96 protein-coding genes and 1 pseudogene (1 of these 97 cut by a window edge) are annotated in these 115,343 nt (G+C 64.0%); 49 read left to right on the forward strand and 48 right to left on the reverse strand.

The features are described 5' to 3' along the window. The 8 genes from EV687_RS06755 to EV687_RS06790 form a co-directional block, all read left to right on the forward strand. A partial coding sequence (locus EV687_RS06755; RefSeq protein ID WP_130466466.1) for an FkbM family methyltransferase occupies window positions 1–1,256 on the forward strand: 1,256 nt, incomplete at its 5' end. Then, window positions 1,253–4,591 (forward strand): glycosyltransferase family 2 protein, encoded by a 3,339-nt coding sequence (locus EV687_RS06760; RefSeq protein WP_122230632.1) that lies wholly within the window; start codon window positions 1,253–1,255, stop codon window positions 4,589–4,591. The genes EV687_RS06755 and EV687_RS06760, both read left to right, overlap by 4 nt. Window positions 4,592–4,677: 86 nt before the next feature. Next, a complete protein-coding gene (gene glf / locus EV687_RS06765; RefSeq protein WP_122230634.1) occupies window positions 4,678–5,778 on the forward strand; it encodes a UDP-galactopyranose mutase in 1,101 nt (366 codons plus the stop codon). Between the two features lie 71 nt (window positions 5,779–5,849). Beyond that, window positions 5,850–6,614, forward strand: coding sequence for a hypothetical protein (locus tag EV687_RS06770; RefSeq protein WP_130466467.1), 765 nt, complete (start codon window positions 5,850–5,852; stop codon window positions 6,612–6,614). Window positions 6,615–6,901: 287 nt separating this feature from the next. Beyond that, window positions 6,902–7,957 (forward strand): alginate lyase family protein, encoded by a 1,056-nt coding sequence (locus tag EV687_RS06775; protein ID WP_122230636.1) that lies wholly within the window; start codon window positions 6,902–6,904, stop codon window positions 7,955–7,957. A 140-nt stretch (window positions 7,958–8,097) separates the two neighbouring features. Beyond that, complete coding sequence (locus EV687_RS06780; protein ID WP_122230638.1) at window positions 8,098–9,270, forward strand: nucleotide sugar dehydrogenase; 1,173 nt, start codon at window positions 8,098–8,100, stop codon at window positions 9,268–9,270. 8 nt (window positions 9,271–9,278) lie between these two features. Continuing rightward, complete coding sequence (locus EV687_RS06785; protein ID WP_122230640.1) at window positions 9,279–10,760, forward strand: glycosyltransferase family 2 protein; 1,482 nt, start codon at window positions 9,279–9,281, stop codon at window positions 10,758–10,760. Between the two features lie 71 nt (window positions 10,761–10,831). Then, window positions 10,832–11,536, forward strand: a complete 705-nt coding sequence (locus tag EV687_RS06790) for a DapH/DapD/GlmU-related protein (RefSeq protein WP_207226406.1) — start codon at window positions 10,832–10,834, stop codon at window positions 11,534–11,536. A 91-nt stretch (window positions 11,537–11,627) separates the two neighbouring features. Here EV687_RS06790 and EV687_RS06795 read toward each other — a convergent pair whose 3' ends face one another. The 3 genes from EV687_RS06795 to EV687_RS06805 are packed head-to-tail and all read right to left on the reverse strand — an operon-like array spanning window position 11,628 to window position 15,847. Beyond that, entirely contained in the window at window positions 11,628–12,782 is a 1,155-nt protein-coding gene (locus EV687_RS06795; RefSeq protein WP_122230642.1) for a DegT/DnrJ/EryC1/StrS family aminotransferase, read from the reverse strand. A gap of 18 nt (window positions 12,783–12,800) precedes the next feature. Beyond that, window positions 12,801–13,676, reverse strand: coding sequence for a glycosyltransferase family 2 protein (locus EV687_RS06800; protein WP_162846643.1), 876 nt, complete (start codon window positions 13,674–13,676; stop codon window positions 12,801–12,803). Continuing rightward, a complete protein-coding gene (locus EV687_RS06805; RefSeq protein ID WP_122230646.1) occupies window positions 13,673–15,847 on the reverse strand; it encodes a glycosyltransferase family 61 protein in 2,175 nt (724 codons plus the stop codon). The genes EV687_RS06800 and EV687_RS06805 overlap by 4 nt, the downstream gene beginning before the upstream one ends. Here EV687_RS06805 and EV687_RS06810 point away from each other — a divergent pair. The 5 genes from EV687_RS06810 to EV687_RS06830 all read left to right on the forward strand — a co-directional run bounded on the left by EV687_RS06810 (window position 15,846) and on the right by EV687_RS06830 (window position 22,793). After that, complete coding sequence (locus EV687_RS06810) at window positions 15,846–16,532, forward strand: hypothetical protein (protein WP_130466468.1); 687 nt, start codon at window positions 15,846–15,848, stop codon at window positions 16,530–16,532. The two genes, EV687_RS06805 and EV687_RS06810, sit on opposite strands and share 2 nt — an antisense overlap. A gap of 246 nt (window positions 16,533–16,778) precedes the next feature. Beyond that, entirely contained in the window at window positions 16,779–17,657 is an 879-nt protein-coding gene (gene galU, locus EV687_RS06815) for a UTP--glucose-1-phosphate uridylyltransferase GalU (protein ID WP_122230648.1), read from the forward strand. Window positions 17,658–17,808: 151 nt separating this feature from the next. Then, complete coding sequence (pgi, locus tag EV687_RS06820; protein ID WP_122230650.1) at window positions 17,809–19,443, forward strand: glucose-6-phosphate isomerase; 1,635 nt, start codon at window positions 17,809–17,811, stop codon at window positions 19,441–19,443. Window positions 19,444–19,744: 301 nt separating this feature from the next. Continuing rightward, window positions 19,745–20,602 carry a 3-deoxy-8-phosphooctulonate synthase gene (gene kdsA / locus EV687_RS06825; protein WP_122230652.1) on the forward strand — a complete coding sequence of 286 codons (858 nt, stop codon included), beginning with the start codon at window positions 19,745–19,747 and terminating at the stop codon, window positions 20,600–20,602. A gap of 124 nt (window positions 20,603–20,726) precedes the next feature. Next, window positions 20,727–22,793, forward strand: coding sequence for a capsular polysaccharide biosynthesis protein (locus EV687_RS06830; RefSeq protein WP_122230654.1), 2,067 nt, complete (start codon window positions 20,727–20,729; stop codon window positions 22,791–22,793). Between the two features lie 127 nt (window positions 22,794–22,920). Here EV687_RS06830 and ftsZ read toward each other — a convergent pair whose 3' ends face one another. The 21 genes from ftsZ to EV687_RS06940 all read right to left on the reverse strand — a co-directional run bounded on the left by ftsZ (window position 22,921) and on the right by EV687_RS06940 (window position 48,020). Next, window positions 22,921–24,162, reverse strand: a complete 1,242-nt coding sequence (ftsZ, locus tag EV687_RS06835) for a cell division protein FtsZ (protein ID WP_122230655.1) — start codon at window positions 24,160–24,162, stop codon at window positions 22,921–22,923. 205 nt (window positions 24,163–24,367) lie between these two features. Next, window positions 24,368–25,597 carry a cell division protein FtsA gene (ftsA, locus tag EV687_RS06840; RefSeq protein ID WP_122230657.1) on the reverse strand — a complete coding sequence of 410 codons (1,230 nt, stop codon included), beginning with the start codon at window positions 25,595–25,597 and terminating at the stop codon, window positions 24,368–24,370. A 23-nt stretch (window positions 25,598–25,620) separates the two neighbouring features. Continuing rightward, on the reverse strand, window positions 25,621–26,415 hold the full coding sequence (locus tag EV687_RS06845) for a cell division protein FtsQ/DivIB (protein WP_122230659.1): 795 nt from the start codon (window positions 26,413–26,415) through the stop codon (window positions 25,621–25,623). Next, window positions 26,412–27,440 (reverse strand): D-alanine--D-alanine ligase, encoded by a 1,029-nt coding sequence (locus EV687_RS06850; RefSeq protein WP_122230661.1) that lies wholly within the window; start codon window positions 27,438–27,440, stop codon window positions 26,412–26,414. Before EV687_RS06850 ends, EV687_RS06845 begins: the two co-directional genes overlap by 4 nt. Further along, on the reverse strand, window positions 27,437–28,849 hold the full coding sequence (murC, locus tag EV687_RS06855) for a UDP-N-acetylmuramate--L-alanine ligase (protein ID WP_122230663.1): 1,413 nt from the start codon (window positions 28,847–28,849) through the stop codon (window positions 27,437–27,439). The genes EV687_RS06850 and murC overlap by 4 nt, the downstream gene beginning before the upstream one ends. Continuing rightward, entirely contained in the window at window positions 28,846–29,964 is a 1,119-nt protein-coding gene (murG, locus tag EV687_RS06860) for an undecaprenyldiphospho-muramoylpentapeptide beta-N-acetylglucosaminyltransferase (RefSeq protein WP_423201072.1), read from the reverse strand. Before murG ends, murC begins: the two co-directional genes overlap by 4 nt. Window positions 29,965–30,016: 52 nt before the next feature. Further along, a complete protein-coding gene (ftsW, locus tag EV687_RS06865) occupies window positions 30,017–31,282 on the reverse strand; it encodes a putative lipid II flippase FtsW (protein WP_122230667.1) in 1,266 nt (421 codons plus the stop codon). After that, a complete protein-coding gene (locus EV687_RS06870; RefSeq protein ID WP_122230669.1) occupies window positions 31,279–33,036 on the reverse strand; it encodes a Mur ligase family protein in 1,758 nt (585 codons plus the stop codon). Before EV687_RS06870 ends, ftsW begins: the two co-directional genes overlap by 4 nt. 4 nt (window positions 33,037–33,040) lie before the next feature. After that, a complete protein-coding gene (gene mraY / locus EV687_RS06875) occupies window positions 33,041–34,219 on the reverse strand; it encodes a phospho-N-acetylmuramoyl-pentapeptide-transferase (protein WP_122230672.1) in 1,179 nt (392 codons plus the stop codon). Further along, complete coding sequence (locus EV687_RS06880) at window positions 34,216–35,634, reverse strand: UDP-N-acetylmuramoyl-tripeptide--D-alanyl-D-alanine ligase (RefSeq protein ID WP_122231173.1); 1,419 nt, start codon at window positions 35,632–35,634, stop codon at window positions 34,216–34,218. Before EV687_RS06880 ends, mraY begins: the two co-directional genes overlap by 4 nt. Continuing rightward, window positions 35,634–37,244 carry a UDP-N-acetylmuramoyl-L-alanyl-D-glutamate--2,6-diaminopimelate ligase gene (locus tag EV687_RS06885; RefSeq protein WP_423201079.1) on the reverse strand — a complete coding sequence of 537 codons (1,611 nt, stop codon included), beginning with the start codon at window positions 37,242–37,244 and terminating at the stop codon, window positions 35,634–35,636. The genes EV687_RS06880 and EV687_RS06885 overlap by 1 nt, the downstream gene beginning before the upstream one ends. Continuing rightward, entirely contained in the window at window positions 37,244–39,001 is a 1,758-nt protein-coding gene (locus EV687_RS06890) for a peptidoglycan D,D-transpeptidase FtsI family protein (RefSeq protein WP_122230676.1), read from the reverse strand. Before EV687_RS06890 ends, EV687_RS06885 begins: the two co-directional genes overlap by 1 nt. Then, window positions 38,998–39,330: a cell division protein FtsL gene (gene ftsL, locus EV687_RS06895; protein WP_341273248.1), complete on the reverse strand. Its 333-nt coding sequence runs from the start codon at window positions 39,328–39,330 to the stop codon at window positions 38,998–39,000. The genes EV687_RS06890 and ftsL overlap by 4 nt, the downstream gene beginning before the upstream one ends. Beyond that, entirely contained in the window at window positions 39,324–40,250 is a 927-nt protein-coding gene (gene rsmH, locus EV687_RS06900) for a 16S rRNA (cytosine(1402)-N(4))-methyltransferase RsmH (RefSeq protein WP_122231177.1), read from the reverse strand. Before rsmH ends, ftsL begins: the two co-directional genes overlap by 7 nt. Before the next feature lie 6 nt (window positions 40,251–40,256). Then, complete coding sequence (mraZ, locus tag EV687_RS06905; protein ID WP_122230678.1) at window positions 40,257–40,688, reverse strand: division/cell wall cluster transcriptional repressor MraZ; 432 nt, start codon at window positions 40,686–40,688, stop codon at window positions 40,257–40,259. 261 nt (window positions 40,689–40,949) lie between these two features. Further along, window positions 40,950–42,278 carry an ATP-dependent protease ATPase subunit HslU gene (hslU, locus tag EV687_RS06910; protein ID WP_122230680.1) on the reverse strand — a complete coding sequence of 443 codons (1,329 nt, stop codon included), beginning with the start codon at window positions 42,276–42,278 and terminating at the stop codon, window positions 40,950–40,952. Window positions 42,279–42,458: 180 nt separating this feature from the next. Continuing rightward, window positions 42,459–43,007, reverse strand: a complete 549-nt coding sequence (gene hslV / locus EV687_RS06915; protein ID WP_122230683.1) for an ATP-dependent protease subunit HslV — start codon at window positions 43,005–43,007, stop codon at window positions 42,459–42,461. A 65-nt stretch (window positions 43,008–43,072) separates the two neighbouring features. Then, entirely contained in the window at window positions 43,073–44,773 is a 1,701-nt protein-coding gene (locus tag EV687_RS06920; RefSeq protein WP_122230685.1) for an STAS domain-containing protein, read from the reverse strand. 42 nt (window positions 44,774–44,815) lie between these two features. Next, window positions 44,816–45,298: an RNA polymerase-binding protein DksA gene (gene dksA, locus EV687_RS06925; RefSeq protein ID WP_122230687.1), complete on the reverse strand. Its 483-nt coding sequence runs from the start codon at window positions 45,296–45,298 to the stop codon at window positions 44,816–44,818. Between the two features lie 367 nt (window positions 45,299–45,665). Further along, a complete protein-coding gene (locus EV687_RS06930) occupies window positions 45,666–46,793 on the reverse strand; it encodes a CobW family GTP-binding protein (protein ID WP_122230689.1) in 1,128 nt (375 codons plus the stop codon). A gap of 297 nt (window positions 46,794–47,090) precedes the next feature. Beyond that, complete coding sequence (locus tag EV687_RS06940) at window positions 47,091–48,020, reverse strand: PhaM family polyhydroxyalkanoate granule multifunctional regulatory protein (RefSeq protein ID WP_207226407.1); 930 nt, start codon at window positions 48,018–48,020, stop codon at window positions 47,091–47,093. Between the two features lie 198 nt (window positions 48,021–48,218). Here EV687_RS06940 and EV687_RS06945 point away from each other — a divergent pair, with 198 nt between their 5' ends. Next, window positions 48,219–49,448: a Y-family DNA polymerase gene (locus tag EV687_RS06945; protein WP_207226408.1), complete on the forward strand. Its 1,230-nt coding sequence runs from the start codon at window positions 48,219–48,221 to the stop codon at window positions 49,446–49,448. Window positions 49,449–49,587: 139 nt separating this feature from the next. Here EV687_RS06945 and EV687_RS06950 read toward each other — a convergent pair whose 3' ends face one another. The 5 genes from EV687_RS06950 to EV687_RS06970 all read right to left on the reverse strand — a co-directional run bounded on the left by EV687_RS06950 (window position 49,588) and on the right by EV687_RS06970 (window position 55,366). Then, entirely contained in the window at window positions 49,588–50,373 is a 786-nt protein-coding gene (locus EV687_RS06950; protein ID WP_122230691.1) for a MetQ/NlpA family ABC transporter substrate-binding protein, read from the reverse strand. 129 nt (window positions 50,374–50,502) lie between these two features. Next, window positions 50,503–51,603, reverse strand: coding sequence for an A/G-specific adenine glycosylase (mutY, locus tag EV687_RS06955; protein ID WP_122230693.1), 1,101 nt, complete (start codon window positions 51,601–51,603; stop codon window positions 50,503–50,505). Further along, window positions 51,600–53,597 carry a dynamin family protein gene (locus tag EV687_RS06960; protein WP_165392812.1) on the reverse strand — a complete coding sequence of 666 codons (1,998 nt, stop codon included), beginning with the start codon at window positions 53,595–53,597 and terminating at the stop codon, window positions 51,600–51,602. Before EV687_RS06960 ends, mutY begins: the two co-directional genes overlap by 4 nt. A 52-nt stretch (window positions 53,598–53,649) precedes the next feature. Beyond that, window positions 53,650–54,060: a nucleoside diphosphate kinase regulator gene (rnk, locus tag EV687_RS06965; protein WP_122230697.1), complete on the reverse strand. Its 411-nt coding sequence runs from the start codon at window positions 54,058–54,060 to the stop codon at window positions 53,650–53,652. 244 nt (window positions 54,061–54,304) lie between these two features. Continuing rightward, on the reverse strand, window positions 54,305–55,366 hold the full coding sequence (locus tag EV687_RS06970; protein WP_122230699.1) for an AraC family transcriptional regulator: 1,062 nt from the start codon (window positions 55,364–55,366) through the stop codon (window positions 54,305–54,307). 242 nt (window positions 55,367–55,608) lie between these two features. On the opposite strand from EV687_RS06970, the gene EV687_RS06975 reads away from it, so the two are divergent. Further along, window positions 55,609–57,342 (forward strand): AMP-binding protein, encoded by a 1,734-nt coding sequence (locus EV687_RS06975; RefSeq protein WP_122230701.1) that lies wholly within the window; start codon window positions 55,609–55,611, stop codon window positions 57,340–57,342. A gap of 56 nt (window positions 57,343–57,398) precedes the next feature. On the opposite strand, the gene EV687_RS06980 is transcribed toward EV687_RS06975, so the two are convergent. Continuing rightward, complete coding sequence (locus EV687_RS06980; RefSeq protein WP_122230703.1) at window positions 57,399–59,303, reverse strand: Na+/H+ antiporter; 1,905 nt, start codon at window positions 59,301–59,303, stop codon at window positions 57,399–57,401. Between the two features lie 71 nt (window positions 59,304–59,374). Here EV687_RS06980 and EV687_RS06985 point away from each other — a divergent pair, with 71 nt between their 5' ends. From EV687_RS06985 to EV687_RS07000, 4 genes are all read left to right on the forward strand, one after another. After that, window positions 59,375–60,982: a carboxyl transferase domain-containing protein gene (locus EV687_RS06985; RefSeq protein ID WP_122230705.1), complete on the forward strand. Its 1,608-nt coding sequence runs from the start codon at window positions 59,375–59,377 to the stop codon at window positions 60,980–60,982. 13 nt (window positions 60,983–60,995) lie between these two features. Further along, window positions 60,996–61,787, forward strand: coding sequence for an enoyl-CoA hydratase/isomerase family protein (locus EV687_RS06990; RefSeq protein WP_122230707.1), 792 nt, complete (start codon window positions 60,996–60,998; stop codon window positions 61,785–61,787). 258 nt (window positions 61,788–62,045) lie between these two features. Further along, window positions 62,046–62,816, forward strand: coding sequence for a DUF4126 domain-containing protein (locus EV687_RS06995; RefSeq protein WP_122230709.1), 771 nt, complete (start codon window positions 62,046–62,048; stop codon window positions 62,814–62,816). A 42-nt stretch (window positions 62,817–62,858) separates the two neighbouring features. After that, window positions 62,859–64,895 (forward strand): acetyl/propionyl/methylcrotonyl-CoA carboxylase subunit alpha, encoded by a 2,037-nt coding sequence (locus EV687_RS07000; protein WP_122230711.1) that lies wholly within the window; start codon window positions 62,859–62,861, stop codon window positions 64,893–64,895. Between the two features lie 48 nt (window positions 64,896–64,943). On the opposite strand, the gene EV687_RS07005 is transcribed toward EV687_RS07000, so the two are convergent. Both EV687_RS07005 and EV687_RS07010 read right to left on the reverse strand, forming a co-directional pair. Further along, on the reverse strand, window positions 64,944–65,315 hold the full coding sequence (locus EV687_RS07005) for a TraR/DksA family transcriptional regulator (protein ID WP_162846644.1): 372 nt from the start codon (window positions 65,313–65,315) through the stop codon (window positions 64,944–64,946). A gap of 83 nt (window positions 65,316–65,398) precedes the next feature. After that, window positions 65,399–67,225, reverse strand: coding sequence for an extracellular solute-binding protein (locus EV687_RS07010; protein ID WP_122230715.1), 1,827 nt, complete (start codon window positions 67,223–67,225; stop codon window positions 65,399–65,401). 79 nt (window positions 67,226–67,304) lie between these two features. On the opposite strand from EV687_RS07010, the gene fabI reads away from it, so the two are divergent. Next, window positions 67,305–68,096 carry an enoyl-ACP reductase FabI gene (gene fabI, locus EV687_RS07015; RefSeq protein ID WP_122230717.1) on the forward strand — a complete coding sequence of 264 codons (792 nt, stop codon included), beginning with the start codon at window positions 67,305–67,307 and terminating at the stop codon, window positions 68,094–68,096. Between the two features lie 63 nt (window positions 68,097–68,159). On the opposite strand, the gene EV687_RS07020 is transcribed toward fabI, so the two are convergent. Continuing rightward, entirely contained in the window at window positions 68,160–69,191 is a 1,032-nt protein-coding gene (locus tag EV687_RS07020) for an adenosine deaminase (RefSeq protein WP_122230719.1), read from the reverse strand. A 127-nt stretch (window positions 69,192–69,318) separates the two neighbouring features. Next, window positions 69,319–70,377 (reverse strand): aldo/keto reductase, encoded by a 1,059-nt coding sequence (locus EV687_RS07025; RefSeq protein WP_122230721.1) that lies wholly within the window; start codon window positions 70,375–70,377, stop codon window positions 69,319–69,321. 80 nt (window positions 70,378–70,457) lie between these two features. On the opposite strand from EV687_RS07025, the gene EV687_RS07030 reads away from it, so the two are divergent. The 6 genes and pseudogenes from EV687_RS07030 to EV687_RS07055 all read left to right on the forward strand — a co-directional run. Next, a complete protein-coding gene (locus EV687_RS07030; protein WP_122230723.1) occupies window positions 70,458–71,390 on the forward strand; it encodes an alpha/beta fold hydrolase in 933 nt (310 codons plus the stop codon). Between the two features lie 105 nt (window positions 71,391–71,495). Further along, complete coding sequence (locus EV687_RS07035) at window positions 71,496–72,917, forward strand: dihydrolipoyl dehydrogenase (RefSeq protein ID WP_122230725.1); 1,422 nt, start codon at window positions 71,496–71,498, stop codon at window positions 72,915–72,917. 226 nt (window positions 72,918–73,143) lie between these two features. Continuing rightward, window positions 73,144–73,413 (forward strand): (2Fe-2S)-binding protein, encoded by a 270-nt coding sequence (locus tag EV687_RS07040; protein WP_122230727.1) that lies wholly within the window; start codon window positions 73,144–73,146, stop codon window positions 73,411–73,413. Between the two features lie 181 nt (window positions 73,414–73,594). Further along, window positions 73,595–74,410 (forward strand): energy transducer TonB, encoded by an 816-nt coding sequence (locus tag EV687_RS07045; protein WP_122230729.1) that lies wholly within the window; start codon window positions 73,595–73,597, stop codon window positions 74,408–74,410. A gap of 82 nt (window positions 74,411–74,492) precedes the next feature. Beyond that, window positions 74,493–75,212, forward strand: coding sequence for a MotA/TolQ/ExbB proton channel family protein (locus EV687_RS07050; RefSeq protein WP_122230731.1), 720 nt, complete (start codon window positions 74,493–74,495; stop codon window positions 75,210–75,212). A 5-nt stretch (window positions 75,213–75,217) separates the two neighbouring features. Continuing rightward, window positions 75,218–75,622: pseudogene (locus EV687_RS07055) on the forward strand (ExbD/TolR family protein); the annotation flags it as partial. A 343-nt stretch (window positions 75,623–75,965) separates the two neighbouring features. On the opposite strand, the gene EV687_RS07060 reads toward EV687_RS07055, so the two are convergent. Next, the gene (locus EV687_RS07060; RefSeq protein ID WP_122230735.1) at window positions 75,966–77,045 is read right to left on the reverse strand and encodes a quinone-dependent dihydroorotate dehydrogenase; all 1,080 of its coding nucleotides are present in this window, start codon (window positions 77,043–77,045) and stop codon (window positions 75,966–75,968) included. A 213-nt stretch (window positions 77,046–77,258) separates the two neighbouring features. Between EV687_RS07060 and rpiA the strand changes: the two genes are divergently transcribed. Both rpiA and prfB read left to right on the forward strand, forming a co-directional pair. After that, window positions 77,259–77,936 carry a ribose-5-phosphate isomerase RpiA gene (rpiA, locus tag EV687_RS07065; RefSeq protein WP_122231179.1) on the forward strand — a complete coding sequence of 226 codons (678 nt, stop codon included), beginning with the start codon at window positions 77,259–77,261 and terminating at the stop codon, window positions 77,934–77,936. A 218-nt stretch (window positions 77,937–78,154) separates the two neighbouring features. Then, window positions 78,155–79,259, forward strand: a protein-coding gene (prfB, locus tag EV687_RS07070) for a peptide chain release factor 2 (protein ID WP_122230737.1) whose coding sequence is annotated in 2 segments (ribosomal slippage) — window positions 78,155–78,235 and window positions 78,237–79,259 — 1,104 coding nt in all. Because the reading frame shifts where the segments join, the coding sequence is not laid out codon by codon here. Window positions 79,260–79,344: 85 nt separating this feature from the next. Here the strand turns inward: prfB and EV687_RS07075 are convergent. Continuing rightward, window positions 79,345–81,036, reverse strand: coding sequence for an AMP-binding protein (locus EV687_RS07075; protein WP_122230739.1), 1,692 nt, complete (start codon window positions 81,034–81,036; stop codon window positions 79,345–79,347). 199 nt (window positions 81,037–81,235) lie between these two features. After that, window positions 81,236–81,697 carry a MaoC family dehydratase gene (locus EV687_RS07080; protein ID WP_122231181.1) on the reverse strand — a complete coding sequence of 154 codons (462 nt, stop codon included), beginning with the start codon at window positions 81,695–81,697 and terminating at the stop codon, window positions 81,236–81,238. Window positions 81,698–81,878: 181 nt separating this feature from the next. Here EV687_RS07080 and olsF point away from each other — a divergent pair, with 181 nt between their 5' ends. The 3 genes from olsF (at window position 81,879) to hemP (ending at window position 85,234) form a co-directional block, all read left to right on the forward strand. Beyond that, window positions 81,879–83,618, forward strand: a complete 1,740-nt coding sequence (gene olsF, locus EV687_RS07085) for a bifunctional ornithine lipid synthase OlsF (RefSeq protein WP_122230741.1) — start codon at window positions 81,879–81,881, stop codon at window positions 83,616–83,618. Window positions 83,619–84,064: 446 nt separating this feature from the next. Then, window positions 84,065–84,793, forward strand: a complete 729-nt coding sequence (locus EV687_RS07090) for a pseudouridine synthase (protein ID WP_423201080.1) — start codon at window positions 84,065–84,067, stop codon at window positions 84,791–84,793. Between the two features lie 261 nt (window positions 84,794–85,054). Continuing rightward, window positions 85,055–85,234, forward strand: coding sequence for a hemin uptake protein HemP (gene hemP / locus EV687_RS07095; RefSeq protein ID WP_122230745.1), 180 nt, complete (start codon window positions 85,055–85,057; stop codon window positions 85,232–85,234). A 529-nt stretch (window positions 85,235–85,763) separates the two neighbouring features. Here hemP and EV687_RS07100 read toward each other — a convergent pair. Next, window positions 85,764–86,165 (reverse strand): heme-binding protein, encoded by a 402-nt coding sequence (locus EV687_RS07100; protein WP_122230747.1) that lies wholly within the window; start codon window positions 86,163–86,165, stop codon window positions 85,764–85,766. A gap of 320 nt (window positions 86,166–86,485) precedes the next feature. Between EV687_RS07100 and EV687_RS07105 the strand changes: the two genes are divergently transcribed. Next, the gene (locus EV687_RS07105) at window positions 86,486–87,181 is read left to right on the forward strand and encodes a Bax inhibitor-1 family protein (RefSeq protein ID WP_122230749.1); all 696 of its coding nucleotides are present in this window, start codon (window positions 86,486–86,488) and stop codon (window positions 87,179–87,181) included. Between the two features lie 299 nt (window positions 87,182–87,480). Next, window positions 87,481–88,341, forward strand: coding sequence for a pyridoxal kinase PdxY (pdxY, locus tag EV687_RS07110; protein WP_122230751.1), 861 nt, complete (start codon window positions 87,481–87,483; stop codon window positions 88,339–88,341). A gap of 141 nt (window positions 88,342–88,482) precedes the next feature. Here pdxY and EV687_RS07115 read toward each other — a convergent pair whose 3' ends face one another. The 3 genes from EV687_RS07115 to EV687_RS07125 form a co-directional block, all read right to left on the reverse strand. Beyond that, the gene (locus EV687_RS07115; RefSeq protein WP_207226409.1) at window positions 88,483–89,481 is read right to left on the reverse strand and encodes a tripartite tricarboxylate transporter substrate-binding protein; all 999 of its coding nucleotides are present in this window, start codon (window positions 89,479–89,481) and stop codon (window positions 88,483–88,485) included. Window positions 89,482–89,694: 213 nt separating this feature from the next. Next, a complete protein-coding gene (locus tag EV687_RS07120; protein ID WP_122230753.1) occupies window positions 89,695–89,982 on the reverse strand; it encodes a hypothetical protein in 288 nt (95 codons plus the stop codon). Window positions 89,983–90,066: 84 nt separating this feature from the next. Continuing rightward, window positions 90,067–90,996: a polyprenyl synthetase family protein gene (locus tag EV687_RS07125; protein ID WP_122231185.1), complete on the reverse strand. Its 930-nt coding sequence runs from the start codon at window positions 90,994–90,996 to the stop codon at window positions 90,067–90,069. A gap of 339 nt (window positions 90,997–91,335) precedes the next feature. Here EV687_RS07125 and bfr point away from each other — a divergent pair, with 339 nt between their 5' ends. Beyond that, a complete protein-coding gene (gene bfr, locus EV687_RS07130; protein ID WP_122230755.1) occupies window positions 91,336–91,803 on the forward strand; it encodes a bacterioferritin in 468 nt (155 codons plus the stop codon). A 103-nt stretch (window positions 91,804–91,906) separates the two neighbouring features. On the opposite strand, the gene EV687_RS07135 is transcribed toward bfr, so the two are convergent. Next, on the reverse strand, window positions 91,907–93,367 hold the full coding sequence (locus tag EV687_RS07135; protein WP_122230757.1) for a transglycosylase SLT domain-containing protein: 1,461 nt from the start codon (window positions 93,365–93,367) through the stop codon (window positions 91,907–91,909). A gap of 2 nt (window positions 93,368–93,369) precedes the next feature. After that, window positions 93,370–94,167: a hydroxyacylglutathione hydrolase gene (gene gloB / locus EV687_RS07140; RefSeq protein ID WP_122230759.1), complete on the reverse strand. Its 798-nt coding sequence runs from the start codon at window positions 94,165–94,167 to the stop codon at window positions 93,370–93,372. 153 nt (window positions 94,168–94,320) lie between these two features. Here gloB and EV687_RS07145 point away from each other — a divergent pair, with 153 nt between their 5' ends. From EV687_RS07145 to EV687_RS07165, 5 genes are all read left to right on the forward strand, one after another. Then, the gene (locus EV687_RS07145; RefSeq protein WP_122230761.1) at window positions 94,321–95,094 is read left to right on the forward strand and encodes a class I SAM-dependent methyltransferase; all 774 of its coding nucleotides are present in this window, start codon (window positions 94,321–94,323) and stop codon (window positions 95,092–95,094) included. Window positions 95,095–95,303: 209 nt separating this feature from the next. After that, window positions 95,304–95,615 carry a 50S ribosomal protein L21 gene (gene rplU, locus EV687_RS07150; RefSeq protein WP_122230763.1) on the forward strand — a complete coding sequence of 104 codons (312 nt, stop codon included), beginning with the start codon at window positions 95,304–95,306 and terminating at the stop codon, window positions 95,613–95,615. Window positions 95,616–95,640: 25 nt separating this feature from the next. Continuing rightward, on the forward strand, window positions 95,641–95,901 hold the full coding sequence (gene rpmA, locus EV687_RS07155) for a 50S ribosomal protein L27 (RefSeq protein ID WP_122230765.1): 261 nt from the start codon (window positions 95,641–95,643) through the stop codon (window positions 95,899–95,901). A gap of 115 nt (window positions 95,902–96,016) precedes the next feature. Then, the gene (cgtA, locus tag EV687_RS07160; protein WP_122231187.1) at window positions 96,017–97,081 is read left to right on the forward strand and encodes an Obg family GTPase CgtA; all 1,065 of its coding nucleotides are present in this window, start codon (window positions 96,017–96,019) and stop codon (window positions 97,079–97,081) included. Window positions 97,082–97,306: 225 nt separating this feature from the next. After that, entirely contained in the window at window positions 97,307–98,089 is a 783-nt protein-coding gene (locus EV687_RS07165; protein WP_122231189.1) for an acetoin reductase, read from the forward strand. Between the two features lie 334 nt (window positions 98,090–98,423). On the opposite strand, the gene EV687_RS07170 is transcribed toward EV687_RS07165, so the two are convergent. The 3 genes from EV687_RS07170 to gshB form a co-directional block, all read right to left on the reverse strand. Beyond that, window positions 98,424–99,704 (reverse strand): solute carrier family 23 protein, encoded by a 1,281-nt coding sequence (locus EV687_RS07170; RefSeq protein ID WP_122230767.1) that lies wholly within the window; start codon window positions 99,702–99,704, stop codon window positions 98,424–98,426. A gap of 123 nt (window positions 99,705–99,827) precedes the next feature. Next, complete coding sequence (locus EV687_RS07175; RefSeq protein WP_122230769.1) at window positions 99,828–100,601, reverse strand: ferredoxin--NADP reductase; 774 nt, start codon at window positions 100,599–100,601, stop codon at window positions 99,828–99,830. A 265-nt stretch (window positions 100,602–100,866) separates the two neighbouring features. Further along, window positions 100,867–101,841: a glutathione synthase gene (gshB, locus tag EV687_RS07180; RefSeq protein ID WP_122230771.1), complete on the reverse strand. Its 975-nt coding sequence runs from the start codon at window positions 101,839–101,841 to the stop codon at window positions 100,867–100,869. 304 nt (window positions 101,842–102,145) lie between these two features. Here gshB and EV687_RS07185 point away from each other — a divergent pair, with 304 nt between their 5' ends. From EV687_RS07185 to mpl, 9 genes are all read left to right on the forward strand, one after another. Then, window positions 102,146–103,306: a porin gene (locus EV687_RS07185; RefSeq protein ID WP_122230774.1), complete on the forward strand. Its 1,161-nt coding sequence runs from the start codon at window positions 102,146–102,148 to the stop codon at window positions 103,304–103,306. A gap of 101 nt (window positions 103,307–103,407) precedes the next feature. Further along, window positions 103,408–103,992: a hypothetical protein gene (locus EV687_RS07190; RefSeq protein WP_122230776.1), complete on the forward strand. Its 585-nt coding sequence runs from the start codon at window positions 103,408–103,410 to the stop codon at window positions 103,990–103,992. Between the two features lie 4 nt (window positions 103,993–103,996). Continuing rightward, window positions 103,997–104,557 carry a TlpA family protein disulfide reductase gene (locus EV687_RS07195; RefSeq protein WP_122230778.1) on the forward strand — a complete coding sequence of 187 codons (561 nt, stop codon included), beginning with the start codon at window positions 103,997–103,999 and terminating at the stop codon, window positions 104,555–104,557. Window positions 104,558–104,765: 208 nt separating this feature from the next. After that, the gene (gene accB / locus EV687_RS07200) at window positions 104,766–105,218 is read left to right on the forward strand and encodes an acetyl-CoA carboxylase biotin carboxyl carrier protein (RefSeq protein WP_122230780.1); all 453 of its coding nucleotides are present in this window, start codon (window positions 104,766–104,768) and stop codon (window positions 105,216–105,218) included. A gap of 99 nt (window positions 105,219–105,317) precedes the next feature. Beyond that, window positions 105,318–106,673: an acetyl-CoA carboxylase biotin carboxylase subunit gene (gene accC, locus EV687_RS07205; RefSeq protein WP_122230782.1), complete on the forward strand. Its 1,356-nt coding sequence runs from the start codon at window positions 105,318–105,320 to the stop codon at window positions 106,671–106,673. Between the two features lie 17 nt (window positions 106,674–106,690). Beyond that, window positions 106,691–107,596: a 50S ribosomal protein L11 methyltransferase gene (gene prmA / locus EV687_RS07210; protein ID WP_122230784.1), complete on the forward strand. Its 906-nt coding sequence runs from the start codon at window positions 106,691–106,693 to the stop codon at window positions 107,594–107,596. 151 nt (window positions 107,597–107,747) lie between these two features. Then, window positions 107,748–109,307, forward strand: coding sequence for a DUF3426 domain-containing protein (locus EV687_RS07215; RefSeq protein WP_122231191.1), 1,560 nt, complete (start codon window positions 107,748–107,750; stop codon window positions 109,305–109,307). 49 nt (window positions 109,308–109,356) lie between these two features. Further along, window positions 109,357–110,271, forward strand: a complete 915-nt coding sequence (locus tag EV687_RS07220) for a carbohydrate kinase family protein (protein ID WP_122230786.1) — start codon at window positions 109,357–109,359, stop codon at window positions 110,269–110,271. Between the two features lie 68 nt (window positions 110,272–110,339). Next, window positions 110,340–111,764 (forward strand): UDP-N-acetylmuramate:L-alanyl-gamma-D-glutamyl-meso-diaminopimelate ligase, encoded by a 1,425-nt coding sequence (mpl, locus tag EV687_RS07225; RefSeq protein WP_122230788.1) that lies wholly within the window; start codon window positions 110,340–110,342, stop codon window positions 111,762–111,764. 33 nt (window positions 111,765–111,797) lie between these two features. Here the strand turns inward: mpl and EV687_RS07230 are convergent, their stop codons facing one another. Together EV687_RS07230 and EV687_RS07235 are read right to left on the reverse strand one after the other, a co-directional pair. Beyond that, entirely contained in the window at window positions 111,798–113,123 is a 1,326-nt protein-coding gene (locus EV687_RS07230; protein ID WP_122230790.1) for a replication-associated recombination protein A, read from the reverse strand. Between the two features lie 41 nt (window positions 113,124–113,164). Continuing rightward, on the reverse strand, window positions 113,165–113,617 hold the full coding sequence (locus tag EV687_RS07235) for an OsmC family protein (protein WP_122230792.1): 453 nt from the start codon (window positions 113,615–113,617) through the stop codon (window positions 113,165–113,167). 327 nt (window positions 113,618–113,944) lie between these two features. Here EV687_RS07235 and ilvA point away from each other — a divergent pair, with 327 nt between their 5' ends. Further along, on the forward strand, window positions 113,945–115,343 hold the 5' portion of the coding sequence (gene ilvA, locus EV687_RS07240; protein ID WP_122230794.1) for a threonine ammonia-lyase, biosynthetic. The gene runs 170 nt beyond the window's last position; 1,399 of the gene's 1,569 nt are visible here — the first part of the coding sequence; it begins with the start codon at window positions 113,945–113,947; the stop codon falls past the right edge of the window.

Raw genomic sequence — 115,343 nt, forward strand, 5'->3', positions numbered from 1 at the left:
TACAGATCAGGAAGGAACGCGACGAGCGGGCCAAGGCCGCCAACGAACGCAAGGCCCAGATCGAACAGCTGACCCAGGCCAAGACCACTGCCGAGAAGCTCGCGCAGGAGCGCGATCAGCAAATTGAACAGATCAGGAAGGAACGCGACGAGCGGGCCAAGGCCGCCAACGAACGCAAGGCCCAGATCGAACAGCTGACCCAGGCCAAGACCACTGCCGAGAAGCTTGTGCAAGAAAAGGTCGAACTTCTGGCGCAGTTCACCAAAACACGAGATGAACAGGCCCGACTGGCCACAGAGCGTCAGAAACAGATTGAGCAACTGACCAAAGCCAAAACCTCTGCAGAAAAACAGCTGTCAGCACTGACTGGTGCCGCCAGCCCCTGCACTGCAGCGGCAAACACCTTGCCCCAAAGTGCAGTGGTGGCTGATGCGAACGCACCATATTCGGCGTCACCCACAACCACAAATGGTGGAGCCACGACCAAACGGATTTTCAGTAGTGACGCCAATATCGATGATTTCCTGAATGACCTCGTGCCATTCTTTTTTGAGCAATCCATCACCTATGTCGATGTTGGCGCTTTTGTCGGTGAAATTTTCATCAAATTCCATCAGAACAAAAACTTCCGACTCAGAGAAGCCCACTTATTCGAACCCAATCCCGAAAGCTACAAAAAACTAAAAGACAACATCAACGGGATCAATATATCAAAGATTCATGCTTACAACCATGCAATAGGCAAGCAAGAAAGCGATCTAAGTTTCAGTGCCGCCCGATCCATGACCAAAATCATCAGGACAGCAGATACCACAGAGCAGCAAACAGGCGTATTCCATGCAAAATGCCACAAACTGGACACTCTCGTCAACCTATTCACGGATCAACACATCCATCTATTAAAGATTGACGTAGAGGGAGCAGAGCTGGACGTCCTGCAAGGTGCACAAAAGATCTTCAGGGAGCAAAAAGTCGACGTTATTTACATCGAAGTTGGTTTCAGCAAAGAAGGCACCCAGCAAGCCTATTTTGCCGACATCGATGGCTTTTTCCAAAAGTTCGGATATCGCGTCTTCAAGATATATGAACAAACCAACGAGTGGATTCAGGATTTGCCAGTGCTGCGGCGCTGCAACTTCGCTTACATGAGCCCCCGCTTTGCTGCTGCCAACCCAGCAAAGGCAAAACAAGAAATAGTGAGATTGAAGAGAGAAATCGAGTTATTAAAAAACACTCAAAAAGGGAATGAACAATGAGTTTGAAGCTTGGCAACGAATTAAGTGCAAAAGGCCTTTATACCGAGGCCATCGCTGCGTATCAGAAGGTCGACCCAAAAAGCCCGCTCCGCCGTCATGCCGAATTCAACATACGAAATATCGAAAAAATACTGAGTAGAGAAAGCAGCTCAAGTGCTATCGAGCAATCTCAACGAGCAGAGCTCACTGCGCTGGAACTGCCACTCCTGTCCATTGTGATGCCGGTCTTCAATGTCGCCCCGTATCTGGACAACAGTATCAATTCGGCGCTGTCACAGCGCTATCAGAATTTCGAGCTGATCATCGTCAATGACGCGTCCACCGACAATGGCAAGCGCATCATCGAGATGTACGCCAATGAAGACGAGCGGATTCGCTTCATCAATCTCGATCACAACACTCTGGGTGGTGCAGGTATTCCAAGCAACATTGGTATCCGTGCAGCCAAAGGCAAGTATATCGCCTTCATCGATAGCGACGATTGGGTCAAACCAGATGCGTTCTACAATCTGATGCAGCAAGCGATCCGACACGATGCTGATCTTGCGATTGGTAATTTCTGTACCTTCACCGAGGACGACCGGATTGTGTCCACCGCGTATGACAACGCGACTTGGAAGAACCTGCCGAAGAACAAGATAATTTCGCTCGGTACGCACCCTGACTTGTTGGGTCTCTCACCCGTTCCGTGGCGGAAGCTCTATAAGACCAAATTTCTGCGCGATCACGACATCGTTTATCCAGAGGGAGATTATTTCTACGAAGACAATCCGCTGCACTGGCATGTACTGTCCAAAGCCGGGCGCGTCGTAGTGGTGGATGAGATGGTCAGCTATCACCGCATGGCTCGCGAAGGGCAAACCATGGGCTCTGCCGAGTATAAGCTAAGTGCCTTGTGCAGCCATTTGAATACGATTCTCGGTTATATCAAGCAGGCTCCTATCGATGTCAAACCGATTCTATTCAAGGAGCTGCGCGGCTACCTATCAAAACGAATCAACTGGGTGCTCAAGCGGCAAACTCAACCCTCCGCGGAGCGGATGATAAAGAAAAGACTGTCACAGATTGGCGATAAATCCTTGATGGAGCGTGGTGTCGGTTCCTTCGGCAAGGATGCCATGCAAAAAATGGCCGAATACAAGAAGGCCTACCCCGATGTTGACTTAACCATCGTCATTCCTGTCTTTAATGCCGAGGATTTGTTGACCGAAACCGTCGAGTCCATTATGTCCATCAAGGGCATCACGTTCAATGTCTTGGCAGTGGACGACGGTTCCAGCGACGGTTCGCTGGCTCTGCTGCAGCAGTACGAGAAAAAGTACCCCAATTTTCACGTTTTCACCCAGGGAAACAAGGGGGCGGGCAGAGCGCGCAATGCGGTGATTCCACTAATTACCGGGGAATACACCTATTTCCTCGATGCTGATGACGTTATCGATGGCAAGGCTCTTGAAGACGCACTGGCGCTGGCGGTTCGCGAAGATCATGATCTTGTGTTCGTGAAGTACAAAATAGAATTGCACGAAGACAAGAAAACAAAGGGCATGTTCAACTCGGATGCAGACTTGTGGAAGCAATTGGCCAACGCCAAGGACAACGAGACCCGCAGGAACATCGTCGCGCAATTGATCAACTATCCGTGGAACAGGGTCATCAAAACCTCTCTATTACACGACCAAAACATTTTCTTCGGTGCGACTGTCGTGCACAACGATATTACGTACCACTGGCACAGCATTCTTGCAGCCAAGAACATCGGCTACACCCAAGGAACAGTGTGCACGCATCGAAAGTTCAACGCTCGCGTACAAATCACCAACATCAATGACGGTCGGCGGATGGCGGTATTGGATGCGCTGCGGTATACCCATGCAATCGTAGTACGCTCAACCAGAAGCTCGGAATTCCTGCAATCATGGTCGCAATTCGCCACGCATCTACTGACATGGGCGGAAGAACGCATTCCCAATGAACTGAGGGATAATTACCGAATCAAACGCCAGCAGTTCCTGGAGGAAATCGGGAATACGATAAAAGGGTGCCCGGTGCAGCATTCCATTCCATCCGCAGCGATTGCATTCGAGAAGGAAGGCCAATTTGGAAAGGCGGCTGCTATTTATGACTTGCTTGCTACCGATAGCGAGCACCCCGAATTGCACTGGAAAGAAAGGGATCGGATTATCGCCATCATGACCAATGGCGACATGAAAAAGGGGGAGGCCGTGCAAGCGGGCCTTCACCTGAAAGATGCAGAAAAATCGCAAAAATGGCTCAGGGTTGCCCATTGGCTTGGCGATTTAAAAAACCCTGATCTTATAGATCAAATCCCACTCCCCAATGACGAATGGGACTCCAGCGAGCTTTTGATTGCAAAAGCGAATGCTTGTGGACACGTGGGAAACAGAAGCGCCTGGCTGCAATACGTGAACAGGTATTTAGATATTCATCAGATGAGCCCGATCAGTCTTGATGACAACCAAGGCAGCAGAAATCTGTTCCTTGAAATCAAGTGCGTGGCCAACCAAAAAAATCACCGAGCGAACAAGGAACCATGCGTCACAGTGTGTATGTCATGTTTCAATTCCGAAAAAACCGTCGAAAAGGCAGTACGCTCGTTAATGCAACAGAGTCACAAGAATCTGGAAATCATCCTTTTCGACGACAACAGTGTCGATCATACTCTTTCCATCATCGAAAGACTGGAAAAGGAGGATGCCAGAATTCGGGTGATTCGCAGGAATACCAATAACGGCACCTATGTCAATCGGAATAGCGCATTGCAGCAAGCAAAAGGCGAGTTTTTCACCGTATTGGATTCAGATGATGTTGCCTTGCCCGAGCGCATCGCCCTGCAAGTTCAACATCTGATGGAAAATCCGGAACATGTGGCAGTATTGACCAGATGGATACGGATGGATGAGAGCGGAAGATTCCTTTTCAGGGATGGCTGGGGTGGCACCTATACCCACGAAGCCGTTGCAACCTTGATGATCCGGGTTGACAAGGTACGGAATGTGGCTGGTTATTGGGATTCCGTGCGCTTCTCCGCCGATACCGAGTTCTTCAAGCGTTTGGGCAAATGTTTCGGTGAAGACAAGATCCACTTGCTGATGGCACCCACCTGCTTTGCCTTGTCGCATGAAGACAGTTTGACACGAGATCCGGTGACCGGAATCGATGTCAACGGGAAATATGGCTGGTCACCAACCCGCATCGAATATGCACAGTCGTGGCGAAAATGGCATGCGAAGGCAGAAAATTTGCATATGCCCTTCCCATTGAAGCAAAGACCCTTCAAGGCACCAGAGGCAATGTTGCCGGAGTATGTGAGGTAGGCATGCAGTGAAGAATTCTGCATGATCGCCATTTGCCCCACGTCGCTCGCATGAGCGGCCACTACTAAAACCTCCAAGGATGCTCCATGTCATATGATTACCTGATCGTTGGTGCCGGCGTTTTCGGCTCCACCTTCGCCCGCTTGGCCACCGATGCCGGCAAACGCTGCCTCGTCATCGACAAACGTCCGCACGTGGCAGGCAACTGCTACACAGAGAACCAGCACGGCATCAACGTGCACGTCTTCGGGCCTCACATCTTCCATTGCAATGACGAGAACATCTGGAACTTCGTCAATCGCTTTGCCAAGTTCAACAACTTCCGCAACAGTCCCATCGCCTTCCATGGCGGCAAGGCCTATTCGCTACCCTTCAGCATGTACACATTCAACCAGATGTGGGGTGTGCTGACACCGGAAGAAGCGCAGGCCAAGATCGAGTCCCAACGCCTCAAGCTCGATCGTGAACCGGCCAACTTGGAGGAACAGGCGCTGATCCTCGTCGGACCGGACATCTATGAAACACTGATCCGTGATTACACCCGCAAGCAGTGGCAAAAAGACCCCAAGGACCTGCCAGCCTCCATCATCAAGCGCCTGCCCGTGCGTCTGACCTGGGACAACAACTACTTCAACGACAAGTACCAGGGCATTCCCATCGGCGGATACACCGCACTGTTCCAGAACATGCTGGACGGCATTGACGTGGAACTGAGTGTGGATTACCTGGCGGACATCGACCACTGGAACGCCAAGGCCAAACAGGTGGTTTTTACCGGCAAGATCGATGAGTACTACGGCTTCCGGTTCGGTGAATTGGAGTATCGCTCACTGCGTTTCGATACCGAGGTCATCGAGACCAGCAACTATCAAGGCAATGCGGTCATCAACTACACCGAGGCAAATGTGCCGTGGACCCGCATCATCGAGCACAAGCATTTCGAGAATGACCTAAAGACACCCGTGTCCGTGGTGACGAAGGAAATCCCGGACACTTGGTCGCGCAACAAGACACCTTACTATCCCATTGGCGATGCCCGGAACATGGCCATCTTCAAGCAGTACGAAGCGCTTGCCGAAGCCGAGTCCAACCTCATCTTCGGCGGACGCCTTGCAGAATACCAGTATTACGACATGCATCAAGTAATTGGATCGGCCATAGCAAAAATCAGAAAGATACAGCAATGAGGGTTTCACAAGCGCCCCGCACTATTGGATTTTTCAATGAATTCATTGATGTTTACGGGATTTTTTAATAAATGTCGCAAGAAAAATATGATGACAATCAAGAATGGTCGCAGAGTGTCATAGCATCCGACAGATTCTACAAGTTCACGTTGTTCGTCCCAACAAGGGAACACCGTAATGACTGTATTTTCATCACGTTTGCTTTCGCACCGAGAAGACAAAAAGATGACAAAGGTTGGGCCGTCGATTTCCTGCTGAAGAACGGTTTTGAAGTAATCTTTGTCGATCAATTGCATAACAGCAGTTATCAAGGTTTGTCTCGGGAAAAATTCAAATCTATTGTTACCCCTTATGTGGCAGGCAAAAAGGTGGTAACGTATGGAACCAGTTTGGGTGGCTATGCTGCCCTGTACTTCGGATCATGCTTGGAGGCGTCCATTCTTTCATTTGCTCCTAGGCTTTGCCGCGATCCAGATCTACTAAAAAGATATCCCAAACTAATGGAGTACCAATGGGTAAAAAGCCCAACTTCACCATTAATACATGAGAAGATATGTGACATCGATATCAATCCGAAATGTTGCTTACACGTGTGTTTGGATCCCAAGCATCCAGCGGATAATTGGTTTTTCTACAATAAAATCAATGCTGCGTTTGGCACGGTATACTTGTTAAAAGTTCCCAATGCATCCCATCATCCGGCCGAAGCACTCAAGAAAAAAGGCTACCTAAAGAAACTGGTTCTGAATGTGGCTAACGAAAGGGCATTCGAGGGAATATATATTTCCTTAGATCAAAATAATATAATTGCATCTCCTTCAGAAAAAGCTGATTGATTCGCTTGCGTCACCGCGCCCCAGGCCGGGACGCACTACAAGGAGACATTGGCGTCAAATTGCGACTCTACAGTGCGCCACAGATGATATGCGACGCGCAGGTCAAGTTAATAGTGCTTCTTAAATATATTTCCTAACAACAACACGATCTCATTAATATCAAAAAAACCAAATCCTTATTAAAAAATAGAATTGTTTGGCTATATTTCTCATCTTGATAAAATAGAACAATGGAAACCAATATTAAGCAATCGTTACCTAACGAACTAAAACTTTAGTACATCACCATGCAACGAAATCACATCAAATCGATCTTCCATATATTTTTTTTAGCAGCGCCAATACTGCATACGCCTGCCTTTTCAGGAGATTTCATCAATCCCTGGGAGCAAAGTCATGACACAAAACTGCGCTCAGAGCTTATCTGCCCTCCCGTGCAGTACGTAAGTCCCAACTTATCAATTAACGGAGGCGTTTACCTAAAAGATGGCATTACCAGAGACAAAGATAAAGATAAAGAAATATCCAACCTCACGAGAAGCATAAGAGAATCAGCCACCCAAGCCGCAAATCTTGCAGATGAGTATCAGTCCACCGGAGATGCCAGGGCTGCATACTGCGCCCAGAAAATATTACTTACGTTGTCTCAGAACAAATCACTTTCCGGGCCAATAAACGGTTATCAGGCATACTTCGTCAAGACCTGGATGCTCTCATCTCTTTCGGCATCCTGGCTGAAGGTCATGTCTCTTAATGACACAAACAGGATCGATGCAAACCTCATCAATTCCTGGCTCACTGAATTAGCAGGCGACATCATAATGCGATTCAATCGATCCAGAGAATCAAACATCAAAAAGGGAGATACCAGCATTGCAAACATGTATTATTGGGCTGCACTGGCGGCGATCAACACTGCCATCGCAACGGGGAACAATGAATATTTTGACTGGGCAATTGGAGTCTTCAGATCAGGGCTTGACCAAGCCGACGAAGACGGATTCCTTCCTCCTGAATTAAAGCGGAAGGCGCTGGCACAACACTATCATGTTTTTGCGCTAATACCATTGATTCTCATTGCCGACCGTGCACAAATCAACGGCATTGATCTTTACCAATACAACAACCATGCATTGAATAGAATAGTCAATGCGACCATAGACTCCTATTTCGACCCCACATTAATTGAAAAAAAATCCGGATACAAGCAGAGAAGCGTGCCGCGACCTTATTTTGGGTGGCTATATAATTACAGCAAAAAATTTCCAAACGAGAAATATGATGCCATCTTAAGTGAATATCCAGAAAGAAGATTTCTATATATCGGTGGCTCTCCAACATAAAATAGTACCGAAGCACTGAGGCAACCTATTACCAAGCATCCAGCCAGTCTACTGCGTTAATTCTACGCATTATTCAACAATTGCCTTCCACTCGATGAAAATTTGGCAGAATAAGTTCGAGTGCCAGTTAAGGAAACGAAATGACAAAAATCGCAATCGCCGGCACAGGCTACGTCGGTCTCTCCAACGCCGTACTTTTGGCGGCGTCCCACGAAGTGGTTGCCCTCGACATCGATGCCCACAAGGTGGAATTGCTCAACAACAGGCGATCCCCCATCGTGGATGTCGAGATCGAGGACTATCTGGCCAACAAGCCATTGAATTTCCGTGCCACGCTCGACAAGGAAGATGCCTACCGTGGCGCCGACTTTGTCATCATCGCCACGCCCACGGATTACGACACACAAACGCACTACTTCAACACGAAGTCTGTCGAGGCCGTGGTGCGCGATGTGATGACGATCAACCCTCAGGCGGTAATGGTCATCAAGTCCACGGTGCCGGTGGGCTTTACCCGCCGCCTGAAGGAAGAAACTGGCAGCGATAACATCATCTTCTCGCCCGAGTTCCTGCGCGAGGGCAAGGCGCTGTACGACAACCTGCACCCCTCACGCATCGTGGTAGGCGAGCGTTCCGAGCGCGGCCAGGCATTTGCCGATCTGCTGCGCCAGGGTGCCATCAAGCAGGACGTGCCGGTGCTGCTGACGGACAGTACCGAGGCCGAGGCCATCAAGCTCTTTGCCAATACTTACCTGGCCATGCGCGTGGCCTACTTTAACGAGCTGGATACCTATGCATCGGTGCATGGGCTGGATACACGGCAGATCATCGAAGGTGTCTCCTTGGATCCGCGCATCGGCCGCCATTACAACAACCCCTCCTTCGGCTATGGCGGCTATTGCCTGCCCAAGGATACGAAGCAGTTGCTGGCCAACTACGAGAAAGTCCCGCAGAACCTGGTGCACGCGATCGTGCAGTCCAACCGCACGCGCAAGGATTTCGTGGCCGAGGATATTCTGCGCCGCAATCCGTCGGTGGTCGGGGTGTACCGTCTGGTGATGAAAGCGGGCTCGGACAACTTTCGCGCCTCGGCCATCCAGGGTGTGATGAAGCGCATCAAGGCTCAGGGCGTGGAGGTGGTGGTGTACGAGCCGGTGCTGGATGTGCCCGACTTCTTCCGCTCGCGTGTGATCAATGATCTGGAGGCATTCAAACAACAGTCCGATGTCATCATCACCAACCGGATGAGTCCGGAATTGGACGATGTTCAGGACAAGGTCTACACTCGCGATCTTTTCGGCATTGACTCTTGAGATCAACATTGCTTGAGCCGGACTCGGTCACGGATTCCTGGCGTTTCTTCTGGCACCTGAGCCATTTGCGGTTTGCACACGCGCTGGCGGCCTTGCCCACAGGCCACTGGCCCCGCAGCGGCTGGCAGATGTGGGCCTGCTACCGGCTCGGCATGTATGCCACGGTGGCCAATGCTCGATGGGATGGTCTTCATGTCCATGGCGGCATGGCTTATGCGGTATCACTTGCTGCCTGTGGACGCCGGCAGGAAGCCCGTGCGGTGGTCAGTACCTTGCAGCATCTGCATGGTTTTGGTGCCACGCAATGGGTTACGCTCGCCGACGCGCTGGCCCCATTCATGCCGGATCTTGCGCTTTCCCTGCTGCGCACGCTGTCCGCCCGGCTCACGACTACGGTATCACCTGTCCTGCACATGGGGTTGCTTCTGCGATGTGGCGAGGCGGATGCAGCGCGAGAGTTGCTTGAAGAGATGCAGCGGCCAGCGGCAAATGGCTCTATCTGGCAACAGCGCTTTCCCGAATTGCTGCTGCTGACGAGCAATGTGTTGGGCGATGCGCCTGCCAGCCAATTGGAGCGGCTCAATGCGTTCTGGGCTTGGCAAAAGCTGGCACCAGCGGTGCTGCTCAATCCAGATCAGCCTCCCAGTGCCGCCAACCTGCAGGCACGCAGTGATCTCACTCCCGTAGAAGGGCCGTTGGTCTCGGTGCTGATGACCGCCTTCAATGCCGGCCACCGTATCGAAGCATCCCTGCGAGGCCTGCTCCAGCAGACCTATCGCAACCTGGAAGTCATCGTCATCGAAGACGCAAGTACTGACAATACCAGGGCGGTGGTGCAAGCGATCAGCCAGCAGGATCCGCGTGTGCGGCTGCTGTCCATGTCACACAATGGCGGCACCTTCATGGCCAAGAATGAAGGGTTTGCAGTGGCGAGAGGGGAATTTGTGACCTGCCAGGATTCAGACGATTGGTCACACCCTCAACGCCTGGCGCTGCAGGTAGCTCCCTTGCTGAACAATCCGCACTTGGTGGCCACCACTTCACAGTGGGTGCGGATTCAGGAGGATGGCCTCTTCTATGCGCGCCCCGTGCATCCGCTCACGCGGCTCAATCCTGCCTCGCCACTGTTCCGCAAACAGCTTGTGCAAGCCCGCACCGGTCTTTGGGACACTGTTCGCACAGGTGCAGACAGTGAGTTTCACGCCCGGCTGAAGCTTGTTTTCGGCCGGCGCGCAATCAAGCGCCTGCCTTTGTTGCTGTCGCTGGGCGCACACCGCCCCGATTCACTGATGAATGCGCCGGAGACAGGCTACGATGCGAGTGGTTCTTCACCGCAGCGGCTGGCATACTGGGAGGCGTGGTCTCGCTGGCATATTGCCAAGTTGCGTGCTGGAAGCACTCCGATCATGCCCCCTCCGCAATCGCCATTGCGACCATTCCCCATCCTTTCGGTGGCGATATGCCATTCAAGGGGAGCGGAGCCCATCTGACTATCCGTTGACCTGATGGCCAAACCAATACCCTTTACTGGTATGTTGATCGATCTTATGAAGGCAAAGAAATGCTGAATCACCTCAACCCCCACATGGCGCGCAAAGTGGTGATTTATGGTGCATCCGGTCATTCCAAGTCGATTGCATGCGGAATTCAAACTGGTACAGATGGTTGGGTGCAGATTGGCGCATTCATCGAAGACGGCGTGCTTGCCGGACAGAACCTGCTTGGGGTCCCAGTAATCGACTTTGAAAATTATCGCCTTCACCATCTCCATTTGCCTTGTCTGGTTGGCGTGGCACAGGCAAATAGCAAAAGATTGCTGGTTGAAAAAGTAACCACGGCTGGTGGCACTTTCCCAACACTTTTCAAACAGCAATCACCAGTTGGCGAGATTACTAGCGTTGGTGAAGGGACATTCATCAGTACCTTCAGCCATTTTGCCTATGGGGTCAATGTAGGGCGACACGTACAAATCATGCCTCTGTGCTCCATAGGACATGACGTTGTAATAGGGGACTTCGTAACGATTGCGCCTTCGGTCACGATCTCCGGTTACGTGACGATTGGAGACGATGCGTTTATCGGCGCAGGCGCCGTGATTGTGCAAGGTACCCCAGAGCGTCCCCTTACAATTGGCAAGGGTGCCATGGTTTCTGCCGGCGCAGTCGTGACGAAGTCGATACCAGACAAGACTGTAGTCGCAGGGAATCCAGCTCGGACGCTGCGAGAGCTTGCTGCTGCCTCACGACCACGCAGAAGCCGCACATAATTCACACCTGTCCTTCTGTCGTTAACTTGCAGATTGCCTCGACTCTTTGAGCCGATATACAGACGAGAGAAAAGGACTGATTAGCTGTCTCTTACAAGGCGGCGACTATGGCATCCAGTATTCTGGCCATTTTCACCTCGCTCAGATCTATGGCCACCGGCAAGCCAATCAGACAGCCTGAAATCAACGTCGTGTTTGGCAATTCATCCTTCGGACAGGAAGCATAGTATTGGTGGCTATGCAGCCCCCTGCCATACCAGTGTCGGCATTCGATCCGGTTGTGCTCCAAGCTTCGCACGATGCGGATGACAGCTTCGTCGCTAGGGCTTCGAAAAAGGACGTAGCAGGAAGCAACGCCGGGCGAAGCAAACAGCAACTCCTGCACCCCCCTGTTCATGGCAAGGCGCTGGTATTCGGCATGTACGGCACACCATGCTTTCTGCGTGCTTGCCCATTCATCAAGACTGGCCAGCCCGACTGCGGCATGATACTCGCTGAGCTTGCCGTTGAAGCCGGGCGCGGTGGTTTCCCTTGAGCCGAAGAAGCCGAAGTTGGTGGCCTGGGCAACTTTGATGTACAGATCGGGAGTTGTTCCAATGACCAGACCGCCTTCCCCTGAAGAAAGGGTCTTGGTCGCCTGAAGACTGATGGCAACGGGGATGGTGCCAAGCAATTCCTGTGGACTTTGCGAGATGCTCTCGAATGCGGCTGCGGCATCGATGACGACGGGCACACCCGTCTTTTCCTTGAACAAGACCCACGGTGCCTGCTCGATGCGCCGCCCATATGCACACACGGCAACGACAAGACCGGCCTTGCCGATCATGGGGTGATTCAGCAATGCGTCCGCAGACAGCAGCCAGTCATCGGCTTCGATGTCCACGAAGTAAGGGGTGTAGCCGCAGCGTTGAACTGCGCTGGCAGTAGCGGAAAACGTATAGGAAGGCAGCAACGCATATGGCCGATCGATGGAGGCCATGCCAGCAAAGGCGAGAATGGCCGCCTCGATGGCGGCCTGTCCACAGCTTGTGGCAGCCACCTGCACGGAGGGACCAAGCATCTGCGCAATCCTGCTCTCGAGATGACAGGTCAGCAGACCGCGATTGGAATACCAGCGGTTTTCATCGATCAGTTCCAGGTATGGAAGCAGACTGTGGGCACGGGGCAGCAGCGGCGAAAACGGCTGTATACCGCCTTCTGTGCTTTTTCCTCGCAGCAACTGCTCCCGGACGTTCGCATCAAGCATGGCGATCTCCGGTTTCCGCTACTTTGCGTTCAGCAGGTCGTCAGCCGAGAACAGGATTCCGGCGCCGAGAAGATGGTCAATATCGGCTTGCGTGAATACGCTCTTCTCGAACTCATCGTCCAATTTCCCCTCATCCTCGAGTTGCAACCATCTGCGCCAATGCCAGCCTTGGTAGGAACCTGCCGCTTCTCTATGCACGCCAAGCAATCTGCGAATATTCCGCAGCTTGCGCTGGAACCTTGGTTTGGTAGTGAATGGAAGATGGGCAATAAGAATGTCCGAAGATGTGCTCTTTCTGACCAAGCGCGAGTCAGCAACGATGACGTCGTGGGCCCCGGCCCTGATGGTGCCGATGAAGCTCGGCCGCGCCATGGCCTTGGGAACTGCCGACATCAGGACCCAGGCCTGATTGGGGTTCTCCAGCATGAACTCCTTCTTTCGCTCAACATCCTGGTTCAGCAACAGAACCTTGCCGTAGTTGGCGGGCACCATCGGATCAGGTGCGTATGGGCCCTCCATGCTGATGGGAATATTGAAGCGCCTGACCAGCAGGATGTCGTTGTGGTGAAGTTCCTCGCAATCGGCAAGGCGACCATTTCGTGGCAGCCAGAACTCATCGGCATCGAGGAAGATGGTCCAGTCGACGTTGGCACTTTTGACGAGCGCCACTTGCGCACGCGCCCAGGTTTCACCGTTGTCAGGCTCCTCGTCACTGCACCTGAACAGCCAGAAATCATCCTTCGAGCGCAAGCGTTCCATGTATTCATAGGTTCCATCGGTGGAACCTGCATCACAGGCGATGATGAGATCGACGCCAATGCGTCTCAGATGCTCGATGGCTGGGCCGACGAGTTCAACCTCGTCGCGCACACCCAAGCATGCGGCGATTCTCATTGTTTGTCTCCTGCCAGCCATTGATGAAGAAAGTGGGCGAACTCGACAGATGCCGGAGTCTGTGGGCTGTCTTCGTCCACCACGGGAGCGGCCATACCGAGCCCAAGCGCATGAGCAACCGGAGCAAGCGCTGCAAGAGTCGCTTCGCAGGGCTCCGTGAATGCGATGCGCCCTCCCTCCCGCATGAACAGCGCCAGCAGTGCCGTGGCAGTATGCGGGACAAGGACGTGAGAAGCGTTGCGAAGCGCCACGATCTGTTCATTGAAAGTCATGCCTGCGGGGTCGATGGCCTGGAACCCGCGGGCTTGCGCAATGGTCCTGTTGAGGAGCTGGTCGTAGTAGGCGCCTCCCTGCAGGGAGGCATCCTCGATGAAAATCCGTGTCCCTGGCGCTTGTGTTTCGGGAGTAAGGTCGATCCCGGCACATTCGGAAGGCTGGACCGGACTGGTCAGCCCTCTGACAAACGCACCGAGAACATCTGGAGGCGTCGCCAGACGGACCCATCGCGGTGCAGAATTCGCCGGAGCAGGCACAAACCGGAACTTCCAGAGCCTGGCAACCTGGCAGGCGCCGCGCCCACTCAAGCCGATGGGAACGGGTTGCGACTGTGCCCCGCCCATGAGTGTCGCCGCCGCTTCGGCTGCGCTTTTCTTGCTGGCAAGCGAGGCGCCGACATTGTCATCGTCGTCAAGCAGGACAGGCACCCTGGAATGGATAATGCCGGCACGCAGGGCCTGCGCCCATGGAATCAGTTCGTGCAGCATCCAATGGGCAAGATTGCCCCGGACGGAACTGGTGAGGGTGACGGCATCGACCATGGAAAGGACGGGCTCCATCGCCGCGTCCAGCGCGCACACGGGCATGTCCTGATCTTCAGCGGATGCCTCCGGCCCCTCTACTGCCGAGCCTGCCATGACGAAATGCGGCTCATGGCCATCCTCGACAGCCTGCCGTTCCCCATAGAATCTGCCGCCGCGCACGATGATGGACGACTGGGGAATGACGATGGCATCTTCGATTCGCAGCGCCGAGAGGCCCATGCCTCCTCCGCCCTGCCCGCCTGGCGATGCAGCCAATTCATCAATACCGGCCAGTACATGAGGAGCCGAGGCAGCCTTGTCGACGCTGAAAAAAACGGGAAACTCGGCAATGGCCTTGTGCACCCCGATTTTTCGGGCCAGACCATTGCGCAGCAGGGATCGGCCTATCGCACTTGCGCGGATGGCCGCTCGAATGATCTCTGCATCCATATCGAGTGCATGCGCCTTGGCAGCCTGCTGCTTCGTTGATTTGGATATCGGGAATCGGGTGTTGTCGGGGTATGCCTTGGATGGCTTCTGCGGAGAACCAGGAATGTCCTTGCCGTCCGGAAACCGGATGGAGATCTCTGAATCAGGGTCGATGGAGTGCCGGAACTCGTGATAGAAGACAGCTTCGGTGGACGTCGTGAAGTCGGCCAGTCTCGCACGATGGATGTCGGCACGAATGGTCGCCACCGGCTCGCCATCAACAAACACGTCCAGGCTGGTTTGCTTGCCCTCGAACAGGGCCCACCCCGTGACATGCGCAATCGAGCAGAACTCGAGGTGACCTTCGTAAGCATCCGGCGTCGCCGGCGAGCGGCGCAGCGGCGTGCCATCCATGAACTGTACCGAGACGCTTTTCTGCGAGTCGATCGCGGCAGGGAAACGGTAGTGAAAGCCACCTGCGGATAAGCCACGCGCCTCCATAGCCGAGCTTTTCTGGTCGCAGCGAACAACTGCCAGAACCGTCTCGCCAACGCTGATCTGCACCATGGCTGGTTGACCGCCCGTCAATGCCCACCCGCCGACGCCGCTGACATTGCAGCGTGTAATCCAGCCCTCGTTGATGTCTGCCCGACGCGGCGACCCTTTGACAGACTGGCCACCATTGCGGTAGCGCAGCACGACTTGGGCTCCCGACGGCACACCTTCCGGGAGCGGCTGTGAAAAGCCTGCGTTCGCAGGTTGACCCCGGCGCGCCAAATCCGCCCGGTGCTGGGAGCAGGTGAAACTGGCTATAAATCGTCCGTCTACCAGAACCTCCAACTCCGCCGGCATGCCATCGGCAGCCGCCCACCCGGAGATATGGGTCGTTGAACAGGAGTCGAACCACCCGTCCAGTTTCGTTTGGTCATCTTTCAAACCCATGCCCTTCTCGCGTTCAGTAACAAGCTCAAGGTTGCTGATTAATCTTGTCCGACACAATCTCGGACAACTGGCTCCATTTGTTAACGATATTCACCTGGTGCCCGTTACTCCTGCTCGCTCGCCGCTCGCAGCGTTGTCAACATGCCTCAGCCTCGGCGCGCAGAATATGCGAAAAGGCTCAGAACCTGTTCACGATCTTTCTGTGGGACATGCAGGAGGTCAAAGTGCAATGGGCAAGACGCCCGTCGCCGCCCGGTGTGTTGTGACCTCCTGCCCTTCGGGTTGTCCCGTCAGGCGCGCGTTGCGGCGTTACAAACCATCGCCGGGGCAAGTCACCAAATATAACAATTGGATCAAGATTGACAAATACCTGAAAATTGGTAATTTCCACCAACTTCTCGCCTTGCGCTTCGTCTTGTTCACAACAACTTACTGGAGGCACTCAGCGGCGCTGCGGCCTGACATGCCGTGGATCCATGAAAGCCAGCAGCGCTTGGAACCTGTTCAGATGATCCGGGAGCAAAAGGTCGATGCAACCGATGGCTGCATCCGCTTCGTGCGCGCTTGCAAAAGAGTGAGGGCCCGGTGCAACCAGGGCATCCCTACCAAGGTCTGGGCCGCACCTTGGTGCTTGTCGCTTTTCTGCCAAAAACATCGTAACGTTCTTTGTTACATTACGGCATGAAGTCAAGCCTTCGTGTGGCCGAATCACAGGCGATACTCGGCACTTGGCGGCAATATGCCGCAATCTGACGCCGGAGAAACACTGGTGGAATTTCTTGTCGAAGACTCACTTGAACGGAATCGCCTCGTTCACCACAAGGTTTCGAAGCAGCGCAAGCTCACCCAATGTCCATCCCGCAGTGCACAAAATGAGAACAGGCTGCGTTTTGACGCAAAATTGATTCCATTCCCATTCTGAAGATTTCGCATGAGTACAACGCAAAGAATCAACAAGGCCGTATTTCCCGTTGCCGGTTTCGGCACCCGCTTCCTGCCCGCAACCAAGGCCCAACCCAAGGAGATGCTGACAGTGGTGGACAAGCCGCTGATCCAGTATGCGGTCGAAGAAGCCTACGACGCCGGCATCCGCCACATGATCTTCGTCAACGGACGCAACAAGCGCGCCATCGAGGACCACTTCGATACCGCCTACGAGCTGGAGCATGAACTGGAAGCCGCCAACAAGCAGGCATTGCTGAGCGTGCTGCATGGCATCGTGCCAAGCGACATGGAATGCTCCTTCGTGCGCCAGCCTCGCATGCTGGGCCTGGGTCACGCGGTTCTGTGCGCCCGCCATGTGGTCGGCAACGATCCGTTTGCCGTGCTGCTGGCCGATGACTTGATGGTGGCTACCCCCTCCGTCACGGCCCAGATGGTGCGCGAGTTCGACAAGGTGCAGGGCCCGCTGCTAGCGGTGCAGGAGGTGCCGCTGGATCAGGTCAACCGCTATGGCATCGTGGCCGGCCCGTCGGCCGGTGAACGCCTCACGCGCATCGAGCAGATCATCGAAAAACCCAAACCGGAGAATGCGCCTTCGACCATCGCGGTGGCTGGCCGTTACGTACTTACGCCGGACATCTTCGACATACTGGCAAACCAGCCCAAGGGCGCCGGCGGTGAAATTCAGCTCACCGACGCGATTGCCACCCTGGCCAAGCGCCGCTATGCCTATGCCTACACCTATGAAGGCAAGCGCTACGACTGCGGCAGTAAGGAAGGTTTTCTGCAAGCGACCGTGGAGTTGGGCCTGCAGCACCCGCAGGTGGGCGGCTTCCTGCGTGAGTACCTGAAGACCTTGGATCTGTAATCAGCCCGGATGGCAGCTCGGATAAGCCTTCCATGCCGTCTTGACCTGCGCTCATCCACCGGACGAGTCTTCGCAAGCCGGTGCATTCCCCGTAATGGTCAACCGGCGCTGGCCGGCCACGTTGAATAGCCAATCTGACGCAAAACACCGCATGAACCACAGCCCTCCTCCCGCCGCGCCAGCCACGCCGCGCTGCGACCACACCAGCGCCTGGCTGGCACTGCAGCAGCACTACGCGGCGGTTGGTCAGGCTTTTGATCTGCGTCACACGCTTGACACTGATACCGATCGCTTTGCGCAAATGCAGATCGAAGCCCCTTACGTGCGGGCAGATCTCTCGCGCAGCTTGCTCGACGGCCCCACCGGCCTGTTGCTCAACCGACTGGCCGACGAGACGCAGCTGGCACGTGCGCGCGAGGCACTGTTCGGCGGAGCCATGCTCAACACCACCGAACAGCGGGCCGCCTGGCATGTGCAGTTGCGCCGTCCGGAGGGTTACCGGGCGGCCAGCGATTACGAGGCGGCGGCATTGCAAGCGGTGCATGACACGCTGAACGCATTCCTGGCCTTTGCCGAGCAGGTGCGTGCCGACCGCGGGATCACCGATGTTGTCAACATCGGCATTGGCGGCTCGGATCTCGGACCAGCCGTTGCCGTGCAGGCCCTCCATGCATTTGCCGGCGGCGGCCCGCGCCTGCACTTCGTCTCCAACATTGATGGAGATGATTTGGGTTCGCTGCTCACGCAGCTCGACCCGCAAAGCACGCTGTTCCTGGTGTCGTCCAAGTCATTCGGCACGGCCGAAACCATGACCAATGCGCGGGCGGCGCGCCATTGGCTGCTCGGCGGTCTGGCATCGTCCATCAATGAGCAGACTGCCGCGGCGTCCGAAGCCGACTGGCTGGCCCGCCACTTCGTTGGGCTCACCACCAACATCGAGGCCGCGCACTCCTTCGGTATTCAGACCATTTTCGGATTCGAGGAATGGGTCGGCGGGCGCTTTTCACTCTGGTCCAGCATCGGCCTGTCGATTGCGATTGCCATTGGCGCACAGAACTTCCGGCAGTTGCTGGCCGGCGCGCATGCGATGGATGAACATTTCCGTACCGCGCCGTGGGAAGACAACCTACCGGTGCAATTGGCGCTGCTGGACATCTGGTACCGCAACTTCCACGGTTTTGACAGCCGCTGCATCGCACCTTATGCGCATGGCCTGCGCCGCCTGACGGCCTATCTGCAGCAGCTGGAAATGGAGAGCAACGGCAAGAGTGTGGACAAGACCGGCCAGCCGCTGCCGTTCAAGACTGCGCCCATCATCTGGGGCGAAGCCGGCACCAACGGGCAGCATGCCTACTTCCAGCACCTGCACCAGGGACCGATGGTGATTCCGGTGGAGTTCATCGTCGCCCGCAAGCCCGGCCCGCTGCTGCCCGGCCAGCACAAGGCGCTGCAGGCCAACGCGCTGGCACAGGCGCGCGCACTGGCCTTCGGCAAGAACGACGGCCCGGCCTGGAAGCAATGCCCGGGCAACCGCCCCAGCTCATTGCTGCTGATCGATGCGCTCGAGCCCACTTCGCTGGGCGCGCTGATCGCGCTGTATGAACACCGCATCTTCGTCAGCGGCAGCCTGTGGGGCATCAACAGCTTCGACCAATGGGGGGTTGAACTGGGCAAGACGATTGCCAAGGACATCCTTGCGCGTGGTGAGAGCGGCGATTTCGACGGACTCGATGCCGCTACCGTGGGTGCCATGCAATGGCTGGGTTTAGCCGCCAGCAAGGATTGAAAGGGCTTCACAAGGGCTGAGCATCTTCGACTATGCACTCTCAGAACCTGTTCACGATCTTTGCATGGGTCGCGCAGGCGGTCAAAAATGCAGTGAACAAGACGCCCGGTCCGCTTTTAACCTCCTGCCCTTCGGGTTGTCCCGCCAGGCGCGCGCTGCGGTGTGAAAAATCCTCGTCGGGCCACCAACCCGACTGCGGTTTGCGCCTTGCATCGCCTGCCGGGGCAACGCGCCCCATGCAAAGATCGTGAACAGGTTCTCAGGTACGATAACAGATGCTTCCACGTGCTCCCGAGGCCATATGACCCCTATTCCTGCCAGCATCGCCATCCAGAATCTCTCCGTCGCCAATAACAAGCCCTTTGTGCTGTTCGGCGGCATCAACGTGCTCGAATCCAGGGATCTGGCCTTGCGCGCCGCCGCCGAGTACGTGCGCGTGACGCAAAAGCTCGGCATCCCCTATGTCTTCAAGGCCAGCTTCGACAAGGCCAATCGCTCCTCCATCCACTCCTACCGCGGCCCTGGCCTCGAGGAAGGCCTGCGGATCTTCGAGGCGGTCAAGGCCGAGTTCGGCGTGCCGCTGATCACCGACGTGCATGAACCATGGCAGGCCGCGCCGGTCGCAGAGGTGGTGGATGTGCTGCAGTTGCCCGCATTCCTGGCCCGCCAGACCGATCTGGTCGTCGCCATCGCCAAGACGGGTCGGGTCGTCAACATCAAGAAGCCGCAGTTCCTCAGCCCCTCGCAAATCGCCAACATCGTCGAAAAATTCCGCGAGGCGGGCAACGAGCAGATCATCCTGTGCGACCGCGGCACCTGCTTTGGCTACGACAACCTGGTGGTGGACATGCTGGGCTTTGGCGTGATGAAGAAGGTGACGGGCGGCCTGCCGGTGATCTTCGATGTCACGCATGCGCTGCAGCAGCGCGAGGCCGGCTCGGCCGCCTCGGGCGGGCGCCGCGCACAGGTGCTCGACCTGGCCCGCGCCGGCATGGCTGTCGGGCTCGCCGGCCTCTTCCTGGAGGCACACCCGAACCCCGAGGAGGCCAAGTGCGACGGCCCCAGCGCCCTGCCGCTGGACCAGCTCGAGCCTTTCCTCGCTCAGCTCAAGGCTCTTGACGATCTCGTCAAAGCCTTTGCACCGCTCAATATCCGGTAATCTCCTGCTGCCATCACGCCAAGCGGCGGGTCCGTCCTCTGGATGGCCCGCCGACTGCCTTTCAAAGCATTCCTTGAAGCGGCAGCCTGGGCCTCTCCTTTACCCACGCACACCATCGTCTCCCATGCCCACCATTGGCGTTCTATCCAGAGGCATTGCCGCCATCGAGCGCCTGGATGTTCTGCTGGGCCAACCCTGGGTATACCAGCGCAGCTGGCAGGCGCCGCACTGCGAGGTGGTGGCGGCCTGGGGCTTGCGGCCCAGTGCCGTGCGGGCGCAGGCCTATGCGCAAAAGCATGGCTTGCCACTCTGGCGATTGGAAGATGGCTTCGTGCGCTCAGTCGGCCTCGGCAGCCAGGATGCGCCCCTCTCCATCGTCATCGACACGCAAGGCATTTATTACGATGCGGCGCATCCCAGTGCGCTGGAAGGCCTGATCGCCACACCGCTCACACCCGCGCAAACACAGCGCGCCGATGCGCTGATGCAGGCCTGGCGCCATGAGCGCATCTCCAAGTACAACCATCTGCGTGATCCGGCTCCCGAGTCCCTGCCCCAGCGCTTCGTGCTGGTGGTCGATCAGACCTGGGGCGATGCCTCGATCCGGGACGGACTGGCCGATGCGCAAAGCTTCGAGCGTATGCTGGTTGCCGCCGTGGCGGAACATCCCGACAACACCGTGCTGCTCAAGATCCACCCCGACGTGTTCGCCGGCAAGAAGCGTGGCCACTTTGATGTGGCAAAGCTGAAGGCCATGCCACAGGTGCAGGTGTTGGCCGAGGACATGCACCCTGCGCTGCTGCTCGAACGCGCCGAGGCCGTGTACGTGGTGACCTCGCAGATGGGCTTCGAGGCACTGCTGTGGGGCAAACCCGTGCGCACGTTCGGCATGCCCTTCTATGCCGGCTGGGGCCTGACAGGCGATGAACTCGTCGCTCCCATGCGCCGACAAGCACTGGCAAGCACGCCCATTTCCCTCCAACAACTGGTGCATGCCGCGCTGGTGGACTACCCGCGCTACCTGGACCCGGAAACCGGCCAGCGCTGCGAACCCGAGCGCCTGATCGAATGGCTGGGCCTGCAGCGGCGCATGCGGGCACGCCTGCCGAGGCGCGTGTATGCAGTGGGATTCTCATGGCTCAAGCGCGCCAAAGTCCGGCGCTTTCTCGATGGCAGCGAAGTGACGTTTACGCGCCATATCCGACAGGTTCCCGAGCATGCCACCATAGCCCTGTGGGGCTGCCGCAAGACCTTGCCATCAGGAAATGCCCAGACCGGCAGCCTGCACAACCCGAGTTTGGTTCGCCTGGAAGATGGTTTCCTGCGCTCCGTCGGGCTGGGAGCGGACCTGGTGCAGCCACTCTCATGGGTAGTCGATACGCGGGGCATCTACTACGACGCCACCTGCCCTTCGGATCTGGAGTGGCTGCTGGCGAACACCGATTTCACATCCGAGCTGCGTGAACGCGCCGCCGCACTGGGCGCCCGCATCGTCGCCAGCGGAATCACCAAGTACAACACCGGCATCGGCACCTGGCAGCGGCCTGCCGGCACGCAAGGGCGGCGCGTGCTGCTGGTGCCCGGACAGGTGGAGTCGGATGCCGCGCTGACCTGGGGCGCTCCTGGCATCCGCACCAACATGGCCTTGCTGCAAGCGGTGCGGCAGGCCAACCCGGATGCCCATGTGATCTACAAGCCCCACCCGGATGTCGTCGCACGCCTGCGTGCCCAAGGTCAGGGCGAAGCCTTGGCCCATGCGCATTGCGATGAAGTGGTGGTGGATGTATCGATGCAACAGCTGCTGGACGCAGTGGACGAGGTGCATGTGCTGACCTCGCTGGCCGGCTTCGAGGCCTTGCTGCGCGGCCGCAAGGTGGTGACCTATGGCTGCCCCTTCTATGCCGGCTGGGGCCTGACGAATGATCGCCAGCCGCTACCGCAGCCGGCAGACACCCCCGATGCCGCCAGCCGTCGCGGACGTGCACTGACGCTCGACGAACTGGTGGCATGCGTGCTGATCCTCTACCCCACCTACGTCAGCGCAAGCTCCGGCCGCTACACCACACCAGAACGCACGCTCGACGAGTTGCTGGCCTGGCGGCAGGCCGGCGCAGACACCGATTCTCCCTGGCTGCGCACCAAACGCGCCCTGTTGCGCCTGGCGCAATGGGGTGGCTGGATCAAGCGCTGATGTGAAGCGGTCTTTGCCTTCAGACAGCACATAATGACGAAGCCCCCACAACCTGAAGGCTGCGGGGGCTTTGCGACAACAGGACATGTGACGCATCGCTGCGTCACAGCGCTCTTTTCAATCAGCCTCAATCGGCCTGCTTGCGCAGGAAAGCAGGGATTTCCACGTCGTCCATGCCGCCCGAAGACATCGCGTCGACCTGCGCGGTGGCGCTGGAGGCGCGCGGGCTCAGCCATACGCCGGGCGCTGCCACGTTGTCCAGGCCGCCAAAGCGGCGCTGGCCATAGGCCGGGGCCACGCCACCGGCACCGCCCAGACCACCGGCGCGCAGGCCCTGCAGCGGCAGGTTGTCGGTGCCGGTGCGCAGGTTGTTCTGCACCATGGTGATGTTCTGGCGGCGCTTGTCGTGGTCGGTCAGGCCGGTGGCCACCACGGTCACGCGCAATTCATCACCCAGGCTGTCGTCATACGCGGCGCCGTAGATGACGTGCGCCTCTTCCGAAGCGTAGGCGTTGATGGTGCTCATGGCCAGGCGCGACTCGGAGAGCTTGAGGCTGCCGCGCGCGGCAGTCACCAGCACCAGGATGCCCTTGGCGCCCGAGAGGTCGATGCCTTCGAGCAGCGGGCAGGCAATGGCCTGCTCGGCGGCGATGCGCGCGCGGTCGGGGCCGGCGGCGCTGGCGGTGCCCATCATGGCTTTGCCCGGCTCGCTCATCACCGTCTTGACGTCGGCGAAGTCGACGTTGACGTGGCCGTGCTCGTTGATGATTTCCGCGATGCCGCCAACGGCGTTGCGCAGCACATCATTGGCGATGCCAAAGGCCTCATCCTGCGTGATGTCGTCGCCATAGACGGTGAGCAGCTTCTCGTTGAGCACGACGATCAGCGAATCGACGTTGTTCTCGAGCTCATCGAGGCCGTTCTCGGCGTTCTTCATGCGGCGCGGGCCTTCCCAGTCGAACGGCTTGGTGACCACGCCCACCGTGAGAATCCCCATTTCCTTGGCGATGCGCGCGATCACCGGAGCAGCCCCCGTTCCGGTGCCACCGCCCATGCCGGCGGTGATGAACAGCATGTGGGCCCCCTCGATGGCCTTGCGGATCTCGTTCTCGGCATGCACGGCTGCCTCGCGCCCCTGCTCGGGCTTGCTGCCGGCGCCCAGGCCGTTGCTGCCGAGCTGGATGATGCGCTCGGCCGTGTTGCGCGAGAGGGCCTGGGCATCGGTGTTGGCACAAATGAATTCAACCCCCTGCACGTTCTTCTCGATCATGTGCTCCACGGCGTTGCCGCCGCCGCCGCCGACGCCGAGAACCTTGATGCGGGTGCCTTGGCCGAATGCTGCGTCTGTGTCGATCATTTCAATGGTCATAACGATGCTCCTTGAGGGATTTGAGGGATGGAGAGGATGGGTTGGATCACTGCGGAACTGGAAAAACGAAACCGGGTTGGCGACATGCGCATGCGACACCACGGCTCGCCGGGCTCCCGGGGCCTGTGGTGGCGGCGCGGCCATCGGTCTTCGTGCGAGCGGAAGTACCAGCCGAAGCTCTTGATGCGGATACGTCTGCTCATGGTCAAAAGTTTCCAATGATGAAATCGCGCACACGCGCGAAGATGTTCTTGACCGGGCCGCTCTTGGTGGCCGCCTTGTAGCCGCGTGCACGCTCCAGGCGCGCGTCCTCGAGCAGGCCCATGACGGTGGCCGCGCGCGGCTGGGCGATCATGTCGGCCAGCGGGCCGGTGTAGTGCGGCACGCCCCGGCGCACGGGCTTCAGGAAGATGTCCTCGCCGAGCTCGACCATGCCGGGCATGACCGAGGAGCCTCCGGTGATGACCACGCCCGAGGAGATGATCTCCTCGTAGCCGGAATCGCGGATGACGTGCTGCACCAGGGAGAAGATCTCCTCGACGCGTGGTTCGATGACACCGGCCAGGGCCTGCTTGTTGATCAGGCGGGGGCCGCGGTCGCCCAGGCCCGGCACCTCGACCTGCGAGTCCGGGTCGGCCAGCATGGCCTTGGCACAGCCATGCTCGATCTTGATGTCCTCGGCGTCCTTGGTCGGCGTGCGCAGCGCCATCGCGATGTCGCTGGTGATGAGGTCGCCGGCGATCGGGATCACCGCCGTGTGGCGGATCGAACCGCCGGTGAAGATCGAGATGTCGGTGGTACCGGCGCCGATGTCGACCAGTACCACGCCCAGTTCCCGTTCGTCGTCAGTGAGCACCGACTGGCTGGACGCCAGCGGGTTGAGCAGCAGCTGCTCGACCTCCAGCCCGCAGCGGCGCACGCACTTGATGATGTTCTCGGCCGCGCTTTGCGCACCGGTGACGATGTGCACCTTGGCCTCCAGGCGGATGCCGCTCATGCCGATCGGCTCCTTGACTTCCTGGCCGTCGATGACGAATTCCTGCGAAGCCACCAGAAGCAGGCGCTGGTCGGAGGGAATGTTGATCGCCTTGGCGGTGTCGAGCACGCGGCTGATGTCGCTTTGCGAGACTTCCTTGTCCTTGATGGCCACCATGCCGCTGGAGTTGAAACCGCGGATGTGGCTGCCGGTGATGCCGGTGTAGACGCGCTGGATCTTGCAGTCGGCCATCAGTTCGGCCTCGCGCAGCGCCTGCTCGATGCTCTGCACGGTGGCCTCGATGTTGACCACCACGCCACGCTTGAGGCCGTTGCTGGGCGCCACGCCGAAGCCTGCCAGCTTGAGCTGGCCTCCCTCCTGCACCTCGGCGACCACCGCCATGACCTTGGCGGTGCCGATGTCCAGGCCCACGATGACGTCTCTGTTTTCCTTAGCCATGTCGATTCACATTCATAAAAGCTTCAACGCCGCGCTCCACGCTGCGGACCCTGGGTCGCATCGGTCACCACACCGCGCAACCGCATCGCATAGCCATTGCCATGCCGCAGGTCCGCGTACTCCAATCCATTCATGCTGCGCCCCAGCGGCGCCAGCGCCTCCGGCAGCGACTGCAGGAAGTGCGCCAGGCGCTGACCCACTTCCACCGGCTCGCCGGCGCCCAGCTCCAGCTGTGCGCCATTGGAGAGATACATCTGCCAGTTGCCGCGCGGCGTCAGGTACAGCGCCGCCGGATGCACCGGCAGACCGGCAAACTGCGGCAACAAGTCGCGGTACATAGCCAGCACCTGGGCGGACTGCTCCTGGGGCCCGGCCAGGCGCGGCAGGTTCTCGTGCTCGACCTCGCCGCGGTTGGCCTCGAACACCTCGCCAAAACTATTGACCATGGCAGAGCCGGTCTCGTCCTCCCACAGTGCCACCGGCTGGTGCTCCTCGAGCTGCACCTGCAGCGTGTTGGGGAAGGCGCGGCGCAGCGTGGCCGAACGCACCCAGGGCATTTGCTCGAAGGCCTGGCGGGCCGCCGCAAGATTCAGCGTGAAGAGGTTGCCCTGCAGTTGCGGCAGCACGTTGGCGCGCAGCGCCAGCGCATTGCTGTGCTGCGGGTTGCCGAACACCTCCACACGGGCGATGGCGAACGCCGGATTGCGCAGCGCCCAGCCCACCGCCGCTGCGCACAGCAGCAGGAAGACGCCGGTGAAGACCACCGAAGCGGTGGCATTCATCAGGCGCACATCCATCGGCGGCAGGGTTTGCGTCATGCAGCGCCTCCGATCGGGGTGGCCACGGACTCGGCCGCGCCCGGCGCATGCGGCGTTGGCAGCAACGTGCCGTCGAGCCGGGCTGCCGCCAGGATGCGCAGGCACAGCGCCTCGTACGAAATGCCGGCGGTGCCCGCGGCCATCGGCACCAGCGAATGGCTGGTCATGCCGGGCGAGGTGTTGATCTCCAGCAGAAAGGCCTTGCCGTCGCTCTTGCGGATCATCACGTCGGCGCGGGCCCAGCCGCGGCAGCCCAGCGACTGGAAGGCCGCCAGGCTCATCTGGCGAATCTGCTGCTCCAGCGCATCGGGCAGGCCGCTCGGGCAGAAGTACTGCGTGGCGTCGCCGAAATACTTGTTCTCGTAGTCGTAGTTGCCGCCGGGTGCAACGATGCGGATCACCGGCAGCGCCTCGGCCTTGCCATCGAGCTCGATGATGGCGCAGGTGGTTTCCTCGCCTTCGATGAACTGCTCGCACAGCACCTCGTCGTCATAGCCGGCCGCCAGCGCATAGGCGGCGGCGCATTCCTCGGCAAGCTCGACCTTGGCCAGGCCAATGGTGGAACCTTCGCGCGCAGGCTTGACGATCATGGGAGCACCCAGCGCGGCAAAGGCCTGGGCCACGCCCTCGGCCGAATCAACGAGGCGCCAGTCCGGCGTGGCCAGGCCATCGGCGCGCCAGAGGCGCTTGGTCAGCACCTTGTCCATGGCCATGGCCGAGGCCGCCACGCCCGGGCCGGTGTAGGGAATGCCCAGCAGTTCGAGCGCGCCCTGCACCGTGCCGTCCTCACCGCCACGGCCATGCAGCGCGATGAAGACACGCGCGAAGCCTTGCTCCTTGAGTTGCCAGAGCGACTGCTGGCCGGTATCGAAGGGGTGCGCATCGACGCCTTGCGTGCGCAACGCCTTGAGCACGCCCTGGCCGGACATCAGCGAGACCGCGCGTTCGGCCGAGCTGCCGCCCAGCAGCACGGCCACCTTGCCGAGGCTGCGCACATCGATGGAATCCGCGATCACTGCACTCATGCCATCACCTGCAATGCAAAACGTTGGGCCAGTTGGCTGGCGGCGGTGCCAATGCTGCCCGCGCCCATGAAAATCACCACATCACCGCCCTGTACGCCGGCCAGCACGGTCTCGGGCATGTCGGCGATGTGCTCGACGAACACCGGCTCGACCTTGCCGGCCACGCGCAGCGCGCGTGCCAGCGAACGACCGTCTGCCGCCACGATGGGTGCCTCGCCGGCGGCGTAGACCTCGCCGAGAAACACCGCATCGGTGCTGCCGAGCACCTGCACGAAGTCCTCGAAGCAGTCGCGCGTGCGGGTGTAGCGGTGCGGCTGGAACGCCACCACCAGGCGCTGGCCGGGGAAGGCGCCGCGCGCGGCGGCGATGGTCGCGGCCATCTCGACGGGGTGGTGTCCGTAATCCTCGATCAGCGTGAAGGTGCCGCCCGCCGGCGCCGGAAAGTCTCCATGCCGCTGGAAGCGCCGGCCCACACCCTTGAAGCTTTCGAGCGCGCGCACCACCGCGCCGTCGTCGATGCTCAGCTCCACCGCGATGGCGATCGCCGCCAGCGCGTTGAGCACGTTGTGGCGGCCCGGCAGGTTCAGCGTGACCTGCAGGTCCGGCAGCGTGATGCCGTTGCTGCGCTTGACCGTGAAGCACATGCGGCCTCCCTCGGCGCGCACATCCACGGCCCGCACCTGTGCATCCTCGCCGAAGCCGTAGGTCGTCACCGGGCAGCTGATGCGCGGCAGGATGGCGCGCACGCCCTCGTTCTCCACGCACAACACCGCCACGCCGTAGAAAGGCATGCGGTGCAGGAAGTCGATGAACGCCTGCCGAAGCCGCTCGACGTCATGGCCATAGGTCTCCATGTGGTCGGCGTCGATGTTGGTGATCACCGACATCACCGGCAGCAGGTTCAGGAACGAAGCATCCGATTCGTCGGCCTCGACCACGATGTATTCGCCCGAGCCCAGCTTGGCATTCGCGCCGGCGCTGTTGAGGCGCCCGCCGATCACGAAGGTGGGGTCCAGCCCGCCCTCGGCCAGCACGCTGGTGACCAGGCTGGTGGTGGTGGTCTTGCCGTGCGTGCCGGCCACCGCGATGCCCTGGCGCATGCGCATCAGCTCGGCCAGCATCATCGCGCGCGGCACCACCGGAATGCGGCGCGCGCGCGCGGCCACCACTTCCGGGTTGTCGGCCTGCACCGCCGTCGAGGTGACCACGGCATCGACCTCGGCCACGTGCTCGGCCGAATGGCCCACGAAAGTGCGGATGCCCAGCGAAGCCAGGCGCCGCAGCGTGGCGCTGTCGGCCAGGTCCGAGCCCGAGATGGTGTAGCCCTCGTTGTGCAGCACTTCGGCTATGCCGCTCATGCCGGCGCCGCCGATGCCGACGAAATGGATGCGGTGGATGGCGTGCTTCATGCGGCCACTCCTTCGCGCCCGGTGCGCACGGTCTCGCAGGCCTGCACGATGGCTTCCACCGCGCCGGTCTGCGCCAGTGCATGGGCCTTCTCGGCCCGGCGCAGCAGTTCCTCGCGAGTGAGGCCTTGCAGGAAATCGGCCAGCGCCTGCGGCGTCAGCTCCGCCTGCTGCTCCAGCCAGGCTGCGCCGGCATCGACCAGATAGCGGGCGTTGGTGGTCTGGTGATCGTCCACCGCATGCGGGAACGGTACGAAATACGCTGCCGCGCCCACGGCGGCCAGCTCGGTAACGGTGCTGGCACCGGCGCGGCACAGCACCAGATCGGCCTGCGCAAATGCGGCAGCCGTATCCTGGATGAAAGGGGTCAGTTCAGCTTGCACTTGGGCAGCCTCGTAGTTGCTCTGGAGTTCGTCGATTTGCTTGGCGCCGCTCTGGTGCAGCACCTGGGGTCTGGCGTTCACCGGAATCAATGCCAGCGCCTGCGGCACGATGGTGTTGAGCGCCCTGGCACCCAGGCTGCCGCCCACCACCAGCAGGCGCAGCGCGCCAAAGCGCCCGGCAAAGCGCTGCGCGGGCGCTGCCTGCTGCAGGAATTCGGCCCGCAGCGGGTTGCCGACCTGGGCCGCACCTGGCATCACACCGGGAAATGCCGTGAAGGTCTGGCGCGCCAGCCGCGCCAGCAGCTTGTTGGAGAGGCCCGCCACCGAGTTCTGCTCGTGCAGCAGAACCGGCACGCCCGCCAGCCGCGCGGCCACACCTCCGGGCATGGTGATGTAACCACCGAAGCCCAGTACCACATCGGGCCGCACGCGGCGCATTACCTGGAGAGCCTGGCGCACCGCAGCCACCAGCTTGAAGGGCGCGGCCAGCAGCGTCCGCAGGCCCTTGCCGCGTACGCCGCCAAACTGCACGCCCTCGAAGGCAAAGCCGCGCTCGGGCACCAACCGGCTTTCCATGCCGCCGGGCACGCCCAGCCAGTGCACCTGCCAGCCATGCTCGCGCAAGGCCTCGGCCACCGCCAGACCCGGGAAGATGTGGCCGCCGGTGCCTCCGGCCATGATGAGGGCGGTCTTGCGCTGCTCGGTCATACGCGGCCTCCGCGCACGAGGGCGCATGCGCGCCGGGCAGCGCAGCGCGCTGCGATTCCGTTGTGGCGAAGCAGAATTCTCATACGCGGCCTCCGCGCATGAGAATTCTGTTTTCGTAATCCACCCGCAGCACCACCGCCATCGCGATCAGGTTCATCAGGATGGCCGAGCCGCCGAAGCTCATCAGCGGCAGCGTCAGGCCCTTGGTGGGCAGCGCGCCCAGGTTCACGCCCATGTTGATGAAGGCCTGGAAGCCGATCCACAGTCCAATGCCCTGTGCCACCAGCCCCGAGAAGATGCGGTCTAGCGCGACGGCCTGGCGGCCGATGGTCATGATGCGGCGTGTCAGCCAGAAGAAGAGGCCGATCAGCACCACCACGCCCACCAGCCCGAATTCCTCGCCGATGACGGCCATCAGGAAGTCGGTGTGCGCCTCGGGCAACCAGTGCAGTTTCTCGACGCTGCCGCCCAGGCCCACGCCGGTGACCTCGCCGCGGCCAATGGCGATCAGCGAGTGCGAGAGCTGGTAGCCCTTGCCGAGGCGGTGCTCTTCCGACCACGGGTCGAGATAGGCGAAGATGCGCTCGCGCCGCCAGGGCGAAGAGCCGATCATGAAGGCAAAGGCCAGCGCCAGCGTCAGCACCGTGATGAAGAAGCCGCGGATGTTCACGCCGCCGAGGAACAGGATGCCCACGCCGACCACCGCGACCACCACGAAGGCGCCCATGTCGGGCTCGGCCAGCAGCAGCACGCCGATGGTCGCCACCGTCACGCCGATGGGCAGTACGGCGCGGAAAAACTGCTCGCGCACGTCCATGCGGCGCACCATGTAGTCGGCCGCGTAGACTACCAGCACCAGCTTGGCCAGCTCGGAAGGCTGGAAGCGCATCACGCCCAGCGGCAACCAGCGCCGCGCGCCGTTGACGGAGATGCCGATGCCCGGAATCAGCACCAGCACCAGCAGCGCAATGGTGCCCAGCAGCAACCACGAGGCGTTGCGCCGCCAGGTGTCCATCGGGATCTGGAACACCGTCACCGCCGCGATGAAGGCCACGCCGATGGAGATGATGTGCCGGATCAGGAAGAACTCGTTGTTCATGCTGCCAAAGCGCGGGTTGTCGGCCATCGCGATGGAGGCCGAGTACACCATCACCACGCTCCACGACAGGATCGCCACCAGCACACCGAGCAGCGCCTGGTCGACTGCCTGCACCACCGGCACGCTCGCCGAGGTCTTGTAGCGGTACTCCAGCCCGGCCGAACGCACCGGCAGGTCGAGCGGCTCCTCGTGGCGCGCCTTCCAGCGCTGCCACCAGGATTTGGGAATCGGCTTGGCCATGCTCATGCCAGCACCTCCAGGTCCTGGCCGGCGTCCAGCGCCAGTGCCCGCACCGCGTCGACGAAGACCTCTGCGCGGTGCGCGTAGTTGCGGAACATGTCCAGGCTGGCGCATGCCGGCGACAGCAGCACCGCATCGCCCGCCTGGGCCAGCACCGCGGCCTGGCGCACCGCCTCGGGCAGGTCGGCGGCGTGCTGCAACGGCACGCCGGTCTCTTGCAGGGCGGCCTCGATGAGCGCCGCGTCGCGGCCGATCAGCACTGCCGCGCGCGTGCTTTGCGCCACGGCATCGGCCAGTTGCGTGAAGTCCTGGCCCTTGCCGTCGCCACCCAGGATCACAACCAGGCGCCGCTCGGCGCCCAGGCCGCGCAGCGCCGCCTCGGTGGCGCCGATGTTGGTGCCTTTGCTGTCGTCGAAATACTCGACGCCGCCGACGATGCCGATGGGCTGCACGCGATGCGGCTCGCCGCGGTACTCGCGCAGGCCATGCAGCATCGGCGCCAGTTGGGCGCCCGCGCTGCTGGCCAGTGCCAGCGCCGCCAACGCATTGCTGGCGTTGTGCCGGCCGCGGATGCGCATGGCGTCGGCCGGCATCAGGCGCTGGATGAAGACCTCGGCCTCGGCACTGCGGCGGCGCATGCCGCCTTCAGGCTCCTCGCCATGCGCACGCACCAGCCAAGCCAAGCCGTTGACAACTTCCAGACCCCAATCGCCCAGGCGCACCGGCACGTCCAGGCCAAAGCTCGTCCAGGCGCGCTCGGTGGTCTTCCTGCGGCCTTTGCCGGCTGGTGCATCGACCGGCAGCAAGGCCGGCAGCTGCGCCATGGTGAGGGCATCGTCGCGATTGGCGATGATGCGGCCCTGACGGCCATAGACCTTGGTCTTGGCGGCCAGATAGGCAGCCTCGCTGCCGTGCCAGTCGATGTGGTCCTGGCTGATGTTGAGGATCACGCCGGCACTGGGCTCGAAGCCGGTGGAGTATTCGAGCTGGAAGCTCGAGAGTTCCAGCACCCAGGCCTGGGGCATGGCGCGCACGAAGGCACTCTCGGGAGCTGCGGCAGGGGCAGTGGCGATGGAAGCAAGGTCCGTCGCATCGGCAACCCTCGGCGTTTCAGCCCCCACCTCGGCGGCGGCATCGATATTCGGGCCGGCGGGCTCATCGGCGGCAGCCGGTGCATCCGCCGTGGCGGCTGCATCCTCCTGATCCGCTTCGGCGGCGGCGCTGCGAGCCGCATCGAGCCGCTCAGCCAGCGTATCGAGCATGCTCGGCCCGATGTTGCCGGCCACGGCCACGCGCTGGCCAGCCCGCTCAAGCAACAGGCCCGTCAGACTGGTGACGGTGGTCTTGCCATTCGTTCCGGTGATCGCCAGCACCTGCGGTGCGTAGCCCTCCTGTTCGCGCAGCCGCGCCAGCGCCTGGCCGAAGAGATCGAGCTCGCCGCCGAAGAACACGCCACTCTGGCGCGCAGCCTCGCGCACCTCGGCCACGGCCGCAGGCGAAAGGCCCGGCGAGCAGTACACGGCGGCGGCCACCACATGCCCGACCTCGTCGTGCAGCAAGGCGGCTCCGAAGGCGCCGGTGACGAACTCGGCCTGCGGCACCTCCTGCCGCAGTGCGGCCAGCTGCGGCGGCACATCGCGCGTGTCGGCCACGCGCACCTGCTGGCCCTGCTGCGCGCACCAGCGCGCCATGGCCAGGCCCGACTGGCCCAGGCCCAGGATCAGCGTGAAGGGTGCGTTGCGTGGCGTCTGCGTGTTCATGCGTTCACCTCAGCTTCAGCGTGGAGAGGCCGGCCAGGCACAGGAACATGGTGATGATCCAGAAGCGCACCACCACCTGGGTTTCCTTCCAGCCCTTCTTCTCGAAGTGGTGGTGCAGCGGCGCCATCAGGAAGAGGCGCCGGCCCTCGCCATAGCGGCGACGGGTGTATTTGAACCAGGTCACCTGCAGCATCACCGAGAGCGCCTCGGCCACGAAGATGCCGCCCATGATGGCCAGCACGAACTCCTGCCGCACGATCACCGCGATGGTGCCCAACGCGCCGCCGAGTGCCAGCGCACCGACATCGCCCATGAAGACCTGGGCCGGATAGGTGTTGAACCACAGGAAGGCCAGGCCCGCGCCGGCCATGGCCGCGCAGAACACCAGCAGCTCGCCGGTGCCCGGGATGAAAGGGAACAGCAGGTAGCGCGAATACACGGCGTTGCCGGTGATGTAGGCGAACACGCCCAGCGCCGAGCCGACCATGACCACCGGCATGATGGCCAGCCCGTCGAGCCCGTCGGTGAAGTTGACGGCATTGCTGGAGCCGACGATGACCAGGAAGCTCAGGATCACGAAGCCCAGCACGCCCAGCGGATAGGCGATCTGCTTGAAGAACGGCACCAACAGCTCGGTGTTGAGCTGGAAGCGGGGCGAGAAGCCGGAGCGGACCCAATCGGCGAACAGGCCCAAGACCTTGAGATTGGAGTCTTCCGAGATGCTGAAGGCCAGGTAGATCGAAGCGACGAGGCCGATGATGGTCTGCAGCAGGAACTTCTGGCGCGAACGCATGCCCTCGGGGTCCTTGTTGACGACCTTCTTCCAGTCGTCCATCCAGCCGATGGCGCCAAAGCCCAACGTCACCAGCAGCACGATCCAGACGAAACGGTTGGACAGATCGGCCCACAGCAAAGTGGCGATGGCGATGGCCAGCAGGATCAGCACGCCGCCCATGGTCGGCGTACCGCTCTTGGCCAGGTGCGACTGCACGCCATACTCGCGCACGGGCTGGCCGATCTTGAGCGCGGTCAGGTAGCGGATCACCTTGGGGCCGGCAAACCAGCCGATCACCAGTGCCGTCATCGCCGCCATCACGGCGCGCAGCGTCAGGTACTGGAAGGCGCGCAGAAAGCTCAGTTCCGGCGAGAGGCTTTGCAGCCATTGGCTCAGCCACAAAATCATGCCACCACCCTCCCGCTCGCGTGGCCATCGGCCTCGAGCACATGCGCGACGGCGCGCTCCATGCCCATGAAGCGCGAGCCCTTGACCAGCGTGCTGGCCGCCAGCGGCGCCTGCACGTCCAGCGCCTGCAGGAGCGCCGCCATGTCCGGCAAATGGCGCGCGCCACTGCCGAAAGCCTGCGCCGCGTGGCGCGCCAGTTCACCCACTGTCAGCAATCCGTCCACTCCCTTGGCCTTGGCGTATTCCCCCGCCTCGGCATGAAATTGAGCGCCCTGCTCGCCCACCTCGCCCATGTCGCCCAGCACCAGCAGGCGCGGCGCGGGCAATTCGGCCAGTACCTCGATGGCGGCACGCACCGAGTCGGGGTTGGCGTTGTAGCTGTCATCGATCAGCACCTGACTGGTGCCATCGTCGTGACGCAACACATGCCAGGCGCTGCGCCCCTTGACGGGCCGGAAGTCAGCCAGCCCCCGCACGATCGCCTCCGGCGCGATGCCGGCGGCGAGCGCGCAGGCCACGGCCGCCAGCGCATTGCGCAGGTTGTGGCGGCCCAGCACCTGCAGCGCAGCCTCCAGCTGGCCAACGGGTGTGCGCACGGTGATTTGCCAGCCAGCCTCGCTCCAACGGGCCTTGGCCAGCGCCACCGGACTGTCATTGGCGCCGAACTCGATGCGGCGGCGCCCGGCCGCCAGCTCGCGCCACAGCGGCGCGAAGGCATCGTCGCCCGGAAACACCGCCACGCCACCGGCAGGCAGGCTTTGCAGCACGCTGCCGTTCTCGCGCGCCACCGCCTCGACCGAACCCATGAACTCCAGATGCTCGCGCTGGGCGTTGTTGACCAGCGCCACGGTGGGTTGGGCAATCGCCGCCAGCTCGGCAATCTCGCCGGAATGGTTCATGCCCAGCTCCAGCACGGCGGCGCGCTGGCCGGCGCGCAGGCGCAGCGCCATCAGCGGCACCCCGATCGCATTGTTGAGGTTGCCGATGGTGGCCATGGCGGCATCGCCATAGGCGGCCCGCAGGATGCTGGCGAGCATCTGCGTGACGGTGGTCTTGCCATTGCTGCCGGTCACGGCGATCACCGGCATGTCGAACTGGCGGCGCCACTGGCGTGCCAGCGCGCCCAGGCCCTCCAGCGTGTCGGCCACTTCGATGCAAGGCAGCTCCGCCGGTGCTCGACCGGCCTGCACGATGGCGGCCGCGGCACCGGCGGCACGTGCCTGCGTCAGAAAGTCATGCGCGTCAAAACGCTCGCCCACCAGGGCGACGAACAGGTCGCCCGGCTGTAGGCTGCGGCTGTCGGTGTGCACACGGGCGACTGGCACGGCAGCGGCATCGACTCCGGGCGGCAACCGCAGTTGCGCGCCGGGCAACTCCCGGACAATCCATGCATGGGCCTGGGCCAACGTCATCATCATGCCGAGAGCTCCTGCGGCTGCGTCCAGTGCGCCAGCGCCGCCTTGGCCTCTTCGAGGTCGGAGAAGTGGCGGCGCACGCCCTGCACGTCCTGGTAGTCCTCATGGCCCTTGCCGGCGACCAGCACCACGTCCGGCTCGGCGGCGGCGGCCACTGCGGCCAGGATGGCGCGGCGGCGGTCCGGCTCGGTGCGCACGCCGGCGCGCTGCTGCGGCGCCAGGCCGGCCTCGATCTGCGAAATGATGTCCAAGGGATTCTCCGAACGCGGGTTGTCGCTGGTGATCCACAGCGCATCCGCATGGCTGGCGGCAGCCTGCGCCATCAGCGGGCGCTTGCCGGCGTCGCGGTCGCCGCCGCAGCCAAAAACACAGAACAGGCGCCCACCGCGTTGCGCAGCCACCGGCCGCAACGCTGCCAGCACCGAAGCCAGCGCATCGGGTGTGTGGGCGTAATCAACCACCACCAGCGGCTGACCGGTGCCGCCACTCGCCTGCATGCGCCCGGGCACCGCCGGCAGCGCGGCGCACAGCGTGGCAACGGCTGCCAGCGGCAGGCCCAGCGCACGCAGGCTGCCGATGACGGCCAGCACATTCATGACATTGAAGCGCCCGGCCAGCGGCGCCTGCACGGCCACCGAAGCCAAGGGGGCAAGGCCGGCGCCGGCACTGTCGGCCGAGGCATACTCATCGAGCTGGAATGCCACGCCACCGCCAGCGAAGCGCAGCGCCCGCGCCACCAGCCGTGCCGCAGGCACGGCGCCACCATTGGCATCATCCGCCGTGGCATAGGTCCACAGGTCCACACCGCCGCGCGCGCCCACATCGGCGGTCAGCACCGCGCCGAAGGCATCCTCGACATTGATGACGGCCGCCTCCAGCCCTGGCCAGCCAAACAGGATGCGCTTGGCCTGTCCATAGGCGGACATGCTGCCGTGGTAGTCGAGATGGTCCTGCGTGAGATTGGTGAACACCGCCACGCGGATCGGCGTGCCGTTGAGCCTGCCCTGTTCCAGGCCGATCGATGAAGCCTCCATCGCACAAGCGCGCACGCCGGCCTGTCGCAGTCCGTGCAGCACCGACTGCAGTTGCAACGCATCGGGCGAGGTCAGGCCGGTGGCATGCAGTGCCGGCAGCGCGCCCACGCCCAGCGTGCCCACCAGGCCTGCGCCACCCCATTGGCGCTGCAGCAGATGGGCCAGCCACCAGCTCACGCTGGTCTTGCCGTTGGTGCCGGTAACGGCCACCACCGCCATGTCCTGGGCAGGTTGGCCCCACCATTGCGCAGCGATGATGCCGCTGGCCTGCTGCAGGCCCGGGTACAGCACCACGCGCGCCTGCCAGAAGGGCGGCAGGCCGGCGAGGTGCGCCTGGGCGCCATCGGCCTCGATCAGGGCCGCGCTGCAGCCAGCCTCGAAGGCTCGGGCCAGGTAGGCGCGGCCATCAGCATGGCGACCGGGCCAGGCCATGAAAACATCACCGGCGCGCAGCTGCCGGCTGTCGCTGCGGAGCGCGGCACCCGGCGCGGCATGACCGAGCAGCCAGGTCACGGCGGCCCTGGGCGCCTCGATCCGGGAAGGCTGCGCCGACTGCGGCATGGGTTTGAGGGGCATCATGGCAGCACCTCCTCCTCGACCGCGGTGGCGACGATGCGCGGCTTGACGTCCATGTCCGGCTGCACGGCCAGCAGGCGCAAACTCTGCTGCACCACCTGGCTGAACACCGGTGCGGCCACGGCACCGCCGTAGTAGATGCCGGCACCGGGCTCGTCGATCATCACCGCGACGATGATGCGCGGGTTGTCGATGGGGGCCATGCCCGTGAACCAGGAGCGGTACTTGTTGGCCGCGTAGCCACGCCCTTCCTGCTTGCGCGCCGTGCCCGACTTGCCACCGACCGAGTAGCCCTCGGTCTGCGCGCGCTGACCCGAACCACCCGGCGCGGCGGCCAGTTGCAGCATGTGGCGCACGGCATCGGCGGTCTTCTCGGAGAAGACCTGCACGCCGATGGCGGGCCGGTCACGATGGATCAGCGTCACCGGCAGCAGCACGCCATGGTTGGCGAACACGGTGTAGGAGCGCGCCATCTGCAACAGGCTGGCCGAGAGGCCGTAGCCATAGGACATGGTGGCCTGCTCGACCGGACGCCAGGTCTTCCAGGGGCGCAGCCGGCCACTGGCCGCGCCGGGAAAACCGATCTGCGGACGCTCGCCAAAGCCGATGGTGGAATACACGTCCCACATGTAGCGCGGCTCCATCATCTGCGAGAGCTTGGTGGTGCCGACGTTGCTGGACTTCTGGATGATGCCCTCGACGGTGAGCACGCCGAAATTCTTCACGTCCGAGAGGCGCGCGCCACCCACGATGATGTGGCCAGGGTTGGTGTTGACGCTGGTCTGCGGCGTCACCAGCCCGGCCTCGAGCGCCATCGCCACGGTGAAGGGCTTCATGATCGAGCCGGGCTCGAATACGTCGGTGAGCGCGCGGTTGCGCAATTGTTCGCCAGTGAGGTTGCGCCGCGAGGATGGGTCGAACGAAGGGTAGTTGGCCAGCGCCAGGATCTCGCCGGTGCGGGCATCGAGCACCACCACGCTGCCGGCCTTGGCCTTCTGCAGTTCGACCTGCTCGGCCAGCTTCTGGTAGGCGAAGAACTGCACCTTGCTGTCGATCGAGAGCTGGATGTCCTGCCCGTCGACCGGCGGCACCAGATCGCCCACGCTCTCGACGACCTGCCCGAGGCGGTTGCGGATCACCCGCCGCGAGCCGGCCTGGCCCGCCAGGCGCTCGTTGTAGGCCAGCTCGATGCCTTCCTGGCCCTCATCCTCGACGTTGGTGAAACCGACGATGTGAGCGGCCGCCATGCCTTCGGGGTACTCGCGCTTGTATTCCTTGCGCTGGTGGATGCCCTTGATCTTGAGCGCGGCGATCTGCTGGCCCACTTCCCAGTCGAGCTGGCGCTTGATCCAGACGAAGGTCTTGTCCTCATCCTCGAGCTTGGCCAGCAGCTCGGGCAACGGCATGCCCATCAGCCGCGCCATTTCGGCGAGCTGTGCGTGCACGGCGGGGTCGTTCTTCTCGACGTCCTCGGGAATGCCCCAGATGCTGGCGGCCGGTACGCTCGAAGCCAGGATGAGGCCGTTGCGGTCGACGATCTTGCCGCGGTTGGCCGGCAACGCCAGCGTGCGCGCATAGCGCACCTCGCCCTGGCGCAGGAAGAAGTCATTGCCCACCACCTGCACATACGCGGCGCGGGCGGCCAGCGCCGTGAAGCCCAGTGCCAGCGCCACCACCAGGAAGCGGCTGCGCCCCACCGGGGCCTTGCTGGCCAGCAGTGGACTGGTGGCGTAGGCGACGGGACGGGTGCGTTTCATCGTGCACCTCCCGTGGTGGTCACAGCGGCCGGTGCAGCCGGTGTTGCCGCTGCGGCGCCGGCAGCCGGCTCACGCACATAGCGGGTGGTGGCCGGCGCGGCCGGGCGCATCGCCAGTTCGGTGCGAGCGAACTGCTCGACGCGCGCTGCGGCGGCCTGGGCCCGCAGAATCACCTTGAGGGTTTCGGACTCGGTCTCGAGCTGGCGTGCCGCGGCCACTTCGCGATCCAGCTCCGAATAGAGGCGGCGCGAGTCATACTGCACGCGCACCAGAAACAACGCCGAGAGCACCAGCGCCAGCAACAGCAGAAGGTTCAGGCGAATCAGCATGCCACCTCCGTGCGCTCGGCCACCCGCATGATGGCGCTGCGCGCGCGCGGGTTGGCCGCCACTTCGGCTGCCGAGGGCTTGATGCGAGCGACCGCGCGCAGACGCATCGGCTGCTCGGCCGCCAGCGGCATGCGGCGGTCATAGTGCTGGCGCGAATGCTGCTCGATGAAGCGCTTGACGATGCGGTCTTCCAGCGAATGGAAGCTGATGACCACCAGGCGAGCGCCCGGCTTGAGCACCGCCAGCGCGGCCGCTAGCGCCTGCTGCAACTCCTCAAGCTCTGCGTTGATGAAAATCCGTAGAGCTTGAAAGGTGCGCGTGGCGGGGTTTTGACCCGCCTCACGGCTCCTGACCGCACCAGCCACGAGCTCTGCCAGTTCCGTGGTGCGGGTGAGTGGGCCCCGCTCCTGCCTGCGAGCAACAATCGCCTTTGCAATGCTGCCAGCATACCGCTCTTCCCCGTATTCACGAATCACCTCCGCAATCTCGCCGAGCTCGGCGCCTTCCAACCACTGCGCGACCGTCTGCCCGCGGCTGCTGTCCATGCGCATGTCCAGCGGACCGTCGAAACGGAAGCTGAAGCCGCGCCCTGCATCATCGATCTGGGGAGAACTCACGCCCAGGTCCATCAACAGGCCATCGACACTGGCCGCGGGCAGCGCCGACAGATTGGCGAACCCCTCATGGCGCACCTGCAGCCGTGCATCGCCGATGGCATGCGCCTGCGCAACAGCCTCGGGATCCTTGTCGAACACCACCAGCGTGTCCTGCGCGTCCATGCGCGAGAGGATCAGCCGGCTGTGCCCGCCGCGCCCGAAAGTGCCATCGACCCAGCAGCGCGGCGCCGTGGTATCGGCCGCCATCAGGGCCTCGACCGCCTCGTGGAGCAAAACGGTGGTGTGTTGGAATGGGTGCTGCATGGCCACTCAGAAGGTGAAGTCCTTGAGCGCATCGGGCATGCCGCCCGCCATCGCGGCGGCTTCGCCCTCCTCGTAGCTGGCCTTGTCCCACAGCTCGAAATAGCTGCCCATGCCGAGCAACAAAGCTTCCTTGGTGAGCTTGGCGGCCTCGCGCAGCTCGGACGCCACCAGCACCCGGCCGGTGGCGTCCATTTCCACGTCGATCGCGCTACCCACCAGGATGCGCTTCCACCACTTGGCGGATTCGGGCAGCTGCAACACCTTCTCGCGGTACTTCTCCCACTCAGGACGGGGAAACACCATCAGGCAGCCGTCGGGGTTGCGAGTGATGGTCAAACGCCCTTCGAACTGGCCCGTGATGACGTCACGATGCCGGGTCGGCACAGACAGCCGCCCCTTGGCATCCAGACTCAACGATGAGACCCCTTGAAAAAGCATTTTGTTTGGCCAGTCCGGGGGCTCGATTCGCCCCGCTTCACCCCAAAAATACCACTATTCACCACTTTATGGCACTAATTTGCACTTTAGCAGGATTTTGGGAGAACGGCCATGCCGAACACAATTATTTTCAATGGAATCAATGAGTTAGCCGCCACTCCACGAGATGCGGACTGGCGGATAAACATTATTGAAAAAGAACAACTTAGCAGGTGTATGCCAAGTTATGCATTAAGAGCAGGCAATGCCCTGCGGCATCGCTCACAAGATGTAACGCGACAAATCCTCGTCCTGGCTGAGCTCGCCAAGGCGCCCGTCGACGTAGGCGGCATCGATAACCAACGTCTGTCCCTGCAGCTTGGTGGCATTGAAGCTGACCTCGTCGAGCAGGCGTTCCATCACTGTGGAGAGGCGCCGCGCGCCAATGTTCTCGGTGCGTTCGTTGACGTCGTGGGCAATCTGCGCGAGCCGCTCGATGCCCTGGGGCTCGAACTGCAGCGTCACGCCCTCGGTTTCCAGCAGGGCCTGGTACTGCTTGACGATGGAGGCATGGGTGGAGACCAGGATGGCCTGGAAGTCCTGCACCGACAACGAACTGAGCTCGACGCGGATCGGGAAACGCCCCTGCAGTTCGGGAATCAGGTCGCTGGGCTTGGCCAAATGGAAAGCCCCCGAGGCAATGAAGAGGATGTGGTCGGTCTTGACCATGCCGTACTTGGTCTGCACCGTGGTGCCCTCGACCAGCGGCAGCAGGTCGCGCTGCACGCCCTGGCGCGAGACGTCGGAGCCGGAGGATTCGCTGCGCACCGCCACCTTGTCGATCTCGTCGATGAAGACGATGCCGTTCTGCTCGGCATTGCGCAAGGCGCTGCTGCGGATATCCTCCTCGTTGACCAGCTTGCCGGCTTCCTCATCGACCAGCAGCTTGCGCGCCTCGCCAATGCGCAGCTTGCGGCGCGTCTTGCGGTCCTGCTGCATCTGCCCCATCCACTCCCGCAGGCTCTCGGCCATGTCCTGCATGCCTGCCGGCCCCAGGATTTCCAGCTGCGGCTTGGCGTCACGCAGCTCCAGTTCGATTTCCTTGTCGTCGAGCTGCCCTTCGCGCAGTTTCTTGCGGAACACCTGGCGTGCGGTGCTGTCGGCCGTTGCCGGCGCCGAGGCCTGGGCGGACGCCGCAGCGGGAATCAGCACGTCAAGAATGCGGTCCTCGGCAGCGTCCTCGGCGCGGCTGCGCAGGCGACGCAGTTCCGCTTCGCGCTCGAGCTTGAGGGAGACCTCGACGAGGTCGCGGATGATGGAGTCGACATCCTTGCCGACATAGCCGACCTCGGTGAACTTGGTGGCCTCGACCTTGATGAAAGGTGCATCGGCCAGGCGCGCCAGGCGCCGCGCGATCTCGGTCTTGCCCACGCCGGTCGGGCCGATCATCAGGATGTTCTTGGGTGTGATCTCGGAGCGCAGACCTTCGGCGACCTGCTGGCGGCGCCAGCGGTTGCGCAAGGCAATGGCCACGGAACGCTTGGCCGAGGCCTGGCCAACCACATGGCGATCCAGCTCGGAGACGATTTCTTGGGGGGTCATGGATGACATACGGGGAATCTCCATCGGGGGGCAGAGACAAGGGAGAGGGGAATGGCTGTGCGCGTTCTGCGGCAAGCCCGGCACCAGCCACAAAGCCAGGCAGACCGCTCCAGCAGGCCCGGCAAAAGGCTGCCGGGTGCGGGCCCGCAACGACCTAAACGGCCTGTACCGGGACGCACCACGCGGGCATCACAGTACTTCGACGGTATGGTTCAGGTTCGTATAGATGCACAGTTCACCGGCGATCTTGAGCGACTCGCGCACGATCTGCTCGGCAGACAGCTCGGAATGCGCCAGCAGGGCCTTGGCGGCCGAATGCGCATAAGCGCCGCCCGAACCGATGGCCACGATGCCCTGTTCGGGTTCCAGCACATCGCCATTGCCGGTGATGATCAGCGAGGCGGTCTCATCGGCCACCGCCAGCATGGCTTCGAGGCGGCGCAGCACGCGGTCGGTGCGCCACTCCTTGGTCAACTCGATGGCCGAACGGGTCAGGTGGCCCTGGTGCTTGTCCAGCTTGGCCTCGAAGCGCTCGAACAGCGTGAACGCATCGGCCGTGGCTCCGGCAAAGCCGGCCAGCACGCGGCCCTGGTAGAGCTTGCGCACCTTGCGCGCCGTGCCCTTGACGACGATGTTGCCCAGCGTGACCTGGCCGTCGCCGCCAATGGCGACCTCGACCTTGCCCTCGGCAGTCTGCCGACGCACGCTCAGAATGGTGGTTCCGTGAAATTGTTCCATCGGCGCTATATCGGGCCGGCGGCCCGGTTTACAAGAGCGCAGAACCGCCGCTTTCGGATGTTTGTTCAGTTCTTGCGCGGCACGATGCGCGCAAGTTCGTTGATGCCTACCACGTTGAAGAACACCGCCACCAGTCGATGCACATTGGTGAAGGCCACCGCGCGGCCCTGGCTTTGCTGCTGGGCGGCCCAGTTGAGCACCGAGCCGGCGGCCGGGAAGTCGATGCTGAGCAGGCGACTGCAGTCGATGGCCACGGGGGCATCCGCCGGCAACTCGGCAACGGCATGGTCGAGCACCTCGGTGGCATCGTTTTCGACGCGCCCTTCCAAGGCTGCCTTGTGCAGTTCGGGCGCGGCCTGTTCGCTCCGTCCGGTAGCCATCAGCGTTGCTCCGGCACCTGCGGCATGCCCTTCCCCCTGGTAGCTCGCCTGTGGCGGTCGCCAGGCCGGGGGCGATTCTTCGTAGGTGACGGTGTAGTCCAGCGCAGCCTCCTCGAACGGCTCGGCCTGGCCGAACAGGCGCAGCAGTGCCAGACGCAGCTGCCACCAGGCGCGTGGCACCGCCGCGTCCCCGGTGGGGGTCTGGGCCTGCACCAGCGCCAGCAGTTGCTCGCCCCCGGTGAACTGCACCGCACCGGACTGATCGTTCAACGTCTCGATCAGCTCGCGCAGCGCCTCGACAGCGTCGGGCTGGATGCTCTTGAGGCGCGTCCAGTTGAACTGGTAGGGAGCGGCGGCGCGCCCCTGCAGCGCAGCCACCGTGGCCATGGTCTGCGGCGTCACGTCGGGTGGGCTGGTCCAGGAGAAATGGCGCTTGGCGACCGCATCGGCATCAGGCACGCCCAATTGCTCGGGCAGCGAGATCCAGACCGGTGCGGTGCGGCCAAAGCGCTTGGCGAAATCGATCGCCACGGCATCGAAGCGTTCCTGCTGTCCAGTGGCCCGGTACAGATCGAACAAGGTCATCCAGATGTCGACCTGCGCTGCCGGATCAGCGCCCGCATGCTTGCGGATCACGTCGACCAGCACCTTCTCGGCATCGGCCACACGGTTGCTGGCAAACAGAATGGACGCCTCTTCCAGGTCCGCTTGATGCACAAAATCCTCCTCAAAACCAAAATGCGCCCACATCGCCTCGATGGCACGAAGCCTGGCGATCACGGGGTCTTCTTCGGCCGGCGCCAGCGCGTCTGCCACCTGCCGTGCCAGCTTCTGCCGGGCCCGCTGTACTTGGGCAATAACGGCATCGGCAAAGAACAGGCTGTCTCCATCGGCCAGGAAGAAGTCCGAAGCTCCCTCCTGCGGCTCGCCGGCGCTTGCCTCGGGCAAGGTGGCCGGCCGCTTGGTGCCGGGTGAGCCGCCCGGCTGACCCTGCCACCATTGCTTGGAGAGCTGCTCCTCGATCTCGTTGATCTTCTGCAGCGTGCCCGAGCGGCTCTGGATGGTGTTCAGGGCCTGCTCGCCCTCGCTCCTGACGGCCGCTGCGCTGGATGCGAGCTTGGCCATGATACTCGGCGAAACCTGGGGCTGACGCTGTTTTTTCCGCGCATTGATGATCTTGCGCAATTGCGCGAATTCGCTGCGGCGAATGAAGTCGTTGCGGCGCTTGCGTTCGATGCGCTCGCGCACGAGTTGCTCGCTCGGATCCTCCTCGGCCGCGCTGTGCAGCGAGTCGAGTTCCTTCCAGTCGCGCGTCGGGTTGCTGACGAACTTGACAACCTTGGACAGGAAGCCCGGACTCGACGTGCTGTTGTGATCCTTGCTCATGGCCGGGCAGATGCTGGGGTCGTCAGGCGCCCTGCTGGCGCATCAGTCGCCAAACATCTTCTGCTTGAGTTCACGGCGCTGCTGCGCCTCCAGCGAGAGCGTGGCGGTCGGGCGCGCCAGCAGGCGGCCGATACCGATGGGCTCTCCGGTTTCCTCGCAGTAGCCATAGTCGCCGGCGTCGATGCTGGCGATCGACTGCTCGACCTTCTTGAGCAGCTTGCGCTCGCGGTCGCGGGTGCGCAGCTCGAGCGCGTGCTCCTCCTCGATGGTGGCGCGATCGGCCGGATCGGGCACCACCGAGACTTCCTCGCGCAGGTACTCGGTGGTGGCACCGGCCTTGCGCAGCATGTCGGCCTTGAGGCTCTCGAGCTTGTGGCGGAAAAAGGCCAGTTGCAGCGGATTCATGTAATCCTGCTCGGGCATGGCGAGAATGTCCTGATCGGTCAGGTTTGCCACATCGGGTGCCGATGCTGTCTTTGCCACATTGGCGGATGCCTTGGGGCTGGTCGTGGATTTGGTTGCCATGGCTGGTACAGCCCTTCCTGAATCAAAACCGAGAGATTGCAACGGGTCTGCCCGCTCCGGCACGCCACCGCTGCATAAAGGCACCGGACGCGGTCGACGTGGGGACGTGAGATACAGGCTTCGCCGACCCAGGCAGCGAACCCCTCGGGCCGTCAAACCCCTCATGATGCTGCCTTGGGCGCAGGCATTGTAGCCAGATTACTCGAAAAAACCACGCAAACCGCAAAAATGCCCGGATCTGGCATCAAACAGCCTTCAAAACCACGCGAGCCACCCATCACAGCGCGGCCACGACCGTGGTCTGGAAGGACTGGCACGGCAGGCCTTCCCGTATCCACTGTTCGAGGAAATTCCTGCGGCCGAACTGCTATGCCGCGTGGCCTTCGGCGCTGGCCTGGTGTGCCCGATCCTGCAGTGCCACCAGCGACTGGTCCAGCCCCTGCACCAGGATGTCCCTGGGCAGGTCGATGCCGATGAACACCATCTTGCTGATGCGTTCCTCGCCGGGCTGCCAGGCAGGCCCCAGATCACTGCCCATGAGCTGGTGCACGCCCTGGAAGATCACCTTGCGGTCGGTGCCCTGCATGTCGAGCACGCCCTTGTAACGCAGCATCTTCGGGCCGTAGACATTGACGATGGCGCCCAGGAAGTCCTCGAGCTTGACCGGATCGAACGGCCGGTTGGCCCTGTAGACGAAGCTCTTGACATCATCGTCGTGGTGATGGTGATGGGGGTGCGAGCAGTGCTCGTCATGGCAGTGCTCGCCATGCGCGTGCCCATGGTGGCCGTCATGGGCATGATCGTGGTGCGCATGCCCGTCATCATGTCCATGGCCATCGCCCTCGAGCAGCTCCGGGTCGATGTCCAGCTTGGCATTGAGGTTGAAACCGCGCAGGTCCAGCACCTTGCCCAGCGGTACCTCGCCGAAGTGCACAGCCTCGATGGGCGCGCGCGGGTTGATGTGCTTGAGGCGATGGATCAGCGCCTCTTTTTCCTGCTCGCTCACCAGATCGGTCTTGGAGAGGAAGATCTGGTCGGCAAAGCCGACCTGCCGGCGCGCCTCCTGGCGGTCGTCGAGCTGCTGCTGGGCATGCCTCGCATCGACCAGGGTGATGATGCTGTCGAGCAGGTAGTTCTCGGCCACCTCGTCGTCCATGAAGAAGGTCTGTATCACCGGGCCCGGATCGGCCAGGCCGGTGGTTTCAATGATGACGCGGTCGAACGTCAGCTCGCCGGCGCGGCGCCTGCCTGCCAGGGTCTGCAGGGTCTGGCGCAGGTCGTCGCGGATGGTGCAGCAGATGCAGCCATTGCTCATCTGCACGATCTGCTCACCCTCATTGCGCACCAGAATGTCGTTGTCGATGTTTTCCTCACCGAATTCGTTCTCGATCACGGCGATGCGCTGGCCATGCGCCTCCTGCAGAACCCGGTTGAGCAAAGTGGTCTTGCCGGCGCCCAGAAAGCCGGTCAGGATGGTTGCGGAGATCAGTGCCATGGAAAATCCTGTCATGGAGCGCCTGGCACATCGCCAGGCGATCGTTGCGGCGCATGCCGGAAGCACGCGCCAAGAAAAAAGCGCGCCGATGCGGGTCGCATCATGGCGCGCCATTCAGTTTACTGCGTTCGTCAAGCCCTGGCAGGCGGCGCTTTTCCTGCGCTGTCCACCGCGGCGGTGGAAAAACCTGTGGACAAGCTGTCGCCGGCCATGGGATGGCCCAGTGAAGGCCGGTAGGCTGCACAAATAACAGGCATGAACAGGCATGCGGCGCAGCAGGCCTGGCGAGACGACCGCTCAGCGCGGCACTGACGCAGCCGGCGGCCTCCTGCCCGGAGCCTTGCCAGTGGTCGGCGCACCGGCAGTGCCGGCCGGTTCGGGCTTCGCGGCCCTTGTTGTCTTCGTGGTCTTGCCTGCGGTTTTCCTGGCGGGTTGCTTCACCGTCTTCTTCACGGTCTTCGCAGCCGGCTTTTTCGCCGCCCCACCCGCGCTGCCCGCGCCTCGCGCCCTGGTTGCTTGCGCTGCGGGTTGGTCGCCGCCTGCCACGGCGTCCTCGGCCGCCGTCTGTGGCGCTGCCGCAGCCATGTTGCGGCCCAGATCATCCAGCGCCTGGCTGGCAATGCCCTGGAACTGCTCGGTCAGCGCCCCCCACCATTGCATGGCCTGTGCCTGGGCGGCCTGCAACTCCGCCAGTCCAGGGCTGGCGGTGCGCTCATCCTGCGCATCGGCAGCGTCCTCGCCGTCGGCGGGTCCGGCACTGCTGGCCGCCTGGGGCGCCTCGGTCGGTGCCGCAGCCTCGGCTGGCGACGCAGCGGCCCATGCCGCAGCGCTTTCAGCGCCGCGCTCCATGCCTCGACCAACCTCCTGATGCACCGCCTGCGCGAACTGCTGTGCGCCCAGGTTCATGCTCCTGAGCGTGGCCAGCGTCATCTTCTGCACCTCCAGTGCCTGGATGGTGGCATCCAGCGCACGGCTGTTCTGCTCCAGCCAGAACTTGACGGTGCGCAGCTCGTCGATGCGCTTCTGGACCTCGCCGGCATCCAGCGTGGGTGCCAGCCAATGCTGGAAAGCAGCAGCCGGACCTGCCATGCCAGCGGCACCGGCGCCGGTGCCGCTGGCGGCCGAAGTGCCGGCCAGCCCGGCGGGTACCAGTTGGCGCAGAAAGTCGAAGCCCGGCACGAAGCGGGTGAACTCCATCCATTGCGATTGGGCGTTGTCATTGGACATGTCTTGCCTCCCAGGCCTGGGCCGAACATCATATTCACCAAGTCAGCAAAGCACTGATGCCGGCACGCCCGGCGGCTGCCTGCGGCAGGGCCGCTGCTTGGAGTACCATCGGCCGCAATATCCCCGTTTTATCGCTGGCTGGCAAGTCCAGCGAACCCTATGGACGCCACGGCGCAAGAAGAACCGACCCCACGCCCGATGCGGCGCATCGCCCACCTCGACATGGATGCCTTTTTCGCATCGGTGGAGTTGCTGCGCCAGCCCCAGCTCAAGGGCCTGCCGCTGGTCGTCGGCGGTGGCCGGCGCGGCCCCGGCTGGTTGGACGATGCCGCGCTCGAGGCCCTTCCGCCGAACGAGATTCCACTGGAAAAGTTCGCCCGCCTCAAAAGCTATGTGGGACGCGGCGTCATCACCACCGCCACCTACGAGGCGCGCCAGTTCGGCATCGGTTCGGCCATGGGCATGATGAAGGCCGCGCAGCTGTGTCCGGAAGCCTACAGGCTGCCGGCCGATTTCGACGAGTACCGGCGCTATTCGCGCCAGTTCAAACACGTCATCACCGCCATTGCCCCGGTGATGGAGGACCGCGGCATCGACGAGGTCTACATCGACTTCACCGACGTGCCCGGTGGCCAGCGCGAGGGCGGCCGGGTGCTGGCGCGGCTGATCCAGAAATCGATCTTCGAAGCCACCGGACTGACCTGCTCGATCGGCGTGGCTCCCAACAAGCTGCTGGCCAAGATGGCCAGCGAGTTCAACAAGCCCCATGGTATTTCGATCCTCCATGAAGAGGACCTGCAGACGCGCATCTGGCCGCTGCCGTGCCGCAAGATCAACGGCATCGGACCCAAGTCGGGCCAGAAGCTCGAGCAGATGGACATTCACAGCATCGGTGAATTGGCGGCGCAGCCGCTGGCGCTGCTGATCGAGCAATTCGGCAAATCCTATGGCGCCTGGCTGCATGCGGTGGCCTGGGGGCGCGACGACCGGCCGCTGGAGACCGAGAGCGAACCGGTCTCGATGAGCCGCGAGACCACCTTCGAGCGCGACTTGCATGCGGTGCAGGACCGCCAGGCGCTCTCGACCATCTTCAGCTCGCTGTGCGAGCGGGTGGCGGCCGATCTGCAGCGCAAGGGGTATGTGGGGCGCACCATCGGCATCAAGATCCGCTATGGCGACTTCCGCATCGCCACGCGCGCCCAGTCGATCGATGGCTATACCAGCGATGTCGCGCTGATCCGCCAGGTGGCCGGCCTTTGTCTCAAGCGCGTGGACCTGCAGCGGCGCTTCCGGCTGCTGGGCGTGAAGGTCGATGGCCTGCGGCCGGCAGCCACGCCAGGCCTTGCCATCCTCAGCGGAGCCCAGCAGAGCGGACACAAAAAGGCCCGGCAGGATGCCGGGCCACAGTTGCCGCTCGATTTCGGCTGAAGCTCAGGTTCGGCTGCGCGCCATGCTCAGAGCGAGTTCATAGTCTCGGCGCGCTTGCCGTTGTGGCAGGAGAACCATGGCTGCAAGGAGCAAACCACAGCCCGGCTGGTGGCCCGCGAAAAGATCGTGAACAGATTACTCAGAACGCCGGCACGATGGCGCCCTTGTACTTGGTCTCGATGAAGGCCTTGACCTCGGGGGTGCGCAGTGCCTGGACCAGCTTGCCGATGGCCGGATCATTGACGCGATCGGCCCGCGTGGCAATGAAGTTGGCGTACACCGAATCACCACCCTCGATCAGCAATGCGTCCTGAGTCGGCACCAGTCCGGCCTCCAGCGCGTAGTTGGTGTTGATCAGGGCCAGGTCGACGTCATCGAGCGCGCGTGGCAGGATGGCCGCTTCCAGCTCGCGGAACTGCAGCTTCTTGGGGTTCTCGGCAATGTCCGCCGGGGTGGCGCTGATCTTGCTGTGGTCCTTGAGCTTGATGACGCCGAACTTGTCGAGCAGCAGCAGTGCGCGGCCGGAGTTGGTCGGGTCATTGGGAATCGCCACGATGGCACCGTCCCTGAGTTCGTCGATCGCCTTGATCTTCTTCGAATAGGCGCCGAAAGGCTCGACATGGATGCCGCCACCCGGCACTGCCACGATGCTGGTCTTGCGGTCGGCGTTGAAGCTGTCGAGGTACGGCTGGTGCTGGAAATAGTTGGCATCGAGCTGCTTTTCCTCCACGGCGGTGTTGGGCAGCACGTAGTCGGTGAATTCCTTGATCTCCAGGTCGATGCCCTGCTGCTTGAGCACGGGCACTACCTGCTCCAGGATTTCGGCATGCGGCACCGGCGAGGCACCTACCACCAGCTTCTGCTGCGCATGGGCGCTCCAGGCCAGCAGCGAGAGGGCAAGCAGAGGTACAAATTTCTTGATCATGCGGATACTCCTTGTTCGACGATGTTTTGGAAGGCCATGAATCGGCCCGGTGGCGGCGATTGTAGGCACGACCCCATATATCGATAAAAGAATATATAAGAATATAAATATAGCCATCAATGCATATATCTATTCCATTCCTCCCATTCCATCAAGCCCGCGCACGACCAGTCGCAACGGTGCCGGTACCCCGTGGGCCTGGGCCGCGAGGCCCTGAGCATCCGCCCACATCCCGGCGCCCAGCGTCCGCGCAATGGCTTCTGGATCGGCTGTCTCACTGAGCTGCAGCACGGCCGGCAGCAGCTGGATGTCCATGTGCGTGAGCACATGCGTGAGCGCGGGCAGCCAGCCGGGCCGGGGGTCATCGAGCCCCAGGGCCGTCACGGCCTGCAGCATTTCGGGCTCCGACGCATAGCTCGGAAAGCAGTACAGCCCGGCCCAGACACCGGTGTCCGGGCGCTTTTGCAACCACAACCGGCCCGACGGGTCGCGCAGCATCAGCCACCACCAGGCCACCGCCTTGCGCTTGAGCTTGCGGCTGCGCACCGGGAAGTCCAGCTCCCGGGCGCTCCGGTGCGCCAAGCAATCCTGCGCCACCGGGCACTGCTCGCACCGCGGCTGGCGCGGCGTGCACAGTTGCGCGCCCAGGTCCATCATGCCCTGGGTGTAGCTGGGCATGTCGCGCACCAGCGCCTCGGGCGAACCATGCGGCAGCAGCGCATCAGCCTGCCGCCAGAGGTCCTCGATGGCACGCGCGCTGGACAGGTCTTCGCCAAATGCCAGATGGCGCGCCAGAACCCGGCGCACATTGGCGTCGAGAATCGCGACCCGCTCGCCAAAGCAAAAGGAAGCAATGGCGTTGGCGGTCGATGGCCCGATGCCGGGCAAGGTGGCCAGCGCAGCGGCGCTGTGCGGAAACTCGCCCTGCCATTGGCTGGCGACGGCTCGTGCGGCACGGTGCAGATTGCGCGCCCGGCTGTAGTAGCCCAGGCCGCTCCAGAGCTGCAGCACGGCATCTTCGGACGCTGCGGCCAGCGCCTTCACATCCGGAAACGCTTCGAGAAAGCGACTGTAGTAGCGCAGCACGGTCTGCACCTGCGTCTGCTGCAGCATGATCTCGGAAAGCCAGACGCGGTAGGGATCACGGGTGTTCTGCCAGGGCAGTTGGTGGCGCCCATGCTGGCGCTGCCAGCGGATGACCCGCTGGGCAAAGGAGCCCGCAGCGCTCATGCCGGGTCCGAATGGGCCTGTGCGGCCGCCTGCAGGGCCCGGCCGGCGTCGTGCACGGTCTGCGCCAGCGCCTCGGAGCGGCGCTGCAGCTGCAGCTGGTCCTGCCGCACATCGATGAGGCGGTCGTCGAGCTCGCGCAGGCGCGTGCCCAAGTCCAGGTCGGCCTGCTGGATACGCTCGATGGTCTCGCTGCGCACCACGAAGTTGTGGCGGCGCTCCTTGAGCTGGATGTCCAGCTGTGCGGTACTGGCCTTGCTCCAGAGTTCCATCTCGTTGGCGGCGGCCTCGAACACGGCACGCAGGCGCATGGCGATGGCCGCCACCAGACGATCGGCGAATTCGCCCGAGGACATCTTGAAGGCGTTGCCGACCGAGAACATGTGCCGGTTGCTCTCGGCGATCTTTTGCAGATCCGCCTTGAAAGCGCTCAGGTCCAGCGTGGCCGGTGCGGCCAGGCTGAAACCGAACTCGGTGTTGAGGCTGACATAGGATTCGGCCAGCATACGCTGGATCTGCCCGGCAATGTCCTGGCTGCCCTCGAGCACCTCCTGCAGCCGCGCGAAGGTCTTCAGATAGGGCTTCTGGAAGCCCAGCGTGAGCATCTTGCCCTGCAGCTGCGCGGCCAGTTCGGCCAGCTCACGCTTGATGGTCTTGCCGCCGAGTTCGTGGAAGGCCTGATTGAGCAGCTTGTTCTGCGCCGCGCGCAGGCCCAGCACTTTATTGACGCAGGCATCGAACTCCTTGCGCTCGCGTGCCAGCCGCGCGCGGATGCTGCGACGCGCACTGGCATTCTTGCCCTGTAAGCCGGCGATCTCCTGGCTTTGCTCGGTCAGGTCGCGCAACCGCATACCCAGCAGACGCTGGGCTTCGGCACTGATCTCGGCCAGGCCCGTCAGCAGGCTCTGGTGCAGGATCAGGTGGCGCTGGCCCAACAGGCTGTCGACCAGCACCGATTCAAGCTGCCGGATGGCGCTGGCGCGCACCAGCGCGGCATCGCGCGTGATCTTGCCCACCAGCGCCTTCTGCGCGGAAACCGCCAGCACGTGGTTGACCGGCACCCCGAGCGTCTGCGCCACGCCATGACGCTGGCGGCGAATCTGCTCGGCCTGCTCCTCCTTGCTGGTGAGCGCATCCCACAGCGTATCGATCTTGTTGAGCACGATCAGCCGCAGGCCCACCGCATCGATGTGGCGCAGCAGGTGCTCCTGCCAGATCTGCCGGTCCGAGCGGGTCACGCCGGTGTCGGCACCGAGGATGAAGAGCACCGCCTGCGCCTGCGGCAGCAGGCTCACCGTCAGCTCCGGTTCGGCGCCAATGGCGTTGAGGCCCGGCGTGTCGAGGATCACCAGCCCCTTCTTGAGCAACGGATGCGGAAAGTTGATGACGGCATGGCGCCACCGCGGCACCTCGACGAGGCCGGCGGGTGTCAATGGCGGGTTGTCGGCGGGATCCTCGTCGTTCCAGAAACCCAGGCGCCTGGCCTCCTCCTGGCTGACCTGCGTGGTCTCGGTGACGCGCTGGACGGCCTTGGCCACGTCGTCGGCCGAGCGCGCGTCGATGGGCACCGTCAGCCACGAACTGCCCTTGAGGCGCCAGTCGGCCAGACTGGCACTGAGCTTGCGCGTCTCGATCGGCAACAGCTGGACACTGGGCGGGCGCGCCGCATCCCAGGTCAGCTCGGTCGGGCACATGGTGGTGCGGCCGGCGCTGGCGGGCATGATGCGTCGACCGTAGCTGGAGAAGAACAGGGCGTTGATCAGCTCGGATTTGCCACGTGAATATTCGGCCACGAAGGCCACGGTGATCTTGTCGTCGAAAGCCTGCTCCTGCAGGCGTGCAAGGCGTTCGAGCGCGGCGCTGCTGCCAAGGCCCCGCTCGGCCAGCCATTGCGCAAAGGCCTGCAGTTCCTTGACGAAGACCTCCCGCCACTGGCCATACTCGTCGAAACGCTGGTTGAATGTCTGGCCCTCAGCCGCCACGCTTGTTGCTTCCATCATCGATCACCGTGCCTGTGCCTCCCAAGCCGCCCTGGCGGCCCAATGCCTCTCAGCGGTGCAGCTCCCCGCTGCGCTCGGGCTGGAACAGCACTTCCAGCACCCGCACGGTCATGGTCCTGCCACCCGGGGCAGGCCAGTTGATCTCATCGCCGACCGACAGCCCCAGCAGGGCGCTGCCGATGGGCGCGAAGACCGAGACGCGGTCATCGAAGCCCTGCTGGTCGCGCGGATACACCAGCGTCAGTGCAAACTCCTTGCCCGTCTCGACGATCAGGAAGCGCACGGTGGAATTCATCGTGACCACGGTGGGCGGGATCTGCTCGGGCGCCAGGATCTCGGCGCGATCGATTTCGCCTTCCAGGATATCCTTGCCCGCGAACTCGCTGGATGTCATGTTCGCCAGCAAACCCTCGATGCGTTCCACATCGAGGGAGGACAGAATCAGTGGTGGTTTGCTCATGGCTTTTTCTCTGGCAACCCGCTTGGCATGCGGCGATGTGCGGGGCATGGGTTCTCACGGTGCCGGCAACTGGCGCCCGGCGGTCGGGGCCGCCGCATGGGCTCTGCCCCGACCGTACGTATTCGTACTGTATCCCATAACCCGCAGGCCTCCGGCCATGTAACGACCGTTCTTTGAGCAACCCGTTACCGCATTACCGCATTACCGCAATCGTGCGCCTGCTCACGGAAAAAGCGCGGCAGGCTCAGGCTTGCGCATGGCGCTGGCGAAACTGCAGCGGCGAAAGCCCCGTCCAGCGCGTGAAGGCACGCGTGAAACTCTTGGCGTTGTCGAAGCCGACCATGCCGGCAATTTTCTTGACCGGATGGCGCGTGCGCACCAGCAACTGGCGGGCCCGCTCGCTGCGCACCTCGTCCTTGATGGCCTGCAGGCTAGTGCCGTCTTCCTGCAGGAAGCGGTGCAGGCTGCGCACCGACACATGCAACTGCTGAGCGAGGGCCTGGGCGGTCTGGGCCGCAGCGGCGTCGGACTGCTGCAGCAGCTGCCGCACGCGTTGCTGCATCAGCCGGTCGCGCCGGTAGGGTTTGATCATCACCAGCAGCGCGCGCTGCAGCATCTGGCTGAGCGCCGCATCGCTGCGCCGCACCGGCATGCCCAGGTAGGCGGCCTCGAAGCGCATCGCGGCGCGCGGCGCGCCGTAGCGGATCGGCCCCGGAAACATGCCCTGCAGCTGCTGCGCATAAGGCGGTGCGGCAAAGGGCAGCTCGATCGACCGCAGCGGCAACTGTGAATCAAGCAGCCAGCAACTGATGCCGTGCACATTGCGCAGCAAGGACACCAGGCAGAACGCGCGCCAAGGCGCTTGCGGCGCCAGCGCCGCCTCGTCGATGGCGATGCTGGCCACGCCGCCCTGCTGCTGCAATTGCAGCCGGACATCGCGGGTGAGCAGGCCATGGTGGCGGCACCAGCGCGCCAGCGCCACGCGCAAATCGGGCGCCGAGATGGACGCGCGCAGCAGCATGCCATAGCTGCCCCAGCGCAGTGGCTGCCCGAACCAGCCCAGCGCCTCGTCATCGAGCTCGCGCATCGCCAGGGCCGAGAGACGCTCCATCTGCCGGGCGGTCACGCAGCCCTCTCCGTCGGCAAGTTCGGCTGGCGTGATCTGTGCCTCGGCCAATGCCGCCGCAGCCTGCATGCCGCGGCGCGCATAGGCCTGCACGATGGCCTCGATGAAGGCCACCGGTGTGGCACGAACCGGCTCGGCAGGGCCACGGCCGCATGGCTGGGGACGGGAGGATTGGATCATGGAGGGCTGAAAACGAAGGGCGCGCAGGAGGGACTGACCGCCAGCGTCGGCCTTGAATGTGAATTCTGGCATCTTTTGCGACTTTCTTGTCGCATCCTGGGCGCGACCTGGACACAAGCCGGGCGTGGCCTGGCAGTAAGATCGCGGCAAAAGCAGGCGCGCCGCGTGGCGCCCCAATCGTGCGCCCCGCGCACCATGGAGAGAACCTGCACCCGGAGCCTGACTCAAGGAGACAAACCGCCATGACCGATCCAGCGTCGACCGCCCCGTCCTCCGCCAGCCATGACCAAGGCGCCACCAACCCGCCCCTGCTGGAGCAGACGATCGGCGACTTCTTCGATGCGATGGTGGCCCGCCAGCCCGATCGCCCCGCCCTCGTCAGCCGCCACCAGGGCCTGCGCTACAGCTACCGCGAGTTGCAGGCGCAAGTGGACCGCCTGGCCAGCGCCCTCCTCGGCACGGGCCTCAGGCCCGGCGAGCGCATCGGGATCTGGTCGCACAACAACGCCGAATGGGTGCTGATGCAGCTGGCCACGGCCAAGATCGGACTGATCCTGGTCAACATCAACCCGGCCTATCGCACCTCCGAGGCCGAATACGCGCTGAACAAGGTAGGCTGCCGGGCGCTGGTGACCATGCCCGGCTTCAAGACCAGCGACTACCTGGCGATGCTGCGCGAGCTGGCTCCTGAACTGGCCGACTCGCAGCCAGGCGAAACGGGCCGCCTGGCCGCGCGCCGCCTGCCGCTGCTGCGCCAGGTGTACTGGATTGACGTGGCCGGCCTGGGCCCGGAGCAGGCCGGCATGCAACGCTTCTCGCAGCTGCTCGCCAGCGGCGCGGCGGACGACCCGCGCGTAGCCGAAATGCAGCATGGCCTCGCCAGCACCGACCCGATCAACATCCAGTTCACCAGCGGCACCACGGGTTTTCCAAAGGGCGCGACGCTGACGCACCGCAACATCCTCAACAACGGCTTCTTCATCGGCGAATGCATGAAGCTCACACCTGAGGATCGGCTGTGCATCCCGGTGCCGCTCTACCACTGCTTCGGCATGGTGCTGGGCAACCTCGCCTGCCTCACGCACGGCAGCGCCATCGTCTACCCCAATGACGGCTTCGACGCCCTGGCCACGCTCGAGGCCGTGCAGGCCGAGCGCTGCACCGGCCTGCACGGCGTGCCCACCATGTTCATCGCCGAGCTGGACCACCCGCGCTTTGCCGAATTCGATCTTTCCACGCTGCGCACCGGCATCATGGCCGGTACCGCCTGCCCGATCGAGGTGATGCGCCGGGTGGTCAAGGACATGCACCTCTCGCAGATCACCATCGCCTATGGCATGACGGAGACCAGCCCGGTGAGCTGCCAGAGCGACACCGAAACGCCGCTGGAGCGGCGCGTGACCACCGTCGGCAAGGTGCAGCCGCACCTGGAGATCAAGATCATCGACGCGGACACGGGCGAGACCGTGCCACGCGGCCAGACGGGCGAATTCTGCACGCGCGGCTACTCGGTGATGCACGGCTATTGGGGTGACGAGGAAAAGACCCGCGAGGCCATCGACGCCGAAGGCTGGATGCACACCGGCGACCTGGCGACGATGGATGACCAGGGCTATGTCAACATCGTCGGCCGCATCAAGGACATGGTGATCCGCGGTGGCGAGAACATCTACCCGCGCGAGATCGAAGAATTCCTGTACCGCCACCCCGGCGTCCAGGATGTACAGGTCGTCGGCGTGCCCGACGAGAAATACGGCGAGGAGCTGTGCGCCTGGATCATCGCCAAGCCCGGCGCCGAGCTGGCCGAAGCGGACGTGCGCGCCTTCTGCAAGGGCCAGATCGCCCATTACAAAGTGCCGCGCTACATCCGCTTCGTCGAGGCCTTCCCGATGACGGTGACCGGCAAGATCCAGAAGTTCGCCATCCGCGACGAGATGAAGCAGTTGCTGGGCCTGAAGACATCGCCCACCGCATGATGCTGCGCCCCTTCACGCCCCGGACGGCAGGCGCCACGCCTGCCGCCACCCTGCCATCAGGCCGGAGGATCGCTGCGGCTGGCAGCAGGCGCCTCCCCGGCGGCGGCGGGCGCCTCGACCCCGGGCTGCAATACGGACGCCTCCGGATCGGGCGCTGCAATGCCATCGGCGGTATCGGCAGGTCCGGCAGGTCCGGGGACTTCCGCGCCATCAGCAACTGCGGGCGCCGGCGCGGACACACTACTGGCGCTGGCGGCACGCGCCGCCTCCAGCGCGTCTTCCAGGCTTTGCACATTGGCCTGCGAGGCACGCAAGCGCTGGCTGGCAGAGACCTCCCACAGATCCAGCTCGGTCACCAGGTTGCGCAGCGAATCGTCATTGATCAGGTGGCGTCGGCGCAGCACGTATATCTCGTCACGCTCGGCCTGCAGCGCCTTGAGCCGCAACTGCAGCTCCAGCACCTGCTCGCGCCCGCGCTTGGCCCGGTCGCTGAGCTTGGCCACATCCGGATCGCCTGCCTCCTCCAGAATGGCCAGGCGGTTGCGGTAGTCCTGCGCCACCCGCCCTATGGCCGCCACGCGCAATGCCCGCTCGGAAGCGGTGCCCGCCTCGGTATCGACGGCCTGCAGCACCTGCAGCGCCGCATGGCATGCCGCCACGCGAGCATGGCGTTCCTCGCGCAGCGAGGGCGGCTCCTTGGGCTGCGGCAGGCCACGCAGCACTATCGGCAGACCGATGCTGGCAATCAGCAGGGTCGCCAGAATCACCCCGGCAGCCAGCAGCACCACCAGGTCGCGTGCCGGGAAACTGTGGCCGCTGGGCAGCAGCAACGGAATCGACAGAGCGCCGGCGAGCGTGACCGCGCCGCGGATGCCCGCCAGCGTCGAGACCAGCGTCAGGCGCCAGGAGGGCTTTTCCGTCATCACGCCCTTGTGGTGCACGGCCAGCAGCGAACCGTGCACGCCAAAAGCCAGCCACAGCCAGCGCAGGCCCAGCGCCACCGCGGTGATGGCCAGCACGATGCCAATCAATTGCCATTCGTTGTAGATGTTCAGGTGCATCGCCTCGCGCACCATCGACGGCAGCTGCAGGCCCAGCAGCAGGAAGATGGCGCCGTTGAAGGCCGACTCCACCATCATCCACGCGCCCACGGTCTGCATGCGCTCGGAGATGAAGTTGCTGCGGGTGAGGTCGCTGAAGTTGGTGGTCATGCCCGCGGCCACCGCCGCCAGGATGCCCGAGACGCTGGCGCGCTCGCCCAGGATGTAGGCGGCGAACGGCAGCAGCAGCAAAAGCAGCACCATCTGCGTGGCCACCACGTCGCCCAGGCGGCGCGTGACCACCATGCGCACGTAGCCGAAGACCCAGCCCAGGGCGCCGCCGACAGCCACGCCGCCCACGGCCATCCAGAGGAAATCCTTGCCGGCCTCGGTCCACGAGAAGGCGCCGGTCATCACGGCCGCCACCGCGAACTTCAAGGCCACCAGGCCGGATGCATCGTTGAGCAGCGATTCGCCCTCGAGGATGCGCATGGTCTTCTCCGGCATGCCCAGGTTGCGGGTGATGGCCGAGACGGCCACCGCATCGGTGGGCGAGAGCACCGCCGCCAACGCAAAAGCCACCGGCAACGGCATCGAGGGCACCAGCCAGTGCACGAAATAGCCCAGCCCCACCACGGTGAACAGCACCAGCCCGAGCGCCAGCATCAGGATCGGCCGGTACAGCGCAAAGAACTCGCGCTTGGGGATGCGCCAGCCGTCGGCGAACAGCAGGGGCGGGATGAACAGCAGCAGGAACAGCTCCGGATCGAAGCCGATGTGCAGGCCCGTCTGCGGCCAGGCCAGCGCCGCGCCCAGCGCGATCTGCAGCAGCGGCAGCGGAATGGCGGTGACATAGCGCGAGACCAGGCCCGATACCGCTCCGAACATCAGCACCAGCAAGACGATTTCAACGGTATGCATGGCTTGGCAGGGAAAGAATCCATCAAGATGAAACAACACCGGCTTGCCCGCAAGCCAGCGAGGAAGAAAACATGGCTATTTTGAACTCAAAAATCACCCCCCGCGCCGCCGACTTCCAGGCCAGCGCCCACGCCATGCGCGCGCTGGTCGATGACCTGAACCGCCAGTTCAGCACCATCGAACAAGGCGGCGGCGAAGCCGCGCGCGCCAGGCACCTGGCACGCGGCAAACTGCTGCCGCGCGACCGCGTGCAGGCGCTGCTCGATCCGGGCTCGCCATTCCTGGAGGTCGCCCCGCTGGCCGCCCTCCACATGTACGACGGCGCCGCACCCGGCGCCGGGCTGATCTGCGGCATCGGCCGCATCGAAGGCGTCGAGTGCATGGTGGTCTGCAACGACGCCACCGTCAAAGGCGGCACCTACTACCCGATGACGGTGAAAAAGCATTTGCGCGCGCAGGAGATCGCGCAGCAGAACCGCCTGCCCTGCGTGTACCTGGTCGACTCCGGCGGTGCCAACCTGCCCAACCAGGACGAGGTCTTCCCCGACCGCGACCACTTCGGCCGCATCTTCTACAACCAGGCCAACCTGAGCGCGCAAGGCATCGCGCAGATCGCCGTAGTGATGGGCAGTTGCACCGCCGGCGGTGCCTACGTGCCGGCGATGAGCGACGAGACCATCATCGTCAGGAACCAGGGCACCATCTTCCTGGGCGGCCCGCCGCTGGTCAAAGCCGCCACCGGCGAGGTCGTCAGCAGTGAAGACCTGGGCGGCGGCGACGTGCATACCCGCCTCTCGGGCGTCGCCGACTATCTGGCGCAAAACGACACGCATGCGCTGGCAATCGCGCGCGAGAAGGTCAAGAACCTGCAGTGGAGCAAACCCGCCCACCCCGCCGATGCCGCACCCAAGCCGCCGCGCTTTGCCGGCGAAGAGCTGTACGGCATCATCCCGACCGACACCCGCAAGCCTTTTGACGTGCGCGAGATCATCGCCCGCATCGTCGACGACAGCGATTTCGACGAGTTCAAGGCGCGCTTTGGCAGCACGCTGGTGACCGGCTTTGCCCGCATCGAAGGCATGCTGGTGGGCATCATCGCCAACAACGGCATCCTGTTCTCCGAGAGCGCGCAAAAGGGCGCCCACTTCATCGAGCTGTGCTGCCAGCGCAAGATTCCGCTGGTGTTCTTGCAGAACATCACCGGCTTCATGGTCGGGCGCAAGTACGAAAACGAAGGCATCGCCCGCCACGGCGCCAAGATGGTCACGGCGGTGGCGACGGCCAACGTGCCGAAGTTCACCGTCATCATCGGCGGCAGCTTCGGCGCCGGCAACTACGGCATGTGCGGGCGCGCCTACTCGCCGCGCTTCCTGTGGATGTGGCCCAACGCGCGCATCAGCGTGATGGGTGGCGAGCAGGCCGCCAGCGTGCTCGCCACCGTCAAGCGCGACGGCATCGAAGGCAAGGGCGGGCAATGGACCGCCGAAGAGGAGGAAGCCTTCAAGGCGCCGATTCGCGACCAGTACGAAGCGCAAGGCCATCCCTACTTCGCCTCGGCCCGCCTGTGGGACGACGGCGTGATCGACCCTGCCGACACCCGCCGGGTGCTGGCCCTGGGCCTGTCGGCCAGCCGCAACGCGCCCGTGCCGGACGTGCAGTTCGGCGTGTTCCGCATGTGAGAGGAGTGCCAGCATGTCCAGCCTGAACATCACACACGGCGGCTATGGCGGCCGCGTCGCCACCATCACCCTGGCCCGCGCCGACATGCGCAATGCCTTCAACGACGAAGTCATTGCCGAACTCACGGCCGCCTTCACCGGACTGGGCGCACGCAGCGATGTCCGCGCCATCGTGCTGGCAGCCGAGGGCAAGGCCTTCTGCGCCGGCGCCGACCTCAACTGGATGCGCAGCATGGCCGACTACACGCGCGAGGAGAACCTCGCCGACGCCGCCAGGCTGGCCGAGATGCTGCGCGTGATCCACACCTGCCCCAAACCCACGCTGGCACGCGTCCAGGGCGATGTGTACGCCGGAGGCATGGGCCTGGTGGCAGCCTGCGACATCGCCGTGACGGTGGAGTCAGCCGGCTTCTGCCTCAGCGAGGTCAGGCTCGGGCTGATTCCCGCCACCATCAGCCCTTATGTGATCCGCGCCATGGGCCCGCGCGCCGCGCACCGCTATTTCCTGACTGCCGAGCGCTTCAGCGCCGCCGAGGCGCTGCGCATCGGCTTCGTGCACGAGGTCGCCGCGGACGCCCAGGCGCTGGATGCCAAGGTGGCCGACATCGCCCAGGCACTGGCGCAGGCCAGCCCGGCAGCCGTCAAGGCCTGCAAGCGGCTGGTTCGGGACGTGGCCGGCCGCGACATCGACGCGGCACTGATCGCCAGCACCGTCGAAGGCATTGCCGACATCCGCGCCAGCGACGAAGGAAAGGAGGGTGTGCAGTCCTTCCTGCAGAAACGCCCGCCGCGCTGGCTGGAGTGATGCGCATGGAACGCGAGACAGCATTCCTGGAACCGGCTGGCCTTCTTTGCCGATACCGAGAAAACCCTTGCGCCGCCGGGCACACAGCGCGGCCTCAGCCCGAGGCAAGGGGCTGGCGGGGCCGCATGCCGCGCCCAAGCGGGCGTCGCCGGGACAAGCGCCACGGCCATTGGCAGATCACGCTTTCGGCCACCCGGCCCCGCATGCCACGCGCCAAAGCCAATAATCACGTCTTCCAGCACCCAAACGGAGCGCTCCATGGCCACTGAAGACACCTCGCCAACACGGCAATCCCTGACCGAGCGCGTCATCGACGGCTTGCACAGCGCCGGCCTCCACCTCGATGGCGCGGCCGTCCAGGGCACGGCCAGCGAACTCGGCGGCCACGTCGAGAAAGCCCTCGGCAGCATGGACATGACCAGCCTGCTGGCACTGGCGGCTGCGCTGGGCTGGGCCAGTGGACTGCGCCTGTACGCCGTGGTGTTTGCCATCGGCCTGGCCGGCTACCTCGAATGGCTCACCCTGCCCGGCGCATTGGGCGTCCTGCAAAGCCCGGTCGTGCTGTTCTTCAGCGGCATCATGCTGTTCGCCGAATTCTTCGCCGACAAGATCCCTGGCCTCGATTCGCTGTGGGACCTGCTGCAAAGCGTCATCCGCGTGCCCGCCGGCGCGGCGCTGGCCGCCTCGGTGTTCGGCGCCGACAACGCCTCGATGGCCATGGTCGCGGCGCTGATGGGCGGCACGCTGGCCGCCACCAGCCAGGCTGCCAAAACCACCACGCGCGCGGCCATCAACACCTCGCCCGAGCCGCTCTCCAACGTCGGCGCCAGCCTGGCCGAGGACGGCGCCAGCATCGGCGCGATCTGGCTGGCGCTGACCAACCCGCTCGTCTTCATCGTCGTGCTGGTGTTCGCCGTGCTCGGCATGTGGGCCATCACCTGGCTGATGTTCCGCTTCCTGCGCGCAGCCTGGCGGCGTTTCAGGCGCTTCTTCGGCACCGATCCCGCACCGCCCCATCCATCCCCTTGACAGACTCACACGATTGAACCCGCGCCCAAAAAGGAGACAACCATGTTCAGCAAAATCCTGATCGCGAACAGGGGCGAGATCGCCTGCCGCGTCGCCGCCACCGCCCACCGCCTGGGCATCCAGACTGTGGCCGTCTACTCCGATGCCGATGCCAAGGCCAAGCATGTGCAGGCCTGTGACGAGGCCGTGCATGTCGGCGGCAACAGCCCGAAGGAGAGCTACCTGCAGTGGCAGCGCATCATCGATGCCGCCAAGACCACCGGCGCGCAGGCCATCCACCCCGGCTACGGTTTCCTGAGCGAGAACGAGGAGTTCGCGCAGGCCTGCGCCGATGCCGGCCTGGTCTTCATCGGCCCGCCCGCCTCGGCCATCGCCGCCATGGGCCTCAAGGCCGAATCCAAGCGGCTGATGGAAAAAGCCAGTGTGCCGCTGGTACCCGGCTACCACGGCGCCGATCAGGACCCCGCACTGCTCAAGGGCGAAGCCGACCGCATCGGCTACCCGGTGCTGATCAAGGCCAGCGCCGGCGGTGGCGGCAAAGGCATGCGCATCGTCGAGCGAACCGAGGATTTCGATGCCGCGCTGCAATCGTGCCAGCGCGAGGCCATCAACAGCTTTGGCGACGACAACGTGCTGATCGAAAAATACGTGCAGCGCCCGCGCCATATCGAGATCCAGGTGTTTGGCGACACGCAGGGCAACGTGGTCTACCTCTTCGAGCGCGACTGCTCGGTGCAGCGCCGCCACCAGAAAGTGCTGGAAGAAGCGCCCGCGCCCGGCATGACGCCCGCGCTGCGCCAGCAGATGGGCGAGGCCGCCGTGGCCGCCGCCAAGGCCGTCGGCTATGTGGGGGCAGGCACCGTGGAGTTCATCGTCGAGCAGCCCGGCGGCTATGACCAGCCCGAGGCGATGCGCTTCTACTTCATGGAGATGAACACCCGCCTGCAGGTCGAACACCCGGTGACCGAGGCCATCACCGGCACAGACCTCGTCGAATGGCAATTGCGCGTCGCCGCCGGCGAGCCGCTGCCCAAGGCACAGGATGAACTGCAGATCCACGGCCACGCCATCGAGGCGCGCATCAACGCGGAGAACCCCGAGAACGACTTCCTGCCCGCCACCGGCCGGCTTGCCATCTACCGCAAACCGCCGGCCAGCAGCTTCAGCGTGGGCGAGGTGCGTGTCGATGACGGCGTGCGCGAGGGCGATGCCATCAGCCCCTACTACGACTCGATGATCGCCAAGCTCATCGTGCATGGCCAGACGCGCGAGCAGGCGCTGGCACGGCTGGACGAAGCGCTGTCGCAGATGCACATCGTCGACCTGCCCAACAACATCCAGTTCCTGCGCCGCGCGATCAGGACCGATTCCTTCGCGCAAGCCAGGCTGGATACGGCCCTCATCCCACGCGAGGCCGGGCAGCTGTTCGGCCAGCGTGCCTGGCCCATCGCCTACAGCGTGGCTGCTGCGGTGGCCAGCGCCCTGCAGCAGGAAGGCGCCGCACACGGCACGGATCCGTTCGACCCGCGCGACGGCTGGCGCGGCTGGGGCGTGGCCAAGCGCTTCTTCCTGTTTGCCAGGGACGAGCAAACGCTCAACGCCGTGCTCAGCTACTTGAACGACGGCACGCTGCAGTTGGACGTGCGGCCGCAGGGCGATCACCAAGGTGCGCCGCTGAGCGAGGGCATTCTGGGCTTCGTGCCGGTGCCTGGAAGCGACGCGATCGAGGTCGACTACGCCGGGCGCAGCGCCCGCGTCAACGTCTACCGCCACGGCGCTGCCGTGGAAATCTTCGCGCCGCGCGGACAGGATGCCATCACCTGGATCGACCCGCTCGCCCAGGGCGATGAGCCGGGCGAAGGCGGGCGCCTGACCGCGCCCATGCCCGGCAAGGTCGTCTCGTTTGCCGTGCAGGCCGGCGAGAAGGTCAGCAAGGGCCAGGCACTGGCGGTGATGGAGGCGATGAAGATGGAGCACACCATTGCCGCCCCGCGCGATGGTGTGGTGGCCGAACTGCTGTTCGCGCCTGGCGACCAGGTGATGGATGGAGCCGAACTGCTGACGCTCGCGGACGTCTAGCCCAGCCCAGCGCGACGAGACCAACTGCGCGCGCCAGCGGCAGCACGCTCAGCGTGCGGCGGCCGCCTCCAACTCCTCTTTGCACTGCAGGCAGTGGGTTGACTCGGGGCGGGCCTTGAGGCGCTCGAGATCGATGGGATTGCCGCAGCGCACGCACAGGCCATACACCCCCCGAGCCAGGCGATCGAGGGCGCGGCCGATGGAGTCGAGTTCCTGCCGGTCGCGCGCCACTTCGGCCTGCCGCACCTCCTTGGCCTCGGCCAATTGGGCGGTGTCCTCGGGCTCCTGCGCACCGTCGCGGCTGCTGGCCTCCAGTTCGTCCTCGGCGCTGTCGACCTCCTGCTGCAACTCGGCCTGGCGGGCCAGCAGGCGTTGTTTGAATATGGTCCAGTCGTGTTGGGATTGCGTGCTTTTTGTCATGACTCCATCCTGCTCTGGTACGGTAAAAAAGCCTTGATTCGGCTCAATGAAAAGTCCGTCAAGCAAGGCCGTCTGCGGGGGGCTCATGGCTGGCGTGACCACCAATTGAACATGATCCAGTTTTCCACGGTCTGGGTGTAGGGCGGCATTGGCGCCTGGAAGTCGAGCCGCCCGGCGTTGTAGACCACCCGGAAGGTATTGGCATACCACTGCGGGATGAGGATGTTCTCGGCGACGATGATGCGCTCGAGCGCCCGGCAAGCGGGCAGGAACGCCTCACGGCTTTCGGCATTGACCATGCGGCGGATCATGGCATCGACGGCCGGGCTCCTGATTCCGGTGAAATTGCTCGAATCGGGCGTATCGGCGGCCTGGCTGCCGAAGATCTCGGCGTACTCCTGGCCGGGATTGTGCGTGCCACGCATGTTCACGGTGGTGATGTCGAAATCGAAGCTCTGCCAGCGCTGCAGCAGCAGCGCGAAGTCCACCGCCCGAAAGCGCAGCTCGATGCCCAGCTTGTGCAGATTGCGCATCCACGGCGAGAGTGTGCGAATGCCGCCTTCGCTGCTGTCGAGGTACTCCAGCACGAAGGGCTGGCCCTTGTCGTTGCGCAGCACACCGCCCTGGATGTGCCAGCCAGCCTCGGCCAGCAGCTCGCGGGCCTCGCGCAGGTTCTCGCGCAAACCATCCTCGCGGTCGTCGGTGCGCGGCGGCGGCGCTACCGGGCCGAAAGCCTCGGGAGGGATGCTGCCGCGCCACGGCTCCAGCAGGGCCAGCTCGGCCGGGCCGGGCGTACCTTCCGCATGGCATTCGGTATTGCCGAAGATGCCCTGCACGCGCCGGTAGGAGCTGTAGAACAGGCGCTGGTTCATCCACTCGTAATCCATCGCCAGCGCCAGCGCGCGACGCACCCGCACGTCCTGCAGCAGCGGACGGCGGGTGTTGAGCACATAGCTCTGGAAACCGGTCGGGTTGAGGTGCTCGAACTCGGTCTTGACCAACTCGCCGCTGTCGAACTTGCGGCCGTGGACCCGGCGTGCCCAGTCGCCGGCGCTGAAGAACTGCATGGCATCGAACTCGCCGGCCTTGAGCGCCTCCAGCCTGGCGGTGTTGTCCTGGTAGATGCGGATGGTGATGCGCTCGAAGTTGTTGGCGCCGACATTGACGTTGAGGTCCCGGCCCCAGTAGTCGGGGTCGCGCACATAGGTGATGTCGCGCCCGAACACCACCGGACCGATGCGGTACGGGCCACTGCCGATGGGCGTGTCGGTGATAATCTCGTCAAAGGGCTTGGCCACGCCATCGACCACGCCCCAGTCGCGGCTGAAAATGGGCAGGCTGCCCACGGTGAGCGGCAGCTCGCGGTTGGGGCTGGCGAAATCGAAGCGGATGCGGCGCTCGCCCAGCACCACGGCCTGCTTCACGTCCGCCAGCATGGTGGCATAGGCCGGCGAGGCCTTGGCGCTGATGAGCGTGTCGAAACTGTGCTTGACATCCGCGGCCAGCACCGGCTGGCCATTGTGGAAGCGCGCCTCGGGCCGCAGCTCGAAGGTGGCCGAGAGCCGATCCGGCGCGACCTCGACGCCCTCGGCCAGCAGGCCATAGCCGGTCGCGGTTTCATCGAGCGAGCCCGTCAGCAGACTCTCGAAGATCACCGTCTGCAGGTAAGCCGGCGTCGAGCCGCGGATGGTAAAGGGGTTGTACTTGTCGAAGGTGGAGCTGCGCAGGTTGCTCACCAGCCGCAGCTCGCCGCCCTTGGGTGCGGCCGGATTGACGTAGTCGAAATGCGCAAAGCCTTCCGGGTACTTGGGCTCGCCCCACAGTGCATAGGCATACGCGCCCCAGGCCGGCAGCGCCGCCCAGGGAGCCGCCAGAGAGAGCGCCAGAAGGCAGGAAACGGTTTTGCGCATGCGACAATTCTGCCTGACTTGGCGCGCGGCCCGACGGGCTGCCGCACGAAACGCAATCACGACAATAGGAGTTTGACCCATGGGTTTTCTGAGTGGCAAGAAATTGCTGATCACCGGCGTGCTGTCCAACCGTTCCATCGCCTATGGTATCGCCAAGGCCTGCCATGCGCAGGGCGCCGAGCTGGCCTTCAGCTACGTGGGCGAGCGCTTCAAGGACCGCATCAGCGAGTTTGCCGCCGAATTCGACTCCAAGCTCGTGTTCGACTGCGATGTCGCCGATGACGCACAGATCGAGAAACTCTTTATCGACCTGGCCACGCACTGGCCGAAGTTCGACGGCTTCGTGCACAGCATCGGCTTTGCGCCGCGCGAGGCGATCGCCGGCAACTTCCTCGACGGCCTCTCGCGCGAGGGCTTTCGCATCGCGCACGACATCAGCGCCTACAGCTTCCCGGCCATGGCCAAGGCGGCCCTGCCCTACCTGAACGAGCGGGCTTCGCTGGTGACGCTGTCGTATCTCGGCGCCGAGCGCGCCGTGCCCAACTACAACACCATGGGCCTGGCCAAGGCCAGCCTGGAAGCGAGCGTGCGCTATCTTGCCGAGGCCGTCGGCCCGCAGGGTATCCGTGCCAACGGCATCAGCGCGGGGCCGATCAAGACGCTGGCCGCCAGCGGCATCAAGGACTTCGGCAAGCTGCTGGCGAACTTCGCCGCCACCTCGCCGCTGCGCCGCAACGTGACGATCGAGGACGTCGGCAACAGTGCCGCCTTCCTGCTCTCGGACCTGGCCTCGGGCATCACCTCGGAGATCCTCTACGTCGATGGCGGTTTCAGCCATACCATCGGCATGCCGTCACCGTCAGAGGGCTGAGCCGACTCGGCCACAGGCCTCGCCTGGGCGCATCCATGCAGCCCTGGCGGGGCTTTTCATTTTTTATTCTTCGAATTTCGTTACCACCGACTGCAGCTGATCCAGCCATTGCTGACGCTGGGCCTCGTCGACAAAACTGGCCTCGAAACTGTTGCGGGCGATCTGCACGACTTCTTCCGGCGTCAATTTCAGCGCCTCGATGGTCTGCGCATAGTTTTCGGTGACATAGCCATCGAAATAAGCCGGATCGTCCGAGTTGATGGTGACGCACACGCCCGCCTGCAGCAGCTTGCGCAGCGGGTGTCTGGCCAGGTCCTGCACGCCCTTGAGCTTGAGGTTGGAGAGCGGGCACACGGTCAGCGGCATGCGCTCGCTGGCCAGGCGCGCGACCAGCGCCGGCTCCTCGATGCTGCGCACGCCATGGTCGATGCGCTCGACCTGCAGCACGTCCAGCGCCTGGCGGATATACGCGGGCGGGCCTTCCTCTCCGGCGTGCGCCACCAATCGCAGGCCCAGCTCGCGCGCCCTGGCGAACACGCGCGCAAACTTCTCAGGCGGATGGCCGAATTCACTGGAATCCAGGCCGATGCCGATGAAACGGTCCCGCCAGGGCAGCGCGGCCTCCAGCGTGGCCAGTGCGTCGTCCTCGCTGAGATGGCGCAGAAAGCACAGGATCAGCACGGCGCTGATGCCCAGTTCCTGCCCGGCATCGACGCAGGCGCGGTGCAGGCCTTCGATCACGATCTGCATCGGCACGCCGCGCGCGGTGTGGGTCTGCGGATCGAAGAAGATTTCGGCATGCACCACCCGGTCGGCGTGGGCGCAGCGCAGGTAGGCCATCGCCATGTCGTAGAAATCCTGCTCCTTGAGCAGCACCGACGCGCCCGCATAGTAGATGTCCAAAAAGCTCTGCAGGTCGGTAAACGCATAGGCTTTGCGCAACGCCTCGACGTCATCGTACGGCAGCGTCACGCCGTTGCGCCCGGCGAGCTGGAAGATCAGCTCCGGCTCCAGCGTGCCCTCGACGTGCACGTGCAGTTCGGCCTTGGGAATGGCGCGGGCCAGATCAATGGCGGCGATCGTGGAGGGGCTCATGAAACGCTCCTTGGTACTCAGATGGTGGCGGCGAAGGCCGCTTGCATCGACTGTAGCAGCCCGCTGCAGCACGAATTGTGCCCAGCCATTCCGCACAAGGCCGCGGAGGCGCCGCCTCCCCTGCCGATCAGATCGCCGGGTCGCGCAGCTCCAGCCGGATGGCGTCGATGGCTTCCAGCACTTCGGGGCCGAGCCGGACCTGCCAGACCACCAGATCTTCCGTGAGCTGGCCCAGCGTGGTCACACCGATGATGGTGCTGGCCACTTGCCACTTGTGATAGACGAAGGCCAGCGCCAGTTGCGTGGGTGTCAGGCCGTGTTCGCGCGCCAGCGCGTTGTAGCGCCGGGCCGCGGCCAGCGCCGATTCGCGCGCCCAGCGTTGCTTCTGCGTGGCTTCATAGAGGCTTAGGCGCCCGCGTGGCGCCTCGGCGCTGAAGATGCCGGTCTCATCGTACTTGCCGGTGAGCGCGCCAAAGGCCAGCGGCGAATAGGCCAGCAGCCCCACATCCAGCCGGAAGCAGGTCTCGTCGAGCGCGTTCTCATAACTGCGGTTGGTCAGGCAGTAGGGGTTCTGGGTGCTCACCACCCGCGCCAGCCCATGCTCCTCGGCCAGCCGGACGAATTCATGCACGCCGTAGGGTGTCTCGTTGGAGAGGCCGATGTGGCGCACCTTGCCAGCCTTGACCAGGCCATCGAGCGCCTGCAACTGCTCCAGGATGCTGGTTTGCGTGCGCTCCTGGGCCGGGTCGAAGTACATCGCGCCGAACGCCGGCACATTGCGCTCGGGCCAGTGGATCTGGTAGAGGTCGATGTAATCGGTCTGCAGCCGCCGCAGGCTGCCCTCGCAGGAAGCGACGATGTCCTGCGCGGTCATGCCCTTGCCGGCGCGGATCCAGGGCATGCCGCGGCTCGGGCCGGCCACCTTGCTGGCCAGCACCACCTGATCGCGCTTGCCGGGGTGGGCGGCAAGCCAGCGGCCCAGAATCGCCTCGGTGGCACCATAGGTCGCCTCGCGCGCCGGCACGGCATACATCTCGGCGGTGTCCCAGAAGTCAACGCCGACATCGAGCGCATGGTCCAGAATCGCATGCGCATCGGCCTCGCCGACCTGTTCGCCAAACGTCATGGTGCCCAGGCAGATCGGCGCGACCTGCAGATCACTGCGCCCCAGTGTTCGTTTTTCCATGGCTGCTGTTCTCCTTTGTCCGTTTCTCGTCACACAACACAGGGGTGCGTCCCGCAGGACTGGCCCCGATCGAATCTTCCATGTACACACCCACACTGGCTTCCCGTACCGAAACCGTTGCCGTGCGCGGCCTCCCCTATCAGGTGCGCCGCTGGGGCACCGAAACGGCCAGCCAGGACCGTCCGCTGGTGCTGCTGCACGGCTGGATGGATGTCTCGGCATCCTATCAGTTCGTCATCGATGCGCTGGGGCCTCGCGCCATCCAGTCACGCATGGTGATCGCACCCGACTGGCGCGGCTTCGGCGGCAGCATGACCGGGGCTGCAACCGATCACTACCTGTTCGCCGATTATCTGGCCGACCTTGACGCCCTGCTGCACCACTATTGCGGCACCGATACCGCAGTGGACATGGTCGGCCACAGCATGGGGGGCAATGCGGCCATGCTGTATGCGGGCGTGCGTCCCCGGCGGGTGCGGCGCCTGGTCAACCTGGAAGGCTATGGCATGCCCGCCGGCCAGGCCGGCAGTGCCCCCAGGCGCTACGCGGCATGGCTGGACGACCTGCAGCGCCTGGCCCGTGGCGAGCTGGCCCTCAAGACCTACGACAGCGTCCAGGGGGTGGCCGAGCGCCTGATGAAGACCAACCGCCGCCTGACCACCGACAAGGCGCTATGGCTGGCGCACCAGTGGGCCGCACCGGGCGCCGATGGCCGCTGGCGCATCCTGGGCAACGCCGCGCACAAGGTCAGCAGCAGCCAGGTCTTTCGGGTCGAGGAAGTGCTGGCGGTCTACGCCGCTATCGAGGCGCCGGTGCTGGCCGTCGACGGCAGCGACGACAGCCTCGGTCAGTGGTGGCAGGGTCGTTACAGCCTGGCCGAATACCATGAACGCCTGCGCGCCGTGCCCGACTGCCGCCTGGCCCGCATCGAGGACGCCGGCCACATGCTGCACCACGACCAGCCACAGGCCGTGGCCGAACTGATCGCAGCATTCCTGGCGCTGCCTCGCTGACGCCACAATGCTGATGCTGCCTTGACCTACATGGCAAGCTGGCGGCCGCCAGCATAATCAGCGCGACCGGCGTTCAATATCGAGGCGCCAGAACAAGGAGCGTCCATGCGAACCATCGAGACAGACGTGGCAATCATCGGCGTTGGCACCGCCGGCATGGCCGCCTACCAGGCCGCGCACCGCCATACCGAACGCATCCTCACCATCGAACATGGCCCATATGGCACCACCTGTGCCCGCGTCGGTTGCATGCCCAGCAAACTGCTCATTGCTGCCGCGCAAGCGGCGCGGCAGGCACGCCTGGCACCGCATTTCGGCGTGCAGACCGGCCCCGTCCACGTCGACGGCGCTGCCGTGATGCAACGGGTGCGCGAGGAACGCGACCGCTTCGTGCAGTTCTCGCTCGACACCGTCGCCGCCTGGCCCAGCGGCCACAAGCTGAGCGGCACGGCACGCTTTTCCGACTCAGGTGTCCTGCAGGTCGGAGAAGACACCATCGTCAAGGCACGCAGCTTTGTCATCGCCACCGGTGCCGCATCGCAAGTTCCCGAGGACTTGCGCACGCAGCTCGGCGATCGGCTCATCACCAGCGATGTCGTGTTCGACTGGCAAGCCCTGCCCGGCTCGGTGGCAGTGATGGGTTCCGGCGTGATCGGGCTGGAGCTCGCCCATGCACTCAGTGCCCTGGGCGTGCGGGTGCGCCTGCTCGGGCGCGGCGGCAAGGCCGGCCCGGCCACCGACCCCGAGGTCGCCGCGCACTGTGCCGAACTCACCCGCGCCAGCATTCCCAGTTGCCTGGACAGCCAACTGCAATCGGCGCGCCGCTGCGCCGAAGGCGTCGAGCTGCGCTACTCCAGCGATGGTCAGACGCACACCGAGACCTTCGACTTTCTGCTGGTGGCCACCGGGCGCCGCCCGCAGCTGGCCGATTTGCACCTGGAGGCCGCTGGCGTCACGCTGGATGAGCAGGGTCTGCCTCCTTTCGATGCGCAGACGCGGCAGCTCGGCTCACTGCCGATCTTCCTTGCAGGCGATGCCAACAACCACCATCCGGTGTTGCACACCGCCTCCGACGATGGCTTCGCCGCCGGCCACAATGCCGCCACCTGGCCGCAGGTGCAGAGCTTTCAGCGGCGGGCGCCACTGAACATCGTCTTCGGCGAACCCCAGATCGCCATGGTCGGCCAGAGCCACCGCGCTCTGCTGGAGGGCGGCGCTGATTTCGACACCGGTACGGTGCATTTCAGGAATCAGGGGCGCGCCCGCATCGAAGCCCGCAACCAGGGCGTGCTGCGCGTCTATGCCGACACGGCCGACGGGCGCCTGCTCGGCGCCGAGATGGTCGGCCCCGCCGCCGAACACATCGGCCACCTGCTGGCCTGGGCCCTGCAGCAGAAGCAAACGGTCGCCTCGATGCTGGCCTGCCCGTTCTACCACCCCACCATCGAGGAAGGCCTGCGCACCGCGCTGCAGCAATTGCGCAAGAAACTGCCCGCAGGTGCTGCGAGCAGCGGAACCGGGCAGTGACTACCCGTCTGCGAGGTGGTTCGCGGACGTTGACGCACCTGCCAACCAGCGGCTTGTACCATGCGCAATGCGCACGATGGGGCGCCATGGCAGTCAAGGCGAGGCTTTGTCCGATGCGATCCATCTAAATCCGACAACGCCTAGGGTTAACGATAAATATTATTAATACGAAAAATTCGTATTTATAATCAGTCCGTCATCAACCAGCCAGCCATCCAGCCAAGCCATGATCGTTTGTGTCTGCCGCCGAGTCTCCGACCGCGAGATCGCCCGTCACGCACGTGCCGGGATGAACTTTGACGAAATCCAGTTCGAACTCGGCGTCGGTACGCAGTGCGGCAACTGTGAATGCGCGGCGCGCGAGGTGGTGCAGCAATGCTGCGCAACACAACCGGTCGCGGCCCTGCACAACGAAGCATCATGCCCGAGCCAGCCTGCCATCTATTCGGAAGGGGTCAACTCATGGAGCTCATCGTGTCACTCGCAACCAGCCTGATGCTTGTACTGGGTTCGCTCTGGTGGATTCTGCGCAAAGGCAAGTGATTCCCGCGCGGTTCTTCGATCTCCTTCTCCGACCTGGCTGCCAGACCCACACCACACGTTCGCACCCCTTCCTTTCCGCCCCCCGTTTCACGTGATCCTGCCCCGCCGTGCGCGACGGTGGGTTTGCCAGAGCCATGACACCGCTTCCCCCTCTTCAGCAGCCCAACCGGCTCTCCAATACTTCCCTGGCCGTGGGAGGCGCTCTGCTGATTCACGTGGCCGCACTCTGGGCCGTCGTGCACGTCATGAACCAGGAAACCGAGCCTGCCGAGGTGATTGAACCGGCAGTCATCCTGACCCAGTTGATCGCGCCGCCGGCGCCGGAACCCTTGGCAGCGCCCGCCGCGGCCCCCGCCGTGCCCGAGCCACCGCCTCCCGTCCCTCCGCCTCCCCCGCCGCCCGAGCCACCGCCACCGGCCCCCAAGCCGCCGCCACCGCCGAAGCCGACTCCCAAGCCTGTGACCAAACCCAAGCCGGTCACCGAGAGAACGCCAGTGGTTCCGCCCGCGCCGCCGCCGGAGCCGGCCCCCGCGCCCGCACCGGTCGAGGCGCCGCCGGCTCCGACACCCGCGCCGGCAGTGGCATCGGCCCCATCCTCGGCCAATATCACCGGTACCGATGCACGCTCGGGGTCGACCAACCTGGCCGAAGGCGAGCCGGTCATCCAGCGCGCCGCCTCCAACAGTTCGGCAGCCCTCAACAACACTCCGGTGCCCTACCCGCCCATCAGCCGCCGCATGCGCGAAGAAGGCCGGGTGGTCTTGCGGGTGCTGGTCAGTGCCAATGGCACTGCCAAGGAGGTGCGCATCCGCACCTCCAGCGGTTATGACCGGCTCGACAAGGCCGCACAGGAGGCCGTGCTGCGCAACTGGCGCTTCACGCCGACCAAGCGCAACGGCGCGCCGATCGATGACTGGTACGACATCCCGGTCAACTTCAAGCTGACCTGACGATGCGTGCCGACCGCCATCCAGCGACCCCGGCGCATCGTCACCCATAGCCTATTTGCTTCAAATCCTCAGAGGAGTCTTCATGGAAACGGAATTCGGATTGCTGGGAGCCTGGAACCAGGCCGACGCAGTGGGGCGCACGGTCGCCATTCTGCTGCTGCTGATGTCCCTGGCCACCTGGGTGGTCATCATCATCAAGGGCCTGAGCCTCATGCGCTACAAGCGCATGGTCAAGCCCTCCAAGGATTTCTGGCACAGCGAGGACTTGGCAAGCGGCATCCAGAAACTCGGGAACCAGGCCGACAACCCCTTTCTGATGCTGACGCTGGAAGGCCGCGACGCCGTCAACCACCACCGCAACACGCAGGCGCACCTGCACGACAGCCTGGACATCAGCGACTGGATCACCCGCAACCTGCGCTACTGCATCGACGGCTTCACCGCACGGCTGCAGTCGGGCCTGTCGGTCCTGGCGACCGTGGGCTCGATCGCCCCGTTCGTCGGCCTGTTCGGCACCGTGTGGGGCATCATCCACGCGTTGATGGCCATTGGCGCGAGCGGCCAGGCCACCATGGATACGGTCGCCGGCCCGATTGGCGAGGCACTGGTGATGACGGCCGCCGGCCTGGCAGTGGCGATTCCGGCCGTGATCGGCTACAACGCCCTGGTGCGCGGCAACAAGTCGCTGCTGCTGCAGGTCAACGGCTTTGCCCATGATCTGCACGCCTATTACGTGACGGGGGGCCGTGTTGCCCATGGCGGCCAGGAGCCGGCCAAGGTGCTGCCCCTCAAGAAAGGCTGAACGCCATGGCATTTTCCAATCTGGAGCAGGACTCCGATGACGTGATGAGCGAGATCAACATGGTGCCGCTCATCGACATCATGCTGGTGCTGCTGATCATCTTCATCATCACCGTGCCCGTGATCAAGCATGCGATGAATGTGGAGCTGCCACAAGCCAGCACGGAGCCTGAAAAGGTCGAGCCCGAGACCGTCAGCCTGAGCATCGACGCCGAAGGCATCTATTACCTCGACACCACGCCCGTCACCGACGATGAGCTCAAGACCCGGCTGGCCCTCGAAAGCGCCAAGGACCCGCAGCCGAGCCTGCACATCAGCGGCGACAAGAACGTGCGCTACGAGCGCGTGGCCAAGGCCATGGCCCTGGCCAGCGAGACCGGCCTGAGCAAGATCGGCTTCATCACCGAGCCCGACGGAGGCGGCGCGAGTGGCGAGGCCCTGGACGGAGCCGGGAATGCAGCCACGGGCGCAGGAGCGCATGACAGGGGCGAGCGACGCGGCGGCGGCAATCGACGTGGCGGTCGTGGTGACGGTGGTGAAGGTGAAGAACTGCGCCACGAGCGCCGTGGTGCGCCAATGCCCAGCCCCGGAGGAGCATAAAGCGCCATTCTTCGGCTGGCGCGCGCCAATTGGCGCGTTTCAACTGACGCACAAAGGCCTGGCATCATCTGCCAGGCCTTTTTCATGTCCGGCTACCGCACGCGTGCGCAGCGCACATGCTGCCCAAGCGAAGGCCGGTCAGCCACTGCCTTGATCACACCTCGGTCTCGGCCAGACGCACCTGCGCCGCATGGTCCTTGAGTGCGGCCGCCACCTGCGGCACCAGCGCCGGCCCCTGGAAGATCAGCCCACTGTAGAGCTGCACCAGGTCGGCACCAGCCTCGAGTTTCTCGACCGCATCCTCGGCGTCCAGAATGCCGCCGACACCAATGATAGGGAAGCCCGGTCCAAGCTCCTTGCGCAGGCGGCGGATCACATGCTTGCTGGACTTGCGCACCGGCGAGCCACTGACGCCGCCCTGCTCCTTGCCATGCGCGAAGGCCTCCACGGCGCTGTGGTCCACAGTGGTGTTGGTGGCAATCACGCCATCGACGCCATGGCGCTGCAAAGTGGCAGCGATCAGGCCGATCTCGGTGGCATCGAGGTCCGGCGCGATCTTCAGGAACAGCGGCTTGTGCGGATGCTCGCGCTTGAGTTCCTCGCGCTCTTGCACCAGCGCCCCCAACAGCGCATCGAGCGCGGTATCCGACTGCAGGTCGCGCAGGTTCTTGGTGTTGGGCGAGCTGATGTTGACGGTGACATAGTCGGCAAACGGATACACGCCGCGCAGGCCGGCGAGGTAGTCCTCGGCCGCCCGTTCCATCGGCGTAGCGGCATTCTTGCCGATGTTCAGCCCCAGTTGCAACGGATGCTGCGGATCATTGCGCACCCGCGACCTGCGCACATTGCGCACAAAGGTCTCCAGGCCCTGGTTGTTGAAGCCCATCCGGTTGATCACGGCATTGGCCTCGCGGATGCGGAACATGCGCGGCTTGGGATTGCCCGGCTGCGCCAGCGGCGTCACCGTGCCCACCTCCACGAAGCCAAAACCCATGGCCGCCAGCCCGTCGATGCAGCGCGCATTCTTGTCGAGCCCCGCCGCCAGTCCGACCCGGTTGGCAAAACGCAGGCCGGCCAGTTCGATGGGGTCGTCGATGCGTGGCTGGGCATAGAGCTTCTGCAGCCAGCGGCTGGACTGGGAGCGCTTGAGCCAGTCCAGCATCAGATCGTGGGCGTTCTCGGCATCCAGTGCGAACAAAAAAGGACGGATCAAGGGATAGAGATTCAAGGACATGGCGATAATCCGTGTATTGGGAACGGCTGGTCCATGGCGTTTTTCACCCATGAGCCCCACCGCCCCGAAAAACAGCGCACAGCCTCGCCACGCGCCACAGGCAGGCTGCCAGTGCAACTTGGAATCATAAAGCAGCCAGGACCACTGGAGATGACCATTCGGCTGCGAACAGCAGGCTTCATGTTCTCGGAACCGCACAAACCCGCCAACACCATGGATCCCAACACCCTCAAACAGCGCGTCGGCCAGGCTGCCCTCGACTACATCCAGCCCGACAGCATTCTCGGGGTCGGCACCGGCTCGACCGTCAACAAGCTCATCGAGGCCCTCGGGCAGGCCGCCATCCCGCTGCGCGGCGCGGTCTCCAGTTCCGAGGCCACCAGCGCCCTGCTGCGGAAAATCGGCGTGGCGGTGCTGGCCGCCGAGGAGGTCGATGGCCTGGACGTCTACATCGATGGCGCCGACGAGATCGACGCCAGCGGCTGCATGATCAAAGGGGGTGGCGCGGCGCTCACGCGCGAGAAGATCGTCGCCGATCTGGCCCGCCAGTTCGTCTGCATCGCCGACATCAGCAAGCAGGTCGAGGTCCTCGGCAGCTTTCCGCTGCCAGTCGAGGTCATCCCGATGGCCGCCGCCCAGTTGGCCCGCCGTTTCGCCGCCATGGGCGCTCAGGCGCGCCTGCGGCGCCAGGCTGACGGCCAGCCGCTGCGCACCGACAACGGCCAGCACATCCTCGATGTCACCGGCCTGCATATCGACGAGCCACTGCGTCTGGAACTGGAAATCTCGGCCTGGCCCGGCGTCGTCACCGTGGGCATTTTTGCCCGCAACAAGGCCAGCGTGTGCCTGCTGGGCGGCCCGGACGGCGTCGCCACGCTGCATTTCAGCTGACCCCTGCCTTCATCCTTGCCTGTCCCCGTCTGGTTCATCGCAGGTTGGGCGTGCAAGGGCGGGCAAGACCTTCCGCTGGTTCCGTCTTGCGCGGCATGCGAAAATAGCGCCCCTCGGCCGCACGCGCGAGCTGTGCGACCTGCTCGAACGGAGCGAACACCCCATCACCCCCCGCCTGGCACCCTGCGTGTCAAGGCCCAGAATTTGCGAGAAACACCATGGAAGCAGAACGCCTGAACCAGATCGAAGCCAACCTGAAGGACCTGAGCGCGCGCAGCCAGGACCTACGGAGGTATCTTTGACTTCGATGCCAAATTCGAACGCCTGAGAACCGTCAACGCCTCACTCGAAGACCCGACGGTCTGGAACGACCCGAAGAAGGCCCAGGAATTGGGCAAGGAAAAGAAACTGCTCGATGGCGTGGTGCTCACGCTCGAACGCCTGGCGCAGGAGTTGGCCGACAATGCCGAGCTCTTCGAGATGGCCAGGGAGGAAGGGGACGACAGCAGCCTCGAAGCCATCGAGGCCTCGGTGAACGAACTCAAGCCCGATGTGGAGGACCTGGAGTTCCGCCGCATGTTCAACCAGGAGGCCGATCCGCTCAACTGCTTCATCGACATCCAGGCCGGCGCCGGCGGCACCGAGGCCAACGACTGGGCCAGCATGCTGCTGCGCCAATACCTGAAGTACGCCGAGCGCAAAGGCTTCAAGACCACCATCGAGGACGAAACCCCGGGCGACGTGGCCGGCATCAAGAGTGCCACCATCAAGGTCGAGGGCGAGTATGCCTACGGCCTGCTGCGCACCGAGACCGGCGTGCACCGCCTGGTGCGCAAGAGCCCGTTCGACTCGTCCGGCGGGCGCCACACCAGCTTTGCCTCGCTGTTCGTCTACCCGGAGATCGACGACTCCATCGAGATCAACATCAACCCGTCCGACGTACGCACCGACACCTACCGTGCCAGCGGCGCCGGCGGCCAGCACATCAACAAGACCGATTCGGCCGTGCGCCTGACGCACATCCCCACCGGCATCGTCGTGCAGTGCCAGGATGGTCGCAGCCAGCACAGCAACCGCGACGTGGCCTGGCAGCGGCTGCGCTCCAAGCTGTACGACTTCGAGATGCGCAAGCGCCAGGAAAGCCAGCAAGCACTGGAAGATACCAAGACCGACGTCGGCTGGGGCCACCAGATCCGCAGCTACGTGCTGGACAACAGCCGCATCAAGGATTTGCGCACCAACGTGGAGATATCCAACACGCAAAAGGTGCTCGACGGCGATCTGGACCCGTTCATCGAAGCCTCACTGAAGCAAGGCGTGTAACGGCCGTGCGCCCCGGTGCGGCGCCGCCCTTGCCTCTGGACGAGCGGGGCCGCAGCAAGCTAATCCCCCGATCCGGCGGCAGGCATCACCGCAGCTCACGCCGCAGGATCTTGCCGACGGTGTTCTTCGGCAGTTCGCTGCGGAACTCAATGAACTTGGGCCGCTTGTAGCCCGTCAGGTGGTTCTTCGCATGGGCACGCACGGCCGCCTCGTCGAGTGCCTCATCCTTCTTCACGATCACCAGCTTGATGGCCTCGCCGGTCGCCTCGTCCGGCACGCCCACCACCGCGCATTCGCGCACGCCCGACAGGTGGCCGATCACGTCCTCGACCTCATTCGGATAGACGTTGAAGCCGCTGACCAGCACCATGTCCTTCTTGCGGTCGACGATGCGGAAATAGCCGCGCTCGTCCATCACGCCGATGTCGCCGGTGCGGAAGTAGCCATCAGCCGTCATCACCGCCGCCGTCTCCTCCGGCCGCTGCCAATAGCCGGCCATCAACTGCGGCCCCTTGATCGCAATCTCGCCCGGCTCGCCGGTCGGCACTGGACGGCCGTCATCGTCCACGCATCGCACCCAGGTGCTGGACATCGGCAGACCGATGGTACCGGTGAAAGCCTGGGAGGTGACCGGGTTGCAGGTCACCGACGGGCTGGCCTCCGACAGGCCGTAGCCCTCGCAGATCGCGCAGCCAGTGCGCGCCAGCCACTGCTGCGCCACCACCTGCTGCACCGCGGTGCCCCCGCCGCCCGAGATGCGCAGATGTCGCCAGTCCACGGTGTCGAACTTCGGGTGGTGCAGCAACGCATTGAACAGCGTGTTGACGGCCGGGAAGGTGTGGACCCGGTGGCGGCGCAATTCCTTGAGCGTGGCATCGAGATCGCGCGGATTGGGAATCAGCACGGCCTTGCCGCCATTGCGCATGGACATCATCATGCCCACCGTGAAGCCGAAGATGTGATAGAGCGGCAGGGCGCACACGCTGGTGACCTGTTCGCCCTCCGGGATGCTCAGCACGGCGGGCTTGTTCCAGGCTTCCGACTGCAATGCATTGGCGATCACGTTGCCATGCGTGAGCATGGCCCCTTTGCTGATGCCGGTGGTGCCACCGGTGTACTGCAGCAGCGCCAGATCGGCATGGCCCAGTGCCGGCGTCAGCAAGGGCAGATTGAAGCCGCGCCGCAAGGCTTCATTGAAGCGCACCGCACCCGGCAATGCGTATGCCGGCACGGCCTTGCTGCGATGGCGCAGCACCCAGTTGACGAGCGGGCCCCGCAGCACGCCGAGCAGATCCCCAACCGAGGCGAGCACCACGTGCTCGACGGCGGTTTCGCCAATGCATTGCTGCAGGGTGTCGGCAAAGTTCTCCAATACCACGATGGCCTTGGCGCCCGCATCCTGCAGCTGATGCTGCAGCTCGCGCACCGTATAGAGCGGATTGACATTCACCAGAACCAGGCCGGCGCGCATCACCGCCGCGGCGGCAATCGGGTACTGGATGATGTTGGGCAGCATGACGGCCACACGCTCGCCCTTTTGCAGGCCGAGGGACTGCAGGTAGGCCGCCAGCCGGCCGCTGAGGCGTTCGATGCTGGCATAGCTGAAGTCCTGCCCCATGAAGCTGAAGGCCGTGCGACTGCCGTAGCGATCGAAAGCGTCGTCCAGCAGCTCGGCCAGTGAATCGTACTCGTTCGGGTCGATGTCGGCAGGCACTCCGGCCGGATAAGCGGCCAGCCAGGGACGCTCCTCGGCCGGTTCGGGTACAGGGTGTGGCATGGTTGACGTGCGGTTCATGGGTATCGGCTCCTGGCATGCATGATTCTGGTGCATGCGATGGACGGATACTACTTGCGATCCACCACGCCAATCAAAGGAAGCATGAAGGTATTGATAAACGATACCAACAGGCAGTATCGACGCACGTTCCTACCATTATCAGTTCTTCAGGACAGGACTCAGCCGGCAGATGCCAGCCTCACGCTCCACCATACACGCGCGAAATCGTCTCAGCCACGCACACCGGTTTTTCCTGCCCCTCGCGCTCCATCGTCACCTGCCAGACCATCTGCAGGCCCTGGTCGTCCAGCGCTTGCGTCTCCAGCAGGCGCAGGCGCGCCCGCAAGCGGCTGCCCACCGGCACCGGTGCCGTGAAGCGCACTTTGTTGAGCCCATAGTTGAGGCCCATCTTCACGCCCTGTATCGTCAACGAACGGTCCATCAGGCCGGCCAGCAGCGACAGCGTCAGGAAACCATGCGCGACCGTGGCGCCGAACGGGCCATGCGCGGCGCGCTCTGGATCGACATGGATCCACTGGTGGTCACCGGTGGCCTCGGCAAACAAATTGATCTGCTGCTGGGTGATGGCAAGCCAGTCGGTCACCAACACTTCCTGGCCTTGGAGCGCCGCCAGCTCGGCATAACTGTGGAAGGTTTTCATGCCATAGAATGTAGCGGTGCCGCGCACGGACCGGCTGTCGGGCCTGCGACAGCCGGCGCAAAGGGAGCGTCATGTCATGAAGACGTCACGCGGCCAGGCAACACTGGCGGACAATCGTTCTCCCATCGGCACGCAGGCAGAATCGGCCGGCATCAGGCCACCGGCTTCCGGAGTCCTCACTATGTTCTCCATCGAAAATGTGGTGCGCAACCGCTTTCCGCGCTTGCCCAAATCCAGTCCCAAGACCTATGGGACACTGGTTACCTTGCTGCGCTTCATCTTCAAGGAATCGGAGTTCCAGAGTTTCGCGCAGCGCTACCCCAACCTCAAGGGCTTCGACTTCGTCGAGCAGGTGCTGGAGCATTTCGGCTTCGGCATCACCGTCAGCGACCGCGAGCGCGAACGCATCCCGGCCTGGGGCAAGGTCGTCATCATCGCCAACCATCCGATCGGCAGCCTCGACGGCCTGGCACTGCTGAAAATGGTGGGCCAGGTGCGCCGCGACGTGAAGGTCGTGGCCAACGACATGCTCAGCTACCTGGAGCCGCTGCACAGCCTGCTGCTGCCGGTGGACAACATGGGCAACGCCACTCGCCGCGACAACATCCGCGCCATCGAGCAGCACCTGCAGGCCGAGGGCGCCCTCATCATCTTTCCGGCCGGCGAAGTCTCGCGCATCGGCCCTCGCGGCGTGCGTGACGGCAAATGGCAGCAGGGTTTTCTGCGCTTTGCCGTCAAGTCGCAGGCACCGATCCTGCCGGTCTGCATCGACGCCCACAACTCGGTGTTCTTCTATGGCCTCTCGATGATCGCCAAGCCGATCTCCACACTGTGGCTGGTGCGCGAGATGTTCAAGCACACCAACAACACGGTGCGCGTGCACATCGGCCAGTCGATCGCATTCGAGACCTACCGCCAGTTGCCCAACGACACGCCGCTGCGCACCAAACTGTTCAGGCGCCACGTATACAAGGTCGGCAAGGGCGACAGCGCGGCCTGTTTCAAGTCCAGCATGGACTGCATTGCACACCCGGAAGACCGGCAAACGCTGCGCCACGCCCTGCGCCAATGCGAACTGCTGGGCACCACCAAGGACGGCCTGCGCATCCACCTCTTCCAGTACCAGGAAGATTCACCCATCATGCGCGAACTCGGGCGCCTGCGCGAGATCAGCTTCCGCGCCGTTGGCGAGGGCTCCGGGCGCCGGCGCGACATCGACGCCTTCGACCGCGTCTATGACCACATCGTGCTCTGGGACGACGATGCGCTGGAAATCGTCGGTGCCTACCGACTGCGACGCATCACCAACCCCACCCATGACGCAGCCGCCGCGGCGCCCCGCAGCGTTGACGAACAGATGACCGGCTTTTACAGCCACACACTGTTCGAATACCGTCCCGAGGCCCAGGCCTACACGGCCCAGGGCGTGGAACTGGGACGCAGCTTCGTGCAGCCGCGCTACTGGCGCCAGAACGGCCTGGACCTGCTCTGGCGCGGTATTGGCGCCTACCTGAACAAATACCCCGAGATCCGCTATATGTTCGGGCCGGTCAGCATCAGCAATCGCCTGCCCCCACACGCCCGCGACCTGCTGGTGAGTTTCTATCGGAACTACTTCGCGGCACCAACGCCATGGGCTGTGGCCCGCACCCCCTATCAGTCCGACCCGGCCACCGGTGTGCCTGACTGGAGCCGCATGGAGTACCGTGACGGGCTCGTGACCCTCAAGACCGCGCTGGCCAACATGGGCCTGTCGATTCCGCCGCTCTACAAGCAATACACGGAGCTGTGCGAGCCGGGCGGCGTGCACTTTGTCGACTTCAACATCGATGCATCCTTCGCCCATTGCATCGATGGTCTGGTGAGCGTGGACCTGCAGAAGGTCAAGGCAAGCCGCAAAAAGCGCTACCTCGGCGAGTGATTCCGGCCAAATGGGGTAGAGTGCGGCCATTACCCTGCCCCTTGCCGCCCCCTCCTCGCCACATGGCCTCCTCCGCCCCCCCACCCCGCCCGACACTTTCCCTGGCTGCCCGGAGCCCCGGCGCGGCATCCGCGAAAGACGAAGACGCCAGCCGGGCGGCCCGCCCACGACACCCGAACGCCGTCTCCTCAGCAGGCCCCCGCAAGCCCACTGGCACCAGAAGGACGCAGGAGCCGGCGGGTGCCCCCCGGCAGCCCCCCCGCCCCCGCGCCAATGTCTACCAGGCACCTCCCAGCCCCCGAGGCACCGCCGCCGCGCAGGCAGCACCATCACCTCGGCCAACAGAACCGGCCAGAGCCTCTCATACGGCCTCGCCAGCCGTCGCGCAGCATGCCACCAGTCCCCAGCAAGGTATCCGCCTCAACAAGCGGATCGCCGAGCTGCAACTGTGCTCACGACGCGAAGCCGATGACTGGATCGAGCGCGGCTGGGTGCGCGTCAATGGACATGTAGCCGAAGTCGGCCTGCGCGTCGAGTCCACGGACCGCATCCACATCGAACGTGCAGCCCAGGACAAGCAGGCCCAACAAGCCACCATCGTGCTGCACAAGCCGATCGGCTATGTCAGCGGCCAGGCCGAAGACGGCCATCAGCCGGCCCTGACTCTCATCACCCCGGCCAGCCGCTGGCGACAGGACCCTCAAAAGGACCGCAAGCCGCCCACGTCATTGCGAGGCTTCGCCCCGGCCGGACGCCTCGACATCGACTCCACCGGACTGCTGGTGTTGACACAGGACGGCCGCGTGGCGCGCCAGATCATCGGTGCGAACAGCAGCATCGACAAGGAATACCTGGTGCGGGTCGAATATGAGGAGAGCCATGGCGCCATCATTCGCACCCAGGTGGACGCGGCCTTCCCCCCCGACAGGCTCGCGCTGCTGCGGCATGGCCTGTCGCTCGACGGCGCCGCACTCCGCCCGGCCCAGGTCGACTGGCAAAACCCGGAGCAACTGCGCTTTGTCCTGCAGGAGGGGAAAAAGCGCCAGATCCGCCGCATGTGCGAGCTGGTAGGCCTGCGCGTGACCGCGCTCAAGCGCGTGCGTATCGGCCAGATCGTGCTGGGTCAACTGCCCCAGGGCCAATGGCGCTACCTGGCGCCCGATGAGCACTTTTGACATTCTGCCAGCGGCACTCACCGGTCCCCGCCCGCCCGTCACAGGGCGCAATCCCCGACGTCCGAACCGCGTTTTTTCATGCCACGCCGATGGCGATCCCCATCGGATCAGGCCTGTATCAAAAAAATTACAAAAAACCGCTTGACTAAAAAATAAGAATTATTATCATTACATAAATCGATCGGGCACATGCCATTCCGCACGACTCTGGTGGATGTGTCCCATACTGTTTTGCCATTGGATTTCGGTCGAATACGTGCCATGAACAATAGCCTCAATACCCTGACAAAGCCCAACCAGAACAGCCCTGCATCGGCAGCGCCCACGCCGCTTGCCAGCCTGGAATTGTTGCGGGGCCAGAAGTCGGTCACCATTGAACACAACGGCGCGCTCTACCGGCTGCAAGCCACCAAGCTTGGCAAGCTCATTCTGACCAAGTGAGTCAGTGAGTACGCACTGCCACCAATCATTGCCATCGTTATTGAATAGTTTTACGCAACGGTTTCATCGTGGGGCGACCAGAGTCTGGTCTTTACCAGTCTCCACCGGTCGTTTTAGCCAGCCAGGGGTGCATACCCGGTAGCCACGCTTTTTTTCGATGTCACCGACCGTTCGCCAACGCACTCTTAGCAAAGCCGTCAGCGCACACCCCGTTTTCAGTTTCATTGTTTCATCGTGGGGCGACCTAGGCTTGGTCTTTACCAGGCTCAACCGGTCGTTTTGGCCAGCCAACGGATACACGGATTCCTTCCGTGCATCCCATTAGCCAGGCATTTTTTGAACATGGCTTCGATCTGTGCGTCCAATGCCGCAGTTCCAAGCGCCTCCCCATGCAAAAAGGCCGACTTTGTCGGCCTTTTGCTTTTGCACTCATTCCCTGGCCTGCCCGCTCACAAGCGGCCTGGACCGCTCGCTAAAGACCATCCCCCAAACAGGGGGGCACGACGAAGCTGCCGCAGGGGGCTGGCGCTCAAAGTGCGGCAATGCCTGCCTTGGCGATCTGTGCATCCTCATTCGACTTGACGCCACTGACGCCCACGGCCCCGAGGAAGATACCATCCTTGACGATGGGTACGCCGCCTTCAAGCAGTCCATCGATGGTCGGCGCCGTCACGAAGGCGGTACGCCCGCCATTGATCATGTCCTCATAGCCCTTGGTTTCACGCTGGCCCACCGCCGCGGTGCGCGCCTTGGAGGCGGCGATGTGCGCCGACACCGGGGCCGCACCATCCAGACGCTGCAGCCACAGCAGATGTCCTCCGACATCGGCAATGGCGATGGTGACGGCCCACTGGTTCTGCAGGGCTTCGGCTTCGGCCGCTGCGGCAATGCGCTTGATGTCGGCGAGTTCAAGTTGCAGGCTGTTCTTCATGTCATCTCCTTTGATCCAAAACGATCTTCCAAATGGTCTTCAATGTGCCGTTGGCCGGTTTCGGTGCCGTTCAACGGCGGCGATACACGATCCCGCGGGGGGGGAGTGCCAGGCACCCGCTGGCAACCACGAACTCGGCAAGCCCCCGAACGGAATCGAACGGCGCATATCGTAATCGCTTGCACGCCAACGCGCACCGCCAAGGCCTGCCACACAGCGCCATCCGGGTAAAAACCTTGTGTTCTCACGGAATTATCGGACGCCCGGAGAGTCGCAACTAGAATAAAGCCACTTCTGTAACGTCTCAAAGGACCAGTCTCATGACCAATCGCGTTGACGCACACTCACCAGGCAGCCTGGACTACGGCATGGTGTCGGCCGTACGCCATCGCACGCTGCGCAATACCTACCTGCTGCTGGCTCTGTCCATGATCCCCACCGTGCTGGGCGCCATCGTGGGCCTGCGCACGGGCCTGGGCGCCAGTCTCAGCGGAGGTCTTGGCCTGATCGTTTTCCTGGCCGGCGCGTTCGGCTTCATCTATGCCATCGAGAAGAACAAGCATTCGGGCGCTGGTGTGGCCCTGCTGCTGGCCTTCACCTTCTTCATGGGTGTGATGCTCTCGCGCCTGCTGGGCTGGGTGCTGGGCTACGGCAACGGCGCACAACTGGTGATGACCGCCTTTGCTGGCACGGCCGGGGTGTTTGCCACGATGGCAACGCTCTCCACGGTCATCAAGCGCGACCTCAGCGGTTCCGGCAAGTGGCTCTTCGCCGGTGCTCTGGTGCTGTTCGTCTCGTTCCTGCTGAACTTCTTCTTCCAGTCCACGGCCTTTGCCGCTGCGCTGTCCACCGCTGCCATTGCGCTGTTCAGCTTCTGGCTGTTGTACGACCTCAAGCGCATCGTCGATGGCGGAGAGACCAACTACATCAGCGCCACGCTGTCTTTGTACCTGAGCGTTTTCAACATCTTCCAGAACCTGCTGGCGCTGCTGGGCATCTTTGGCGGCGACGACTGATCGCGCAGTCAGTAGGCACAGGCCTTCCCCCATCGGCCATCCCCATGGCAAGAACCTCCCGCAAGTCGGGAGGTTTTTGTTTGGCCTCCATCTAACGGCAAGGCCCTACCCAAGCCGCGAAATCACGCGTACATTTGCGGATTCGGCGCCCCGGAGCCCTTGGCTACCCGGCCCCGAGCGGCTCGCGCCGCCATGCGCACGGACCCGGCGCCACAAATGCGCTTCGTACAGACTCCGCGCGCCTGACGCCTCTCCAGCCGCCGCAAGCCCCTCGAAACGAGCACAGACCACCACCATCCATGCCTCCCATCGTTTTATCCGTGCAATCCCATGTGGCCTACGGCCATGCCGGCAACTCGGCCGCCGTGTTCCCGCTGCAGCGCCTGGGCATCGAAGTGCTGCCGGTGCACACCGTGCAGTTCTCCAACCACACCGGCTACGGCGCCTTTCGTGGCCAGGTGTTTGATGTCAACCATCTGCGCGAGATCTTTCTCGGCCTGGAGGACCGTGGCGTGCTGCCGCACATCTCGGCCATTCTGTCGGGCTACATGGGCGACAGCAGCATCGGTGATGCCATTCTCGACATTGCCGCGCGCATCAAGCAGGCCAACCCGGCCGCACTCTACCTGTGCGATCCGGTCTTCGGCGATGTCGGCCGCGGGGTTTTCGTGCGCCCCGGCATCCCCGAATACCACCGCAACCACACCATCGGCGCAGCGGACATCATGACACCCAACCAGTTCGAGTTCGAACAGCTCATGGGCACCACGCTGCACTCGGTTCCGCAGGCGCTAGAGGTGGCCCGCCAGCACATCGGCGACAGCCGCAAGGTCGTCGTCATCACCAGCCTGGTGACACCGGACATTGCCGAGGGCAACCTGGTGGCGCTGGCCGTGACCGCCAGCGATGCCTGGGCCGTGCAGACCCCCATCATCGACCGCAAGCCTCTTCCCAACGGCATGGGCGATGCCTTCTCGGCCATTCTGCTGGGCCACCTGTTGCTGGGCCAAGCCCTGCCCACCGCACTGGAACTGGCCACATCCAGCCTGTACGAGCTGGTGCAGCACACCGCCTCGGGCAATCGCGACCTGCCGCTTGTCGAGCAGCAGCAGCAAATCGTCGCGCCAGCCACCCGCTTTCACGCCCAGGCTGTGGCCTGACGGGACCCGTCCCTGCCAAGCGCAAAGGGCGCAGAAGGACCATAAAAAAGCGGGTTGGGTGCCAAAAGGCACCCAACCCGCTTTTTCCATCATGGGCCGGTCACGAATACGCCAGCCAGGCGTATCGCGCACGGGCAAGCATCAATCCGCGAACTGGCCAGCCGCACGAATCACCGTGCCCCACTTGTCGATCTCGGCTGCCACAAAGGCCTTGTGCTCGGCGGGCTTGATGCGGTCATCGGTAGCCACCACTGCACCCAGCGTGGTCTGGCGCTGAATGAATTCGGGGTCCTTCAAGGCTTCCTGCAAGGCTTGATTGAGCGTGTCGAGCACCTGCTGCGGCGTACCCTTGGGAGCGTACAGGCCATGCCAGATGGTCACGTTGAAGTCCGTCAGGCCCGACTCGCTCAGGGTCGGCAACTCCTGGAAGAGCTCCCCGGGCAAACGCTCGGTGGTAGTCACGGCATAGGCCTTGACCTTCTTGCTCTGGATGTGCGAGCTGGTGTTGGTGGTCTGGTCGCACAGCAGGTCGATCTGGCCGCCGATCAGGTCGGCGATCGCCGGAGCCGTGCCGCCATAAGGCACGGGCACCATGCTGATCTTGGTGGCATCCTGGAACATCAGGCCGCACAGGTGCGAGGCCGAACCAAGGCCGGCATTGCCCAGGTTGACGCCATTCTTGTGGCTGGCAATCCATTGCGACAGCTCGGCATAGGTATTGGCCTCCAGCGTCGGGCGGCCGATCAGGGTCATCGGTACGTCGTTGATGATGCCCAGGTACTCGAAATCATTGAGCACGTCGAAGGGCAAGCGGCGATACAGCGAAGGCATGGTGGACATGCCGATGTGGTTGAGCAGCAGGGTATGGCCGTCCGGTGCCGAGCGGGCGGCCTTGGCAGTGCCGATCGAGCTTCCGGCACCGGCGGCATTGTCGACCACCACCGATGCGCCACCGAGTTGCTTGCGCAACGCTTCGGCGAAATCACGTGCCACTTTGTCGGTCGGGCCACCAGCGGTGAACGGCACGATGATGGTGATGGGCTTGGTGCCCGGGAAGTTCTGGGCCTGCGCAGGCTGAGCCAGTGCCATGACCGCGGCGCCGATGGGCAGCAGGCAGGAGAAGGAAATGCGACGAGACATGAAGCCCCCTATTGATGTATGTAAAAGACCGCGGATGGTAAGCAATAGTGACATGTCCGGATATTGTGGATAACACTATGTCGACGGTTCTCCTGTCGCATCCGTGCCATGCGCCATCGACGCGTCGGCCAACGGCAACGGGGCAAGTGCCCTCATGCGGTCAAAAGGGCCTGGAGCCAGACGCCCGCTGGCGCATCCGACTGCGCCAGCGGGTCAACCTGCGCAAAGGCCGGTTGCGGCTCGCAGCGCATTGGCGACCTGCGGCACCAGGCAGTCATCGGCCTGTGTGGTACCGGCCCCGAACGCATAGGGGCCGGCGTCGCCTCGCGCATGCTGGCGCTGCAGCAGCACCTCCACCACCTGCAAGCCTTCGGCCTGCCAGCAGCGGCACGCCACCAGGAGGATTGCGCGCCAGGTATTGCGGCACGCGCTGCTCACGGTACCGCAGATTGATGGGCAGGTGTCGTACTCCAGGCCCTTGAGCGCCAGCGCAATGCGCACGTGGTAGGACGTGGAGCTGAAGCAATAGCCGTAGAGCCGGATGGTTTTGTCTCTTGTGCCGGCGCTGCGGCGGAACAGGCGAGATCAGCTGCGGCGCTGCAGCAGCCGTTCGGAAAGTCCCCGCAGCACCTCGGTATAGGCATTGTCGGGGAAACCTGCCAGTGCGGCGATGGCGCGTTCGGCCTCGCCGTGGGCGGCCTGACGGGCTACCTCAATGGCACCGGTAGCGCGCACGATCTCGATCACCTGCGTGAGCTGCGCGGTCGAGCCCTGCTCGATGGCCTCGCGCACGGTTTGTGCCTGCTGCGCCGTGCCGCGTTGCATCGCGGCGATGAGCGGCAGCGTGGCCTTGCCTTCACGCAGGTCGTCGCCGACGTTCTTGCCCATCTCGTCGGCGGCACCGTCGTAGTCGAGCACGTCATCAATGATCTGGAACGCCGTGCCCAGCGCCTGTCCGTACTCGGCCGCAGCACGCTCCTGGGCGGCATCCGCGCCGGCCAGGATCGCGGCGACCTGCGTACTGGCCTCGAACAGCTTGGCGGTCTTGGAGCGGATCACCTGCAGATAGCCCTGTTCACCCAGCGAGGCGTCATGCATGTTCAGCAGCTGCTGCACTTCGCCTTCGGCAATGATGTTGGTGCCAGCCGCCACCACTTGCATGACACGGATGTTGCCGGTCTCCACCATCATCTCGAAAGCGCGCGAATGCAGAAAATCGCCCACCAGCACACTGGCCGGATTGCCGAAACTCTCGTTGGCCGTGGGTTTGCCACGGCGCATGGTCGATTCGTCAACCACATCGTCATGCAACAACGTGGCCGTGTGGATGAATTCGATCACCGCCGCCATGTCATGGTGCCGGCTTCCCTTGTACTGCAGCGCATTGGCCACCAGCAGCAGCATGGCCGGACGCAGGCGCTTGCCGCCGGCCGAGATGATGTAGTGCGCCACCTGCCCGATCAGGGGCACATTGGTGGCCAGCCGCTGCGCAATGACGGCATCGACGGCGCGCATGTCCTGGGCAATCAACGTCAGGCCATGGTCGGAGCTGGAGTCAGTGCGGGTCATTGCAGAAAACCGGTCGCCTGGAGGCTGGCGTGATGAAGGTGAGCAAAGCGGCCATTATAGGGACTTGCCTGCCACGCCACGGGCTGCGCGAATCGCCTTCGATACCGCACCATCCAATGCGAACACATCTGAATCCTCTTGAGATATCCATAAGCATGCAGACCGTCTGCGCAAGGGTTTGCGGGCCCATCGTTTCGCTGCGGGCGTTTTCGCCGCATACTTCAGAAAACATCCTGAACGGGGCGGCCCTGCCCCTATGGCAACCATCCGACGGAATCGAACACCATGCAAGGCCATCCACAAGTCCTCGACACCCTCAATCACCTGCTGCGCGGCGAGCTCGCGGCCCGAGACCAGTACTTCGTGCACTCGCGCAGCTATGAAGACCAGGGCTTCCCAAAACTGTACGAGCGCCTCAACCACGAGATGGAAGAGGAAACCCAGCACGCCGACGCCATTCTGCGCCGCATCCTGATGCTGGACGGCCGTCCGGACATGCGCCCGTTGCCCTTCACGCCCGGCGAGACCGTCCCGGAGATGCTGCGCAAGGATCTGGAGACCGAATACGAGGTGCGTGCGCGCCTGCAGGCCGCCATGCAGCTGTGCGAGAGCGTGAGCGACTATGTGAGCCGCGACATGCTGCTGGCGCAATTGCGCGACACCGAGGAAGACCATGCCTACTGGCTCGAGAAGCAGCTGGGCCTGATCGAGAAGATCGGCCTGGAGAACTACCTGCAGTCGCAGTCCGCCTGACCGGCCACCTGTTGGCTATCCTCCATGGATCAATGGGCCGCACACGCAACGTGTACGGCCCATTTCGCTGATTGCCGAGTGAAGCGAATCGGGCCTTGCGCGTTCAGCGCTTGGCGGCCTGCCGGGTGCGGGCGCGCTGCGCCGGCGCCTTGGGCGCCGTGCTTGCCCTGGCGGTGCTGGTGGCGGCCGGGCGATAAATCACCAGGCGTTGGCCGGTCTTGAAGCGCGTGTTTCGCCCCACCTTGTTCCATTCCGCGACATCCGCGGCGGCAACCCCATAGCGCCGCGCCAGCGTGGCCACCGTCTCGCCCTTGCGCGCCACCACCGTGGTGCGACGCAACTGCCGCTGCGGCATCAGCTTGAGCTGGCCGTTGTGGGCCAGTTCCTCCGCCACGTCATACAGGGTGGCGGCGCTGCGCGGCACCAGCAGGGCCGAGCCCGAGGCGATCAGCATGTTCGCCGGAATCCGGTTGACGCTGCGCAGTTCCTTCTCATCGACGCCCAGACTGCTGGCCACCTCCTTCGCATTCATGGTGCGCGGCGTGGTCCAGACCGTCCAGCTGGCGAGGCGGCCATCGCGGTGATTGGCAAGATTGCGGCGGAAGGTCTGCGCATTGTCCCAGGGCAGCAGCACCTCGGTGGTGGCCGCCGAGAGAATTACCGGCCCGTTGTGGGAGGGGTTGAGGGTGCGGAAATCGTCAACGCCGATGCCGGCGAGTTGTGCCACCAGCTCCACATCCATGTCGCGGGCGATGTCAACGATGTCGAAGTACGGGTGATTGCCGATGTCCGGCAGCACCACGCCAAAGGCCGCCGGGTCGCGGATGATGTTCTTGACGGCCTGGAACTTGGGCACGTACATGCGGGTTTCATCGGGCATGCTCAGGTCGGTATAGCCCACACCCAGCCCGAGGTTCTGGTTCTTGGCCATGGCCCGCCCCACGCTGCCCTCGCCCCAGTTGTAGGCAGCCAGTGCCAGGTGCCAGTCGCCGAACATGTCATGGAGCTTTTGCAGGTAATCCAGTGCAGCGCGGGTCGAGGCCAGCACGTCGCGGCGATCATCGCGAAAGGCGTTCTGGCGCAGGTCGAAATACGTGCCGGTGGCGGGCATGAACTGCCACATGCCCGCCGCCTTGGCGTGCGAGACGGCCTGCGGGTTGAAGGCACTCTCGATATAGGGCAGCAGCGCCAGCTCGGTCGGCATGTTGCGCCGCTCCAGTTCCTCGACGATGTGGAACAGGTACTTGCTGGAGCGATCGGCCATGCGCTGGATGTACTCCGGCCGACTGGCGTACCAGTCCTCGCGGTCATGCACCATGTCGGTATCCAGGTCGGGCATCGCAAAGCCCGCTCGCAGGCGCTGCCACAGGTCAGCCGGCGGCTGCAGCCCCTGCACGGCCCAGCTGTCCAGATTGCCCGGCGTGATCGGCGTGAGCGCGCCGCTCGGGATGACCGGCTGGAGCGCCGCCTCATCCGATCGCTGCGACTCCAGCGTGCCGCAGGCGGCCAGCAACAGTGTAAGCACCAGCGCCAGGGCGCTCCGAAACAGAAATGGCATGGACATGATCAGAAATCGTTCTTCCAGTTGCGCAAAGCCGCAAAATAGTCGGCATCGGTTTGCAGGCGTGCGCCACCCGCATGCTGTGCGATGGCCTGGCGCACCTGCGGCAGCCGGATGCGCAGAAACGGGTTGATGGCGCATTCATCGGCCATGCGCGTCGGCAGGGTCGGCAGTTGCCGCTCCCGCAGGCGCTGCCCCCGCGTCACGGCCTGGCGCAGCGCCGCATTGTCCGGCTCGACCGCCTCGGCGAAAGCCAGATTGCCCAGTGTGTATTCGTGCGCGCTGCACACCAGGGTCGCCGCGGGCAGTGCCGCGAGCCGGTCGAGCGAGGCGAGCATTTGCCCGGCCGAGCCTTCGAACAGCCGGCCGCAGCCGGCGCTGAACAGCGTGTCGCCACAGAACAGCACCGGGGCCACGCCTTGCCGCAACGGCACGTGCGCAGCAAAAAAGGCGATGTGCCCGGCCGTGTGCCCGGGCACGTCGAGCACCTGCCAGTCCTGGTCGAGCGCCTGCACGAAATCGCCCCCCTGCAAAGGCGTCACCGGCACCGGCAAGACTTCGTGCGCCGGTCCGAACACCTGCGCGCCGCTGCTTTGCTGCAGCAGCGCGGCGCCAGCCGTGTGATCGCCATGATGGTGGGTGATTAGAATGGTCTGCAGCAGCAGCTGCCGCTCATGCAGCGCCTGCAGTACCGGTGCGGCGTCGCCGGGGTCGACCACCATGGCATGCCGCCCGTCGTCGAGCAGCCAGATATAGTTGTCGCCAAGCGCGGGAATCGCCTGCAGGGAAAGCGCGGTATGCATGTCAGAAGAATGCGGTTGGAAAAAGCAGTGGCGACAGGCGGAACGACCATGGCCCGCTCCTGCGGACGCATCGGTGCAGGCGGCCAGACACGGCGCACGCGCAGGACGGGGCATCCCGAGAGGACAGCACGATCATGAACAGGCGTTGATGCAATGAAGTTCGACACATGGCTGACCAGTGCCGCCGCAGGGCGTTATGTACAGCGCTGGCAGCAGAACCATTATGACGAGACGGTGGCCGACATCTTCGGCTTCTACGCCTTGCAAATGGGCACGCCGGCCATCGCCGGGCTGCGCAACAACCGCATTCCCAACACCTGGCACATGGCTCTCGAAAGCGAAGCGCGGCCGCAGGGCGAAGGTATACCACAACCAGAGGCGGCTGCCACTCCAACGCAAACCGGCGTGGCGAGCACGATGGCCGCAGCCGACTTCCAGGCAGCGCCCGAAGCTCTGCCGTTCGGTGCCGACCAGTTCGACCTGATCGTGATGCCCCACACCCTGGAGGCCTGCCACCAGCCCCACGCGGCCCTGCGCGAAGCCACGCGGGTGCTGCGCCCGGAGGGGCGCCTGATCATCAGCGGCTTCAACCCGGCCCGCATCCTCTGGGGCCTGCGGCCCACCGAACCGGCGCTGGATCTGGGCGAGCCGATCGGCTACCTGCGTCTGCGCGACTGGCTGCAGTTGCTGAACCTCGAGGTCGAGGACGTGCGCTCGGGCTGCTACATTCCCGGCTTCGAGCGCGAGCGCTGGTTCGGGCGCCTGGCCTGGATCGACCGGCTGGCCGAGAACCGCTTCTCCTTCCTCGGCGGCGTGTACTTCATCGTCGCGACGAAAAAGGTCCAGGGCGTGCGCATGATGGAGACCGACTGGCGCCAGTACCGCACGAAGCCGGTGCGCATGCCGGTGCTGAACCGCCAACGCTGAAGGCCGTGCTCGCCATTCATCCTTCCCCACACGCACGTCGGCATTGGCAAAAAAGATGTGCTCTGATAGAATGCGCAGTTCATTTCCGCCACGATTGCTGATGCGCCCTTGTGCGTTCGGCTTTGGCGCGGCGATGAAATCAGGGTTTTCCGCCCCGGATTCGCATTCTCTGCGGCCTGGCGGGATCAGTTTTTTGTAAAGGGTTTTTCATGTACGCAGTCATAAAAACCGGTGGCAAGCAGTATCGCGTTGCCGCTGGCGAAAAGATCAAAGTAGAACAGATTGCTGCGGACGTAGGCCAGGAAATCGTGCTCGATCAAGTGCTTGCCATCGGCAGCGGCGCTGATCTGAAAGTCGGCACGCCTTTGGTTTCCGGCGCCAGCGTCAAGGCAACTGTGGTCTCTCAGGGCAAGCACGACAAGGTGCGCATCTTCAAGCTGCGCCGTCGCAAGCACTACATCAAGCACCAGGGCCACCGCCAGCGCTACACCGAGCTGCAAATTGGCGACATCGCCGCCTGATTGAACGGCACGAAAGGATTCTGAAATGGCACAGAAAAAAGGCGGCGGCTCTACGCGCAACGGACGTGATTCCAAGCCCAAGATGCTGGGCGTCAAGGCCTACGGCGGCGAACTGGTGAGCGCAGGCTCCATCATCGTGCGCCAACGCGGCACGCGCCTGCATGCCGGCACCAATGTCGGCATCGGCAAGGACCACACCCTCTACGCACTGGTGGACGGCCACGTCAGCTTCCGCCACAAGGGCGCACAGAACAAGCACACGGTGGAAATCACCCCCGCAGCCTGAGCGAACACCGCACAGACTTGAGCTTGACAAAGCCCCGCTTGCGGGGCTTTTGTTGCTTTGGAAGGTCCGCCCCAGCCCAGGCCGGCGGGCCATGCAGGACCGAAAGGAAAAGCGCATGAAATTCGTTGACGAAGCCTACATCGAGGTGGCCGCAGGCGACGGCGGCAATGGCTGCTCGTCCTTTCGGCACGAGAAATACAAGGAATACGGCGGCCCCGATGGCGGTGATGGCGGCCGCGGCGGCCACGTCTATGTGGTGGCCGACACCAATCTCAATACGCTGATCGACTTCCGCTACGCACGCCGCCACGAAGCCAAACGCGGCCAGCACGGCATGGGCTCGGACATGTTCGGCGCCGCTGGCGACGACCTGACGCTGCGCATGCCGGTCGGCACCATCATCAGCGATGCCGAGACCGGTGATGTGCTGCTTGAACTGCTGGTGCCCGGCGAGAAGCAAATCCTCGCCAAGGGCGGCGACGGCGGCTTTGGCAACATGCACTTCAAGAGCTCGACCAATCGCTCGCCACGGCAGAAGACCATGGGCAAGCCGGGCGACCGCTACAGCATCAAGCTCGAACTCAAGGTGCTGGCCGACGTGGGCCTGCTGGGCATGCCCAATGCGGGCAAATCGACGTTCATCACCGCCGTCTCGAACGCGCGGCCCAAGGTGGCTGACTACCCGTTCACCACGCTGCACCCCAACCTGGGTGTGGTGCGCGTGGCGCCGGAGCAGAGCTTCGTGGTGGCCGACATTCCCGGTCTGATCGAGGGTGCGTCCGAAGGCGCGGGTCTGGGGCACCAGTTCCTGCGCCATCTGCAGCGCACCGGCCTGCTGTTGCACATCGTCGACGTCGCGCCATTCGACGACAGCATCGACCCGGTGGCCCAGGCCAAGGCAATTGCCGAGGAACTGCGCAAGTACGACGAGGAACTGCACGAAAAGCCGCGCTGGCTGGTGCTCAACAAGATCGACATGCTCGACGAGGCGGCCCGCAAGGCGGTGCGCCAGAAGATGATCGAGGGTCTGAAGTGGAAGGGTCCGGTGTACGAGATTTCGGCCCTGGCGCGCGAGGGCTGCGAGGCACTGATCCGCGACATCTACCAGTACCTGCACGCGCAAAAGCCCCCCACCGAGGAAGAGAAGGAAGCGCTTTTTGATCCGCGCTTCGACCGCTGAGGTGCGCCACGGCCCATTGCCCGGCGCCGTCAGACGCTCAAAATGGTTCCCGCAGCCCGGCGCCAAACTGCCGGGACATTGACGCAGCGCAATGGCGGCTCGATCGGCCCGCCAACCGGCCCGCTCGTCATGGACCGGTCATCACCCAGCGGCTACGATGATGACGAACGTGGACGCAGCGCGTCCGCGACCGAATCATTCACCGACTCCCGAAAGGAAATGTCCATGTCCACACTGAACGGAAAAACCATTCTGGTCACCGGCGCCGCGCAAGGCATTGGCCGCGGCATCGCGCTGCGCCTGGCCGCCGATGGCGCCCGCATCGCACTGGTGGATATCAAGGCCGACAAGCTGGCCGAGGTGCAAAAGGAAATCGAGGCGCTGGGCCACAAGGCCACCACCTTCGTCGCCGACGTCAGCAAGCGCGCTGACGTCTATGCCGCCATCGACCACGCCGAGCAGGCGCTGGGCGGCTTCGACGTGATGATCAACAATGCCGGCATCTCGCAAGTGCAGCCGCTCGCCGACGTCACCGAGGCAGAGCTCGAACGCATCTTCCGCATCAACGTCGACAGCGTGGTTTGGGGCATCCAGGCGGCGGCCAAGAAGTTCCAGGCCCGCAAGCAAGGCGGCAAGATCATCAATGCCTCCTCGATCGCCGGCCATGATGGCTTTGCGCTGCTGGGCGTGTACTCGGCCACCAAGTTCGCCGTGCGCGCGCTGACCCAGGCCGCCGCCAAGGAGTATGCGAGCTCGGGCATCACCGTCAACGCCTATTGTCCCGGCATCGTCGGCACCGACATGTGGGTGGAGATTGACGAGCGCTTTGCCGAGCTGACCGGCGCCCCCAAGGGGGCCACCTACGAGAAGTACGTCTCTGGCATCGCACTGGGCCGCGCCCAGACGCCCGAGGACGTGGCGGCGCTGGTGTCCTTCCTCGCCGGCAAGGATTCGGACTACATCACCGGCCAGGCCATCCTGACCGATGGCGGCATCGTCTACCGCTGAGCATCCGCGTCCCCCTCCTCATGCACAACGCCCGCAGGTAACCGATGCCTGCGGGCGTTTTCCCTTTTTGGAAGAACCTGTTCACGATCTTTTCGCGGGCCACGTTGGCCCGCAAGGCGATGCGATGCAAGACGCAAACCGCGGTCGGGCCGGTGGCCCGGCGAGGATTTGTCACACCGCACCGCGCGCCTGCCGGGACAACCCGAAGGGCAGGAGGTCAAAAGCGCGCCGGGCGGCGTTGCCCACTGCATTTTTGACCTCCCGCGTGACCCGCAAAAAGATCGTGAGCAGGTTCTAAGGCGCGCCAAGGGCATGGCGCGGCGGGATGCCGCTTTCAGCGGGCGCGGTCGAGCAGCAGGTACAGCAGGATCGCGCCAAAGGTGGCCGTGCCGATGCCCGCCATCGCGAAGCCGCCGAAATGCAGCGTGAAGTCGCCCGTGCCCAGAATCAGCGTGATGGCCGCGACAATCAGGTTCTTGCTCTGCGAAAAATCGACCCGGTTGTCCACCCAGATCTTGGCGCCGGCCACCGCGATCAGGCCGAACACCACGATGGAGACACCACCCATCACCGGTAGCGGGATGGCCTGGATCACTGCGCCGAACTTCGGCGAGAAGCCCAGCAGCACGGCCAGCACCGCCGCCACCAGGAAGATCGCCGTCGAGTAGATGCGTGTGGCGGCCATCACGCCGATGTTCTCCGCATAGGTGGTCACGCCGGTACCGCCAACGCTGCCGCTGACCACGGTGGCCACCCCATCGCCGATGAAGGCCCGGCCCATGTACTGGTCGATGTTGCGGCCCGTCATCGCCGTAACCGCCTTGATGTGGCCCAGGTTCTCGGCCACCAGGATGATCGCCACCGGCGCGATCAGCAGGATGGCGCGGCTCTCGAACACCGGCGCATGGAATTGCGGCAGGCCCAGCCAGGCGGCGCTGGCGATGCCGCCGAAATCGACCGGCTTGCCCCAACCCATCACGTTGGTGGCCAGGAAATACAGCACGCTGGCGACGATCAGGCCCACCAGGATCAGCAGGCGCTGCAGCATGCCGCGCGTGAACACCGCCACCAGCGCCACGCAGACAAAGGTGACAACCTGCATCCAGCTCTCGAAATTGTTGGCCGCCATGTTCTTGACGGGAATCGCCGCGAGATTGAGGCCGATCACCGCCACGATGCCGCCGGTGACCACCGGTGGCATGAGTCGCTCGATCCAGCCGGTGCCGATCGCCTGGACCAACAGGCCGATGAGCATGTAGATGACCCCGCAGACGATGATGCCGCCCAGCGCCAGGCCGATATTGGGATTGACGCCGCCGCCGGCATGGCCGGTCACGGCCAGCACCACGGCGATGAAGGCAAAGCTCGAACCCAGGTAGCTGGGCACCTTGCCACCGGTGATGAAAAAGAAGATCAGCGTGCCGATGCCACTCATCAGCACCGCCACATTCGGGTCGAAGCCCATCAGAATCGGCGCCAGGATGGTCGAGCCGAACATGGCGATGACGTGCTGCACGCCTATGATGCCGGTCTGCGGCCAGGGCAGACGCTCGTCGGGGGCGATGACGCCGCCGCCATCGAGCGCTTGTGGTGATTTTTCGGTCCAGTTGAACATGTATGCCGCCTTTGCATTGCCGTGCAGAGCCGGGGCCGGCTCTGCCGGGGCGCAAGCATACACCCACCCAAGAACACCCAACCCGCCGCCCGCACCACACGGGCGACGATTTTTCACATCGGGTTATTTCTCGGCAAAGGCACGTTCGACGACGAATTCTCCCGGCTTGGAGGTATTGCCTTCGATGAAGCCGCGCTGCTCGAACAGCGTCTTCAGGTCGAACAGCATGGCCGGGCTGCCGCAGATCATGATGCGGTCTTCCTCACGGTTGAGGGCCGGCACGCCCAGGTCGGCAAACAGCTTGCCGGTCTCGATCAGCGTGGTGATGCGGCCCTGGTTGCGGAACTCCTCGCGCGTGACGGTCGGATAGTACTTGAGCTTGCCCTTGACGAATTCGCCCAGGAATTCATGCTCCGGCAGCGTGTGGTTGATCAGCTCCTGGTAGGCCAGTTCGTTGACGAAGCGCGTGCCATGAACCAGCACCACTTCCTCGAAGCGCTCGTAGGTCTCAGGGTCGCGGATGATGCTGAGGAACGGTGCCAGGCCGGTGCCTGTCGAGAGCAGGTAGAGGCGCTTGCCGGGCAGCAGGTAATCCAGCAGCAGCGTGCCGGTGGGCTTTCTGCCCACCAGCAGCGTGTCGCCAACCTGGATGTGCTGGAGGCGCGAGGTCAGCGGGCCATCGGGCACCTTGATGCTGAAGAACTCCAGATGCTCCTCGTAATTGGCACTGGCGATGCTGTAGGCACGCAGCAGGGGCTTGCCATCCACCTTCAGGCCGATCATCGTGAAATGACCATTGGAGAAACGCAGCGAGGCATCGCGCGTGGTCTTGAAACTGAACAACGTATCGTTCCAGTGGTGGATGGACAGGACTTTTTCCTCGTTGAAGGCACTCATGATGCGTTTTCGCTTCCGATGACGATGACGGGCCGGTGCCACGGCACCCCGCCCCCCACAGGCAGCGGACCTGACACAAAGCAATGAAGGCCCGCATTGCAAACGGGCCGCCAAGTATTTTCCCTGATTTTTCAGAACCGCCGGTTATAAAGCGGCCGGATGCTGCAGAACCAACTCATTTAGATTGCCGTGGGCGGCAAAAGACCGTGCGGCAGGCACCAACCAACGAGGCTGGCGCGCCATGACTCAGAACCTGTTCGGGTTCTTAGCGCTCGATGCGGCGCTCAAGGGCGTCCACAAACATGGCGGCCACGTCGAAGCCGGTCTGGTTGGTGATCTCCTGGAAGCCAGTCGGACTGGTCACATTGATCTCGGTCACGCAGTCGCCAATGATGTCAAGGCCCACCAGCAGCAGGCCACGGCCAGCCAGGATCGGCCCCAGGCGCGCCGCGATCTCGCTGTCGCGCGGGCTCAGTGGCTGCGCCACCGCCTTGCCCCCCACTGCCATGTTGCCGCGGATCTCGCTGCCCTGCGGAATGCGCGCCAGCGCATGGGGCACGACCTCGCCATCGATCAGCAGCACGCGCTTGTCGCCGTGCACGATGTCAGGGATGTAGCGCTGCACCATCACAGAGGTGCCACCGTGGCGGTTGAGCGTCTCGATGATGCTGCCCAGGTTCAGGCCGTCGGCTCCGACGCGGAAGATGCCCATGCCCCCCATGCCATCGAGCGGCTTGAGGATGATGTCGCCGTGTTCGGCATGGAAGGCGCGGATGCGCTCGGGCTCGCGCGTCACCAGCGTCGGGCCGATCAGCTCCGGGAACTCCAGGATGTCGAGCTTCTCCGGGTGCTCGCGCAGCGCGGCGGCATGGTTGAACACCTTGGCGCCTTCGCGCTCGCCCTGGCTGAGCAGGTGCGTGGTGTAGAAGAACTCGCTGTCGAACGGCGGATCCTTGCGCATCAGCACCGCGTCGAAATCGGCCAGCGCCACCTCACGCGCCTCCTCCTCATGCCACCAGGGCAGATGCTGGCTGGCGTGGGCCTGCAAATCATCGACCGGCAGGAGCGTGATGGGCAGACTGCGCGCGCTCACGCGCCCGCCCCGCAGCCAGAAGATCTGCGCCGGCTCGCAAACGTGCACCGCGTGGCCGCGCCGCTGCGCCTCACGCATCATCACGTAGGTGGTGTCCTTGTGGATCTTGAAACTGGCCAGCGGATCGACGACAAACAGGAAATCCATGATGGGCAAACTCCATCGGCGGCACTGGTGCGGCCACCGCAGGTGAACAAGGGAACGGACGGCGCGGCCAACCTGCATGCCGGGCATGCGGCCGTGTTGTCGCACAGGATGGCGCCACGGCCTTCTGGATGCCGGGGCGCTACTGCCAGTGACTCTACTGCAGGTTTGCCACCCGCATATCCATCAGGGAAAACGATGGTGGCTTTTCGCGCATTCTGAGCGCAAGCCCTCTTACAAAAAAAGCACGTGCGTGCTTAAACTGGCTGCGCGAAACATCAACAACCACCATCAGGAGACAAGCAGCATGAAAAAGGCTTTCGCACTCGGCATCATCGCCGTCGCCGCCGCGCCCGTCTGGGCGCAATCGACGACGCAGCTCTATGGCATCGTGGACGCGGCGGTGCGCTACACCACCAATGAGGGGCCTGCAACCGACAAGGGCAGGTCGCGCACGCAGATGATCGGCGGCGGGATGTCGCAAAGCCGTTGGGGCCTGAACATCACCGAGGATTTGGGCAACGGCCTGAAGGTCCGGGCCAACTTCGAACAGCGCGTGCTGACCGAGAGCGGCAGCGTGGTCGGCGGCGGTTTCCAGCACGCCTGGGTCGCACTGCAAAGCAATCAGTGGGGCCAGCTCCTGATGGGCCGGCACTGGAACGTGATGTTCGACCTGTTCACCAGCACCTTCGCGTCCTACCCCTATTCGCCCTACATGGAAGCGTTCAAGCCGGAGATCGGCATGTCGATGGGCGCACGCAGCAACGACATGCTCAAGTACACCGCCGAGTTGGGCAAGATCCGCTTCAGCCTGCAGACCACGCTGAAGGGCGAAGGCACGACCACGGTGCCAGGCGCAGGCACCTTCTCGACCGGAGGCAAATCCACCGGCGGCTACATCCGCTATGCCGATAACGGCTGGGCGATCGGCGCCGGCTATCTCGAGCGCAAGTTCGGCAGCAGCGACAAGAAGCTCAAGTCCTATGCGCTGGGCGGCTCCTACCGCACCGGCCCCTGGTACTTCAACGCAGCCTATGGCGAGAACAAGCACAACCTGGACGGCCAGGCCAACTGCGGCGCCAACCTGCAATGCCATGTCGACTACTCTGTGCTGAGCACACTGTGGGCCGGCAGCTCCAACGGCGGCTTCAGCGGTCCGGCCTTCACGGCAGCCAACAAGCGGCGCATGGCGACCGTCGGCGCCGGCTACCAGATCACGCCGCAGCTCAATATCGGTGCGCACTACTGGTACGCCAAGCAGAGCGGTCGCACCGCGCTGGCCGACGGCAAGGCGCACTTCTTCTCCACCATTCTCGACTATGCGTTCTCCAAGCGCACCGACGCCTATGTCGGCATCGACTACATCAAGCTCAACGGCGACAATCTGTCGCTCACCGATTCGAGCGGCGCGGCCAACGGCGCCAAGAGCCGTACCGGCGTGACCGTGGGCCTGCGCCATCGTTTCTGAACGCCCTCAGCCTCGATTTGCGGAACTCGTCCCGCCGCCTCGTGCCGCGGACTTTTTTTCGGCTGCGGCGCCGCCTGCGCGGCGCTGGCATACTTGTCCCCATGGACAACATCGACCAAGAGATTGCCAGCGCCGCGGCCGCGCTGGTGGTCGAGGAAGGAATGGACCTGGAACAGGCCAAGAAACGCGCAGCCAGGCAGTTGGGTCTGCCGGCGCGCACGCGCCTGCCGGACAACCAGGCCATGGACGCGGCCATCCGCGAGTACATCAGCATCTTTTGCGCCGACACGCAACCTGCCGAGCTGCAAGCACTGCGTGCCGCGGCCCTGTACTGGATGGAGCAGTTGGAGGACTTCGCGCCGCTGCTCGGCGGCGCGGTCTGGCATGGCACCGCCACCAGCCACAGCGACATTCATCTGCAGCTCTTCCATGATGACGCCAAAGCGTTGGCGCTGTGGCTGCTCGACCGGCACCTGGCCTACGAAAGCCGCGAAGCAGCAGGGCTGCAGGGCCGCCCCACCGAAGTGATGGTGCTGCAGGTGCCCTGCCCGGGCCTGCCCGAGCCGGTGCTGCTGTGCCTCTGGAACAACGATGGCGCGATGCGGCGCGGCGCGCTCAGCGCCGGCAGGGACGGCACGGCGCCACGCGGCGGCCCGCAGGCCCTCAAGGCGCGGATGGCACAATGAAGCCATGACCTCCCCGCCCTCCTCCATACCGCCCCGGCAAGCTGCAGTCAGTCGCCGCCACTGGCTGGCAGCCGGTGGCATCGGCCTGATGCTCGCCGGAGCCGGTGGCTACATGGCGCTGCGCGCCCGTGGCGACAGCCAGGGCCTCGCGTCGCGCCCCGACCCGCTGTGGGATCTGGAACTGCCACAGCTCGACGGCGCGCCACTGCGGCTGGCCGGCCTGCGTGGCAAACCACTCTTACTCAACTTCTGGGCCACCTGGTGCGCCCCCTGCGTCGAGGAACTGCCGCTGATCAACGCCTTCGACCAACAAGAAGCCCGCTGGCAGGTCGTGGGCATTGCCGTCGACACGCCCGAGAATGTGACGCGCTTCATGCAGCGCTTTGCGCTCGGCTTCCCGGTGGGCGTGGCCGGGGCGGCGGGCGTGGGACTGGCGCGCGAACTAGGCAACACTGGCGGCGGCCTGCCATTCACCGTAGTGGCCGACGCCAGCGGCATGATCAGGGCACGCAAGATCGGGCAGCTGCATGCGCAGGATCTCGCCGACTGGCAGCGCATGTTCTGAGCGAAGATCGGGACAATTGACACCAGTTTCACGCAAAGGTCGGAAACACCATTCCGCCGGATGACACGGAAGCCAGTGCAAACCAGGCCGAAAATCTATAAAATAGATGGTTTTCGCATGAGATCATGAGAATTGCCCGGGGTTGGCAGTTTTCTGCGTTACATTGCGCCCCTGCTTACCGCAACCCCACCCCATCGTTGGAGCCGATATGGATCTGAGAAAACTCAAAACCCTGATCGACCTTGTGTCCGAGTCGAACGTCACCGAACTGGAGATCACCGAGGCAGAAGGCAAGGTTCGCATCGTCAAGGGCGGTGCCGTGGCCCAGGCCCAAATCATCCCGGTCGCCGCGCAGGCTCCGGTGGTGGCCGCTCCGGCAGCAGTGGCAGCGGCCCCCGCCGCGGCAGAGGCCCCTGCGGCCCCCGCCGGCGCAGCCATCACGGCGCCGATGGTTGGCACCTTCTACCGCTCGCCCAGCCCGGGCGCCGACGCATTCGTCGAAGTGGGCTCGCAGGTCAAGGAAGGCCAGACCGTCTGCATCATCGAAGCCATGAAGATCCTCAACGAGATCGAAGCCGACCGCTCCGGCACCATCAAGCAGATCCTCATCGACAATGGCCAGGCCGTCGAGTACGGCCAGCCGCTGTTCATCATCGAATAAGCGCCGCAGACCGCCGGCAGCGACTCCTTTTCAGCCCCCGCCGAGGGGCTGATGCGTATATTCCAAGCGGCCGCCACGGGCGCGCGCGAGGTGTCAACCATGTTCAAGAAAATTCTGATTGCCAACCGCGGGGAAATCGCCCTGCGCATCCAGCGCGCCTGCCGCGAACTGGGCGTCAAGGCGGTGATGGTGTATTCCGAGGCCGACCGCGACGCCAAATACGTGCGCCTGGCCGAGGAGGCCGTCTGCATCGGCCCGGCGCCAGCCGGCCAGAGCTATCTGCAGATGCCGGCGATCATCTCGGCGGCCGAAGTCAGCGATGCCGAGGCCATCCACCCGGGCTACGGCTTTCTGAGCGAGAACGCCGACTTTGCCGAACGCGTCGAGCAAAGCGGCTTCACCTTCATCGGCCCGACCGCGCAATCGATCCGCATCATGGGCGACAAGGTCTCGGCCAAGCAGTCCATGATCAAGGCCGGTGTGCCCTGCGTGCCCGGCTCGGATGGCGAGCTGCCCGACGACCCGGCCGAGATCCGCCGCATCGCCAAGAACATCGGCTACCCGGTCATCATCAAGGCCGCTGGCGGCGGCGGCGGGCGCGGCATGCGCGTGGTGCATACCGAGGCGGCGCTGGTCAATGCCGTGCAGATGACCAAGAGCGAGGCGCAGGCGGCATTCGGCAATCCGTCCGTCTACATGGAGAAGTTCCTGCAGAACCCCCGCCACATCGAGATCCAGGTGCTGGCCGACAACTACAAGAACGCCGTCTATCTGGGCGAGCGCGACTGCTCCATGCAGCGGCGCCACCAGAAGGTCATCGAGGAGGCACCGGCCTTCGGCATTCCGCGCCGCCTGATCGAGAAGATCGGCGAGCGCTGCGCCGCCGCCTGCAAGCGCATCGGCTACCGCGGCGCCGGCACCTTCGAGTTCCTCTACGAGAACGGCGAGTTCTACTTCATCGAGATGAACACGCGCGTGCAGGTCGAGCACCCGGTCACCGAAATGATCACCGGCATCGACATCGTCAAGAACCAGATCCTGGTGGCCGCCGGTGAGAAACTGCCTTTCACGCAACGCCAGATCCAGATCCGCGGCCACGCCATCGAGTGCCGCATCAACGCCGAAGATCCTTACAAGTTCTTCCCCTCTCCCGGCCGCATCACCGCCTGGCACGCGCCGGGAGGCCCTGGCGTGCGGGTCGATTCGCACATCTACTCGGGCTACTTCGTGCCGCCCAACTACGACTCGATGATCGGCAAGATCATCGTGCATGGCGACACCCGCGAGGAAGCCCTGGCGCGCATGCGCACGGCCCTGCTCGAGACCGTGGTGGAAGGCATCAAGACCAACATCCCGCTGCACCGCGAGCTGATGGTCGATGCCAGCTTCTGCGCCGGCGGCACCAACATCCACTACCTGGAGCATTGGCTGGAACAGCGTTCCGGCCTGCTCTGAGCGAAGGCATTTCCGCTATGTACGTCCTGAACCTGCTGTGCCCGCAAGACCGGGTCGAGATCGTCGGCGAGTCCCTCGAGGCCCTGGATGCGCTGAGCGTGTCTGTCGAGGACGCCGACGCGCAGACCCCTGCCGAACAGGCGCTGTTCGGCGAGCCGGGTTTCACGCCCGAGCGGCAGGCCTGGCAGCGCAGCACCATCAGCGCCCTCTTCGCCGAGCAGGCACAGGCCGAGAACGCCGCCAAGCTGCTGGTCGTGCAGGACTTCTTCGAGGGCTGCCAAGTGGCGGCGCTGCAGGAAGTGCCTGACCTGGACTGGGTCAGCCTGACGCAGTCGCAGTTCGCCCCCGTCGAGATCACCCCGGAATTCTGGATCGTGCCGAGCTGGCACGAAGTGCCCGGGCAGGCCCGCGTGGTGATCGAACTCGACCCCGGCATGGCCTTCGGCACCGGCACCCACCCGACCACCCGCATGTGCCTGCGCTGGCTGGCCCGCCAGGCGGGGCAGGACAGCCTGCAGGGACGCACGGTACTCGACTATGGCTGTGGCTCGGGCATCCTGGCGATCGCCGCGGCCAAGTTCGGCGCAGAGCGCATCGACGCTGTCGACATCGACGAGGCCGCCATTGCGGCAACCGTCGCCAATGCCGAGAAAAACCAGGTGGCGCTGCGCAGCGGTCTGCCCGACATTGCCGCCGCCCACTACGATGTGGTGCTGGCCAACATCCTGGCCAATCCGCTGCAGGTGCTCGCGCCGCTGCTGTGCCAGCACGTGGCCGCCGGTGGGCACCTGGTGCTCGCGGGCATCCTCGAGCGCCAGGCCGAACTGCTGCAGAAGGCCTATGCGCCATGGCTGCAACTCGAGGTGACCGACAGCGAGGACGGCTGGATCCTGATGACGGCCCGCAAGCCCGCCACTGCCTGAGCGGCTTCGGCCGTATGCTGATGAGTTGGGCACAGCCGCCCGCACGCGGCGGCATCGGGCACAATAACGGCTTCACATTCGCGGCATCGCGCCGCCTTCGTGCCCAGCCCCGTCAGCCAGGGCACATCCGCCCACGCCCGCTCCCGTATCCATGAGCCTCGTCACCCGTTGTCCGGCATGCGGCACCCGCTTCAAGCTGGCGCCGCAGCAACTGCAAGCATCCGATGGCTGGGTCCGCTGCGGTCGCTGCAGCGGTATCTTTGACGCCACCCAATACCTGCAGCCCAGCCTGCCCCCGGAAGAAATGGTGCCCGCCGGGGTGCCGGAGCAAGAACGCGCCCAGCAGCCGCACGGTCCCGACTCCATCCAGACGACGCCCGCGCCAGAATCCGTGCCCGCCATGGCAGACGACGGGCAGGCATCGGCACCACAGCCGCAGGATCAGGCGTTTTCACCAGCCACCAACACCAATGGCCTCGGCCCCGAGGCGCTGACGCCCCCGCCCATCTCCGGCGCACTACCGGGAACGGAGGCCCCGGAGCCCGAACCCGACAGCCAGCTGCCCGAAGAGCGTCTGGCCGAAAAATGGCGCAACGCGCTGGACGCCACCTTCGCCCCCTCTTCGGCGGCACCGTCGAACGCCCCCCCTGCCCCCGTGCGCCCCGATCGGGCCGAGGCCTGGGCCGATGCGTCAGAGTCAGAGGTGGCCGCGCAGCGTTTTCGCGAGGAGGTCGAGCGCTGGCAGGCCATCCAGCAGGAGCCGCCAGCCGGACCGCCGGGCTCCGCCATCCCGGCCACTGGCATTTCCTACGACTTGCGCAAACCCGGCGACCAAGAGGACGACGAGCCCATCACACCGGCCGCACCCTTCGCCCCCGGCCCGAATGACAACGGCGAAAACGGCACCCCCTCAGCCCCGCCCTTGCCAGACCCCGTGCTGGATGCCACGCCAGCCGAGCACATCTTCCCGCCGCCCTCAGGCAGCGCGCTCACCCACCCGACTGTGCCCGAAGCGAACTTCGGCACCGCGTCCGCAAAGCCAAGGCCGGAGCAGACGCGGACACCAGACGAAACTGATCCGCAGGTCCCCGCCGGTGCCGCGGCATCCGCCGAAGAGGATGTGCTGCCGGAGCGACCGGTGGTCGACGAGGAAACCCTGGCGGCCTACCACGCCGCGTTCAGCGACACGCAGGAGCTGCGCTTCGTGCAGCAGGCCGAGCGCCAGGCCTTCTGGCGCCGCCCCGGCGTGCGCGCCGCGCAAATCACGCTGCTGGTGCTGCTGCTGGCCGCGCTGGGCCTGCAGTATGTGTTCCAGAACCGCGATGCGATTGCCGCCATCAACCCACAGCTGCGCGGCCACCTGGAGAGCGCCTGCCGTGCCCTGCGTTGCCAGATCAAGCCCTGGCAGGCGCTTGATCAGCTGGCCATCGAAGGCTCGACCTTCCAGTCCGAGCCCGATGGCAGCTACACGCTGTCATGGACCGTGCGCAACCAGAGCGGCCAATGGGTGCAGACCCCGGCGCTGGCATTGAGCCTGCGCGATGCCAGCGAGCAGGTCGTCACACGCCGCCAGCTGCTGCCCGCCGACATTGCACAGGCGCCCGTCCAGATCCCGCCACGTGGCAGCTGGCAGGCGCGCCAGGCGCTGCGCGTGACGGTACCGGCCGACGAGATCACCGGCTATCAGTTGCAGATTTTCTATCCCGAATAGGCTCGGCGGCGCGCAGCGCGCCGGGGCTTCGATCCAAAGGAGTGCGTCCATGGCAGTGCTGGTTTGCGGTTCGCTGGCGTTCGATACCATCATGAACTTCGACGGCAGCTTCGCGCAGCAGATCCTGCCGGCCCAGCTGCACATCCTCAACGTCTCCTTCCTCGTCAAGGAACTGCGCCGGGACTTCGGCGGCTGCGCCGGCAACATCGCCTATGGCATGCGCCTGCTGAACAACCAGCCACTGCCGATGGCGGCGCTCGGCCGGGATGGCGCCAGCTACCTGGAGCGGCTGGCACGGCTGGGCATCGACCGGCGCTACGTGCTCCAGCTCGAGGACAGCTACACCGCTCAGGCCATGATCATGACGGACCTGGACAACAACCAGATCACCGCCTTCCACCCCGGCGCCATGGCACAGGCGCACCGGCTGCGCATCGAAGATCTGCCACCCGAGGTGGGCCTGGCCATCGTCGCCCCGGACGGGCGCGAGGCCATGCTCGAACATGCCCGGCAGTTGAGTGCGCTGGGCATTCCATGGGTGTTCGACCCCGGCCAGGGCCTGCCTATGTTCAGCGGCGCCGAGCTGCGCCAGTTCATCGAGGGCGCCAGCTGGGTCACCGTCAACGACTACGAGGCACAGTTGCTGTGCGAACGCACCGGCTGGTCGTTCAAGGACATCTCCAGCCGCCTGCGCGCGCTGGTGGTAACGCTGGGCGCACTCGGCTGCGACATCTGGGAGCAAGGCGAGAAAGAGCGCGTTGCCGCCATCGAGGTCGAACGCCCGCTGGACCCGACCGGCTGCGGCGATGCCTGGCGCGCCGCGCTGCTGCACGGACTCGAGCGCGGCTGGCCGCTGGCCCGCTGCGCCGCGCTGGGCAACCACGTCGCCGCCCGCAAGCTTGCCACCCACGGTCCGCAGAACTACGACCTCGAAGGTCTGGACCTGACTGCCTTCGTCCCCTGAGTCTTCCCCATCCTCGCGCGGCGGATGCGGCCCATGCCGGCACCGCTGCAACCACGGAGCACCACGCCATGCACATCCACATCCTCGGCATCTGCGGCACCTTCATGGCCGGCATCGCAGCGCTGGCCAAGGCAGCCGGCCACACCGTCACCGGCTGCGACGCACAGGTCTACCCGCCCATGAGCGACCAGTTGCGCGCGCTGGGCATCGATATCATCGAAGGCTATGGCGCCGAGCAGTTGGCGCTGCGGCCGGACCACTTCGTCATCGGCAATGTGGTCAGCCGCGCCCGCCTGTCAGGCGGCAGCCCTCGCTACCCGCTGATGGAAGCCATTCTGGATGCCGGTCTGCCCTACACCAGCGGGCCGCAATGGCTGGCCGAGCACATCCTGCCCGGCCGCCACGTGCTGGCCGTGGCCGGCACCCATGGCAAGACCACCACCGCCTCGATGCTGGCCTGGATCCTGCAGGCCAATGGCCACAACCCCGGCTTCCTGATCGGCGGCATGCCCGGCAACTTCGGCGTCTCCGCGCGCAGCGGCCGCACCCCCAGGCCGGACAAGCCCGGCTACTTCGTCATCGAGGCCGACGAGTACGACACCGCCTTCTTCGACAAGCGCAGCAAGTTCCTGCACTACCGCCCGCGCACACTGGTGCTGAACAACCTGGAGTTCGACCACGCCGACATTTTCGAGAACCTGGCGGCCATCGAGCGCCAGTTCAACCACCTGCTGCGCACCGTGCCGGGCACGGGTCGCGTCATCAGCAACGCCGACGATGCGAATCTGCCGCGGGTGCTGCAGCAAGGCTGCTGGAGCGAGCTGCGCCATTTCGGCAGCGCCGCCGTGGCAGCCGTGCCGGCGCAGACCTACAGCGCGGCCGGTACCGAGCAATCCTTCAACGTGCGCTACGAGGGCGAACGTGTCGGCCACGTCGAATGGACGCTCAGCGGCCGCCACAACCAGCTCAATGCGCTGGCGGCGATTGCCGCGGCCGAGCACATCGGCATCGCACCAGCGGCCGCCGCCGACGCGCTCTCGCGCTTCGAAGGTGTGCGCCGCCGCATGGAACTGCGCGGAACGGCAGGCGGCATTGCGGTCTACGACGACTTCGCCCACCACCCCACCGCCATTGCCACCACCCTCGAAGGGCTGCGCCACACACTGGCAGGCGGCGCGCGCGTGCTGGCCGTCTTCGAGCCGCGCAGCAACACCATGAAGCTGGGGACGATGGCCGCGCAGTTGCCGGCCGCGCTGACGGCGGCCGATGCCGTGTTCGCCTACGACAATCAGCTCGGCTGGGACGTGGCCGGCGCCCTCGCCCCGCTGGGCGACAAGGCGCAGACCCACCATGACATCGACGCGCTGGTGCGGTCCATCGTGGCTGCAGCACGGCCGGGCGACCACATCGTCTGCATGAGCAATGGCAGCTTTGGCGGCATCCACGAGCGCCTGCTGGCGGCATTGCGCCAAGCCGGCTCCGGAACGGCCTGAGAGCCTGAGAGCCTGGGGCGCTGAGGACGCCAATCAGCCTTTCTCCGGCACCTCATCCGTGCCGGCCTGCCGGCGTGCCGCGACATTGCGCCGCTGCAGGTCGGCCAGCTTCTCGCCGATCTTGAGCTCCAGCCCGCGCGGCACCGGCTGGTAGAAGTGCGGTGCCGGCATGCCCTCGGGCAGGTAGTTCTCGCCCGCGGCAAACGCATCGGGCTCGTCGTGCGCGTAGCGGTAGGCCTTGCCGTAGTCGAGCGACTTCATCAGCTTGGTCGGCGCGTTGCGCAGATGCAGCGGAATCGGCCGCGTGCCATCCTTCTTGACCCAGGCCTTGGCGGCGTTGTAGGCCTTGTAGACGGCATTGGACTTGGGCGCCACCGCCAGGTACACGATGCACTCGGCCAGCGCCAGCTCGCCTTCGGGCGAGCCCAGGCGTTCGTAGGTCTCGGTGGCGTCCAGCGCCAGCCGCAGCGCGCGCGGGTCGGCCAGGCCGATGTCCTCGGCGGCCATGCGGATCATGCGGCGTGCGATGTACATGGGGTCGACACCGCCATCGATCATGCGCATCATCCAATAGAGCGCCGCGTCCGGGTCGGAGCCGCGCACCGACTTGTGCAGCGCGCTGATGGTGTCGTAGAACTGCTCGCCGCCCTTGTCATAGCGGCGCAGGCGCTCGCCCAGCACGCGCAGCAGCCAGTCGGCCGTGACGACCGGCAGCTTCTCCTGCTGCGCGGCCATGGCCAGCGTCTCCAGCGTATTCAGCAGGCGCCGGGCATCGCCATCGGCATAGCCGAGCAACTTCTCGAGCGCCTCCTCGTCGATGCTCGGCACGGCGCCAATCGCCTGGGCCCGCTCGACGATCCGGCGCAAGTCATCGCTGGTGAGCGGCTGCAACACGTACACGGCCGCGCGCGAGAGCAGCGCCGAGTTGACCTCGAACGACGGGTTCTCGGTGGTCGCGCCGATGAAGGTGAAAAGGCCGCTCTCGACGTGCGGCAAAAAGGCATCCTGCTGGCTCTTGTTGAAGCGATGCACTTCATCGACGAACACGATGGTCGACTGCGGCGCCAGGCCATCGCGCGCGTGCTGGGCCTGCTCGACCGCCTCGCGGATTTCCTTGACGCCGCCGAGCACCGCGCTGATGGCGATGAACTGCGCATCGAAAGCATTGGCCATCAACCGCGCAATGGTGGTCTTGCCCACGCCCGGCGGGCCCCACAGGATGCAGCTGTGCGGACGGCCCGACTCGAATGCCAGGCGCAGCGGCATGCCCTCGCCGAGCAGGTGCTGCTGGCCCACCACCTCGCCCAGGGTCCTCGGGCGCAGGCGCTCGGCCAGCGGCTGGTGCAGTGTGGCGCTCATCGTGGTGTCATCGCTCCCATCGATGCGTTTTGCGGCGCCACTCAGGCCACCTCGCGGATATCGAAGCCGGTGGTGATCTCGGCGGTCTTGCCCAGCATGATGCTGGCCGAGCAGTACTTCTCGTGGCTCAAGGCCACCGCACGCGCCACCGCGCTCTCGGGCACGCCCTTGCCCTGCACGACGAAATGCATGTGGATCTTGGTGAACACCTTGGGGTCCTGCTCGGCCCGCTCGGCGCTGATCTGCACGCTGCAGCCACGCACATCGTGGCGGCCGCGCTTGAGGATCAGCACCACATCGTAGGCGGTGCAGCCGCCCATGCCCGCCAGCAGCGTCTCCATGGGCCGGGGCGCCAGGTTCCGGCCGCCATTCTCAGGCTTGGCCGCATCGGGCGCGCCATCCATCACCAGCACATGGCCGCTGCCCGTCTCGGCGATGAAGCCCATCCCGGAGCGCGCACCTGTTGCGCCCGTCCAACTAACTGTGCATTCCATTGGCATTCCTTGCGATCAAACACTCGAATTTTGCTGCGACGCAGCACATTAAGGGGAAACCCGCTACAATTGCGCCATCGCTTCCCGGTTATTGTGACCGATGCCAGCAGCCGCTGCAGACAGTTTCCGGAAAGCACCGTTTGTCTCCTCCACCTTCTCATATTGGTGGATTCGCCCCGTAGTCTTTTGGATTACGGGGCATTTTTCTTGGGCGTTCGCGATTTCGCGCGGCTCACGAAAAGATCGTGAACAGGTTCTAAGGCCTATGATGCAAGGCTTTGCAGTGACCGCTTCCCGCGCGCCATGCCCGTGGCACGCATACTCCGAATGACCACCTTCGCCCCCCTGACCCCTGACGATTACCTGAAGAAGATCCTCACCGCCCGCGTCTATGACGTGGCCGAGGAAACCGCGCTGGAGCCCGCCCGGCTGCTGTCGGCACGCATCGGCAACCAGGTGCTGCTCAAGCGCGAGGACCAGCAGCCGGTCTTCAGCTTCAAGCTGCGCGGCGCCTATAACAAGATGGCCCATCTCAGCCCCGCCGAACTCGAGCGCGGCGTGATCTGTGCCTCGGCCGGCAACCACGCCCAGGGCGTGGCGCTGGCCGCCAGCCGACTGGGCGTGCGTGCCGTCATCGTCATGCCGTTGTCGACCCCCCAGCTCAAGGTGGACGCGGTGCGGCGGCTGGGCGGCGAGGTGGTGCTCAGCGGCGACAGCTTCAGCGACTCCTACCAGCACGCGCTGCAGTTGCAGAAGGAGCGTGGCCTCACCTTCGTGCACCCATTCGACGATCCTGACGTGATCGCCGGCCAGGGCACGATTGCGATGGAGATGCTGCGCCAGCTGCAAAGCCTGGGCAGCGCCCGGCTGGATGCGGTGTTCGTGGCCATCGGCGGCGGCGGCCTGATCGCCGGCGTGGCCAACTACATCAAGGCGCTGCGCCCGGACATCAGGGTCATCGGCGTGCAAATGAATGATTCGGATGCCATGCTGCAGTCGAGTCGCGCCGGCCACCGTGTAGAGTTGGGCGACGTGGGCCTGTTCTCGGACGGCACCGCCGTCAAGCTGGTGGGCGAAGAGACGTTCCGCATCAGCCAGCAACTGGTGGATGATTACGTGACCGTCTCGACCGATGAGGTGTGCGCTGCCATCAAGGACATCTTTGTCGACACGCGCAGCATCGTCGAGCCGGCCGGCGCGCTGGCGGTGGCCGCCATCAAGCAATATGCCGCCGCGCACCAGAAGCAGGGCGAGACCTATGCGGCCATCCTGTGCGGTGCCAACATGAACTTCGACCGGCTGCGCTTCGTCGCCGAACGCGCCCTGGTGGGCGAGCAGCGCGAGGCGCTGTTCGCCGTCACCATGAAGGAAGAGCGCGGCAGCTTCCGCAGCTTCTGCGAGACGATCGCCGAGCTGCCCGGCACGGCACGCAGCGTCACCGAATTCAACTACCGCATCAATGGCAAGCGCCACGCGCACGTGTTCGTGGGCCTCTCGACCCATGGTCCGGGTGAATCCGCGCAGATCGCCGAACACCTCGGCAGCCACGGTTTCAAGACACTGGACCTGACCACCGACGAAATGGCCAAGGAGCACCTGCGCCACCTGATCGGCGGGCCGTCGGCGCAGGCCAGCGACGAACGCCTGCTGCGCTTCATCTTCCCCGAGAAGCCCGGCGCGCTGTTCCAGTTCCTCAGCCTGATGCAGCCAAGCTGGAACATCAGCC

It is taken from the genome of Corticibacter populi, from assembly GCF_004217315.1.
Classification (GTDB): domain Bacteria; phylum Pseudomonadota; class Gammaproteobacteria; order Burkholderiales; family Burkholderiaceae_C; genus Lampropedia; species Lampropedia populi.

Coding starts and splice junctions, on each gene's coding strand:
- accB (WP_122230780.1), top strand. CDS start 104,766: ATGGATCTGAGAAAACTCAAAACCCTGATCGACCTTGTGTCCGAGTCG.
- EV687_RS06960 (WP_165392812.1), bottom strand. CDS start 53,597: ATGGAAGCAACAAGCGTGGCGGCTGAGGGCCAGACATTCAACCAGCGT.
- EV687_RS07230 (WP_122230790.1), bottom strand. CDS start 113,123: ATGAGCGCCACACTGCACCAGCCGCTGGCCGAGCGCCTGCGCCCGAGG.
- pdxY (WP_122230751.1), top strand. CDS start 87,481: ATGCCTCCCATCGTTTTATCCGTGCAATCCCATGTGGCCTACGGCCAT.
- gshB (WP_122230771.1), bottom strand. CDS start 101,841: ATGGATTTCCTGTTTGTCGTCGATCCGCTGGCCAGTTTCAAGATCCAC.
- EV687_RS06760 (WP_122230632.1), top strand. CDS start 1,253: ATGAGTTTGAAGCTTGGCAACGAATTAAGTGCAAAAGGCCTTTATACC.
- hslV (WP_122230683.1), bottom strand. CDS start 43,007: ATGGAACAATTTCACGGAACCACCATTCTGAGCGTGCGTCGGCAGACT.
- EV687_RS06930 (WP_122230689.1), bottom strand. CDS start 46,793: ATGGCACTGATCTCCGCAACCATCCTGACCGGCTTTCTGGGCGCCGGC.
- EV687_RS07030 (WP_122230723.1), top strand. CDS start 70,458: ATGTACACACCCACACTGGCTTCCCGTACCGAAACCGTTGCCGTGCGC.
- rpmA (WP_122230765.1), top strand. CDS start 95,641: ATGGCACAGAAAAAAGGCGGCGGCTCTACGCGCAACGGACGTGATTCC.
- galU (WP_122230648.1), top strand. CDS start 16,779: ATGAGTACAACGCAAAGAATCAACAAGGCCGTATTTCCCGTTGCCGGT.
- EV687_RS07075 (WP_122230739.1), bottom strand. CDS start 81,036: ATGCCACACCCTGTACCCGAACCGGCCGAGGAGCGTCCCTGGCTGGCC.
- pgi (WP_122230650.1), top strand. CDS start 17,809: ATGAACCACAGCCCTCCTCCCGCCGCGCCAGCCACGCCGCGCTGCGAC.
- hslU (WP_122230680.1), bottom strand. CDS start 42,278: ATGTCATCCATGACCCCCCAAGAAATCGTCTCCGAGCTGGATCGCCAT.
- EV687_RS07220 (WP_122230786.1), top strand. CDS start 109,357: ATGGCAGTGCTGGTTTGCGGTTCGCTGGCGTTCGATACCATCATGAAC.
- EV687_RS07050 (WP_122230731.1), top strand. CDS start 74,493: ATGGAAACGGAATTCGGATTGCTGGGAGCCTGGAACCAGGCCGACGCA.
- EV687_RS07105 (WP_122230749.1), top strand. CDS start 86,486: ATGACCAATCGCGTTGACGCACACTCACCAGGCAGCCTGGACTACGGC.
- EV687_RS06975 (WP_122230701.1), top strand. CDS start 55,609: ATGACCGATCCAGCGTCGACCGCCCCGTCCTCCGCCAGCCATGACCAA.
- EV687_RS06870 (WP_122230669.1), bottom strand. CDS start 33,036: ATGAACACGCAGACGCCACGCAACGCACCCTTCACGCTGATCCTGGGC.
- EV687_RS07005 (WP_162846644.1), bottom strand. CDS start 65,315: ATGACAAAAAGCACGCAATCCCAACACGACTGGACCATATTCAAACAA.
- EV687_RS07190 (WP_122230776.1), top strand. CDS start 103,408: ATGGACAACATCGACCAAGAGATTGCCAGCGCCGCGGCCGCGCTGGTG.
- EV687_RS07185 (WP_122230774.1), top strand. CDS start 102,146: ATGAAAAAGGCTTTCGCACTCGGCATCATCGCCGTCGCCGCCGCGCCC.
- mpl (WP_122230788.1), top strand. CDS start 110,340: ATGCACATCCACATCCTCGGCATCTGCGGCACCTTCATGGCCGGCATC.
- prmA (WP_122230784.1), top strand. CDS start 106,691: ATGTACGTCCTGAACCTGCTGTGCCCGCAAGACCGGGTCGAGATCGTC.
- EV687_RS07235 (WP_122230792.1), bottom strand. CDS start 113,617: ATGGAATGCACAGTTAGTTGGACGGGCGCAACAGGTGCGCGCTCCGGG.
- EV687_RS06845 (WP_122230659.1), bottom strand. CDS start 26,415: ATGACGCAAACCCTGCCGCCGATGGATGTGCGCCTGATGAATGCCACC.
- EV687_RS07020 (WP_122230719.1), bottom strand. CDS start 69,191: ATGAGCCCCTCCACGATCGCCGCCATTGATCTGGCCCGCGCCATTCCC.
- EV687_RS07080 (WP_122231181.1), bottom strand. CDS start 81,697: ATGAAAACCTTCCACAGTTATGCCGAGCTGGCGGCGCTCCAAGGCCAG.
- hemP (WP_122230745.1), top strand. CDS start 85,055: ATGAACAATAGCCTCAATACCCTGACAAAGCCCAACCAGAACAGCCCT.
- EV687_RS06790 (WP_207226406.1), top strand. CDS start 10,832: ATGCTGAATCACCTCAACCCCCACATGGCGCGCAAAGTGGTGATTTAT.
- accC (WP_122230782.1), top strand. CDS start 105,318: ATGTTCAAGAAAATTCTGATTGCCAACCGCGGGGAAATCGCCCTGCGC.
- ftsA (WP_122230657.1), bottom strand. CDS start 25,597: ATGGCTAAGGAAAACAGAGACGTCATCGTGGGCCTGGACATCGGCACC.
- EV687_RS07000 (WP_122230711.1), top strand. CDS start 62,859: ATGTTCAGCAAAATCCTGATCGCGAACAGGGGCGAGATCGCCTGCCGC.
- rplU (WP_122230763.1), top strand. CDS start 95,304: ATGTACGCAGTCATAAAAACCGGTGGCAAGCAGTATCGCGTTGCCGCT.
- EV687_RS07025 (WP_122230721.1), bottom strand. CDS start 70,377: ATGGAAAAACGAACACTGGGGCGCAGTGATCTGCAGGTCGCGCCGATC.
- EV687_RS06970 (WP_122230699.1), bottom strand. CDS start 55,366: ATGATCCAATCCTCCCGTCCCCAGCCATGCGGCCGTGGCCCTGCCGAG.
- EV687_RS07010 (WP_122230715.1), bottom strand. CDS start 67,225: ATGCGCAAAACCGTTTCCTGCCTTCTGGCGCTCTCTCTGGCGGCTCCC.
- EV687_RS06775 (WP_122230636.1), top strand. CDS start 6,902: ATGCAACGAAATCACATCAAATCGATCTTCCATATATTTTTTTTAGCA.
- EV687_RS07100 (WP_122230747.1), bottom strand. CDS start 86,165: ATGAAGAACAGCCTGCAACTTGAACTCGCCGACATCAAGCGCATTGCC.
- EV687_RS06770 (WP_130466467.1), top strand. CDS start 5,850: ATGTCGCAAGAAAAATATGATGACAATCAAGAATGGTCGCAGAGTGTC.
- EV687_RS07170 (WP_122230767.1), bottom strand. CDS start 99,704: ATGTTCAACTGGACCGAAAAATCACCACAAGCGCTCGATGGCGGCGGC.
- EV687_RS06985 (WP_122230705.1), top strand. CDS start 59,375: ATGGCTATTTTGAACTCAAAAATCACCCCCCGCGCCGCCGACTTCCAG.
- murC (WP_122230663.1), bottom strand. CDS start 28,849: ATGAAGCACGCCATCCACCGCATCCATTTCGTCGGCATCGGCGGCGCC.
- EV687_RS06830 (WP_122230654.1), top strand. CDS start 20,727: ATGCCCACCATTGGCGTTCTATCCAGAGGCATTGCCGCCATCGAGCGC.
- kdsA (WP_122230652.1), top strand. CDS start 19,745: ATGACCCCTATTCCTGCCAGCATCGCCATCCAGAATCTCTCCGTCGCC.
- EV687_RS07040 (WP_122230727.1), top strand. CDS start 73,144: ATGATCGTTTGTGTCTGCCGCCGAGTCTCCGACCGCGAGATCGCCCGT.
- EV687_RS07060 (WP_122230735.1), bottom strand. CDS start 77,045: ATGTCCTTGAATCTCTATCCCTTGATCCGTCCTTTTTTGTTCGCACTG.
- rpiA (WP_122231179.1), top strand. CDS start 77,259: ATGGATCCCAACACCCTCAAACAGCGCGTCGGCCAGGCTGCCCTCGAC.
- EV687_RS06995 (WP_122230709.1), top strand. CDS start 62,046: ATGGCCACTGAAGACACCTCGCCAACACGGCAATCCCTGACCGAGCGC.
- murG (WP_423201072.1), bottom strand. CDS start 29,964: ATGCGCCCTCGTGCGCGGAGGCCGCGTATGACCGAGCAGCGCAAGACC.
- EV687_RS06805 (WP_122230646.1), bottom strand. CDS start 15,847: ATGGGTTTGAAAGATGACCAAACGAAACTGGACGGGTGGTTCGACTCC.
- gloB (WP_122230759.1), bottom strand. CDS start 94,167: ATGCATACCGCGCTTTCCCTGCAGGCGATTCCCGCGCTTGGCGACAAC.
- EV687_RS07145 (WP_122230761.1), top strand. CDS start 94,321: ATGAAGTTCGACACATGGCTGACCAGTGCCGCCGCAGGGCGTTATGTA.
- EV687_RS07045 (WP_122230729.1), top strand. CDS start 73,595: ATGACACCGCTTCCCCCTCTTCAGCAGCCCAACCGGCTCTCCAATACT.
- rnk (WP_122230697.1), bottom strand. CDS start 54,060: ATGAGCAAACCACCACTGATTCTGTCCTCCCTCGATGTGGAACGCATC.
- EV687_RS06880 (WP_122231173.1), bottom strand. CDS start 35,634: ATGATGACGTTGGCCCAGGCCCATGCATGGATTGTCCGGGAGTTGCCC.
- mutY (WP_122230693.1), bottom strand. CDS start 51,603: ATGAGCGCTGCGGGCTCCTTTGCCCAGCGGGTCATCCGCTGGCAGCGC.
- cgtA (WP_122231187.1), top strand. CDS start 96,017: ATGAAATTCGTTGACGAAGCCTACATCGAGGTGGCCGCAGGCGACGGC.
- EV687_RS06800 (WP_162846643.1), bottom strand. CDS start 13,676: ATGAGAATCGCCGCATGCTTGGGTGTGCGCGACGAGGTTGAACTCGTC.
- EV687_RS06850 (WP_122230661.1), bottom strand. CDS start 27,440: ATGAGTGCAGTGATCGCGGATTCCATCGATGTGCGCAGCCTCGGCAAG.
- EV687_RS06940 (WP_207226407.1), bottom strand. CDS start 48,020: ATGTCCAATGACAACGCCCAATCGCAATGGATGGAGTTCACCCGCTTC.
- EV687_RS07215 (WP_122231191.1), top strand. CDS start 107,748: ATGAGCCTCGTCACCCGTTGTCCGGCATGCGGCACCCGCTTCAAGCTG.
- EV687_RS06950 (WP_122230691.1), bottom strand. CDS start 50,373: ATGATCAAGAAATTTGTACCTCTGCTTGCCCTCTCGCTGCTGGCCTGG.
- EV687_RS07135 (WP_122230757.1), bottom strand. CDS start 93,367: ATGTCCATGCCATTTCTGTTTCGGAGCGCCCTGGCGCTGGTGCTTACA.
- dksA (WP_122230687.1), bottom strand. CDS start 45,298: ATGGCAACCAAATCCACGACCAGCCCCAAGGCATCCGCCAATGTGGCA.
- glf (WP_122230634.1), top strand. CDS start 4,678: ATGTCATATGATTACCTGATCGTTGGTGCCGGCGTTTTCGGCTCCACC.
- EV687_RS06920 (WP_122230685.1), bottom strand. CDS start 44,773: ATGAGCAAGGATCACAACAGCACGTCGAGTCCGGGCTTCCTGTCCAAG.
- EV687_RS06780 (WP_122230638.1), top strand. CDS start 8,098: ATGACAAAAATCGCAATCGCCGGCACAGGCTACGTCGGTCTCTCCAAC.
- rsmH (WP_122231177.1), bottom strand. CDS start 40,250: ATGCAGCACCCATTCCAACACACCACCGTTTTGCTCCACGAGGCGGTC.
- EV687_RS06890 (WP_122230676.1), bottom strand. CDS start 39,001: ATGAAACGCACCCGTCCCGTCGCCTACGCCACCAGTCCACTGCTGGCC.
- fabI (WP_122230717.1), top strand. CDS start 67,305: ATGGGTTTTCTGAGTGGCAAGAAATTGCTGATCACCGGCGTGCTGTCC.
- EV687_RS06795 (WP_122230642.1), bottom strand. CDS start 12,782: ATGCTTGATGCGAACGTCCGGGAGCAGTTGCTGCGAGGAAAAAGCACA.
- EV687_RS07165 (WP_122231189.1), top strand. CDS start 97,307: ATGTCCACACTGAACGGAAAAACCATTCTGGTCACCGGCGCCGCGCAA.
- EV687_RS06810 (WP_130466468.1), top strand. CDS start 15,846: ATGCCCTTCTCGCGTTCAGTAACAAGCTCAAGGTTGCTGATTAATCTT.
- EV687_RS07195 (WP_122230778.1), top strand. CDS start 103,997: ATGACCTCCCCGCCCTCCTCCATACCGCCCCGGCAAGCTGCAGTCAGT.
- ftsL (WP_341273248.1), bottom strand. CDS start 39,330: ATGCTGATTCGCCTGAACCTTCTGCTGTTGCTGGCGCTGGTGCTCTCG.
- ftsW (WP_122230667.1), bottom strand. CDS start 31,282: ATGAGCATGGCCAAGCCGATTCCCAAATCCTGGTGGCAGCGCTGGAAG.
- EV687_RS06885 (WP_423201079.1), bottom strand. CDS start 37,244: ATGCCCCTCAAACCCATGCCGCAGTCGGCGCAGCCTTCCCGGATCGAG.
- EV687_RS06990 (WP_122230707.1), top strand. CDS start 60,996: ATGTCCAGCCTGAACATCACACACGGCGGCTATGGCGGCCGCGTCGCC.
- EV687_RS07175 (WP_122230769.1), bottom strand. CDS start 100,601: ATGAGTGCCTTCAACGAGGAAAAAGTCCTGTCCATCCACCACTGGAAC.
- mraY (WP_122230672.1), bottom strand. CDS start 34,219: ATGATTTTGTGGCTGAGCCAATGGCTGCAAAGCCTCTCGCCGGAACTG.
- olsF (WP_122230741.1), top strand. CDS start 81,879: ATGTTCTCCATCGAAAATGTGGTGCGCAACCGCTTTCCGCGCTTGCCC.
- mraZ (WP_122230678.1), bottom strand. CDS start 40,688: ATGCTTTTTCAAGGGGTCTCATCGTTGAGTCTGGATGCCAAGGGGCGG.
- EV687_RS06980 (WP_122230703.1), bottom strand. CDS start 59,303: ATGCATACCGTTGAAATCGTCTTGCTGGTGCTGATGTTCGGAGCGGTA.
- bfr (WP_122230755.1), top strand. CDS start 91,336: ATGCAAGGCCATCCACAAGTCCTCGACACCCTCAATCACCTGCTGCGC.
- EV687_RS07125 (WP_122231185.1), bottom strand. CDS start 90,996: ATGCGCGCCGTCGATGCCGTCATTGCGCAGCGGCTGGCCACCAATGTG.
- EV687_RS07035 (WP_122230725.1), top strand. CDS start 71,496: ATGCGAACCATCGAGACAGACGTGGCAATCATCGGCGTTGGCACCGCC.
- ftsZ (WP_122230655.1), bottom strand. CDS start 24,162: ATGACCATTGAAATGATCGACACAGACGCAGCATTCGGCCAAGGCACC.
- EV687_RS06945 (WP_207226408.1), top strand. CDS start 48,219: ATGCGGCGCATCGCCCACCTCGACATGGATGCCTTTTTCGCATCGGTG.
- EV687_RS07115 (WP_207226409.1), bottom strand. CDS start 89,481: ATGTCTCGTCGCATTTCCTTCTCCTGCCTGCTGCCCATCGGCGCCGCG.